The sequence below is a fragment of the Kordiimonas aestuarii genome (genome assembly GCF_025574465.1).
GTDB classification, from domain to species: Bacteria; Pseudomonadota; Alphaproteobacteria; order Sphingomonadales; family Kordiimonadaceae; genus Kordiimonas; species Kordiimonas aestuarii.
In genome coordinates, this window is the sequence record NZ_JAOBPP010000020.1 from 348220 (window position 1) to 463562 (window position 115343).

A 115343-nucleotide genomic window follows, 5' to 3' on the forward strand; every position below is an offset into this window, starting at 1 on the left:
TTCCGGTCTGGTGCTGTGACCGGCATGCTAGTGGCTGGCCTCGCCTTGCTCGCGGTCGCCGGGTATTATTATATCCTCATTGGCCCCATGGGCATTGAACCAACGGACCGTCCGGTGATTGATGGTCTTGTTTCGCTCGGCTTCGGTGCCTCGCTTATCTCCATCTTTGCCCGGCTGGGTGGCGGTATCTTTACCAAGGGTGCTGATGTGGGCGCTGATCTTGTTGGCAAGGTCGAGGCTGGCATCCCAGAAGATGACCCCCGCAACCCTGCGGTGATCGCCGATAACGTGGGTGACAACGTGGGTGACTGCGCCGGTATGGCTGCTGACCTTTTTGAAACCTATGTGGTCACGGTTGGTGCAACCATGGTGCTGTCCGCGCTCTTTATCGCAAGCGGGGCTGCTGAAATCATGGAATTGCCGCTGATTATTGGCGGTGTCTGTATCCTGACCTCGATCATCGGTACCTATTTCGTGAAGCTGGGCAAAAGCCAGTCGATCATGGGCGCGCTCTACAAGGGCTTTATCGTGACGGCGGTCTTGTCGGCCGTTGCCATGTGGTTCGCGATGGAGTGGGCGCTGGGGGGTGACATGAACCGCCCATTCGAGACGGGCAGTGTCGTCTTTACCGGTCGAACGCTATACTATTGTGGCCTTGTGGGCCTTGTGGTGACCGGGGTTATTATCTGGATCACGGAATATTATACAGGCACCGACTATCGTCCGGTCCGCTCCATTGCCAAGGCATCCGAAACCGGCCACGGCACCAACGTCATTCAGGGGCTAGCCATCTCGCTTGAGGCAACGGCGCTACCGGCACTGGTGATTTGCGCCGGGATTATCGTCGCGCACCAGCTTGCCGGTGTTCTGGGGCTTGGTTTTGCCGCCACGGCAATGCTGGCGCTTGCTGGTATGGTGGTTGCCCTAGATGCCTATGGTCCGGTAACAGACAATGCGGGCGGTATTGCCGAAATGGCAGGTCTTGACGAAGAAGTGCGGAACCGCACAGATGCACTCGACGCTGTGGGTAATACAACAAAGGCTGTGACCAAGGGATACGCCATTGGCTCCGCCGGTCTTGCGGCCCTTGTGCTCTTTGGCGCTTATACGGCTGACCTGGACAAGTTCTTTTCGCATATCACGGTCGATTTTGGCCTTTCCAATCCCTATGTGGTTGTCGGGCTGTTTATTGGCGCGCTTCTGCCGTACCTCTTTGGTGCCATGGGGATGACCGCTGTCGGTCGTGCGGGTGGCCAAGTGGTAGAGGAAGTCCGGGCCCAATTCCGTGACAACCCTGGCATCATGGCGGGTACATCCAAGCCTGACTATGCGCGTTCGGTTGACCTTCTGACCAAAACAGCCATCAAGGAAATGATCGTGCCGAGCCTCCTGCCGGTGGCTGCGCCTATCGCGACCTATTTTGTCATCAATGCCATCGCAGGGCAGGCAGCGGCGTTTGCTGCGGTTGGCGCGCTCCTTCTGGGCGTGATTGTCGGCGGGCTTTTTGTCGCGCTTTCCATGACAGCCGGTGGCGGTGCATGGGATAACGCCAAAAAGTATATCGAAGACGGTAATCACGGCGGCAAGGGCTCAGAGGCTCATAAAGCAGCTGTGACCGGTGATACGGTTGGTGACCCTTACAAGGATACGGCCGGCCCGGCAGTGAACCCGATGATCAAGATTACCAACATCGTGGCACTACTGTTGCTGGCCATGCTGGCACACTAAAGGCATCGACCAATTCAAAAAGAAAAGCCCCGGTGTTGCCGGGGCTTTTGCTTTGTTTTGTTGTTTTAGACCGGTTAGCCGTTCGGCCCACGGTTTTCGCCTGAACCCACAGGCGCGGCACCCGAGAAGCGACCCACGTTGCCAAAAATCTGCTGGAAGAAGTTCAGGTCACGGCCACGGGTTGGTGTCTTGTCACCCACCGGGTTGACGTCGCGCATGGCGGCCATGTCAAAATTCTGCACATCGGTAACCACGCCGGCATCGTTGAAGGCGACTGCCATCACACGGTGTTCCTTGGGGTCCGGCCAGAAAACGGGGCGTACGCGAACCGTGGTGGAGACATAATACCATTTGTTGTCGTTAAACGATGCCTTCACGCTGGGTGTGCCCAGTGTCGATTCTACCGACTGGCGGTTATCAACGCCGGGCTGGATCGCATCTGCCAGCTGTTTATCAAAAACATAACCGCGAACCATGCGCGTGTTACCGCATGCCGACAGTGCTACACCGGCAGCCAGGCACAGTATGATTGGCTTGATGGCGCGGCTTTTTACTCGTGATATCATCGCTTGAACCTACTTTCGGACAATTGCGGATCAAAACTTCCAGAAGCCTTAATAGCCGCCAGCATTGCATGGTGCAAGGCTCCGTGTTAGAGCCACGGCAAATTAAGCATATCTTTTACCTGTATTCGACTATTGTCGAATTACGGCGATTTGGAGGAAAGCGCATGCTTGAGCGCCTGTTTCCCGGTTTCAAAAGCAAAAAAACAGCCTATGCCCTTTATGGCAAACTGGTAGGCCAGGCCCGGCAGCCCGTATTTTATACAGGCCTTGAGGTGACTGACACGCTGGATGGCCGGTTTGATATGATTTTGCTTCATATGTTCCTGATTCAGAATCGGCTTGCCACGGAAGGCGAGGCGACGGCTAGGCTGCGCCGCCAGATTCAGGAAGCCATGGTCGCCGACATGGACAGGTCGCTGCGCGAAATGGGCGTGGGTGACATGGGAATTGGCCGTGAGGTCAAAAAAATGGGGGTCGCCTGGTTTGGCCGCTTGAAGGCCTACGCCGCCGCGGTGGAGGCGGATGACCCGCAAGCCGAGCTGGCAACTGCAATTGCGCGCAACCTTTACAAAAAGGAAGCCGTCTCAAGGGCACCGGATATGGCGGCCTATATCCTTGATGCCCGTAAAAAGCTTGCCGCCTATAGCGTGGAAGAAATCAAAACGCTATCATTTGAGTTTCCCCAGCCGGTGCCAAGCGCACCTACGCCCATGCCTGCCACTCAGGAAGGAGCAGACAATGAGTAAAGAGATTTCCCTGAATTTCACCCTGCCTCTCACGGATGTAGACCGGGAAGGGCGGGCCTATCACCTTGAAGCCAGTGAGGAGGAATGTAATGCGCTGGCGGAACGTTTTGACCTCGCCGGTTTTTCTGCACTCAAAGCGGACGTGCAGGTAAAGGACAAGGGCCCCGATGTGGGGATTGAGGTTTCGGGCCAGTTGGAAGCCGCACTTACCCAACGTTGCATCGTCACACTTGATCCGGTAACGGAAACGGTCAAGAGCGATTTTACCCTCATGCTCGTTAGCCCTGAAATGGCGGACCGCATGGATGAGGAAGAGGTTTATCTTGATCCTGCCGCACCTGAATATGATGCCCTTGAGGGGGATATTATCCCGCTTGGCGACATCGTGGCGCAGACGGTTTCAATCAATATGAACCCTTACCCCAGGGTTGAAGGTGCCGAGATAAGTATAGAAAATAAAAAAGATATTTCTGTCAACGAGCCGGAGCTGAAGAAGCCGAATCCCTTCGCTGTTCTTGAGAAGCTGCGCAAGGAATCTTGAAGTAGCGATTAAATTCGCTATGGTCAGCCGAAGAAGGGTTCCTTGTGTATGGGTTGAGGGCTGGCACGAGGGCACGTATAATAAAAAAGCACGCCAACGTTTGAGATTGGATAATTATTCGTGGCAAGAGAAATAACCATTGCGGTCGACGCCATGGGGGGCGACCATGCACCAGGCATGGTCATAGAGGGCATCGCACAGGCACGTACTCTTTTTCCGGGAACGCGGTTTCACGTTTACGGTGATGAGACAAAGATCAAGCCGCTTCTTGAGGCGCACCCCGAGCTTGCCAAGGCAAGTGACCTTTTTCACACCGACGAGGTGGTCTCCAGCGACATGAAGCCGTCGCAGGCGCTGCGCCGCGCGCGCAATTCCTCCATGGGGCTTGCGCTGCAGGCCGTCAAGGATGGCTCCGCTGACGTGGCTATCTCTGCTGGCAACACCGGCGCGCTGATGGCGCTGGCAAAATTTATCCTGCGCACCATGCCGGGCATCGACCGTCCGGCGCTGATTTCACCATTGCCAACCCTTCGGGGGGAGAGCGTGATGCTTGACCTTGGCGCCAATGTGGAATGTGACGCCGGAAACCTTGTGCAGTTTGCCATCATGGGCGCGGCCTACGTGCGGACTGTATTGGGCTTGTCGAATCCGACTGTTGCGCTTTTGAATGTCGGCACCGAGGAGCTCAAGGGCAAAGACACGATCAAGGCCGCTGCGGATGTGCTGCGCGCCTCCAAGCACCTGCCGCTTGATTTCACTGGCTATGTTGAAGGGAATGACGTTGGCGCGGGTGTCGTGGATGTTGTGGTAACCGATGGTTTCACCGGTAACGTGGCGCTCAAGATGGCGGAAGGCACGGCCCGGCTTATGACCGAACTTCTGGGGCGGGCGTTCCGGTCATCAATGTCGACCAAGCTAGGCTATCTGCTGTCACGGCATGGCCTCAGGTCGCTTCGGGATCACCTGGACCCCAATAACCATAACGGTGGTGTGTTCCTCGGTCTCAATGGTCTGGTGATGAAAAGCCATGGCGGCGCCAATGCTCACGGGTTTGCATCTGCGGTCACGTCGGCGATTGACATGGCGCAAAATGACCTGATTCGCCTTATCAGTGAAGACCTTGGCCGCATTTCAGAGCCGGAAACGACTGGAGATGAAGAGGCCGGGGCGGCATAAGCTGCCCCAAATCGCCGCCAAAAGTCACCTCTGCGGCCAAACTGTATCAAATTGTGTCAAAACTGCGCCATAAACCCTTCTAATCACACGTTAAAAAGTTGCTCCAAGATTGACAGCCCCGCAGCGTTGCTTTAGCTTTTTCCGTTAGGGCATGGTGATGTCCCTTCTTTCAGCGGAGGCAGATATGAGCGACAAGACACTTACGCGGGCGGACTTGACCGAAGCGGTCTATGAAGAAGTAGGCTTATCGCGGAATGAGTCGGCTGACCTTGTTGAGGCCGTTCTTGGTGAAATATCCGATTGTCTCGTCGACGGTGACAATGTGAAAATCTCCTCGTTCGGCAGTTTCCTTGTGCGCCAGAAAAACGGTCGCATGGGCCGTAACCCCAAAACGGGGGAAGAGGTGCCAATCGACCCACGGCGGGTTCTGGTCTTCCGTCCAAGCCAGGTCATGAAAGACCGCATCAACGCTTGACATGAACGGAGGTTCCCCGCGTGAACATGCCAGCAGACGACGGCCGTGACAGGCCGCGCGGCGAAAAAGGCCGCGAAGCGTTCCGGACAATTTCCGAGGTAGCGGACGAGCTTGACCTGCCGCAACATGTGCTCAGGTTCTGGGAAAGCAAGTTTTCCCAGATCAAACCGCTCAAGCGTGGTGGCAACCGCCGCTATTACCGCCCGGACGACGTAACATTGCTGCGCGCCATCAAGGCGCTTCTGCACGCTGATGGGTATACCATCAAGGGCGTGCAAAAGCTTTTCAAGGCACAGGGGCTGCGGGCCACTGTTGCGCAGGCTTTAGGGCTTGAAGACGATACCGTCGCGCCGGAAGCGGATGTAGCGGCTGCCGAAGAAACGGCTGACAGTAGCGCGGCAGACGAGGGCACACCAACCAGCATGGCAGCGCTTGAAAGCCTGCTCAGGGACCTCAAGGCCATTCGCGCCAAGCTTGATTGATCTATTCTCTTTAAGTTTTACCCTTTGGGTGCACCCGGTAGGCACAGCGTCGCGCGCCGGTAAGCATATGCTCTTCGCGCTCGACCGTGGCATCGTCTTTCACCAGGTCCTGAAACAACTTCAGTTCCTTGTTGCACAGCCCCGAGCATACCTTGGCGGCTTCACACACCGGGCAGTGGTTCTCCAGCAGCAGCAGATCACCGTTCTCGGCTTCCTGTACCTCTGCCATATAACCTTCCCTGCTGCGCTCGCGGGCGATGGCTTGCAGTTTGCCCATGAGGGTCGCACTTGCCCCACCAAACGCCGCGCGATACCGCTCGCCCTGCTTAACCGTCCGATGGGTCACCAGTTTATCAAGCGCGTCGTCTCCCATCACGGAGCGAATACTTTCGATCAGATCAAGCGATAGCTCCCGGTGCGCATCGGGGAAATAAACATCGGCTTTTTCTGTTAGCTCCCAGTGTTTTGCAGGTCGACCGCGCCCGGAAGGTGTCGGGGTGGCGCAACAGGTCACCGCCCCTTCATCCTGTAGCTGATAAAGATGCTGCCGGACCGCCATGGGCGTCAGGTCAAGGGTCGTTGCCAAGTCGTCGGCGCGGGCATGCCCGCGGCGCTTGAGCTCGGTCAATATGGTTTCACGGGTGGTTGCCATTGTGTCTCAACAAGTGGTTTCAGGTAACTTGTTTTTTTCTAAATAATTTTCTTGCGTAAATCAAGTCTTGTCCTATATGTGAATTATTAAAGTTAAAACTTTATAAAATAGGAGGCGGCGATGAATCGCGAATTAATGTGGATTGAATACAGCGAAATCCGGCGTGAAATGCAAAAGCGAGGAGAACAACCATGGGCACCCATCAATCTGGGCAAAATCAACGTGACGAAAATCTTGTCAATCTGGGACCTGTGCCGGAACTGGCGACGCGGGGGCGTGCCGTCCTGAAACGTGACGGGCGCCAGATAGCGCTTTTTGAAACCGATGACGGTCTTTTTGCCATCAACAACCGCTGCCCGCATGAGGGCTATCCGTTAAGCGAAGGCAGCCTCAAGCAAGGCTGCCAGCTTGCTTGCAACTGGCATGGCTGGACCTTTGATCTCAAGTCCGGGAGTGCCACACAAGGCCGGGATGCGGTGCAAACATATCCGGTCAACCGCGTTGGAGAGGATATCGTTATCGACCTGACACCCGAGCCACTGATCGCGCGCCGCGTCAAAGCCTATGCCGATCTCGACGAAGCCGTGGCGGAGCACGACTATGAACGCATCGCGCGGTCGCTCGCCCGGCTGGAAACCGCAGGCGAGGGGGTGGAAGGTATCATTCGGCATGTGATTGTCTTCAGCCTTGGCAAGTTAGAGCGTGGTTTTGGCCACGCCTATGCGGGCCTTGCCGACTGGTTGGCGCTCTCAGTCACCTCTGATCAGCCAAATCAGCGCATTGCGCTACTGGAAGCCATCGGCCATATCTCGTGGGATATTCTGATGGACACGGGCAGGGCCATGCCGGAAGGCAAAAAGCGCTGGAGCGCAAAAGCCTGTGCCGCTGCGCTTGAAGACATGAAGGAAGCAGAGGCCCTCATGCGGGTGCGCGGCGCCTTCGCCGAGGGGCTGGGCTTTGACGCGGTCAGGCCGGTGTTCTTGCAAGTAATCATGAACCACTATGCGGGCTTCGGCCACCCGGCCATTTACCTGATGAAAGCCGAGGAGCTGATCGCACGCCTCGGGGATGAAGTGGCGGAGCCGCTTGCGCTCCAGCTCGCGCGGTACCTCTGCTACGCCGCGCGGGAGGACCTGATCCCGGAGTTTCGCGGGTTTGCCGACTATCTCAAGCTTGAGCCTGGCACATCACAGGTGCCGAAGGCCGACTGCCTCTCGGGCCAGTCGGTGCGGCAGGTCATGGCCCTGACGGCGGCATCCAGCGGACGGGCGCACGACATGTGGGAGGCTTTGCTGGCCGCCAGCGCCACCAACATGCTGCACTTTGACGCGGACCGCCAACACGGCATCGCACAGCCCATCGCGCGGAACACTGGCTGGCTTGATTTTACCCATGCCATCACCTTTGCGGAGGCGGTGCATTATCATGCCACGCGGGATGAGGGTCTCTGGCAATCGGGCCTGATGCAGATGGCGGCCTTTGTCGGCCGGAATGCAGGTTATCTGTCCGCCCATGTGGATGAGCGCTGGTTTGTTGATGATGCGGCCGCCTTTTTCGCGGCGCAGCAAGCCCGGCTTTATAACATGAACGAAGGTGAGTATATCTTCGCCGTGCACCGGCTGAAGATGCTGCGCGCCACAGAGGCACTTGTGGGGCTGGTGAGCCCAGGGACCGCACGGCTGATGACGGCCGCACTTAACCGTTACCTTAGCGCCGATATGCGCCAGCGCCACCCGGCGCGCACCGCCTTTCAGGCGTGGCAGACAGTCGCGCGCGAGGGCTGACCCGAACACCGGTGATTTTTGGAAAAAAGCTGGTTGCGCGGGCTAATCCCCTTGGCTATAGTCCGCGCCACCCGATACCCCGGTATCAGTACCTTCTGTCGGGAAGTAGCGCAGCCTGGTAGCGCATCACACTGGGGGTGTGGGGGTCGCAGGTTCAAATCCTGTCTTCCCGACCATAAAGAAACCGTTGCATCCATCTGGGTGCAGCGGTTTTTTGTTATTGTCAGTTACCTGTCGATATCACGCTTGATGGCTCGACCATCAGCAGTACCACGCCTTGCGGTGATTTGGGCCGGTGGCGCACACCGCGCGGCACCACGACACCTACGCGGCCTGTATATTCCCCTCTTGCGATTTTGCTGCACTGCAGTAAAGTGCGGCCAACGTTGTGGCGCTGCACAAAACATATAAGCTGCCGTAGCGGAACAGAGGGAGGAAGGCCGCGTGCCAGAGATACTGCTCTATAGCTTGCCGCTTATAGGCGCCGGACTTGTTGCCGGCTTTCTCGCCGGGTTACTCGGCATCGGTGGTGGCATCGTCACCATCCCTGCGCTTTTCCTTGTATATGGTGAAATCGGTGTGCCGCACGAGTGGCGCATGCATGTGGCCATTGCCACGTCACTCACCATCATCATCGCTACCAACCTGTCATCGGTTTACGCCCACCACAAGAAGGGCGGGGTTGACTGGTCCATCGTGCGTGACTGGGTCTGGGTTATTGCCATCGGCGCTGTTGCGGGCAGCTTTTTTGCCAAAACCCTCAAAACGGCCGAACTGGTGTATTTCTTTGCCACGCTCGCGGCCTTCCTTGCCGCCAAGATGCTGTTGCCGCTTGAGCGCTGGAAGCTGGGTGAAAACCTGCCGGGTGGGGTTTGGCGCTTTCTGGGGCCGGGGTTGATCGGGTTTTTCTCCGCTGTTATGGGCATTGGAGGCGGCAGTTTTTCGGTGCCGTATATGACGCTTTATGGCGTGGTGATTTACCGCGCGGTTGGCACGGCCTCGCTTATTGGTCTGGTGATCAGCATAGCGGCGGGCTTCGGGTATCTCATCGGCGGTTGGGGAATTGAAGGTTTGCCGTCAGGCATGGCCGGCTTTATCCACCTGCCGTCCGCGGCTGTGGTCGCGATTGCCGCCGTGCTTATGGCGCCCATCGGTGCTAAAGTGGCGCACAAGCTGCCCAAGCGGGCGTTGAGCATCGCATTCGGCGTTTTTCTGGTGCTGGCGACCATCCGGCTCGTCAGTGCCGTGTAGGGATTTGAGTAAGGGAAGGGCTGAGTATGGCTGATAAAAGCTTGAAACTGGCAAGTGACTTTGAGGACGCGAGCGACGACGCATGGCGCGCGCTTGTCGATAAAACGCTTGGTGGCAAACCGTTCGACAAGGTGATGAAAAGCCAAAGCTACGACGGGATTGAGATCAAGGCGCTCTATACAAAAGACAACGCCCGGATTGAGCCACAGGCTAGCGTGCGCCCGGGACACTGGTCCATCACCAGCCCACACTGGAACCCTGATGCCACGACGATGAATGCGGAAATTCTTGAAGACCTTGAGCGCGGCGTGGAAGCGCTGGCCATTCGCATTGAGGCCGGTTACGCGCCAGGCCTGAAAGTCAGTGATCTCAACCATGCGCTTGAGGGTATCTACCTCAATATGGCGCGTTTTTACCTGATGCCGGGCGAAGAATATGAAGCCGCCGCCAGCGAAATGCTTGGCGTGCTCAAGGACTGCCCTCCAGAACAGGGGGGCGATTTTTACGGCAATCTGGGGTGTGATCCGCTCGGCACACTCGCCTGCACAGGCCGCCTCAAGGAAAAAGCTGAAGAAGCCCTTGAAAAAGCTGCGGATATTGCGCTCAAGCGTAAACCTGCTGCATGGCACAATGTCCGCACCTTCCGCGCAGACGCAACCGTGTATCATAACGCAGGGGCGACCGAGGCCCAGGAACTGGCCTGCATGCTGGCAACCGTTACCGAGTATATGCGGGCCACAGGCGGTCAGGGTGCGGAGATTGAGCCAGCGCTGGCGGCTGATGCTGATATTTTCATGGGACTTGCTAAGTTTCGTGCGGCAGGCCGCCTGCTCACGCAAGTGTATGATGCCTTTGGCGCCACATGGCATGGCCGTCTGCATGCGGTTACCAGTTTACGTATGATGACCATCAAGGACCCTTGGGTGAATATCCTGCGTTGCACGGCGGCGGCGTTTGCTGCGGGCGTTGGCGGGGCGTGGTCCGTCAGCGTTTTGCCCCATGACACCATGTTGGGCCTGAGCGGCCGGTCCGCCCGCCGTATCGCGCGCAATATCCAGATCATGCTGCAGGAAGAAAGCGGGCTCCATAGCCCTGATGACGCGGCAGCAGGTTCCTTTGCAGTTGAAAGTCTTACATCAGATCTTTGCGATAATGCATGGAAAATATTCCAGAAAATCGAAGCGGAAGGTGGCATGCTCAAGGCGCTACGCGCCAGTTTCATTCACAATATGATAGAAGCTGCTTGGGCGGCGCGGAAAGCGAATATCGTCAAGCGCAGGGATGCGATCACCGGTGTCTCGGAGTTCCCGGACATCTTCGAGAAACCGCTCTCCGGTCTTGGCGGCATGCCCGATATGCCGACGGATATCGCGCCTGCGGGGGAAGAGATCTTGTCGCTGCCGTTCCACCGGCTGGCGGAAGATTTTGAAGCCCTGCGTACGCAATCGGACGCGATGCTCGACGCTGCAGGCAAGCGTCCGCAGGTATTTATTGCAGGCCTTGGCCGTGTGGCGGATTTCACCGCCCGCGCCACCTTTGCCAAAAGCTTCTTTGAAGCTGGCGGTATTGAGGCACTGACGAATGACGGCTTCCGCGAGATGGAAGCGCTCGAGGAAGCGTTTGCGGAAAGCGGTGCACCGTTTGCGGTGATCTGCGGTACGGACACGCAATATGAGGACATGGGCCTGAAAGCCGCTGAAGCTCTAAAGGCTGCGGGGGCGCGCCGCATTTATCTTGCCGGGCGGCCATCTAAGGCCGACGCCCTGACGGGCTCAGGCGTGGACGAATTTATCTATATGGGCGCCGACGTGCTGGATACGCTTACAAGGGCCTATGATGTGATGGGAGAGGACGCATGAGCCGGAACCCCGATTTTACCAAAATTGCCTTCAAAGCTGCTTCTGCCAGCGATACGGCGAACGCTGAAAGCCGCATGACGCCTGAGGGCATTGAGATCAAGGGCAGCTATAGGGCGGACGACGTGGCAGGTCTTGATTTCCTCGATACGCGCCCAGGCATGGCGCCGTTCTTGCGCGGGCCGTACCCGACCATGTATGTGCAGCGGCCGTGGACAGTTCGGCAGTATGCGGGCTTTTCCACAGCTGAAGACAGCAACGCCTTCTATCGTCGCAACCTGGCGGCTGGGCAGAAGGGCCTTTCGGTCGCCTTCGACCTCGCCACCCACCGTGGGTACGACAGCGATCATCCGCGTGTGACGGGCGATGTGGGCATGGCCGGTGTGGCCATTGACAGCATCTATGACATGCGCACGCTCTTTGACGGCATCCCTCTTGATCAGATGTCCGTCTCCATGACGATGAACGGGGCGGTGCTGCCGATCCTTGCGCTTTATATCGTGGCGGCGGAGGAGCAGGGCGTAAGCCCGGACAAGCTCGCCGGCACGATCCAGAATGATATTCTCAAGGAATTCATGGTGCGGAATACCTATATTTTCCCGCCCACGCCGTCGATGCGCATCATCTCCGACATTTTCGCCTATACGTCGTCGAACATGCCCAAGTTCAACTCCATCTCCATTTCCGGCTACCATATGCAGGAGGCGGGTGCGACGGCGGACCTGGAGCTTGCCTATACCCTGGCAGACGGTGTGGAGTATATCCGCGCTGGCATTGCGGCGGGCATGGGGGTGGACGCCTTTGCGCCGCGCCTCAGCTTCTTCTGGGCGGTCGGTATGAACTATTTCATGGAAGTTGCGAAGATGCGCGCCGCGCGCATGCTGTGGGCCAAACTTGTGAAGCAGTTTGACCCCAAAAACCCGAAGTCGCTGTCCTTGCGCACGCACTGCCAGACCTCTGGCTGGTCGCTGACCGCGCAGGATGTGTTCAATAATGTCGGCCGCACCTGCATTGAAGCGATGGCAGCCGCACACGGGCACACACAAAGCCTGCACACCAACGCGCTGGATGAGGCGCTGGCGCTGCCAACCGATTTCTCGGCCCGCATCGCGCGCAATACCCAGCTTTTTATCCAGCAGGAAACAGGTACGAACAAGCTGATCGACCCTTGGGGCGGCAGCTATTATGTGGAAAAACTCACCGCCGACCTCGCCGCAAAGGCTTGGGGCCATATTGAGGAAGTCGAGCGGGAAGGCGGCATGGCCAAGGCAATCGAGGCAGGCATTCCGAAACTTCGCATCGAGGACGCCGCTGCGCGCACACAGGCGCGCATTGATAGTGGCCGCCAGACGGTTGTGGGCGTGAACAAATACCAGCTTGATGAGACAGAAGAGGTTGACGTCCTCAAGGTGGACAATAGCGCCGTGCGCGCCGCCCAGCTTGAAAAACTCAGGCGGCTGAAGGCATCACGCGATGGTGGTGAGGTCGCCCGGCAGCTTGACGGGTTGACGAAAGCGGCGGAAACAGGTGAGGGTAACCTGCTTGCGCTTGCGGTCGATGCAGCGCGCGCCAAGGCGACGGTGGGGGAGATTACCACGGCGCTTGAGAAGGTTTATGGGCGCCACAAGGCGGAGATCAGGGCTGTGACAGGCGTATACAAGGCAGAGGTCGGCAAGAACAACCCTGCGGTCAAACGAGTGCACGAGCTTGTGGACGCGTTTGAGGCCGAGGATGGCCGTCGTCCACGTATCCTTGTTGCCAAGATGGGGCAGGACGGCCACGATCGGGGTCAGAAGGTCATTGCCTCGGCTTTTGCGGACCTTGGTTTTGACGTGGATATAGGCCCCTTGTTCCAGACACCGGGTGAGGCCGCACGGCAAGCTGTTGAGAACGACGTGCACATCATTGGCGCGTCATCGCTGGCGGCTGGGCACCTGACGCTTGTGCCTGAACTTAAGGCCGAGCTCGCAAAACTGGGGCGTGAGGATATCATGATTGTCGCGGGTGGTGTGATCCCGCCACAGGATTACAACGCGCTTCGGGTTGCTGGCGCAGAGGCTATTTTCCCGCCTGGCACGGTGATCGCAGACGCCGCTGGAGAGTTGATTGAGAAGCTCAACGTGCGTCTTGGTTATACAAAAGCGGCTGAATAGGGGGCGTTGTGGCGGGCACAGTGAAGCAGCCAACGATCGAAGAACTATATGACGGTGTGCGTGCGGGCAATCGCGCGCTCATCGGTCGCGCCATCACCTTGATTGAAAGCAGGAACCCCAAGCATCAGGAAAAAGCGCAGGCGCTGCTCCATAAGCTTTTGCCGCATGCGGGTGGTGCGCAGCGCGTTGGTATCTCTGGTGTGCCCGGGGTGGGCAAGTCCACATTCATTGAAAAACTCGGCATGTGGTTGGTGGGCGAGGGTCATAAGGTCGCGGTTCTTGCTGTTGATCCGTCAAGCGGGCGCACGGGAGGCTCCATCCTGGGCGACAAGACGCGTATGGAGCAACTGTCGGCATGTGAGGATGCTTTCATTCGCCCCAGCCCAAGTTCCGGCGTGCTGGGCGGTGTGGCGCGTGCAACACGAGAAACCATGATGGTGCTTGAGGCCGCTGGCTTTGATGTGGTGCTGGTGGAAACCGTGGGCACCGGCCAGTCTGAAACCATGGTCGCTGATATGGTGGACTTTTTCCTCGTGCTGATGCTGCCCGGCGCTGGCGACGAGTTGCAGGGCATCAAGAAAGGCATTCTTGAGCTGGCGGATATGGTGGCCATCAATAAGGCAGACATCTTTGCCGAAAAGCTCAAGCAGGCGATGCGGGAGTATAAGTCGGCGCTTCATATCCTGACCGACGCCAGCCCAAGCTGGCACCCACCTGTGGTGACATGCTCCGGCCTCAAAGGTGACGGCGTGCCCGAGCTTTGGGGCCAAGTTGAGAAACACGCGCGCATCATGACGGAGAGCGGCGAACGCGCAGTACGGCGCACCGAACAGCGCCTGATGTGGCTGGACGCACAAGTGCATGATCGTCTGCTGCAAAGTTTTTATGGTAACGAGGCGGTGCGTGCCGAATTGCCGGGCATCAAGCAGGCGGTCAGGCAAGGGGATACGACTGTCTCTGCCGCCACTGAGCGGTTGCTGGCACTCTTGAAGTAGCGGATCAGCCGTTACGCTCAACAAGATCCCACATGTTGCCGTAGAGATCCTCAAACACAGCGACCGTGCCGTAGTCTTCTACCTTTTTTGGGCGGACCACCTTCACACCTGCCGCCAGATATTCCTGATAGTCGCGGTCGAAGTCGTCGGTTTCAAGGAACAGGAAAACACGCCCGCCCGTCTGGCGGCCGATGGCCTTGCGTTCGGCTGCGTTTTTAGCTTTCGCAAGCAGCAGGTGGCAGCCCGCGGTGCCTCTGGGAGCCACAACCACCCAGCGTTTGCCGGGTTGTGCAGTATCCTCAATCAGCTCAAAGCCAAACTTCTTTGTGTAGAACTCGATGGCTTCGTCATAGTCGGCGACAACCAGGCTGACGAGAGCAATATGCTTAGTCATATCCTGTCTCCTACCGCCTTCTCACTACGCCCGCTTGAGCCCAGCCCAGTCGTAGAAACTGATGCGTTCGCCAACTTTGTCGCAGTCAGGGCTTGCAAGCTCAACAAACAGCGGCGCAATGTCCGCAGGCTTTGGTAGTAGGCTGGCATCTTCGCCAGGAACAGCTTTCGCGCGCATGTGGGTCGCGATGGGACCTGGGTCAATAAGATTTACTTTCACGCCTGAAATTGTACTTTCTGCTGAGTATGTTAGTGCAAGTTCCTCAACGGCCGCTTTAGTCACCGCGTAACCGCCCCAGTGAGGTTTATGTTTGCCAGCTGCGCCGGATGTCACGAAAATTGCGCGGCCCGCATCAGATTGTTTGAGGAGCGGGTCCACAGAGCGGATCAGCCGCCAGTTTGCGGTGACGTTGATGTCCATCAGTTCCGCCCAGTCCTTGACGCCGATATGCCCGAGCGGGGAGATTGGGCCAAGTACGGCGGCATTGGCGACCAGAATATCCAGCTTTCCCCAACGCTCATATATTGCGCCGCCAAGGCGGTCGATGGCATCGAAATCGCGCAGGTCCATCGGGACAAGTGTGCAGGACTGGCCCTTTGCGCTGATCATATCATCCAGTTCTTCAAGCGCGCCCTGGCTGCGCGTGCGGGCGACAGCGATAATGTCTGCGCCAGCGTCTGCCAGCGCGAGAGCGACCGCTTTGCCAATACCGCGGGATGCGCCGGTGATAAGTGCCCGGCGGCCTTGAAGAACTTTACTCATGGATCAGGCCCCTGTGGATGCGATGAGATCGAGTTGGTTATCGTTGCGTTCGGCCTCTGACTGGTCTGTCAGCACGGTTGGGTAGTCCCCCGTGAAACAGGCGTCGCAGAACGCCGGGCATTTGTTGTTGCGCCCCTCGGGTTGATTGACAGCGCGGTAAAGCCCGTCAATCGAGAGGAATGCGAGCGTGTCGGCGCCAATATGCTGACGCATGGCTTCAACATCCATGCGCGCGGCCAGAAGTTTGCTGCGCTCAGGCGTATCAACGCCGTAGAAGCAGCTGTGCGCCGTTGGTGGTGATGCAATACGCATGTGTACTTCGGTCGCGCCGGCCTCGCGCATCATATTGACGATCTTCATTGAAGTCGTGCCGCGCACGATGCTGTCATCCACCAGAATGATGCGTTTACCTTGAATGTGCCAGCGGTTGGCATTGTGTTTCAGTTTCACGCCGAAGTGGCGGATTTGGTCGCTTGGCTCAATAAAGGTACGACCTACATAGTGGTTGCGGATGATACCAAGCTCAAAGGGGATGCCCGATTCCTGCGCGTACCCTATGGCCGCAGGTGTACCGCTGTCGGGCACCGGGATCACAAGGTCGGCGTCTACGCCGTTTTCCTGTGCGAGCTCTGCGCCGATGCGCTTCCTGACCTCATAGACGCTCATATGGTCCATGTAGCTGTCGGGGCGGGCGAAATAGACATGCTCAAAAATGCAGGGGCGCGGCTGTTCCTGCGGGAACGGCTTGTGGCTCCTGATGCCTTCATCTGTAATGATAACGAGCTCACCCGGTTCAATATCGCGCACATAGTCTGCGCCGATGATATCCAGCGCGCAGGTCTCTGAGCACATGATGTAGGCGTCATCAAGCTTGCCAAGCACCAGCGGGCGAACGCCCATCGGGTCACGAACGCCGATAAGGCCTTCCTTGGTGAGCGACACGAGCGAATAGGCGCCCTCTATCTGGCGCAATGCATCGATGAAGCGGTCCATCAAGGTGCGGTAGCGGCTCATGGCGATCAGATGGATGATGACCTCGGAATCAGACGTAGACTGGAAGATAGATCCGCGCTGCACCAGGGATTTCCTGAGGTGCGTTGCATTTGTCAGGTTGCCGTTGTGAGCCACAGCAAAACCACCGGACGAAAACTCGGCAAAAAGCGGCTGGCAGTTGCGCAGCATCGTATCGCCGGTGGTCGAATAGCGGGTATGACCAATCGCGGCGGAGCCGGGCAGGCTGTCGATGATTTCCTTGCTGGTGAAATTGTCGGCGACATGGCCAAGCACGCGTTTGGTGGCGAAGTTTTCACCATCAAAGGCGGTGATGCCTGCGGCCTCCTGGCCGCGGTGCTGCAGGGCGTGCAGGCCAAGCGTACAGTGGGCTGTTGCGTCTGGCGTACCGAAGATGCCAAAAACGCCGCACTCTTCGTGCAGCTTGTCATCATCGAAGGGATTGGTGGTGAATTCAGGATGCTTCATGGCTATTCGTCATTCCTGCCTTGGGCGTGGTGCTTTGGTGTGTTGCACGCCTCGTATATCGCCTGAGAAGAGCGCTGCATAGGGATAAATAGGAATTACAGAAATATTGCAGCAAAAAGACAATAGTTGTGCTCAGTTACCACCATTTTTCTTCTTTTCTTGCGCAAGCTCATCCACAAGATCATCCAGTTGGTCGCGCTGGTCTTCTATATATTTTGCAGCCTGTTCCTCAAGTTTTTCATTGATGAACTGGCTTTGTACGGCACCGGCGGCGCGCTGCATATAATCGTTTCCCACATCGGTGGGGGCTTTGCCCATGGCTTCAGATGCAAAACCTTCGATCATGCCTGCGGACCAGGCCACCAGCGGGCGGGTGCGCGCTTCCTTGATCCAGTCAGGCTGGCTGGATGAGGGGAACAGCTTATCGAAACCAAGATAGATAACGGAGATGATCACCACACCGCGCAGAAGGCCAAACAGGGCGCCGAGCGACCTGTCCAGAAGGCCGACAGGGCTATCCTTGACCATGCCACCAACAAATTCAGCCACCTGTTTCAAGATGAAGAGGGTAACAAAGAAAATGATAGCAAGTGTGAGCAGGTCCGCAAGCTCTGGCGGCTGGATCAGGTCGCGGCCATATGTTTTGGCGAACTGGAAGCCAAACACGGTTGCGAGCAACGCCCCCGCCCATGCGCCAAAAGAAAGTGCAACGGTCGCGAAGCCGCGCCCGAACGCAAAAAGGGTCGACAGCCCGATGATGATCAGTACGGCTGCATCAAAAGCTGTCAAACTATCTACTTGCATATCCAATGGTGTATCTCCTTGTCCGCGCAGATATAGGCACGCGGTCAGGCTATTATAAGGCATCACGCCTTAAAACGCGATTACTCAACGCCGTGTGGGAAAAACTGCGCGACAAGATCACTAACGCGGGCAATTGTTTGCTGCTTGATTGCTTTGACGCTGTTTTTCTTCATCTTGGGCGTCAGCGCGCCAGAAAAGCCGAGTTTGGCCGATTCTTTCAGCCGCGCCTCGGTTTGGGAAACGCTGCGTACATCACCAGAGAGGCTGATCTCGCCAAATACCACGGTTTCGTCTGGCAGTGCGGTTTGCGAAAGGCTTGAGATCAGGGCGGCTGCAACAGCGAGGTCGGCCGCAGGTTCGGTGATCTTGAGGCCACCGGCCACGTTCAGATACACGTCACAGCCTGCGAGGCCAAGCCCTGCTCGCGCATCAAGTACGGCCAACACCATGGCAAGGCGCCCACTGTCCCATCCCACAACAGCACGGCGCGGGTTGGCGGCGCTTGAGCGGGCGACAAGCGCCTGAATTTCCACCAGAAGGGGGCGGGACCCCTCAATGCCAGCAAATACGGCGGAGCCCGGTTCGCGGGAGTTATGGTCAGCAAGGAACAGGGCGGATGGGTTTGTCACCTCATTCAGCCCGATGCCTGTCATCTCGAACACGCCAATCTCATCGGTGCCGCCAAAACGATTTTTCACTGCGCGCAGGATGCGGAACTGGTGGCCGCGATCACCTTCAAAATAAAGGACGGTGTCGACCATATGTTCCAGTACGCGCGGGCCGGCAATCTGCCCGTCTTTGGTGACATGGCCGACGAGCAACACGATGGTACCTTTGCGTTTGGCAAAGCTGATAAGCTCATGCGCGCACACGCGTACCTGACTGACGGTGCCAGGCGCTGATTCCACATGGTCCGCAAACAGGGTCTGAATACTGTCGATCACCACAACGCGGGGTGGCTTGCCTTCGTCGAGAGAAGTCAGGATATCACGCAGGCTGGTTTCGCAACCAAGTCTGAGTGGCGCGCCCTTGAGGCCAAGACGGTTGGCGCGCATCTGAATCTGGGCGGTTGCTTCTTCGCCCGAAATATACACACAGTCTTCGCCTTTGATTGCCATTTTTCCCATGGCTTGCAACAGGATGGTGGATTTGCCAATGCCGGGATCACCGCCGATCAGGATTGCGCTGCCTGGCACAAGCCCACCCCCAAGCGCGCGGTCAAACTCACCAATGCCCGTCATCACCCGGGGTGCTTCTTCGAGCGGCGTGTCGAGAGAAACAAAATTGACGCTGCGGCCTTTTTTACCGGAGAGTCCCTTTGGTGCGCCGGAGACCGCAGCCTTTTCCTCAACAATGGTGTTCCAGCCGTCGCATTCTTCGCACTTTCCCTGCCAGCGCGGATAAGCCGCACCGCAGGAGGCACAAACATAGGATGTCAGCTTTTTTGCCATCAGAGTTTCAGGATTTCCATTTCAATAGGACCTTGTGCCCGACCATGGATGAACTGGTCCACATGGTCGCTGCCCGAACTGTCGATATCTGTCCTGGCGCCTTCCCAAATGATCTGCCCGTGGTAAAGCATGGCAATACGGTCGGCGATCTTGCGCGCGCTGGCCATGTCGTGGGTGATCGACAGCGTTGTGGCTCCAAGGTCTTTCACGCATTCCACGATTAGGTCGTTGATGACGTCCGCCATGATAGGGTCTAGACCGGTGGTGGGTTCGTCAAAGAAGATGACCTCAGGCTCGCTCGCAATCGCGCGGGCAAGGCCCACCCGTTTTTGCATGCCGCCTGAGAGCTCCGCCGGCGACAACTGTCCCACGTCGGGGGAGAGGCCTACCCGGCGCAATTTTTCGGTGGCGATCTCGCGGGCATCTGTCTTTTTCATGCCCTTGCCCTGGATAAGGCCGAAGGCGACATTCTCCCACACGGGCAGGCTGTCGAACAGCGCGGCGCCCTGAAACAGCATGCCAAATTTGCTCATGACATCCTTACGAGCGCGCCCTTTATGGTGGGTGACATCCTCTCCATCCACAAAGATTTTGCCCTTGTCGGGCGTCAGCAACCCCAGGATACATTTCAGCATTACAGATTTGCCCGTGCCGGACCCACCGATGATAACCATCGATTCACCCTTGGCAACCGATAGGTCGATGCCCTTGAGCACCTGCTTTGAGCCGAAGCTCTTGTGGACACCTTCCAGTTTGATCATGGGAGTATCCGTCATCCTGCTTTCCCCCCAAAGACAATCACGGTAATAATGAGGTTGGCCAGCAGGATGGCAATAAAGGCGGAGACCACAGCGTTTGTCGTTGCCTTACCCACGCCTTGTGCGCCGCCGCGGCTGTGATAACCATGATAGCTGCCCATCAGGGCAATAAAAAAACCGAACACAGCGGCTTTTACAAGCGATGAAATCACGTCTGTCTGCTCCAGAAAGTCGACAGTAACTTTCAGGTAGGTTGCCGCATTCAGGCCAAGCCGTTCCGTGCCGATCAGGAAGCCGCCCATCACACCGATGATATTGGCGATGATCACCAATAGGGGCAGAGTGAGGACCGCCGCGATAAGGCGGGGTGCGACAAGGTACTTGAAGGGGTCGGTTGACAGCGTGACAAGCGCATCAATCTGTTCGGTAACGCGCATGGTGCCAAGCTCTGCTGCCATGGCACTGGAGACACGCCCTGCGACCATCAGGCCGCCAAGAACCGGCCCCAGTTCCCGTACGATTGCAATAACCACGACGCCGGGTACCACGGAGGATGCGTTGAAGCGGCTTCCACCAACAAAAATCTGCTGTGCGAGCGCAGCCCCGGTGAAAAGCGCGGTCAATCCCACCACAGGCAAGCTGTTGTAGCCGATGAGCCACATCTGCTTCAGTACATGCCGCCAGTACATGGGGGGCAGGACGATAGAAATAATGGCCGTGCCCGCGAAGCGGGACAGGCGGCCGATTTCTGCTAGGGCGGCCAGAAAGACCTGACCGACGAGCGCGAGCGGATTAAACACGAAAAGGTGCCTTTGTTGCCGTTATGTTCTTGGTGCACATGCTTCTATGTAACGCCACCGAATAGAAATGAAAAGTGGCGATTTGGCGACCCCTTAATTTCAAATTGTTTCCGGTGTTCGTTCAAGCGCCCTTAAACCTAGCGTCACGTTTCTCGAGAAAGGCCATCACGCCTTCGATACAATCGGCGGACCGACCAGCTTTGCGCTGTTCCATCGCCTCAAGGGTAAGCTGTTCTGAATAGCTATTGTCGTGACTGTCGGCAATCAGCTTGCGAATGCCAGAGAGAGCCAGTGTTGGGCCGTTTGCAAGTCTCTGCGCCAGCGCCATAGCTGTTTCCATCAGCTTGTCATCATCCACAACATCATAAACAAGGCCCCAATCCAGAGCCTTATCTGCGGGCAAACGTTCACCGAGCATCATCATGGCGCGGGCACGGGCAGTACCCACAAGGCGCGGCAACAGGAAGGTACTGCCGGCATCTGGCACAAGGCCGATGTTGACAAAGGCTTGCAGGAAATAAGCGGAGCGGGCGGCAATCACAATATCAGCGGAGATGGCAATGCTCATGCCCGCACCAGCAGCGACCCCGTTCACCGCGGAAATGACCGGCATTTCCAGCGCGGCAAGCTCCAGAAGGATGGGGTGGTAAGTGGCAATAAGGTTCGCGCCCATGTCACGATCAGCGCTGATGCCACCTTCGGCAAGGTCCGCACCTGAACAGAAGGCGCGGCCTTCACCGGTGATCAGCAGGGCACGTGCACCGCTGCCCGGTTTGGCAATCTGCCTGATTGCGGCGAGAAGCTCGCTTTTAAGGGCATCGGACAGGGCGTTGAGGCGCTCCGGTCGATTGAGGCGAATGGTTGCCAGCCCGTCAGTTATATCAAGGACAAGTGTTTCAAAATCAGCCACGGCGTATATCCTCCCCGGATTTGTGCTTTTTGCATGAAATAGGGCAGGGTGGCATGACGGCAACCGCTTACGCAGGCGATTGCCGGATATCTGGGTTAAGTCGGGGATTCGTCCGTTTTGCTGCGCCCGAGCGGCACAGGGCGGGAAAGAAAGGCTGGCACATGAGGGCCCATGCCGACAAAAGGCTTTTTCGGCATGTCATCCGCGGCCACTTTTGGCTTTGGCGGTTCAAGGTTGATCTTTTCCTGCCGTGGCAGTTTGTTGCCAATCAACTTTTCAATCGCGTCGACAAATTTGGTGTCTGCCTTGCCGCTCGTAGCTATCGTAAACGCTTTGCCTTTGCGACCTGCGCGACCGGTCCGCCCGATGCGGTGCACATAGTCTTCGGCGTGGCTGGGCACATCAAAGTTGAACACATGGCTGACATCGGCAATATCAAGACCGCGGGCCGCAACGTCAGACGCACAAAGAAGCTGAAGCTCGTTGGCCTTGAACTGGCGCAGTACCTCCAGCCGTTCGCTTTGTTCCATGTCACCATGAAGCTGGCCGACGTTGAAACCATGGCGAGCGAGGGAGTTATACACTTCCTTCACATCTACTTTGCGGTTGCAGAAGATAATGCCATTTTTTACTGGTTCATCCTTGATCAGTTTTCTGAGCGCTTTGCGCTTGTCACGCGGGCCGACCATGACGAGCTTTTGCTCGATCGTTGTCGCGGTCATTGAGGAGCGTTCAACCTCAATAAACTTCGGGTCATCAAGGAACTTTTTGGTCAGCTTCTCGATGGGAGGCGGCATGGTGGCCGAGAAAAAGAGTGTCTGGTGTTTTTTGGTGATGCATTCACAGATTTTTTCAACATCGGGGATGAAACCCATGTCGAGCATGCGATCGGCTTCATCAATCACGAGAATATCGATGCCATTCAGCAACAGTTTGCCGCGCTGAAAATGGTCAAGCAGCCGGCCGGGTGTTGCGATCAACACGTCAACGCCGCGGTCGAGCAGTTTTTCCTGATCCGCAAAATTCACGCCACCAATCAACAACGCCATGGTGAGCTTGTGCTCTTTGCCGTATTTCTCAAAGTTTTCAGCAACTTGTGCTGCCAGTTCGCGCGTAGGTTCCAGAATAAGGGAACGCGGCATACGGGCACGAGAACGGCCTTCCGACAGGATATCGATCATCGGCAGGGTGAAAGAGGCTGTTTTGCCGGTGCCAGTCTGGGCGATACCCAGCACATCACGGCCCATCAAAACCTGTGGGATTGCTTGTGCCTGAATGGGGGTTGGCTCGGTATAGCCAGCCTCATTCACGGCTTTCATGGTTGGTTCGCTTAGTCCGAGGCGGTCGAAACCCATTCGCATCTTCTCAATTTATTCGCTACAAATTCGAGGCGCAGCATAGGTGCGCAGGAGTCAATGTCAATGCGGGATAAGGGATTATGGCTTTAAAGAGTGATGCAATTATGTTTCTACCGGCGCTTTTATGTGACACTCGGCTATACAGCAATGCCGTCAGTCACTTTCGCCGGGAGCTTGAAGTGATCGTGCCCGAGATATTTTCCCATGACAGCTTCGCCGATATGGCGGCGGAAATTCTGGCATCGGCCCCCAAGCGTTTTGCCCTCGTCGGGAATTCCATGGGCGGCTATCTGGCGCTGGAAATAATGGCGCAGGCCCCGCAGCGGGTAAGCCATCTGGCCCTTGTGGGAACCAATGCTCATGCTGATACACCGCCGGCGCGTGAAAAGCGCGAGCAGGCGATCCGGCTTGCTGAACGTGGCAAGTTTAATCAGTTTGTTGACGGCTATGTTGAGGGCGCGCTCACACCAGCACATCGGGCGAGGCTCGGCCCGATCATACGAGAAATGGCGCGTGATCTGGGGCCTGGCGTCCTTATCCGTCAACAGAAGACAATTATGGCCCGGGCGGATTACCGGGACCTACTGAAGTCGGTGCATGTACCATCGCTCGTGGCGGTGGGGCGAGAAGATGGGCTTTCTGAGATAAAACATCAGCATCATATGGCAGGTGCCTTGTCCAACAGCCGGTTTTTCGAAATGCCACGCTGTGGTCATCTGGTGCCGCTTGAGGCGCCGGAGTTGTTTAATGCTGCAATGGAAAAGCTGTTGAGCGCCTAAATATCGAGATCGGCGACTTCGGTGGCGTTGTCACGGATAAATTCGAAGCGTTTCTCCGGTTTCTTGCCCATCAGGTCATCAACCAACTGGTTAACCGTGGCGCGGTCACCATAATCGGTGGGTAGTGTTACGCGCAGCAGGGTACGGTTCTTGGTTGCCATGGTGGTTTCCTTGAGTTGCCCCGGGGGCATCTCGCCAAGGCCCTTGAACCGGCTGATTTCAATTTTGCCCCTGCCGCTGAATTCGGTTGCCATCAACTCGTCCTTGTGGGCGTCGTCGCGGGCATAAATGACCTTGCCGCCTTGCGCGATGCGATACAGTGGCGGCATTGCAAGGTAAAGCCTGCCATCCCGCACCATACCCGGCATTTCCTGGAAGAAGAAAGTCATGAGGAGGGTGGCGATGTGGGCGCCATCGACGTCGGCATCGGTCATGATGATGACTTTTTCGTACCTGAGCGCCGCCCCGTCATACCCATCACGCGTACCACAGCCGAGTGCCTGAATAAGGTCGCGAATTTCGCTATTGGCAGCGATTTTGTCGCGGGTGGCGGATGCCACGTTGAGGATCTTGCCACGGATGGGCAGCACGGCCTGGGTTTTGCGGTCCCGCGCCTGTTTGGCGGAGCCGCCAGCCGAGTCACCCTCTACGATGTAAATTTCTGTGCCGTCGGGGCTTTCGCTGGAACAATCGGTCAGCTTACCGGGTAGGCGCAGCTTGCGCTTGCCAACGGCGGTTTTACGTTTGATCTCGCGTTCCTGTTTACGGCGCAGGCGCTCCTCAAGACGCTCCAAGGCCCAGGTAAGCAGGCTATTGGCACGGTCTGGGTGGTCGCCGAGCCAGTGGTCAAAGGCGTCGCGGATTGCGTTTTCCGTCAGACGAAAAGCATCCAGCGTGGACAGCTTGTCCTTGGTCTGGCCTTGAAACTGGGGATCACGGATGAAGACAGAGAGCATGGCGCAGGAACAGCCATAAACATCGTCGCCGGTGAGTTGCGCTGCCTTTTTATTGTTGGTCAACTCCGCATAGGCCTTCAGGCCACGCAGCATCGCGCTACGCATGCCGTTTTCGTGTGTTCCACCCTGTGGGGTTGGTATCGTATTACAGTAGCTGTTGGAAAAACCGTCGCCAAATTCGGGCCAATGGATCGCCCATTCAACTCGGCCCGCGTCATCGGGAAATTTTACAAAACCGCTGAAAGGCTCTGGTGTGACACACATGCGCTTCTTAAGTGTGTCCTGCAGGAAGTCCGACAAGCCGCCGGGGAAGTGCAGGGTGGCTTCCTGCGGGGTATCATCGTCGGCTTCAATAAGCTCTGGCGCGCAGCGGAAACGAATTTCAACACCGCGGAACAGATATGCCTTGGAGCGGGCCATGCGATAAACGCGCGATGGCTTGACGCGTGCTTTCACGCCAAAAATCTCATGGTCGGGCAGGAAACTTACCTGTGTGCCACGACGGTTATTGACCGGCCCCATGTCCTCCAGCGTCGTGGTAGTCTTCCCGCGCGCATAGCCCTGACGCCAGAGGTTGCGGTCACGAGCGACTTCAACTGTCATCCATTCGCTGAGCGCGTTCACCACCGAATTACCGACACCATGCAGGCCGCCGGAGGTCGCGTAGGCGTCCGAGTTGAACTTGCCGCCGGAGTGCAGGGTGGTCATAATTACTTCAAGTGCGGATTTTCCGGGATACTTGGGGTGTGGATCCGTCGGGATGCCGCGGCCATTGTCGGAAACGGAAATCGAGCCGTCTTCATGCAATGAAACAATAATGCGACTCGCATGGCCCGCGACGGCTTCATCCATCGAGTTATCGAGAATTTCAGCGACAAGGTGGTGAAGAGCCCGTTCATCCGTCCCGCCGATATACATGCCGGGCCGTTGCCGGACAGGTTCAAGTCCTTCAAGAACCTCAATATCTTTTGCGGAATAGTCTGATTTAGTCTGTGTAACTTCAAACAGATCGCTCATAACCCACCCTGAAAATCGCGTATTAAAAAGGGGGTAAACCAGCCCGGCCCCCGCGTCAAGCGTAACAATATATAGGGGCTGTGCGCTTGACCTAAAGAAAATATAGTGTGTGTTTTGTGAAAATTCACATAGAATTCACGCAAGCTTTAAAACTTATTTAATGGGTTGCCCATAGCCTTGGCTATACCGCAACGTACCGGAGGGATGTCATGCAAAAGGGTAGCTCAGGTGGACTGCTGAAACGCTTGTTCAGAGGTGAGGTCGTGCCGGCACATGAGCATGGCGTTATGGTAGGTGCGCGTTATATGGCTCGAAACCATCACACCTCAGTCTGGGTTGTTGAACGCATCAGCAGCGTGGGGTCGAGCACTTATCCATTGGTTAGTCTTGCGCGGGAAGGTCACCCTGACCTCAAAAAAACGGTTTCGCTTGCTGTGATTGAAGAAGGCGAGGATTTTCGTCCCGCGATATAATTTCTAACCAAAGACCCTCAAGTCCAAGCTGATGCCGCGTTTGCGGCATCACGTGTTTTAGTCGAACAGTTTATCGATGTCTTCCTGGGTTTGGGCGCTATCTTCATCAACTTCCTCGGGCAGCTCGATATCGCCTTCGACCTTGCCGTGAATCACCTGATTGAGCTTCATCAAAAGGCCTTGAATTGCTTCGACGCGCAGCCGGATAAGTTCCTGAGCCTGTGCAGTAAAGCCCCGTTCTGCAACATTCACCGCCGCCATGCCGGCGAGTGTACCCTGAATGAGTTTATCCAGTTCCGCGCAAATCACTTCAAATTGCACCCGGACCTTGTCTGGCGCAAGGTTATAGGCTTGTACGGCGAGCTCTTTGGCCTGGAATCCACTGTCCAGAAAATGCTGAGTGTAGCTTTTCGGCGCCCAGTCGGCCGCGTCTTCGGCCAGTTCGGGCATATCGGGAATCATCTCAAGCAGCATTACGATCTCATTGAAATGATTGAGATAGTCTGTTGCAAGGAAGGTTTCCGGGTTGATATTCGCGCTGGCGAGCCGAGGCTGGATGGCGGCCTGTTCAGCTGTGTACTCAATGTGCATGAAACTGCTGCCTGTTCTTACCTGTGTTACCCAATGTTCTTGTTTGGACGTTTACCAACGTCCTGAGGCTCAACTTTATAATTGACGGGTTGTTAAATAGTAAACGTGACGGAATCCATAAAAAATTTTTCTAAAAGAAAAGGGGAGCGCACTGCGCTCCCCTCCCTGTGATACTTTTGCAGCAGTTATGCGCTGTAGTACATCTCGAACTCAACCGGATGTGGCGCAAGGTCAAGGCGGTTCACTTCTTCCATTTTCAGCTCAATGTAAGCGCTGATCTGATCGTCGGTGAACACGTCACCCTTCTTGAGGAACTCGCGGTCGTTGTGGAGTGCTTCAAGCGCTTCACGCAGTGAACTGGCAACCGTCGGTACGCCCATCAGTTCTTCCGCGGGCAGGGCATAGAGGTCTTTGTCCATCGCGTCACCTGGGTGGATCTTGTTCTCAATGCCATCAAGGCCAGCCATCAGCATGGCGGCAAACGCGAGATATGGGTTTGCTGTTGCATCAGGGAAGCGAACCTCAACCCGCTTGGCTTTTGCACTGGCGCCGTATGGAATACGGCAGGAAGCGGAGCGGTTGCGTGCGGAATAGGCCAGAAGAACGGGGGCCTCAAAGCCCGGCACCAGACGCTTGTAACTGTTGGTGGACGGATTGGAGAACGCGTTGATCGCCTTGGCGTGCTTGATGATGCCGCCGATGTAGTAGAGCGCAGTTTCAGAGAGGTCTGCATAACCGGAACCTGCGAAAAGCGGCTTACCATCTTTCCAGATTGACTGGTGGGTGTGCATGCCTGAGCCGTTGTCCTGTGCCACAGGCTTTGGCATGAAGGTCGCGGTTTTGCCATACGTGTGAGCAACCTGATGCACAGCATATTTATAGATCTGCACGTTGTCAGCTGTTTGCGTCAGCGTGGAAAACATCATGCCGAGTTCGTGTTGGGATGCGGCCACCTCGTGGTGGTGCTTGTCCATCTTCAGGCCCATTTCCTTGGCAGTTTTCACCATTTCGCCGCGCAGGTCCACACAGCTATCAACCGGTGCTACCGGGAAGTAGCCGCCTTTAACAGCTGGACGGTGACCATAGTTGCCACCTTCGAAAGACTTGGCCGTGTTGTATGGGCCTTCGACGTCGTCGATCTCATACATGGCGCCGCGATAGCCGGTGCTGAATTTCACGTCGTCGAAGACGAAGAACTCTGGCTCAGGGCCAAAGAAGGCGGTGTCGCCAACGCCGGAGAATTTCACATACTCTTCCGCTTTTTTCGCGGTCGAGCGTGGGTCACGGTCGTAAGGCTGGCCCGTGGCTGGCTCGAGAATGTCACAGAACACGATGAGTGTCACATCAGCGGTGAACGGGTCAATCGTGACCGAGTTGAGGTCGGCTTTGAGGATCATGTCTGATTCGTTGATTGCCTTCCAACCTGCAATCGACGAGCCATCGAACATGAAACCTTCAGTCAGCATGTCTTCGTCGACAATATCAGCCGCCATGGTCAGGTGCTGCCATTTGCCCTTTGGGTCGGTGAAGCGCAGGTCAATCCATTCAGCACTGCTTTCTTCCACAAGCTTGAAAAAATCGTCGACACTCAGGTTGGTATATTTGGACATTTCCGTGTTTCCCTATTTTTAATACGACCTTTGCTGAACAGTCCGATGTCCGGGGCACGCAGCCCGAGCGGAGGGGAGGGGCATTCAACAAAATATGTTGGCACTACGAAAGGCAGTGCCGATTAAATGGCATCACGCCCGGTTTCACCCGTACGGATTCGGATGGCTTCTTCAATGGTGCTGACAAAAATCTTGCCGTCACCGATGCGGCCTGTGTGTGCCGCATTTTTGATTGCCTCTACGGCCCGTTCAGCCTCGTCAGCGGCGACCACGACCTCCACTTTGACCTTTGGAACAAAGTCGACCACGTATTCCGCGCCGCGATAAAGCTCCGTGTGGCCTTTCTGGCGTCCGAAACCCTTGGCTTCGGTTACCGTAATCCCTGAAATGCCGATGTCGTGAAGGGCTTCCTTCACCTCATCAAGCTTGAAGGGTTTAATGATTGCTTCGATCTTCTTCATTTCCTGGTACCATTGTTATCGTTATGTATCTGATTAAGCAGGGTTCATGCCAACGTGCTGATGGCGCAGAAATGCGCCGTTCATGTCATATGGATCAGCAGTGCTGACTGTTCTTTGTGCGTGCACCTGCACATTTTTTGTGCAGATGCGTGACAGTTGACCATGCATTTGTCAGAAAAATGGCTTATCGGAAATAAACTGGAAACTTCACGCTTGACGAAGCTATATTGATGCGCATAAACAGTCGCCACGTTTTAGAGATGGCGGGTGTAGCTCAGTTGGTTAGAGCGCCAGTTTGTGGTACTGGAAGTCGCCGGTTCGATCCCGGTCACTCGCCCCACTCTGAAATTTTTCAAGAAGCCCCTTTCGGGGCTTTTTTCTTTTGCTACACTGCCCGCTGATTCTGCAGCGATTCTAGGCCGAATCGTCGGTCTGAGTCTTCGAGGGGGAGAGGCAGTGTCGGATTCTAAACGCAGCCATCTAGTATTGGTGCCCGATGAGGCGCGCCAAGCGGACGCCTGGGCGATATCTCACGGCGTCGATGGCCTCGCGCTCATGGAGGCGGCCGGGCGTGCCGTGGCCGAGGCGGCTGTCAGTTACGCAGGGACGCCGCTTGAGTGCGATGGCGATATTGTTCTCCTTTGTGGTCCAGGTAACAACGGGGGCGATGGGTACGTTGCCGCGCGCTATCTGCAGGAATGGGGGTACGCGGCCCGGATCGTCAGTAGTATCGCATCTTCCGACCTCAAAGGCGACGCGGCAGTCATGGCCTCACGGTGGTCAGGGCGTGTCGACCCTGTCCAAAAGGCGAAACTCAAAAATGCAGCTGTCATTATAGATGCGCTTTTTGGTACTGGACTGGCGCGCCCCATTGAAGGTGAACTCGCCGCCCTGATCGATGAAGCCAATGCGCGGGAGGTATTTCGCCTTGCCGTCGATGTGCCAAGCGGTCTAGACGCGCAGGTAGGCACCCCGCTTGGCGCGTGCTTCCATGCCGATGCAACTGTTACCTTTTTCAGGAAAAAGCCGGGACAGGTTATCGCACCCGGACGGTTTTTATGTGGCGGCCGGGATCACATCCATGTGGCAGACATCGGTATCAGCGATGCGTGCCTTGACGATATCAAACCGAAAACTTTTGAGAATATACCAACGCTCTGGAGTGGTAGCTTCCCCTATGCGGGGCCGATAACCCATAAATATAAACGGGGGCATTTGCTGGTGCTTGGTGGCAAGCAGCCAGCTCTTGGCGCTTGCCGGCTGGCCTGTATGGCAGCTTTGCGCACGGGCGCAGGCCTTGTGACACTGGCGGCACCATCGGAGACATATTCTATTCAGGCGACAGCGTTGACTGACGTTTTGGTCCGCCAATTTGATAGTACTTCTGAGTTTCTGGACATGATGGCCGACGATCGCATCAATGTTGTATTGCTGGGACCGGGCGCCGGTGTAAGCAAAAAAAACGGTGACCTTATACACGACGTGGTTGCGCGAGGTCGAGGCCTTGTTCTTGATGCTGACGCGCTAACAAGCCTTGCCGGGCATCTTGATATACTAGGACTTGGTAAAGCAGGTGAAATTGTATTGACGCCTCATGACGGGGAGTTTGTACGGCTGTTTCCGGACATTGACCATACGGACCGTATCGCTGCGGTTCGTACAGCCGCCTGCATAACCGGGGCTATTGTCGTGCTCAAGGGGGTTTCCACGCTTGTTGCTGCACCGGATGGACGGCTTTCCATTGCGGCAAACGCGCCGGCGTGGCTATCCATAGGGGGCACTGGTGACGTGCTTTCCGGCATTGTGGCATCGCTTATGGGGCAGGGAATGCCAGCATTTGAGGCGGCATCGGCTGGCGTTTGGCTGCATGGGGAGGCGGGCATGCGGGCGGGGCGAGGGCTTATTGCTTCTGACCTTGTCGACCTGTTGCCGTCGGTGTTGCCATAAACAGTGTTGTACCGAAAGCAAAACACCGGCCTGAAAACGGTATCAAAGTTCAAAAATACATTACAAAAATACTTGTACTCCGCCGCGCGCCTGTTATAAGCCCGTCCAATTCACGTGTAATGAATCCGGTCGTGAACGCATGCTTTGCGAACACCCGATGGATTTGAGTGCGGGCGTGGCGAAATTGGTAGACGCGCCAGATTTAGGTTCTGGTGTCTTCGGACGTGGGGGTTCAAGTCCCTTCGCCCGCACCACCATCCCTTCGGGGTGGACTGGATTAGGAAAAATATAAAGAGAGTTGGAAGACCCATGCAGATTGAAGAACTGCTCAACGAAGGCCTGAAACGCGAATACAAGATTGTGGTTGAAGCTTCCGAGCTTGATGCCAAGCTTGACGCTGTACTGGACGAGTTCCGCGCAACTGCAAAAATCAAGGGTTTCCGCCCTGGCAAGGCGCCGATTTCCCTGTTGAAGCGTATGCATGGCGACCGTGCTAAAGGTCAGGTCCTCAACGAGGCGATGCAGGAGTCTTCCGCGAAGCTCTTTGAAGAAAAGGAGATTCGTCCGGCACTGCGTCCAGAAGTGGACATGGGTGACTATGAGGACGGCAAAAATCTCGAATACACGCTGAAAGTGGAAGTGCTTCCTGAAATAAGCGTCGATGCCTTCAAGGCACCGGCGCTTGAGCGCTGGGTTGCTGAAATCGCTGATGCCGATGTCGATGCGTTTGTAGAGCGCATTGCCGGTCAGCAGAAAACTTTCAAGAAGGCCGCTAAAACCGTCAAGTCCACCGATGGCGACGCTGTGCTGATTGACTTTGTTGGCAGCGTGGATGGTGTCGAGTTTGAAGGTGGTAAAGGCGAAGACTATCAGCTTGAGCTTGGTTCGGGTTCTTTCATCCCGGGCTTTGAAGAGCAGCTTGTCGGTGTGAAAGCCGGTGATGAGAAAGTTGTGAAAGTAACCTTCCCGGCTGAATACCACTCAGAAGAGCTCAAAGGCAAAGACGCTGAGTTCAAGGTTACGGTCAAAGAAGTCCGTCGCCCCGCAGATGCCAAGATTGATGACGAGCTTGCCAAAAGCCTTGGTTTCGACAGCCTCGATGCGCTGAAGGAATCGGTTAAGGGTCAGCTTGAGAACGACAACAAGTCTCTTACACGGGCCCACATGAAGCGTGGCCTTCTGGACGCCCTTGCTGAAGAATATGACTTTGATGTGCCGCCTGGCATGGTTGACCTCGAGTACCGTCAGATTTGGGAACAAATCAAACGTGACGCTGTTCAAAGCGGTGACGCTAAGCCGGAAGATTTTGAAGGTCAGGATGAGCCTGCTGACAAGGACGAAGCCGAAGAGTTCCGCTCCATTGCTGAACGCCGTGTGCGTCTTGGCCTGCTGCTTTCTGAGCTGGGCGTAAAAAACAACGTCCAGGTTACGCAGGAAGAAGTAAATCGCCGCATTATCGAGGAAGCTCGCCGTTTCCCGGGCCAGGAAGCGCAGGTTTTTGAATTCTACCAGAAGAATGAAGAAGCTCGTGCACAGCTTCGTGCGCCAATCTTCGAGGAAAAGGTTGTCGACTTCGTTCTTGAGATGTCTAAACTGACGGACAAGACGGTAAGCCGCGAGGAACTTGAAGCGGCTGTTCGCGCCATCGATGAAGAAGATGCGAACCCGACCAAGTCCAAAAAGGCCCCGGCGAAGAAAAAAGCAGCGACCAAGAAGCCTGCTGCCAAGAAAACGCCTGCTAAAAAGGCACCTGCTAAAACAGCCGACGCTGAAAAAGCGCCAGCGAAGAAAGCGGCCGCGAAGAAGCCTGCGGCTAAAAAAGCCCCTGCTAAAAAAGCGCCAGCTAAAAAATCTGATAAATAATTTCTGCTGTTATGCAGTGCGGAAAAGGGGCCGTCCGGCCCCTTTTTTCGTCCAGCCCTTTAAAGTGAGGCCGTAGTGCCTATCTAATTGTGCCAGCACGGGGTTATTTCCTTGCCCGGTGTAAGCACAGTTTGCTACAGCTTGCCTCAAGACGTGTTGGCCACATTATCACACCTAGGCCGCTATTAACTGGAGTGCCCGATGAGCGATATTCTAGAGCCTTTACAAAGTGCCCTTGTCCCTATGGTTGTGGAACAAACCAACCGGGGAGAGCGGTCTTACGATATTTATTCCCGGCTGCTGAAAGAGCGCATCATCTTCCTCACAGGCCAGGTCGATGATCACATCGCTAGCCTCGTGGTGGCACAGCTTCTGTTTCTGGAAGCAGACAACCCCAAGAAAGATATCTCTTTCTATATCAACTCGCCGGGTGGCATTGTGACGTCGGGCCTCGCCATGTATGACACGATGCAATATATACGCCCCAAGGTGGCGACAATCTGTATTGGGCAGGCTTGCTCGATGGGGTCGCTCCTCCTGGCAGCAGGTGAGCCGGGCATGCGCTACGCGCTGCCAAATGCTCGTATCATGATACACCAGCCATCAGGCGGAGCCCGTGGACAGGCCGCAGACATCGAAATTCAGGCACGTGAAATCCTGAAATTGCGCGAACGCCTCAATCAGATTTACGTGAAACACACGGGCCAGAAGATCGAGGCGGTTGAGAAGGCGATGGATCGTGATAATTTCATGAATGCCGAAGAGGCCAAGAAATTCGGGCTGATCGACCATGTTTATACCTCGCGGGATGAGATCGAAAGCTGATCCATCTAATCCGCGCGTCATTCGTGAGCGTAGAATTTCTGAGGTTTTTTGTTGTAAGCATCTTTTTAACCAGTCTACGATAAAAAGAAGCAAAGAAAGTAAGCGGTGACAGACTTGAGTAACAGTGATTCGAAAAACACGCTCTATTGCTCCTTTTGCGGTAAAAGCCAGCACGAGGTTCGTAAACTTATCGCAGGACCAACGGTCTTTATCTGTGATGAGTGTGTCGAGCTGTGTAACGACATCATCAAGGAAGAAAGCAAGAGCGCTCTCGCCAAGGGGACCGACGGTGTGCCGGCGCCGCTTGATATTCTCAAGGTGCTTGATGATTATGTGATCGGACAGGGCAATGCCAAAAAAGTGCTGTCGGTTGCGGTTCATAACCATTACAAACGCCTGAACCATGCCAGTTCCACGAGCCAGGACGTTGAGCTTGCCAAGTCCAATATTCTGCTTGTTGGACCAACGGGTTGCGGTAAAACGCTGCTGGCGCAAACGCTTGCACGTATTCTTGATGTACCATTCACGATGGCGGACGCAACCACGCTGACCGAAGCTGGCTATGTGGGCGAAGATGTCGAAAATATCATCCTTAAGCTGCTGCAGTCAGCCGATTATAACGTTGAGCGTGCGCAGCGCGGCATCGTTTATATCGATGAGGTCGACAAGATCAGCCGCAAGTCTGACAACCCGTCCATCACACGAGACGTGTCCGGCGAGGGGGTGCAACAGGCGCTTCTCAAAATTATGGAAGGCACGGTCGCAAGTGTACCTCCGCAGGGGGGGCGCAAGCATCCACAACAGGAGTTCCTGCAGGTGGATACGACCAATATTCTCTTTATCTGTGGTGGGGCCTTTGCGGGACTCGATAAAGTGATCGCCAATCGGCTGCAGGGCAAATCCATTGGCTTCGGTGCCTCTGTCTCTAGCCCGGATGAACGCAGCGCTGGTGAGCTGTTCAAGGAAACAGAACCTGAGGATCTGCTCAAATTTGGCCTGATCCCGGAATTTGTCGGCCGACTCCCGGTAATTGCGACGCTCGAGGATCTTGACGAGGACGCGCTTGTACAAATTCTTTCTGCGCCGAAAAACGCTTTGCTCAAACAGTACCAGTGCCTGTTTGATATGGAAGATGTAAAGCTGACTTTCTCTGATGACGCCCTTTTTGCCGTTGCGAAGAAGGCAATCGAACGCAAAACAGGCGCTCGCGGCCTGCGCTCCATTATGGAAGACACGCTTCTCGACACCATGTTTGACCTGCCGTCCCTTGAGGGGGTGGAAGAAATTGTGGTCAACGCTGAGGTGGTTGAGGGCAAGGCGACTCCTCTGCAAATTTATGCAGACCGCCGTGATGAGGCAGGTCAACCAGCTTAAAAGCGGGAAAACAGCGATTTAAGGGGGTTGAAACGTAGGTTTCAGCCCCCATTTTCATGGTTAACGAGATAAAATAGGGCTACTGCCTAAATTTTATCGTCTTTTCCTTTCTTAATAGCGAGAAGAAGCCTAAAATTACGCTTCACATTCGCTTAATCTAGTTCTGGATGCTTTTCCTATGTCAGATTCTGCTCAAACAGAGACAAATACTGTAGTTTTGCCGGTCCTTCCGCTTCGCGATATTGTGGTTTTCCCACATATGATTGTGCCGCTTTTTGTCGGCCGTGATAAATCCGTTCGTGCGCTTGAAGAAGTCATGGCAAAAGACAAACAGATACTGCTCGTTGCGCAGAAGGAGGCTGGGGAGGACGACCCTGGCACAGAAGATGTTTTCGAGATCGGCACGGTTGCCAGCGTTTTACAGCTTTTGAAGCTGCCTGACGGGACGGTCAAAGTGCTGGTGGAAGGTTTCCATCGCGCCCAGATTGATGAGTTCGTTCGCGACGAAGACTATTTTGAAGCGCGTGCCACGATGCTGACTGCTGACGATTCGGACCCGTCGGAGGTTGAGGCGTTGAGCCGTTCCGTTGTGTCGCAGTTTGAGCAATATGTGAAATTGAATAAAAAGATTCCAGCCGAGGTTCTTGTGACCGTGGGCCAGATCGACGAAGCAGCCAAACTTGCAGACACGGTTGCGTCTCATCTCGCACTTAAAATCGATGATAAACAGGAGCTTTTGGCGACGACGTCGGTTGCGGAGCGGCTTGAGCGTATATTCGGCTTCATGGAAGACGAGATTGGTGTGCTGCAGGTGGAGAAGAAAATTCGTGGGCGTGTGAAACGTCAAATGGAGAAGACCCAGCGCGAATATTATCTGAACGAACAACTGAAGGCTATCCAGAAGGAGTTGGGCGAGGGCGATGATGGTCGCGAGGAGATCCTCGAGCTTGAGGACCGCATAAACAAAACCAAGTTGTCCAAGGAAGCCAAGGAAAAATGCCTGGCTGAGCTGAAAAAGCTCAAATCCATGAGCCCGATGTCGGCAGAAGCTACCGTTGTACGTAACTTCCTTGACTGGATGCTGAGTGTGCCGTGGTCCAAGAAAAGTCGGGTGAAAAAAGACATCAAGCTGGCACAAAAAGTTCTCGATACCGACCACTATGGCCTTGAGAAGGTCAAGGAACGTATCGTTGAGTATCTTGCCGTGCAGCAGCGCGCGAAAAAAATCAAGGGCCCGATTCTTTGTCTCGTTGGTCCCCCGGGCGTTGGTAAAACCTCGCTTGGTAAATCCATCGCGAAGGCAACAGGGCGCGAGTTTGTACGCTTCTCGCTCGGAGGTGTACGCGACGAGGCTGAGATCAGGGGGCACCGCCGCACCTATATAGGGTCCATGCCCGGCAAGGTGATGCAGTCGATGAAAAAGGCTGGTACCACCAATCCATTGTTCCTGTTCGACGAGATCGACAAGATGGGTCAGGATTTCCGCGGAGACCCAGCATCTGCACTTCTTGAGGTGCTTGACCCGGAACAAAACAACAAGTTTAACGACCACTATCTTGAGATCGACTACGACCTCTCGAATGTAATGTTCGTGACGACAGCTAACTCGCTTCGTATGCCGCGGCCCCTTCTGGACCGCATGGAGATCATTCATCTTTCCGGTTATACGGAAGATGAAAAAATTGAGATTGCCAAACGCCACCTGATCGCCAAACAGGTCCGTGACCATGGGCTGAAGAAAGACGAGTGGTCGATCTCTGATGGCGCGCTCAAGGACGTAGTGCGCTATTATACCCGTGAAGCGGGTGTGCGGAGCCTTGAGCGTGAGATCGCAAAGCTCGTGCGTAAGGCCGTAAAGGAAATTGTCGAAGGGTCAAAAGACAAAATTCAGGTAACATCCCGCAATCTCAGCCAATATGCAGGGGTGCGTAAATATCGCTTCGGTCAAGCCGAGGAGGAAGATCATATCGGCCTCACGACAGGCCTTGCCTGGACCGAGGTCGGCGGGGAGCTTCTTGCTATTGAGGCTGTGACTGTTCCTGGAAAGGGCCTTATCAAGCAGACCGGCAAGCTGGGCGATGTGATGAAAGAATCGATTCAGGCGGCCCGCTCATATGTGCACTCCCGTTGCGTGGACTTTGGGATCCATCCAAACGTTTTTGAAAAAAGGGATATACATATCCACGTGCCTGAGGGTGCGACTCCGAAAGATGGCCCCTCTGCCGGTGTTGCAATGTGCACATCGATTGTTTCTGTGCTCGCAGGCGTGCCAGTGAGAAAAAATATCGCGATGACCGGCGAGGTGACTCTGCGTGGTCGAGTCTTGCCAATCGGTGGCCTGAAGGAGAAGCTTCTCGCCGCACTGAGAGGCGGCATTACCAAGGTCCTGATCCCGAAAGACAACGAAAAAGACCTCGTTGAAATCCCGGAGAACGTGAAGAAAGGCCTTGAAATCGTTGCGGTTTCAACAGTCGATGAGGTTCTGGAGCATGCGCTTGCTGGCACGCTTGAACCGATGGACTGGCCGGAGGAGGATCCATCAAAAGAAGCGCCGCGAGATGATGACTCATCAGGGGAAGAATTGACGACTCATTAGGCCTTTGGTGCCGAATTGTTGAAAATTCAAGAAAAAAAAAGCTAAAAGCCGCAGTTTTCTGCGGTTTTTTGCTTTGACAAGCGCGTTTTTTATGGCCAAGATGCCCTCGCATTTCGGAACTAAACAACGAAATCAATCTCTTCAACTCAGAGGGGGATACCTTGAATAAAAACGATTTGATCGCAAAAGTTGCTGAAGCAGCTGACCTGTCCAAAGCTGATGCAGGTAAAGCCGTTGACGCTGTATTTGATTCCATCAGCGGTGCGCTGTCTTCCGGTGGCGAAGTTCGCCTCGTAGGCTTCGGTACGTTTGCTGTCGCTTCTCGCGCAGCAACCAAAGGCCGTAACCCGCGCACGGGTGAAGAAATCGACATTCCTGCTTCCAAGCAGCCTAAATTCAAGGCAGGCAAAGGTCTCAAGGACGCTGTAAACAGCTAAGTCTGATTACATGCACGATTTAAGAAGCGGCTGTGGAGAAATCTGCAGCCGTTTTCTTTTGAAAAAATAGAAAAAAAAGGGGTGGACAGCATGTCATTTTACCCCTAAAAGCGCGCTCACCACACAGCATGTGGGCGATTAGCTCAGTTGGTAGAGCATCTCGTTTACACCGAGAGGGTCGGCAGTTCGAGCCTGTCATCGCCCACCATTTTTCTCCTTGTTTACCAAGCTTGGAGGCGTGCCTTGTGAGGGCGATTAGCTCAGTTGGTAGAGCATCTCGTTTACACCGAGAGGGTCGGCAGTTCGAGCCTGTCATCGCCCACCATGGCTTTCTTTTCTTAAGCCCCGTTTCCTGATAGATATCCAGTGTGAGACCGTGCTCTTGTGGTGCGACCTCGACATTTGAGAGTCTTATGAGCACAGAGCAGAAGAAAACAGGGCAGGGGCCACCGCCGCTAGGTCCTATTGTTGAGATTGAGGCTTCCTGGGCGCCGCGTGACCCGCGTGACCGCCTTTATGACGACGACGCTACCGGGCGGGAACGGACCATGTCATTCATTCGAATCCTGGCCGCTTTTCACCCTGTGCTGAATGCCTTTGTTCTTGTTGGGGATATGGTGACGCGTTTGCCTAAGAGCGTTCTTTTCGCACTTGTTTTCGCATTGCTGGTTGGTGGTATCTGGATGGCCTTTGTCGCGGGATAGTTTTTCAAACCAGAAGGCTTTAAGCTGAGCGGAAACCGCAGGTTTATGCAGTGTTTTCGTCATTGCACAAATAATCGCAAAAAAGATGATTGACACTCGGGCGCCCACGCCCTAAACACCCCCTCACGCAAGCGATGCGCGGGTGTAGCTCAGATGGTTAGAGTATCGGCCTGTCACGCCGAGGGTCGCGGGTTCGAGCCCCGTCACTCGCGCCACTTGCCTCTCCTTCAGGAGATCACAAAAGCCTCCGGACTTAGGTTCGGAGGCTTTTTTGCTTTCGGCTTGCTCAAGATATGTTCTTAAACGCTAACGTAATGATTCGGTGAATGTTTCTCCCCTTTGGCCAAATATTGACCCTCGGTGAACCCGATAGCCGCAGGCACATACCGGGCAGAGAAAAAAGTGCGAAAAAATTGTCATTCTGTGATTGACAAGGTTGGGGCAAAATCATAAAACCCGCTCCGCAAGCAGTGCGCGGGTGTAGCTCAGATGGTTAGAGTATCGGCCTGTCACGCCGAGGGTCGCGGGTTCGAGCCCCGTCACTCGCGCCACTTGCTTGAACCCCTTGAGGGTCTATGAAAACGCGTTCCGGTACTGCCGGGCGCGTTTTTTTGTTTCTTTTTCATTTCTGCGTCGTTTGGCCGCTTTTTCCCTGAAAGTCCCGGCACGTAAGCTTTTCATTAAGCATTTCAAGGTCTATACTCGCGCGCAACCGCCTAGAGGGCAAATTCACCCTTTACTGTCGGCAGATCGGTCGATAAAAGGGCGCAGTAATTAGGGCCAATTAAACAAAAAGGGACTCCCATGGAGTCGTTGCTCATACAATATCTTCCGATCCTGATCTTTCTCGGGATCGCCATCGCATTCTCACTCGTTTTCGTCGGTGCGGCGGTGCTTATCGCAAAGCAAAATCCGGATGACGAAAAACTGTCAGCTTACGAGTGTGGCTTCGAAGCATTTGATGACGCCCGTCACCAGTTTGATGTGCGCTTCTATCTCGTGGCTATTCTGTTCATTATTTTCGACCTTGAGGTCGCCTTCCTGTTTCCCTGGGCTGTGTCCCTTGGTGATATCGGCGTCTATGGATTCTGGTCGATGATGATCTTCCTCGGCGTACTGACGGTTGGCTTCATCTATGAATGGAACAAAGGAGCGCTGGAATGGGAGTAGTACAACCAAACAGCCCAATGGGCCCGGATGGCACTGGAACGCCAGCCGCAGATGGCGCTTTTCTCGAATCGCTCAATGAAGAGCTGACGGAAAAAGGCTTTGTGGTAACCTCGCTTGAGGACCTCATCAATTGGGCTCGTACCGGCTCCCTGTGGTGGATGACCTTTGGCCTCGCGTGTTGTGCGGTCGAGATGATGCATTCCGGTACACCGCGCTATGATGTTGAGCGTTTTGGCTTTGCACCACGCGGCAGCCCACGCCAGTCGGATGTGATGATTGTTGCCGGTACGCTGACCAACAAGATGGCTCCGGCGCTTCGCAAAGTGTACGACCAGATGCCTGAGCCACGTTATGTGATCTCCATGGGCTCGTGTGCGAACGGCGGCGGTTATTATCACTATTCGTATTCGGTGGTGCGCGGCTGCGACCGCATCGTGCCTGTCGATATCTATGTACCTGGTTGTCCTCCGACCGCAGAGGCGCTCGTTTACGGTATTTTGCAACTTCAACGCAAAATTCGCCGGACAGGCACCATTAACCGGTAAATCTCATCCGAAGCCCCCTGCAAGCTTGAGGGTGCTTCGCTGTGTGCTTGCGGCAGATATCGCCGCACATCATAAAAGGAGCGCGAGAGCGCATGACGGATAACGCATTAGCTGGACTTGGCGACCACATCGCCAGCAGTCTTGAAAATGAAGTGGCCTCGGCGACAGTCGCTTTTGGCGAGCTGACTGTCATTGCCCGTGCCGAACATATTCAAAAAGTTCTCACCTTCCTGCGTGACAATCAGGAATGCATGTTCAAGCAACTGGTTGATATCTGCGGAGCGGACTATCCGGGGCGCACCAAGCGGTTTGATGTGGTTTACCACATGCTCAGCGTACAGCTTAACCAGCGCGTCCGAGTGAAAGTGGAAACCGATGCCGACACACCCGTACCAAGCGTGACGGACGTTTTCCCCGCCGCTGGCTGGTACGAGCGTGAGGCGTGGGACATGTACGGCATCTTTTTCGCTGACCACCCGGACCTGCGCCGAATGTTGACGGATTATGGCTTCCAGGGGCACCCACTCAGGAAAGACTTTCCGCTGACGGGCTTTGTCGAGCTTCGTTACTCGGAAGATCAAAAACGTGTGGTGTATGAACCGGTGAAGCTCAAGCAGGAATTTCGCGACTTCGATTTCATGAGCCCATGGGAAAGCGCAAAATATGTGCTCCCGGGTGACGAGAAAGCTGAAGGTGACGCTGCGCCCAAGAAAGAGGGGGCAAAATAATGGCTGAAGTTGATATCAAGAACTATTGCCTGAACTTTGGCCCACAGCACCCGGCGGCGCACGGCGTGCTTCGTATGGTGCTTGAGCTGGACGGTGAAGTGATTGAGCGGGTTGACCCGCACATTGGCCTGTTGCACCGGGGCACGGAAAAATTGATCGAGCACAAGCAGTACCTGCAGGCGATGCCATATTTCGACCGACTCGATTATGTTGCGCCGATGAATCAGGAGCATGCCTTTTGTCTTGCGATTGAAAAGCTTCTCGAGCTTGAGGTGCCGGAGCGCGGCCAATATGTGCGGGTGCTATACTGCGAGATCGGTCGTATCCTTAATCACATTCTGAACCTGACCACGCACGCGCTTGACGTTGGTGCGATGACGCCGATCACATGGATGTTCGAGGAACGCGAAAAGCTGATGGAATTCTATGAGCGTGCCTCTGGCGCGCGTTTCCACGCGGCCTACTTCCGCCCAGGTGGCGTCCATCAGGACCTGCCACCTGATCTTCTGGAAGATATAATGGCGTGGACGGAAACCTACCCGCAGATGATTGCGGATATGGAGGCGCTTCTGGTTGATAACCGTATCTTCAAGCAGCGCAACGTTGACATTGGGGTATTCTCGGCGGAAGAGGCACTTGCATGGGGCTTCTCCGGCCCGATGCTGCGTTCAACCGGCATGGCTTGGGATCTACGCAAATCACAGCCCTATGAGGTCTATGACAAGATGGACTTCAAAGTGGCGATCGGTAACGCAGGTGACTGTTATGATCGCTTCATGATCCGTATCGCGGAGATGAAAGAATCGCTCAAGATCATGCGTCAGTGTATCGAGCAGATGCCTGGCGGGCCGGTGATGTCGGTCAATACCAAGGTTGCGCCACCGCGTCGGAGTGAGATGAAACGCTCGATGGAAGCGCTCATCCACCACTTCAAGCTCTACACAGAGGGTTTCAAGGTGCCGGAAGGTGAGGTCTACGCAGCCGTGGAAGCGCCGAAGGGCGAATTTGGGGTGTATCTGGTGTCGGACGGGTCGAACCGGCCTTACCGCTGTAAGATTCACGCACCTGGCTTCTCGCACCTTCAGGCGATGGATTTCTTGTGCCGTGGGCACATGCTCGCGGACGCGCCAGCTGTCCTTGGCGCAATGGATATTGTATTTGGTGAGGTGGACCGATGAGTGCGGTAACCCAAAACGACGATCAGAAGTTCGAGTGGACGCCCGAAAACGAGGCGCTCGCGCAGAAACATGTCGCGAAGTATCCTGAAGGGCGCCAGCAAAGCGCTGTGATGCCGCTTCTTGATATTGCGCAGCGTCAGAATGGTGGCCATGTCACGCAGGAGATCATGGAATATATCGCGGATTACCTCGATATGGCACCAATCAAGGTGATGGAGGTCGCGACCTTTTATACCATGTATAACCACCAGCCGATTGGTAAGCACCACGTACAGGTTTGCGGTACGACACCGTGCTGGCTACGCGGCGCTGATGACATCATGAAGGCGTGTAAAACCCACCTCGGTATCGAGAAGGGTGAGACAACCGATGACGGCTTGATCACACTTTCAGAAGTTGAGTGTGCGGGCGCTTGTGTGAACGCGCCAGTGGTAGCCATCGGCGATGACTATTTCGAAGATCTGACACCCGAGAGCATGGTCGAGCTTCTGAACAAGCTCAAAAATGGTGAGACCGTGAAGCCCGGTCCTCAGATTGATCGTCAGAACAGTGCTCCGTTCGGTGGCCCGACATCGCTCAAGGAATTTAAAGGCAAAGGGGAGGATGCATAATGCTTGCAGATAAAGATCGCATCTTCACCAACCTGTATGGTTTTGAAAGCCCTGGTATTGAAGCCGCGATGAAACGTGGCGACTGGGACGGGACCAAGGACCTGATCGCCAAGGGTAAAGACTGGATCATCAATGAGATGAAAGAGTCGGGCCTGCGCGGCCGTGGTGGTGCCGGCTTCCCGACGGGGCTCAAATGGTCTTTCATGCCGAAAGAATCAGATGGCCGTCCGTCCTACCTCGTAATTAACGCCGATGAGGGCGAGCCAGGCACGTGTAAAGACCGGGACCTCATGCGTCATGATCCACACAAGCTGCTGGAAGGTTGTCTGATCGCCGGGTTCGCGATGAATGCCATCGCAGCTTACATCTATATCCGGGGCGAGTTTTACCGCGAAGCGGAAGCGCTTGAGCGCGCCATCGAGGAAGCCTACGCAAAAGGGTTTCTGGGCAAAAACGCTTGTGGCACCGGTTATGACTTCGACATTTATGTGCACCGCGGTGCGGGCGCTTATATTTGCGGCGAAGAAACCGCACTGATTGAAAGCCTTGAAGGCAAGAAGGGCCAGCCGCGCCTGAAGCCACCGTTCCCAGCGAACGTTGGTGTGTGGGGTTGTCCGACCACGGTAAACAACGTCGAATCCATTGCGGTTGCACCGACAATCCTGCGTCGTGGCGCCTCGTGGTTCTCGGGCCTTGGCCGACCCAACAATACGGGCACCAAGGTATTCTCTATCTCCGGCCATGTGAACAATCCATGCAATGTGGAAGAAGAGATGGGTATCCCGCTCAAGGAACTCATTGAGAAACACGCTGGCGGCGTTCGTGGCGGTTGGGACAACTTGCTTGCGGTGATCCCCGGCGGTTCGTCGGTGCCGGTGCTGCCGAAAGAGATTTGCGACACCGTGTTGATGGACTTCGATAGCCTGCGTGAAGTGCAGTCCGGTCTTGGTACTGCGGCGGTGATCGTGATGGACAAGTCGACCGACATCGTCAAAGCGATAGCGCGTCTGAGCGAATTCTACAAACACGAAAGCTGCGGCCAGTGTACGCCGTGCCGTGAAGGCACCGGCTGGATGTGGCGGGTGATGGAACGTCTTGTCGAAGGCAAGGCGGAGAAGTCGGAGATCGATACGCTTCTCGATGTCTCTAAACAGATTGAGGGTCATACCATTTGCGCGCTTGGCGACGCAGCGGCTTGGCCGATCCAGGGTTTGATGCGCCACTTCCGTCACGAAGTGGAAGCGCGTATCGATGCATATCATGCCAAAGCGGCTGAATAGAGCGCATGGCAAGGAGAGTTAGATGCCCACGCTAACCATTGATGGAAAAGAAGTAACTGTCGAGCCGGGTACCACGGTTCTGCAGGCGTGTGAGGAAATCGGTGTCGAAGTGCCGCGTTTCTGTTATCACGAACGCCTGTCGATCGCCGGTAACTGCCGGATGTGCCTTGTTGACATGGAGCGTTCGCCCAAGCCGATTGCAAGCTGTGCGATGCCAGCGGGTGACGGTATGGTGATTCACACCAACACGGAACGCGTGAAAAAAGCGCGTGAAGGGGTGATGGAATTCCTGCTGATCAATCACCCGCTTGATTGTCCGATTTGTGACCAGGGCGGGGAATGTGACCTGCAGGACCAAGCCATGGCTTTCGGTCGCGGCGTCAACCGGTTTGATGAGAACAAGCGTGCGGTTGAAGACAAGCACATGGGTCCGCTCATTTCCACGACCATGACACGCTGTATTCATTGCATGCGTTGCGTTCGCTTCTCTGAAGAAGTTGCAGGCGTGGATGATATGGGCGCGCTGTGGCGCGGTGAACATTCCGAGATCACCACCTACCTGGAAAAAACGCTGGACAGCGAGATGTCCGGCAATGTGATTGATCTCTGCCCGGTTGGTGCGCTTACGAGCAAACCATACGCCTTCACGGCACGCAGCTGGGAACTTAAACACACCGAAAGCATTGACGTGATGGATGCTGTTGGCTCCAACATTAGCGTTGATACGCGCGGTGCCGCAGTGATGCGTATCCTGCCGCGCCTGAATGAGGACGTGAACGAGGAATGGATTTCCGACAAAACCCGCTTCGTCTATGACGGCCTGAAGAAGCGCCGCCTTGACCGCCCGTACATTCGCAAGAACAGGAAGCTTGAAGAAGCAACCTGGGGTGACGCGTTTGAGGCGATCAAGAAAAAGCTGACTGGCGTCAAGGGCGATGAGATTGCAGCGATTGTTGGCGATCTGGCCGACATGGAATCGATGCTGGCGCTCAAAGACCTGATGGCCTCGTTTGGTGCCAGCCGTATCGAAGGCCGTCAGGACGGCGCGGCGATTGATGCGAGCGTTCGGGCAGGCTACCTGTTTAACACCGGTATTGCGAACATTGAGGAAGCGGATTATCTGCTGCTTGTTGGTTGTGACCCTCGCAATGAAGCGCCGATTGTCAATACGCGTATCCGCAATGCCGTACGACATCACGGCTTGAAAGTTGGCAACATCGGGAATGCCGCCGATCTGACCTATAAGGTTGAAGAGTTTGGCGACGACGCAAAGTTCATCAAGGCGGCCTCAACGGGCCGCCATGAGGCTGCAAAAGCGCTTAAGGCGGCCAAGAACCCGATGATTGTCGTGGGGCAGGCCGCGCTGGCCCGTGAAGATGGCGCGGCTATTCTCAAGGCGGCCCGCGATATTGCTGACCGTTACTGCATTCGGGAAGACTGGAATGGCTTTAACTTGTTGCACACCGCCGCCGCGCGTGTTGGCGCCATGGATCTGGGGCTGACCGCAGACGGTGGTGTTGACGCCATTCTCGATGATGCTGAAGCGGGTAAGCTGAAAGCGGTCATCCTGCTTGGTGCTGATGAAGTTGACACAAGTGCGCTCAAGAAAACCTTCACGGTTTATCTGGGGACACATGGTGACGAAGGCGTGAAAAACGCTGACGTTATCCTGCCGGGGGCTGCGTATACCGAGAAATCAGGCACCTACATCAACACCGAAGGCCGAGTGCAACGTACTGAGAAAGCTCACTTTGCCCCGGGGGATGCCCGTGAAGACTGGACAATCTTGAGGGCACTTTCTGACATTGTTGGTACGACGCTGCCATACAACACCATCGGAGAGTTGCGCGCCCGTCTGGCTGAGGCCGCACCGGCAACCGCTATCCGCGACGAGCGACCAAGCGAAGTCTGGGGCGACTTTGGTACCAAGGGCGATATCGCCGAAGGCGGCATCGCACCGATTATCGACAATTTCTATCTGACCAACCCGATTGCCCGTGCGAGCCAGATCATGGCTGACTGCGTTGCAGCGCGCGGCTTCGAGGATGAGGAGGCGACGGGAACCCATGGTTGAGGCGCTTTATAACCTGTTCGGTGGCGAAGGACCGTTCCTCTATTTTCTTGCGATCACCGCATCGATCATGGCGGTCGTGCTGCCGCTGACCATCTCGGTTGCCTTTGCGGTGTATTTCGACCGCAAGATCTGGGCGGCGGTGCAGATGCGTCGCGGTCCGAACGTGGTCGGCCCGTTTGGCCTGCTGCAGTCTTTTGCCGACGGCATCAAACTTTTCCTGAAGGAAACCATCATCCCGGCAGGCGCCAACAAGGCGATCTTCCTGATGGCACCGATGATTACCTTCACACTTGCCCTGATTTCCTGGGCGGTTATCCCGTTTGATGAGGGCATGGCACTTTCTGACTTGAACGTGGGTGTCTTGTATATCCTCGCGATCTCAAGCCTTGGGGTGTATGGCATCATCATGTCGGGCTGGGCGTCAAACAGCCGCTATGCTTTCCTCGGTGGCCTGCGTTCCGCGGCGCAGATGGTATCCTACGAGGTATCCATCGGCTTTGTGCTGGTGTGTGTGCTGGTGAAAGTGGGCTCGCTGAACCTGAGCGACGTGGTGTTCGCGCAAGAGGGCGGGGTGCTGAGCTGGCACTTTATCCCCTTCTTCCCGATCTTCATCATTTTCTTTATCTCGGCACTGGCGGAGACCAACCGCCCACCATTTGACCTCCCGGAAGCGGAAGCCGAGCTTGTGGCCGGGTATCAGGTCGAATATTCCTCGATGGCGTTTGCGCTCTTTTTCCTCGGTGAATATGCGAACATTCTGTTGATGTCCGTTGTAATGGCGATCCTGTTCTTCGGCGGTTGGTACGCACCAATCCCGGCGCTGGACTTCATCCCGGGTTTCCTGTGGTTGTTTGCCAAAACCGCCATCTTCTTCTGGTTGTTTGCTATGGTGAAGGCATTCGTACCGCGTTACCGCTACGACCAGCTCATGCGCCTTGGCTGGAAAGTATTCCTGCCGCTGTCGCTGGCATTTGTCATTATTTACTCGGGGGTCATGGTTTACGCCGGTTGGCTCCCTTCACACGGATAACGGAGAGGCTTGAAGAATGACTGCTATCGTACAAGCCGCTAAAAGCTTGCTATTGAAGGAATTTTGGGCAGCCTTGGTGCTGACTACCAAATATTTCTTCCGTCCAAAAGTGACGATCAACTACCCTTATGAGAAGGGGCCGTTGTCGCCTCGTTTCCGGGGGGAGCACGCGCTTCGTCGTTATCCCAACGGGGAAGAACGTTGTATTGCGTGCAAATTGTGTGAGGCTATCTGCCCGGCACAGGCGATCACGATTGAGGCCGAGCCACGTGAAGATGGTTCCCGCCGCACTACACGATATGACATCGACATGACCAAATGCATTTACTGCGGTTTCTGTCAGGAAGCCTGCCCGGTGGATGCTATTGTCGAAGGTCCGAATTTTGAGTTCGCGACCGAGACCCGTGAAGAGCTGATGTATAACAAAGACAAGTTGCTCGCCAATGGTGAGCGCTGGGAGCGCGAGATCGCGGCGAATATCGCCCTTGACGCGCCGTACCGTTAAGGCAGGGGTGGAATACATGGATTTTGCTTCGACACTTCCTGCGGCTGCCTTCTGGCTGTTCGCTGCCATTACGGTCCTTTCGGGCCTGATGGTCATTTCCTCGAGAAATCCGGTGCACTCCGTGCTCTGGCTTATTCTCGCATTCTTCTCTGCCGCCGGGCTATTTGTCCTGATGGGGGCCGAGTTCCTCGCCATGCTGCTCGTGATTGTGTACGTGGGCGCGGTTGCGGTGCTCTTCCTTTTCGTTGTGATGATGCTGGACATCAACTTTGTTGAGCTGCGTCAGGGTTTCCTTCAGTACCTGCCGATCGGTGCGCTGATCGGGCTGATCCTGCTTGCGGAACTTGTAACGCTAGGAACAGCCTGGACATTTGGCAGCGATATCTCACTCAATGCGGCGTCACCGGCGCCCGCGATCGAGCAGGTAGAGAACACCCGGGCGCTCGGTTCGGTGATTTACACTGATTATATTTTCATCTTCCAGACTGCGGGGCTGATCCTGCTGGTGGCTATGATTGGCGCCATTGTGCTGACGCACCGTGATCGTGTGGGTGTGAAGCGCCAGAATATTGGTAAGCAGAACGCGCGTCGGCCGGAAGATGCATATGAACTCGTTGATGTGGAAGTTGGTAAGGGTGTGCCCATGCCAACCAAAAAAGGGTAGGGGACGATAGTCCATGACTATTGGGTTAGGACATTATCTGACGGTCGCCGCGATCCTGTTTGTATTCGGGATTTTCGGTATCTTCCTCAATCGGAAGAACGTCATCATCATTCTTATGTCGGTCGAGCTGATGCTTCTGGCTGTCAATATCAACCTCGTGGCCTTTTCAACGCATCTCAATGACCTTGTGGGCCAGGTGTTCGCGATGTTCGTGCTCACGGTCGCTGCGGCTGAAGCTGCTATCGGCCTCGCGATCCTCGTTGTGTATTTCCGCAGCCGTGGTTCGATCGCGGTTGAAGACATCAACCAGATGAAGGGGTAGGGCAATGATGTATAAACTTATTGTTTTCTTGCCGCTTATCGGCTTTCTGGTTGTTGGCATGTTTGGCCGCAAATTGGGTGACAAAGCCAGCCAGTTGATTACGTCCTCGCTTGTGAGCATTGCTGCGATCCTCTCTTGGGTGGCCTTTGCTGAAATCGCGCTCGCGGGCCAGCAGGCTAGCGTTCATGTACTGGACTGGGTGTCTTCGGGCACGCTGAACTTCTCATGGGCATTCAAGATCGACACACTCACCGCTGTGATGCTGATCGTGGTGAACACGGTGTCTGCACTCGTGCACTGGTATTCCATGGGCTACATGCACGAAGATCCCGACAAACCGCGTTTTTTCGCGTACCTGTCGCTCTTCACTTTTGCCATGCTCATGCTGGTGACCTCCGACAACCTTGTGCAGATGTTCTTCGGATGGGAAGGCGTGGGCCTTGCGTCCTACCTTCTCATCGGCTTCTGGTTCAAGAAGCCAAGTGCCAACGCGGCGGCCATCAAGGCATTTGTAGTTAACCGCGTGGGTGACTTTGGTTTCGCGCTTGGTATCTACGGGTGTTTCGTGCTGTTTGGTTCGGTAGAGTTCGAGACAATCTTCTCCACCGCGGCACAGTACCAGAATGCGACGATCACCTTCCTTGGCCATGAGTATCACGCCCTGACGGTGATTTGCCTGCTGTTGTTTGTGGGTGCCATGGGTAAATCTGCGCAGCTAGGCCTGCACACATGGCTGCCAGACGCGATGGAAGGCCCGACACCTGTTTCGGCGCTCATTCACGCCGCCACCATGGTAACCGCCGGTGTGTTCCTCGTGGCGCGTTTCAGCCCTGTGTTCCAGTATGCGCCGGATGCCCTTGTTGTGGTTACAATAATTGGTGCCGCGACTGCCTTCTTTGCCGCAAGTGTTGGCCTTGTGCAGAACGACATAAAACGCGTGATCGCCTATTCGACGTGTTCGCAGCTTGGTTACATGTTCTTCGCGCTTGGTGTCGGGGCTTATGGGGGTGCCATTTTCCACCTGTTTACACATGCTTTCTTCAAGGCGCTTCTTTTCCTTGGCGCTGGGTCTGTGATCCACGCAATGCACCATGAACAAGACATGCGTAACATGGGGGGGCTTCTGAAAAAAATCCCACTGACAGCCGGTGTTATGTTCATCGGTAACCTTGCAATCACTGGTTTCCCGCTCCTGTCTGGTTTCTATTCGAAAGACATGATCATCGAAGCTGCGTACGCATCCCATGCCCCGGGGGCTGAGTTTGCCTTTGTGATGGGGGTTGCCGCGGCGTTGATGACAAGCTTTTACAGCTGGCGTCTGTGGTTCATGACCTTTATGGGCGAAACCCGCGCTGACCACCACACCTATGATCATGCTCACGAAGGGCCATGGACAATTCGTCTGCCGCTTATCGTACTGGCTATTGGTGCGATATTTGCGGGCTATGTGTTCCATGAAGCCTTCATCGGTGACGGTCGTGTCGCCTTCTGGAACGGCGCTTTGGTCACTTCTGCGCATGACATCATGACGGAGGCACACCACGTGCCGTTCGCCGTCAAGGCTATGCCGTTTATTGTGATGGTTCTGGGCGCGGTAATCGCCATGTGGTTCTACCTTCGCAAAACAGACCTGCCACAGCGCACCGCTGAGATGTGGGATGGGCTTTATGCCTTCCTGCTCAACAAATGGTACTTTGATGAGCTTTATAACTTTGCGCTTGTACGCCCGGCCTTCTGGCTTGGCCGCTTCTTCTGGAAGCGCGGGGATGAGCAGACCATTGATGGCTTCGGCCCCAATGGTGTGTCGTCTGCCATTGGCGCCATCGCGGCGAAGGCTCGCAAACTGCAATCCGGTTATGTGTACCACTATGCGTTTGCCATGATCATTGGCCTTGCGCTCGTGGTGACATGGTTTATGGCCCAAGGTGGCGGACACTAAGGGCAGGGGATATTTAAGATGATTTTTCTGGAACATTACCTGCTCTCGCTGATGATGCTTGTACCGATGATCGGTGCGGCCTTTGTCCTCATCGTGCGTCACCAGGATAAAGAGATTGAGAAGCGCAACATCCGTTGGGTAACGCTTCTCGCAACACTCTTCACTTTTGCGCTCAGCATCGTGTTGTGGGCAGGCTTTGACGGCTCAACCGCTGACTTCCAATTCGTGGAAAAATACGAGTGGGTGGGCAACAGCATCAGCTATCATGTTGGTGTGGACGGTATTTCCATGCTGTTCGTGGTGCTGACAGCCTTCCTGATGCCGATTGTTGTGCTTGCCAGTTGGGAAGCGATCGAAACCCGCGTGAAGGAATATATGATTGCCTTCCTGCTGCTTGAAACCCTGATGATCGGGGTGTTCTCGGCGCTCGATATCTTCCTTTTCTACGTCTTCTTCGAAGGCGGGCTGATCCCGATGTATCTGATCATCGGCGTATGGGGCGGTCTGAACCGTATTTATGCGAGCTTCAAATTCTTCCTCTATACGCTTCTCGGGTCGGTCCTTATGCTTGTGGCGGTGTTCTATATGTTCATCGAGACCGGCACGACCGATATTCCGATGCTGATGAACCATCACTTCGACGCGAATGTGCAGAATTTGTTATGGCTCGCCTTCTTTGCTTCTTTCGCAGTGAAGATGCCGATGTGGCCGGTGCATACCTGGTTGCCTGACGCGCACGTACAGGCGCCAACAGCAGGCTCTGTGATTCTTGCGGGTGTCCTTCTGAAGATGGGTGGCTATGGTTTCCTTCGGTTCAGCTTGCCGATGTTCCCGGATGCAACGATGCACTTCGCATGGCTGGTGTTTGGCCTGTCAATTGTGGCCATCATCTACACCTCGCTCGTTGCGATGGTGCAGGAAGACATCAAGAAGTTGATTGCCTATTCTTCTGTCGCGCACATGGGCTTCGTGACCATCGGTATCTTTGTGCTCAACACAAATGGTATCGAAGGCGCGATCTTTACCATGCTCAGTCACGGTATTGTCTCGGGCGCGTTGTTCCTTTGTGTGGGTGTCATTTATGACCGCCTGCACACGCGGGAAATTTCGCGCTATGGCGGTTTGTCCATCAACATGAAGCTTTACGCGGTTACCTTTGTCATCTTTTCGATGGCGTCGATCGGTCTGCCGGGCATGAGCGGCTTTGTCGGCGAATTCCTGGTCCTCAACGGCGCCTTCACCTTCAGCAGTTGGCTGGCACTTCTGGCGTCGACCGGCGTGGTACTGGGGGCGGCATATATGCTTTACCTTGTACGTCGCCTTGTGTTTGGCGAACTGGACAAGGATGACGTGAAGGCAATGCCGGACCTGACTTTGCGTGAGAAGATTATTTTTGCGCCGCTGATCGCTGTCGTGTTCTGGATGGGCATTTACCCGAACAGCTTCCTCGACCCGATCCACGCGTCAGTTGAGAACCTGATTGATACTAAATTCCCTGTGGTGGCAAATGAGACGGTTGTGGGCGAAGGCGCCGCGACCGAACATGACACCCCTGCAGTTGAAGCGCACCAAGAAGCGCACTAAGGAGTATGTGAGACATGACTGGTGAAATGCCAATTCTCCTACCTGTGATGCCTGAGCTGATTATGGGCATCGGTGCGATGCTTCTGTTGATGCTTGGCGTCTTTCAGGGAGACAAAAGCTATGGCCAGATGGCCAACCTCTCCATCCTGTTGATGGTTGTCACAGCGTTTGTGATGCTCACGCAGGTGGGAGGCGAGCGTCAGCTTACCTTTGGTGGCATGTTTGTCACTGATGCATTCGCGCTTTTTGCCAAAACGCTGGTACTGGTGGGATCGTCTGTCGCGATCCTGATGTCGGCGAGCTACATGCGCCAAGCCGGTATTGCGAAGTTCGAATATCCCATCCTGATCCTTCTTGCCACGCTTGGCATGATGGTGATGATTTCCGCCAACAACCTGATGAGCCTTTATGTCGGCCTTGAGCTGCAGAGCCTCTCGCTTTATGTGCTGGCGGCGCTTAACCGTGACCGGTCTCGCTCGACCGAAGCAGGGCTCAAATATTTTGTGCTTGGTGCGCTTTCAAGCGGCATGCTGCTCTATGGAATCTCGCTCATCTACGGTTTCGCGGGCACGACGGACTTTGACACGCTCGCCACAACACTTAAGGCCACTAATGGTCCAGAAATTGGCGTGATCATTGGCATGGTCTTCCTGATGGCGGGGCTGGCGTTCAAGGTATCGGCGGTACCATTCCATATGTGGACGCCGGATGTGTATGAAGGTTCACCAACCCCCGTGACGGCATTCTTTGCCGCCGCACCGAAAGTGGCGGCGCTGGCGCTGTTCGTACGTGTGATGATGACCGGCTTCTCGTCGATGGCGGCTGAATGGCAGCAGGTGGTGGTCTTTATCTCCATTGCGTCCATGCTTGTCGGTTCGTTTGTGGCTCTGGTGCAGACCAATATTAAACGCCTGATGGCATATTCAAGCATTGGTCATATCGGTTATGCGCTCGTGGGCCTCGCGGCCGCGACACCTGCTGGTGTTGAAGCGCTGCTGATATACATCGCGATTTATCTGACGATGACGCTTGGTTCCTTTGGCGCCATCCTGACGTTGCGCCGCAGTGAAGGCATGGTGGAAGACATCTCGGACCTGTCCGGCTTGTCGCAGACCAACCTGCCGCTGGCCATTGGTATTGCCATCTTCATGTTCTCACTGGCGGGTATCCCGCTTCTCGCTGGGTTCTGGGGCAAATGGTATGTGTTCCTTGCCGCTGTTGAGGCCGGGCTGATCCCGCTCGCGGTGATCGGTGTGCTGACAAGCGTCGTCGGTGCTTTCTATTACCTGCGTATCATCAAGGTGATGTTCTTTGATGAGCCTGCGCCAGCGTTTGAAAGCAGCCACGGCCGTGCAGTTTCAGGTGTGATCGCGGTTGCGGCCATCGTGAACTCTCCTGTGAGCTACTTTGTGTTGATCGGGCCGCTCGTGGCTGCTGCGAGCTGGGCTGCCGGATCACTGTTGTTCTAGTGAGCGACCTTTATCAAGATTGGGAGGCCTCGACACCAGCGGGTGTCGGGGCTCACTTTTATGAAGAGTGCGGTAGTACCAATGCGGTAGCAGCCTCTCTGGTGCAAAAAGGTGAGCCGGGGCCTTTGTGGGTCGTCGCCGGCCAGCAGAGCGCAGGTCGTGGTAGCCGGGGCCGGCAGTGGACTTCAAAGCCAGGTAACCTTTATGCCTCGCTTCTGCTACGTCCGACCCTTGCGCCAAAGGATCTGACGGTGCTACCGTTCATCGCAGCCCTTGCCGTGCGGGACACATTTGTTGCCCACGGTGCGCCTGAAGGCGATGTGCGATGCAAGTGGCCCAATGACGTATTGATCAGGGACCGTAAAGCAAGCGGCATCCTGATTGAAAGTAGTGCGCGGTCAGGCGGTATGCTGGATCATGTGATTATCGGAATCGGCATGAACATCGCCTTCTATCCAGAGGGGGCCCAGTTCCACGCGACCTGCCTTCAGGAAATCACGGGGCAGGGGGTGGCTGTAAGGCCTGTGTTTGAATCACTTTCTCACAGTTTGTTTGGTCGCCTAACAAATTGGAATACGGCTGATTTCTCCTCAGTCGGGCAGGACTGGTCAAATGTCGCATGGGGCCTGGGTAAACACTGCACGATACGGACGGTTAACGAGAGCATTGACTGCGTGCCCGAGAGGCTTGCCATTGATGGCGGCATTGTAGTCAGGCTGGACGATGGCAGTGAAAAACGCCTATATGCAGGGGATATCTTCCCGGTTGCGGGCTTGGAGTAAGCGACATGCTTTTGACAATTGACGCGGGTAACACAAACACAGTTTTTGCGCTGATTGACGGCAAAGACATCGTGGAACAGTGGCGCATCTCGACAGGTGATCAGCGCACGGTGGACGAATATATGGTCTGGGTCAGCCATTTGATGGCACTTCACGGCCGGGACCCCAAGGCGGTAACAGGTGCGATTATCGCGAGCGTGGTGCCCCAGGTGGTGTGGCCGCTGACTCAGCTATGCAAGAAATATTTTTGCTGTGAGCCGCTGATTGTTGGCGCTGAAGGCGTCGAGCTTGGCGTTGACGTTAGGGTAACAAACCCAGCCGAGGTTGGTGCCGACCGATTAGTGAACGCCGTCGCCGGTCATGAGCTTTATGGCGGCCCGCTCGTGGTGGTGGATTTTGGCACAGCCACAACCTTTGATGTGGTAGGTACAGACGGCGCGTATCTTGGCGGTATTATCTGCCCCGGCATCAACCTCTCGCTCCATGCTTTGCATCAGGCGGCGGCCAAATTGCCGCGCATTGCCGTTGCTCCGCCTTCGAGCCAGCGGGTGACAGGCAAGACTACACTAGAGGCAATGCAGTCCGGTATTTTCTGGGGCTATGTCAGTATGATTGAGGGGCTTGTAGCCCGACTCAAGCTTGAACACGGTGAGAATATCAAAGTACTGGCAACAGGTGGCCTTGCGCCCGTGTTCGCTAACCAAACAGAGGCAATCGGCGATGTCGTCGGTGATCTCACGCTTCAGGGGCTAAGGCTCATTTACGAGCGCAATAAATAGGATAGCCCATGGCTTATATGAAACCAGACGACCAGCGCCTTCTCTTTTTACCGATAGGCGGCTCAGGTGAGATTGGGATGAATCTCAATCTCTACGGCCACCGCGGCAAATGGCTGATGGTCGACTGCGGCATGAGCTTCGCGGATGATTATCTCCCGGGTGTTGATCTGATATTCCCGGACCCTGAATTTATTGAAGACGAGCAGGACGCCCTTGTCGGGTTGGTGTTGACCCATGGGCATGAAGACCATATAGGCGCTGTGCCACACCTTTGGCGGCGTTTTCGCTGTCCGGTATATGCGACACCCTTTACGGCGGAGCTGGTAGCAGACAAACTTAAGGAAGCCGGACTTTCCGATGAAGTTGAGCTGCATGTGGTGGATGCGCTTCAGCCGCTGGAACTGGGGCCATTCAAGGTACAGTATGTGCCGCTGGCACACTCCATTGCAGAAGGACATGGTCTAGCGATTGAGACTTCCAAGGGCACCATTTTCCATACGGGGGACTGGAAGCTGGACGACAAGCCGCTTATCGGCCCGGCGTGCCCGTCGCCAGTACTTTCCGAGCTTGGTGAAAAGGGTGTGTTGGCGCTGGTTGGTGACAGTACTAACGTGTTTAACGCGAGCGAATCCGGGTCGGAAGCTGCCGTGCGCGAAAGCCTCAAGGAATTGGTGGCTGGCATGAAAAACCGGGTGGTGATCACCACCTTCGCTTCCAATGTGGCGCGGCTTGAGACGATTGGTGAAGTGGCGAAGGCCAGTGGTCGCCGGCTTGTGCTTCTGGGGCGGTCGATGGAGCGCGTCGTCAAAGCCGCCAAGGCGACGGGGTACCTGCAGGACTTTCCGCCACTTGTGGACGAGGAAGATGCCGACTACCTGCCGCGTGATGAGGTTTTGATCGCCTGCACAGGCTGTCAGGGGGAACCGCGCGCCGCGATTGCCCGTATTGCCCGCGATGATCACAAACACCTGCAACTGAGCCCTGAGGACAATGTCATCTTCTCGTCGAAGATTATTCCTGGCAATGAACTGGTGCTGGGGCAGCTGTTTAACACCCTTGCCATCAAACATATCAATGTAGTGACGGAGAAAGATGCCTTTGTGCATGTCTCCGGCCACCCGGGGCGGGCAGAACTGAAGAAGATGTACGAGTGGACGAAGCCACTGTGTGCGATACCTGTGCATGGCGAAGCGCGGCACCTGCAGCGACATGCGGCATATGCGCGCGAATTGGGCATCAAACATACCATCGTACCGAAGAATGGCGATATCATTCAGATCAGCGACAAGGGGTTGAAGGTGATTGGTGATGCACCCGTGGGACGCTTGGCGCTTGACGGAAGCGAGGTGGTAACCGTTGCGGACGAAGCCATCGCAGACCGCAGGCGCGTGGCGCTGAGCGGGTTTGTGACCGTGAGCGTGGTATTTGACCGGGACGGCTCGCTGGCGGCGGAACCGCTGCTCGCAATCCTTGGCGTACCCCGTCAGGACGATGACGAGTTTTATGACGGCATGTTGGATGCTCTCGAAGACGGCATTGAGCGCATGCCCAAGCCCGCCAAGCAGTCGGACACCATGGTGGAAGAGGTAATCCGCATCGCGGTCAGGCGCTATTGTCGCCGAGAAGTGGGCAAGAACCCCGGTGTAGCGTCGCTGATCAATCGGCGAAGCGAACTGGAATTCAAGAAATGAGGAGTGTGCAATGATCGGACGGTTAAATCATGTTGCGATAGTCGTGCCGGACCTTGCTGCCGCTGCAGCGACCTATCAAAACACCCTTGGAGCAAATGTATCTGAACCAGAGGACCTGCCGGATCACGGCGTGACCACAGTGTTCGTCAATCTGCCAAATACAAAAATCGAGCTGTTACATCCGCTAGGTGAGGGGTCGCCGATAGCCAAGTTTCTGGCAAATAACCCATCAGGTGGCATGCACCATGTCTGTTATGAAGTTGAGAACATCTACGCATCCCGCGACAAACTGAAGGCAGACGGCATGCGTGTACTGGGCGATGGCGAGCCGAAAACAGGCGCGCACGGCAAACCCGTATTGTTCCTGCACCCTAAAGACTTCTGCGGCACGTTGGTCGAGATTGAGCAGGTTTAAGCGTCATGAATATTGCAACGATAATTCTTGTGTATGTCATCGCGTGGTGGATGGTGTTTTTCATTGCACTGCCTGTTGGTATCCGCTCACAGCATGAAAGCCCGGATGAAGCGGTTGAGGGCACGGAACCGGCAGCACCCGTCAACCCAAACCTGAAGAAAAAGATGCTGGTCACCAGCGTGGTCGCCATATTTATCACGGTTGGTTATTATTTTCTCGCGACATCAGGGGTGATCAAGTTCCGCACGCCCGAGAACTCCCCGATCCATGCATCTAAATCAACTGACAAAAAATAAGCGGCCGATAAGCAAACGCTTAAAGCGAAAAAGCAAGGCGGTAAGCCTTGCTTTTCCTAATATATAAATCGGCAATCTTCATTGAGCTTGCCTGATATTTTATGGCGCAAAGTCCTCCCTGAGCGTGGACCACATATCGGCGTGAACCGTTCAGCTCTGCGCTGAAAAGAAGCTACGGTACGGCGCTGCCCGCTGTCATTAAATTAGAGACAAGAAACACAACACCTTGTGCTTGTTTGGTGATCCTGTTGCATCGCTGCAACATTCAACGCGCGCCGCAGCCTTAAATTGCGCAAATGAGTATGATTGTTGCGTGGTGTAGGCCCGAAAAAACAAGAAAGCCGTTGCTATTCGCCGTGCGCACCGGCAAAAGAAGCAAAGGATATTTCGGCTGTCGCGACTTCAGTCCCAGCCGGATTTTTTCAATAATGCCAATGAATAAAATGAGTAAGCCATGCGTTTAAGCCGCTATTTTCTGCCGACTCTGAAAGAAACCCCTGCTGAGGCGCAAATTGCCTCTCACCGCTTGATGTTGCGCGCGGGTATGATCCGCCAAGGTGCCGCCGGCATCTATAGCTGGCTGCCGCTGGGGTTGAAGGTCCTTAAGAAGATCGAGCAAATCGTCCGCGAGGAGCAGGACCGCGCTGGCGCACAGGAAGTTCTGATGCCGACCATCCAATCTTCCGACCTTTGGGTTGAGAGTGGTCGGTATGACGATTACGGCAAGGAAATGCTGCGCATTGAAGACCGCCACGGTCGTCAGATGCTGTATGGCCCGACCAACGAAGAACTGATTACCGACATCTTCCGCAAAGAGATAAAGTCCTACCGGGATTTGCCGAAAAATCTCTATCATATCCAGTGGAAGTTCCGGGATGAGATCCGCCCGCGTTTTGGTGTCATGCGCGGCCGCGAATTCCTGATGAAAGACGCTTACAGTTTTGACCTGACGGAAGAGGATGGCCGCAAGTCCTATAATTCAATGTTCGTGGCGTACCTGCGAACTTTCGCCCGTCTTGGCCTCAAAGCTATCCCGATGCGTGCAGATACCGGCCCGATCGGCGGTGACCTGAGCCATGAGTTTATCGTGATTGCGGATACCGGTGAGAGCGAGGTCTTTTTTGACAAGGCATTTGACGCGCTTGACCCGATGATTGATGCGGGAGCGGGTGACGATCTACAGCCAATTGTGGACGAATGGACCAGCATTTATGCGGCGACGGACGAGATTCATAAACCTGACAATTGCCCTGTGGATGCCAGCAAGCTGGTGACCGGGCGCGGTATCGAGGTTGGCCATATCTTCTTCTTCGGCGAAAAATACTCGGCTCCTATGGGGGCGAGCGTGCAGGGACCAGACGGCGAAACCACCAATGTTCAGATGGGGTCCTATGGCGTGGGTGTGTCCCGCCTTGTTGGCGCCATCATCGAAGCATGCCACGACGCAGACGGTATTGTCTGGCCGGAAAGCGTGGCGCCGTTCAAAGTTGGCCTGATGAACTTACGCGCAAAGGATGACGAATGCACAGCAGCCTGCGACAAGATGTATGCTGAGCTGACAAAGGCTGGTGTAGACGTGTTATATGATGACCGGGACCAGAGTGCAGGGGCCAAGTTCGCCAATATGGACCTGATCGGTTTGCCATGGCAGCTTGCCATTGGGCCACGTGGCCTTAAAAATGGCGTAGTTGAACTTAAAAACCGTGGGTCCGGTGAGCGGGTTGAGCTGTCGCCGGAAGATGCTGTCACAAAGTTGACCGGGTAATACAACAAACAGGGGAGGGCCGCGTGCTGGCACGGGGATATGAATGGTCTGTCGCGATGCGCTATATGTTGGCGCGCAAGCGGGACCGGGTGATTTCCGTAACGGCGGTGCTTTCCGTTACCGCCATTGCTCTCGGCGTTACTGCCCTGATTGTGGTGATGGCCGTCATGAACGGTTTCCGTGCCGAACTGATGGACAAAATTCTGGGCTATCATGGCCATATTCTCATCCAAGGCTACGGCGGTAAGCTTTCGGGCTATGAGCAGATCATGGATGACCTGAAAGGTACCGACGGTATCGTCAAAATGATGCCGTTTAGCGAAAATCAGGTCATGGTTACGAATGAAGGTGAAGCCTGGGGCGCGATTGTCCGCGGCCTGCCTGATAATTTTTTTGATGCTGAAAAGCTCGGTATTGCCGAAGTGAAGGCTGGTAGTCTGAGCGCAGCACCAGAAGAAGCCGGCCTCGTGCTTGGACACCAACTGGCTAACCGGCTACGGGTCACAGCGGGTGACAGGGTGACGATCGTCAGTCCCAAGTCAGTCCCGACACCCTTTGGTTCCACACTTCGCTATCTCTCCTATCCCGTTGCAGCTGTTGTGGAAATTGGTGTTTACCAGTTTGATGAAAGCTTTATCGGTATGCCGCTAGGTGAGGCGCAGCGGTTTTTCCGCCTTGAGAATACAGTTGCCAATATTGAGCTGATGCTGACCGAGCCTGACGCTGTGGACACCGTTGGCCCTGAAATCAGCGCGATCGTGGGCGAACGCGCATACGTACGTACATGGCGGTCGCTTAACCAAAGCCTTGTTGGTGCGCTGCAGACCGAGCGGGTGATGATGTTCCTGATTGTTGGGTTGATCATTCTGGTTGCGGTGTTCAATATTTCTTCCAGCCTTTTCATGCTGGTGAAGGACAAGTCACCTGATATTGCCATCCTGCGTACCATTGGTGCCACACAGGCCTCCATCAAGCGCATCTTTGTGACCATCGGGCTTGTGGTGGGGTCTGCTGGCATTATCTCGGGCGGTCTGCTGTCATGGTTGATCATCGCCAACATAGAAGGAATCAAAAGTTTTATTGAGCGCGCGTTTGGTCTGCAGGTATGGGACCCGTCCGTGCGTTTTATCAGCAGCCTGCGCGCTGAAGTAAATCTTACGGAAGCCGGGCTAACCATCGGACTTGCACTGCTTCTGTCATTCGCGGCGACGATCATTCCGGCGCGGCGCGCTGCCAAGATCGATCCGGTGGAGGTTCTGCGCTATGAGTAATCCGGTTCTTGAACTTCAGGGCATCGAACGCGCGTTCCGTCAGGGCCACAAGGTTGTGGAGGTTCTACGCGGTATTGATCTCAAAATAGGTCGTGGTGAACTGGTCGGGCTTGTGGGGGCTTCTGGCTCCGGTAAATCCACTTTGCTGCAGATTGCCGGGCTTCTAGACCCGACCGATGCCGGCGTCGTCTATATCGCTGGGAATGACGCCACCAGCCTTAAAGACGATGCGCGGGCGGGCCTGCGGCAAAGCCAGCTTGGCTTTGTTTATCAATTTCATCACCTGTTGCCTGATTTTACGGCCATTGAAAACGTTGCCATGGCGCTGAGGATAGGGGGCGTGGGTGAAAAGGATGCCAATGAGCGCGCGCGGGAAATCCTCGTGCGTGTTGGCCTCGAAGATCGGCTAGAGCATACCCCAAGTGAGCTCTCCGGCGGTGAACAGCAGCGGGTGGCGATCAGCCGCGCGCTTGTTGGGAACCCGGTGCTGCTCCTGGCGGATGAGCCGACCGGCAACCTCGACGAAAGCACCGCGGGCAAGGTGTTTGACCTGTTTGTCGAATTGGTGCGGGAGCGGGGACTTGCCGCCCTGATTGCCACTCATGATACCACGCTGGCGGCCAAAATGGACCGTCGTCATACCCTGCGCGAAGGCACCCTCCACGACACTTGAGTATCACCCCTTGCCGGGGTAGTCTTGAGCCTCGGATTTCAGGGGAGAGGGTAATCTTATGGAACACGCAGGGAGTGACCATAACTGGCTGGCTATTCTTGTTGTGGGCGGCGCGACGTTTTCCAACTATGCGTTTGAAAACCGTACTATCAGGCATTTCCTTATTCACATGGGCAACACTAGCATCGCTATGACACTGGCAGGTGGCATTCTGGCGGCATGGCGATAATATTTTAGAGTAAAGGGTTTTGGTTATGAGCCACGCTGGCTTTGTTCATCTTCGTGTTCACACAGCCTATTCACTGTCCGAGGGTGCCATTCACGTCAAAGATCTCGTGCAGCAGTGTGTGGGCCACAAGATGCCTGCCGTGGCTGTGACGGACACGGACAATATGTTCGCCGCCCTTGAGTTTTCAAGCTATGCGACCGAAGCGGGCGTGCAGCCTGTCATCGGTGTGACCCTGCACGTGAGAAACCCTTACAAGGATCACACAGCAAAGGGCAAAAAGGCCGCAAAGCCCGATCAACTTGTACTGCTGGCGCAGAACGAAGCCGGCTATCAGAACCTGATGAAGATCGTCTCCAAAGCGCATCTAGAGAGTGACCCACAAGACGGTGTGCAGTTTCCGTTCGAGAGTTTTGAAGGACTGACGGGCGACATCATTTGCCTGACGGGTGGTGTCTCGGGCCCAGTGGGCGCGCTTCTGGTGGAGGGCAACAAGGAAGCGGCAGAAAACTGCCTGCTTGATCTCAAGAAGCTTTTTCCCGGTGGCCTGTACGTTGAGATCGGCCGTCATGGCACCAGAGAGGAAGGAGCAACAGAAGAAGACTTCCTTGATTTTGCTTATGCTCATGAGTTGCCTGTCGTTGCGACCAACCAACCATTTTTTATTGGCCCTGACATGTATGAGCCGCACGATGCGTTGCTGTGTATGGCCGAGAGCACTTATGTGGCCGTGCAGGACCGCAGGCGTTTGAATCCTGAATACCGGTTCAAGAACGCCGACGAGATGATTAGCCTCTTTAACGATCTCCCTGAAGCTATTGAAAATACGGTGAATATAGCTCGGCGCTGCGCCTTCAAGGTCGATAAAATTGATCCGCTGCTGCCAAACTTCACTAGCGGCATGGACGTATCGGAAGCGGACATGCTGCGGAAGGATTCCGAGGAGGGATTGCGCGAGCGGCTGAACTTCAAAGCGAAGGAAGAGGGGCTGACACCCGGCAGGGACCAGGAATGGGAAAAGGAATATTGGGACCGCCTCGATTATGAGCTGGGGATCATCAACCAGATGGGCTTCCCTGGCTACTTCCTGATCGTTGCGGACTTTATCCAGTGGGCCAAGGACCATGATATTCCGGTGGGGCCAGGCAGGGGCTCGGGTGCGGGGTCCGTGGTGGCATGGGTGCTCAAGATCACCGACTTGGACCCGCTCAGGTTCTCGTTGCTGTTTGAGCGCTTCCTCAATCCAGAGCGGGTGTCCATGCCTGACTTTGATGTTGATTTCTGTCAGGACAAGCGGGAGAAGGTGATCCGTTATGTGCAGGACAAATACGGTTACGACCATGTGGCCCAGATCATCACGTTTGGTAAATTGCAGGCCCGCGCGGTTGTGAAAGCCTGCGGCCGTGTAATGCAACAACCGCACGGACAGACGGATCGACTGTCAAAAATGATCCCGAATGACCCAGGCAACGCCATGACATTGCAGGAAGCCATCGACAGCGAACCAAGGCTTCAGGCCGAAATCAACAATGACGAGCTTACTCGACGTGTGATGGAGCGCGCACTGAAGCTTGAAGGTTTTTATGCGCACTCATCGACCCACGCCGCAGGGGTGGTGATTGGTGACCGGCCACTTGATCAACTCGTGCCTTTGTACCGTGACCCAAAGTCCGACATGCCAGTGACCCAGTTCAACATGAAGTGGGTGGAACTCGCGGGGCTTGTGAAGTTTGACTTCCTTGGCCTCAAGACACTGACCGTGCTGGACCGTGCGGTCGATTACATTCGTGAACGCGATATCGAGATTGACCTGCCGTCAGTACCGTTGGATGATCCTGCGTCCTATACCTTGCTGGCCGCAGGCGATACGGCGGGCGTGTTCCAGCTTGAGAGTACCGGCATGCGCGCGGTGCTGAAGGGCCTCAGGCCCGATAAGTTTGAGGATATTATCGCTATCGTGGCGCTCTATCGCCCCGGACCGATGGACAACATTCCCACCTATGTAAACCGTAAGCACGGCCGGGAAGAGGTAGAATACCCCCACCCGATCCTTGAGGAGATACTTGGCGAAACCTATGGCGTCATCATCTATCAGGAACAGGTGATGCAGATCGCGCAGGTTATGTCAGGCTACAGCCTCGGCGAGGCCGATATTCTCAGGCGGGCCATGGGTAAAAAGATCCAGGCCGAAATGGACAAGCAGCGCGGCCGTTTCTGTGACGGTGCGGTCGAGCGTGGCATCGACAAGGAAAAGGCCAGCTATATTTTTGATCTGGTGACCAAATTCGCAAGCTACGGTTTCAATAAGTCCCACGCGGCGGCTTATGCACTGGTAGCCTACCATACGGCATATTTGAAGGCGAACTATCCGGTTGAATTCATGGCGGCCATCATGACGCTTGATTTGGGGAATACCGACAAGCTGGCTGCGTTCAAACAAGAACTGCAACGCTCAGAGATCCCGCTGCTTTTGCCCAACATCAACCGTTCGGATGTGGCCTTTGTCGTTGAGAAGGTGGACGAGCTTTATTGTGATGAGGATGACCCGCGCCAGAACCGGGGTGTACGGTACGCACTAGGTGCCATTAAGGGCGTGGGTGAAAAAGCCATGGAAGGCATCGTGGCCGAACGCAAGGCCAACGGCGAGTTCAAGGATGTTTTTGACTTTGCCGAGCGTATCGACCCCAAGCTATTGAATAAACGGCAGATGGAGCGGCTGGCTTCCGCGGGAGCGTTTGATTGCCTGTTACCGGACCGTGCGCAAGCCTATGCCGCATCCGAGATCATCATGCGTATTGCCCAGATGCAGGCCAAGGAGCGCGAGAGCGACCAGGTCAATCTGTTCGGCGGTGAGATGGCCAAGTCGGTCGACCGCCCAAGTCTGCCCGTGACGCGCGGATGGACGGACACGGAGACGCTGGAGAATGAAAAAAGCGCCGTGGGCTTTTATATCTCTGCCCACCCGCTTGATACCTATGAGACCATCCTTGAGCGGGAGCGTATTATCCCGGCGCGGGAGGTCTATCACGACCCGGGTCTCATTGGACAGACAGTGCGCATGGCGGGGGCTATAGCTGGCTACCGCGAGGGAAATACCAAACGGGGCAGCAAGTTTGGGAGGCTAACCCTGTCTGACCGATCTGATGCGTTTGAGATCATGGCGTTTGAGGATGACCTGGACGGGATACGGTCCCTTGTTGAGGACGGCGCACCAGTTGTTGTATCGGTCCAGATACGGAAGCGGGATGATGACGACAGCATCGGCCTGTCGCTGCGCGGCATCGAAAGCCTTGAGATGGTGGCCGCCCATTCAAGTAAGGGCCTGTTTATTGAAGTCGAGGAAAGCAAAACATTTGCGTCAGTGAAAGCTGCGCTTGATCGTAAGTCCGGCGGTAAAGGCAAGGTGACTATTCGTGTGCCGGTGGCAGAGAATAAGCGTTTCGCCGAATTTCGGTTGAAAGGGGGATACAAGATTACCCCTGAGCTCAAACAAGCTGTCGCGGCCGAAATGGGTGTGTTGACGGTCGAGGAGGTTTGATACATGGCGGGCAAGATTGCGCCAGCGCTGCCGTCGGCGTCTATCATTCTGGTGCGAGACGGTAAGGCCGGGCTGGAAGTTCTGATGACCGAGCGCGCAAAAACCATGAAGTTTGCACCCGGCGCTTTCGTCTTCCCCGGCGGCAAGGTGGACAAGACCGACCAACAAAACTGGCGCTGGCAGGGCATTACCACCGGCCGCGGCGTGTTTCGTGACTTTGCGTTGCGCGTTGCAGCCTTAAGGGAGCTATACGAGGAAGTCGGCATCTTGCAGATTGACCGTGTGCGCCGGGCGTTTCTGGTTACGGGGCTACCGTTTTCCGATCTGGTCCGTTATTCCGGCGGGAAACTCGATATAGCAGGTATGGTACCCTTCGCCCACTGGGTGACGCCGGAGCCAATGCCAAGGCGTTTTGATACGCATTTCTATATTGCAGCTCACAACGGCCAGGTTGCCCAGCACGACGGCAATGAAGCGGTATCACTCAAGTGGGTGTGCCCGCGCAAACTTCTCCAGGACTGGGAAGAAGACCGTGTACCGCTGATGTTCCCGACCCGCCTGAATCTGACCAAACTGGCGCGCGCCAGCACAGTCGCAGAAGCGCTGCGGCAGGCAAAACGCAGTCGCGTCGTGCGCACATTGCCGGTTGTGAATATGTCTGCGGCAGGGATCAAACTTGAGATTGATCAGGCGACCGGATACGGCGTTACATCCGCCAGCGAAAAAGAATTGGTGGTTGAAGCCGGGGTTATTGCAAAAAAGCCTTGATCTTGGCGGTAAACGAGCCTATACGGGCCGCGACTTCACACGTGGGGTAGGCTTCCTGTCGAGTTGGCAGGCCGCCATCCGGTGTCAGCATCATGGTGATGTGGCGCAAACCCCGCGGAGGCTTGAACCGGAAAAGGAATAGAATTATGGCGATGCCGCAAGTTGATATGCGCGCGCTGCTTGAAGCAGGCGTGCACTTTGGTCACCAGACCCACCGTTGGAACCCGAAAATGGCGCCGTTTATCTTCGGCGAGCGTAACGGCGTTCACATCATCGACCTTTCGCAAACTGTACCGTACCTGACCCGTGCACTGCAAACTGTGCGCGAAGTTGTTGCAGGTGGTGGTCGCGTGCTTTTCGTAGGCACCAAGCGCCAGGCTTCCCCAATCATTGCTGAAGCTGCAAAGCGTTGTGGTCAATACTATGTAAACCACCGCTGGCTCGGTGGCATGATGACCAACTGGCAAACCATCAGCCAGTCCATCAAGCGCCTGAAGCAGCTTGATGAGCAACTGAACCAGGAACATACTGGCCTGACCAAAAAAGAAACCCTGCAACTGACCCGTCTGCGCGACAAGCTTGAGCTTTCGCTCGGTGGTATTCAGGATATGGGTGGTCTGCCAGATATCCTCGTGATCGTGGACGTTATCGGCGATGATCTTGCAATTGCTGAAGCCAACCGTCTTGGTATTCCTGTTGTTGGCGTGATCGATACCAATTCCAAGCCTGACGGCGTGGACTACCCGATCCCGGGCAACGACGACGCGACCCGCGCGATCCGCCTCTATTGTGACTTGATCGCAGAAGCCGCCCTCGACGGCATCCAGGCAGAGCTGACGGCACAAGGCGTAGACCTTGGTGCTGCTGCTGAAGCGCCTGCAGAGAAAGCTGTTGTTGAGGCTGCAGAAGCTCCGGCTGAGGAAGCTGTTGCTGAAACGGCCGAGGCTCCTGCTGAAGAAGTGAAAGCGGAAAAAACCGCTGAAGCTGCAACCGCAGAGTAACAATTCTCATCTACATGCTCCCGGTGAGCCGTGTGCCCGCCGGGGGCATCGTTTTACAGATTACCGATACTTTGGCCCCTGAAGGGCTGTAAGGGGAATACCAATGGCACAAATTACCGCCGCTCTCGTTAAAGAACTGCGCGAACAATCTGGCGCAGGCATGATGGACTGTAAAAAAGCGCTCGCTGAAAACGATGGCAACCTCGAAGCCGCCGTTGACTGGCTGCGCACCAAGGGCCTTGCAGCCGCTGCGAAGAAATCTGGCCGTGTTGCTGCTGAAGGTCTCGTTGGCGTGAAAGCTGAAGGCAGCAAAGCTGCTGTTATCGAAGTGAACTCCGAGACGGACTTTGTTGCCCGCAACGAGAAGTTCCAGCAGTTTGTTGCAGACCTCGCAGGTGTCGCTTTTGAAGTTGGCACTGACGTTGAAGAAATCAAGGCAACGACCTACCCAGGCAAGACCAAGCCAGTTAGCGAAGTGCTGACAGACAGCATCGCAACGATCGGCGAGAATATGAATATTCGCCGTGCCGTTGTTCTTGAAGTCGAAAAAGGCCTTGTTGCTCCGTACGTGCACAACGCGGTCGCTGACGGCATGGGCAAGATCGCAGTATTGATCGCACTCAAGTCTGATGCAGGCGAAGACGTCCTGGCTCCACTTGGTAAACAGCTCGCCATGCATGTGGCTGCTGCTAACCCAGCGTCGCTTTCCGAAGCTGACCTCGATCAGGAACTGGTTGAGCGCGAGAAGCAGGTTCAGATCGAAAAAGCCAAAGAATCGGGTAAGCCGATGGAAATCATCGAGAAGATGATTGTTGGCCGTATGCGCAAATACTACGAAGAGGTTGTGCTTCTCAATCAGGTGTTTGTCATTGACGGTGAAACCAAGGTTGCCGACGTGATCAAGAAAGCCGCTAAAGACGCTGGTACTGACATCGAACTGGTTGCCTATGCCCGGGTTGAAATGGGTGAAGGCCTCGAGAAAAAAGAAGACGACTTCGCTGCAGAAGTTGCCGCTGCTGCTGGCGTATAAGCCAATACAGCGTAAAACATTGTGAAAGCCCGGGAGTTCTCTCTCGGGCTTTTTCTTGCGTGACGTTCGCGTTAATCACATGCAAATTGCAGCATGGGTAAATTATGCTTAAGTCTCGGAAAAATTTTAGATAAAACACGGTAGCCTTTGATGGCCCGAGCGGATAAGCTGCGGCGGGCTAATGGCACAGGGGAGAATTCAGGCGATGTCCAGCGGGCCTAAATATAAACGCGTGCTTTTGAAACTGTCTGGCGAAGCCCTGATGGGTGATGGCAGCTACGGGATCGACCCGGAAACTGCTGCAAGGGTTTCCCGCGAAGTGAAGCGCGCCCGCGAGATCGGCACCGAGGTTTGTATCGTCGTGGGTGGCGGAAATATTTTTCGTGGTCTCAAGGGTGCTGCTGAGGGATTGGACCGGTCGACGGCAGACTATATGGGCATGCTGGCGACGGTCATGAATGCGCTGGCGCTACAGAACGCGCTTGAGAAGGTTGGCGTTGACACCCGTGTGCTGTCCGCCATTCCCATGGCAAGCGTTAGTGAACCCTATATCCGCCGCCGTGCCATTCGGCATCTGGAAAAGGGCCGGGTCGTGATCTTTGCAGCAGGCACCGGGAACCCGTTCTTTACAACAGATACGGCGGCCGCGCTGCGCGCTGCTGAGATGAACTGTAACGCGCTGCTGAAGGGAACACAGGTGGACGGTGTTTATAATGCTGACCCCAAAGTGGACCCGAATGCCACGCGGTATGACAGCCTGAGCTATATGGATGTGCTGACGCAGGACCTTAAGGTCATGGATGCGTCTGCGATTTCGCTTAGCCGCGAGAATAATATTCCCATTGTGGTTTTCTCCATTCATGCCGAAGACGCACTTGTGAACGTGCTTCAGGGCAAAGGGATATGCACTACTGTAGGTGAGGAGCAATAAGATGAGTGATGAAGATTTAGACCTTGGCGACATTGAGCGCCGGATGAAAGGTGCGCTTGAGGCGCTGAAACATGAATTTGCCGGCCTCAGGTCAGGGCGTGCCACGACCAACATGCTCGACCCCGTGATGGTTGATGTTTATGGCTCCAACATGCCGCTCAATCAAGTCGGGACCATTTCGGTGCCAGAGCCCCGGATGCTCAGTGTGCAGGTTTGGGACCGCGGCAATATATCGGCGGTTGAAAAAGCCATCCGTAATTCCGGCCTTGGGCTTAACCCCATGATGGATGGTCAGTTGGTGCGTATTCCTATTCCGGAGCTGAATGAAGAACGCCGTGCGGAACTTGCCAAGGTTGCCGGGAAATATGCCGAACAGGGACGCATTGCGGTGCGCAATGTGCGCCGTGACGGGATGGACCAGCTCAAGCGTATGGAAAAGGACAAGTCCATCAGCGAAGATGATCACAAGATGTACGCAGACGAGGTTCAGGATCTGACCAACAAATATGTGGCCAAGATCGACGACCTTCTGAGTGCCAAAGAAACAGAGATCATGCAGGTCTAAAATGGCGACGTCTGCCCAGAAGTGTGTTGAAGAAACGGGTGATGCCTGCCCGTTGTCGCATGTTGCCATCATTATGGATGGCAATGGGCGCTGGGCGACGAGGCACGGCAAGGCAAGATCTGCGGGCCACCGGAAGGGCGCAGACGCTGTACGCGAAGCGATAGAGGGCGCGGTTGATTGCGGTATCAACTATCTCACGCTCTATGCTTTCTCCAGCGAAAACTGGAACCGCCCGGCGGATGAGGTTTCCGACCTCATGGCACTTTTGAAGCTATACCTGCAACGTGAGATCAAAAGCCTGCACAAGCAGGGCATCCGTTTGCGGGTCATTGGCCGTCGCGACCGGTTGTCAGCCGATATTGTTTCAATGATCGATAAGGCGGAGCAGAAGACGGCGGGCAATAGCCGCATGACATTGGTGATTGCGCTTAGCTACGGTAGCCGTGACGAGTTGGTGACGGCGGTACAGTCCATTGCGGAGGCCGTGGCGTCTGGTAAAATGCGGCCTGAAGACATTTGTGAGGCTGACATTTCCCAGGCGCTCTGGACTGCGGATATACCCGACCCAGACCTGATCATCCGGACGAGCGGGGAACAGAGACTATCGAACTTCCTGCTTTGGCAGGCAGCTTATACCGAGTTTTCATTTCCTGACCTTCTATGGCCGGACTTCACGAAGGCGGACTTCAGGGCCGCTGTTGATGATTTTCTTGGCCGGCATCGCCGCTTTGGTGCCCGGCCATGACGGGATAAACGATGCCGCTAGGACTTTCAGATAACCTGTTTCAGCGCATCGTCTCTGCGCTTCTTTTGCTCCCGCCGGTTTTGTGGGCCATATACGCGGGCGGTTACTGGTTTTCGGGCTTGTTGGCTGTAGGAGGCGCGCTGATGATGCTGGAGTGGTGCCAGCTGACTTCCGTGCGGCATAAAGCCGGGCAGGGCACTGCGGTGCTAATGATCCTCGCTCTCGTCTGGGTGCTTGAAGCCAACGCTTTGCCCAGCGCAGCACTGTTGCTGACAGCACTCCTTGTGACCGCGGTTGTTGGAACGCTGTTGGCGCACGCTAGCCTTGTGACTGGCTGGTGGCTTGCGGGTGTCGCTTATGTGGGGTTTCCTATAGCCGCGCTTTGGCTGGTGCGTGACTTCAACGCTTTATTGGTGCTTTGGATATTCCTTGTGGTGTGGGCCACCGATGTGGGCGGCTATTTTGCTGGCAAGGGCATAGGCGGACCAAAACTTGCCCCCAGAATAAGCCCGAAAAAGACCTGGGCGGGCCTTTTGGGCGGCATGGCGCTTAGCGTGGCGATAAGTGTTGCCATGCAGGCAGTTGTGCCATTTGCCTCCAGCGCGCTGGTTCTTGCGGGCTTTGCCGCGCTTCTTGCCATATGGGCGCAGGTGGGTGACCTGCTTGAAAGTGGTATCAAACGCCACTTTGGTGTGAAAGATTCTGGTGGCCTGATTCCTGGTCACGGTGGGCTTCTGGACCGGGTTGATGGTTTGGTTTTTGTGGCACCGGCCGTTGTGATAATATCTTGGGTTGGACCCGTATTCGGTTTTGAGTTTTATTAGATGACACAAGAAAACTACAAGCGATTGACAGTGCTGGGAGCCACGGGTTCTATCGGGCTGAGTACGCTTGACCTTGTTCGAAGAAACCACAATAATTTCAAGATTATATCACTCACGGCTTATAGTCGAGTTGAAGAGCTGGCCGCGCTTGCAATTGAGTTTGGTGCCGAGCTGGCGGTGATCGGTGATGTGGCATTGTTGCCAGAGCTGAAAGTAGCGCTTGCCGGTACGCGGATCGAGGCTCACGCTGGCGAGGCTGGCCTTATTGAAGCCGCAGAACGCGAAACCGATATCGTCATGGCAGCTATCGTTGGGGCTGCTGGACTGAGGCCGACCATGGCTGCGGTGCGCAGGGGGGTGACGGTCGCACTTGCGAACAAGGAATGTCTCGTTTGTGCCGGTGACCTGTTGATGGAAGAGGTGAAGGCGCATGGTGCAACCCTCTTGCCTGTCGACAGTGAGCATAACGCCATCTTTCAGGTTTTTGACTTTGACCGCGCCTGCGGCGTGGAAAAAATCATTCTTACCGCGTCTGGCGGCCCGTTCCGGGGGCGTTGCCGGGACAGCCTGCTTGAGGTAACGCCGGAACAGGCTGTCGCACATCCCAACTGGGATATGGGAGCCAAGATTTCGGTCGATAGCGCGACGATGATGAACAAGGGGCTTGAGGTCATCGAGGCCTACCACCTGTTCCCAATTGAAAAAGATCAGATTGAAGTCCTTATCCATCCGCAATCCGTAATTCATTCCATGGTGGAATATACGGATGGGAGTGTGCTGGCGCAGCTCGGCTCGCCTGACATGCGCACCCCCATCGCTTACAGCCTTGCGTGGCCCGAGCGCATGCATGCGCCTGTCAAGCGCCTGGCGCTGGCGGAGATTGGGGCACTGACATTCGAAGAACCGGATCTTGATGCCTTTCGTTGCCTGTATCTGGCTAAAGAGGCGCTGAAAACCGGTGGAGCGGCCCCAGCAATTCTGAACGCTGCCAACGAAGTCGCCGTCGAAGCTTTTCTTGCCGGCCGGCTCCGTTTTGTTGATATATCAGCCGTCGTGAGCGAGACTTTGTCCTCGTGCGACATTAAAGCGCCACAATCGCTTTCGAATGTGTTCGAAATTGATAATATGGCACGACGGGAGGCTGCACGCTGGCTAGGCGAGTGGGCTCATTAGGCGAAGTAGATTAGTTTAAGGTATTCGAGGATAGCCATGGAAACCGAAGGGCCAGGCCTGTTATTCACAATTGCTGCTTTTATTGGCGGTTTCAGCATTCTTGTCTTCATTCATGAATGGGGCCATTTTGCCATGGCCCGGTTATTTGGGGTGAAGGTGGACACGTTTTCCATTGGCATGGGCAAGGAACTTGTCGGGCGCACGGACAAAAACGGAACTCGGTGGAAAATCAGCGTTCTTCCCCTCGGTGGTTATGTGAAGTTTTTTGGTGATGCGTCAGCCGCCAGCAATCCGGGCGATATACCCGAAGGGCTGAGCGAGGAAGAGCGCGCCGTATGTTATCATTATAAGCCGCTGTGGCAGCGGGCGCTGATCGTCTTCGCCGGTCCCGCGGTCAACCTCATCGCGGCGGCATTGGTCTTTTCGGCTTTCTTTTATTCATACGGCATCGGGATAGCAGAGCCGGTGGTCAGTACAGTTGCCGAAGAATCAGCGGCGGCAGAGGCCGGTTTGCAGCCAGGTGACCGTATCATTGCCATCAATGGCGAGCAGATCGAGCGTTTTTCCGACATCGGCGGCATTGTGAAACTGTATCCGGGCGCAGAGATCAATGTGCTTGTTGACCGGGGTGGTGTCAGGGAAAGTTTTGACGTCACGCTCGGGATCGCTTACATGGAAGACCGGTTTGAAAACCGGTATCCGTATGGCCAGCTTGGCATCACCTCTGGTGAGATCAAGCGGGTGGAGCTTGGTCCATTTGGGGCGCTCTATGAGGGCGGGCGACAGACGGTTGCCATGACGGATACGATTTTTACGACCATTGGCCAGATGATTATAGGCCTTCGGTCTGTGAGAGAGCTTGGCGGGCCAGCGCGCATCGCCAGCATGGTGGGGGAGGCAGCCCACATTAGTATTGAGAATTTTGTCTGGTTACTGGCGCTGCTGTCATTGAATCTGGGTATCCTCAATCTGCTACCGATCCCGGTGCTGGATGGAGGGCATCTTATGTATTATGGCCTTGAGGCTATTAAGGGTTCGCCGCTCAGCAAAAAGGCACAGGAAGCGGGATTTGTCGCAGGATTTGCGCTGATGCTGATTTTTATGCTGCTTGTAACACTGAATGACTTGCAATCCATGGCACTCTAGGCCAATTTCACCGCCAAAGTTGCCGAAAAAATAAGAATGGGCTGAAAAGTTGCGTTTAATTAAATTGTGTTTGACGTGGCGCTTTATTATGGCGCTCACCGTTGGGGGAATGTCGTTTTCTGTACCTGCCATGGCGCAGGCCCAGGGACAAACGGCACAGCAGGTACCTATCATCCGCCAGATCAGTGTGGTCGGAAACGAACGTGTTGAACCTGAAACCATTGCATCCTACCTGTCGGTAGCGCCTGGTGAACCCTTTGACCCCGTCAAACTGGATGAAAGCCTGAAAACGCTTTTTGCGACCGGCCTGTTCTCCGATGTGGAACTATCGGAAGTACAGGGCGCCCTTCTTGTTCGCGTGGTTGAAAACCCGATCATCAACCGGATTGTCTTTGAGGGTAACAAGCGTCTTGACCGTGAGGAGCTCCTTGAAGAAGTGCGCCTGCGCCCGCGCATGGTGTTCACCCGCGCCAAAGTGCGTTCCGACGTGCAGCGCATGCTGGAGCTTTATCGCCGTTCCGGCCGTTTTGCCGCTATTATCGAACCTAAAGTGGTTCAGCTTGAGCAAAACCGCGTTGACCTCCTGTTTGAAGTGCAGGAAGGCCCGAAGACCAAGGTCAGCAGTATCAAGTTCATCGGCAACGAAAAGTTTTCGGATGGTGATCTGCGCGACGTGCTGGCGACCAAACAGGCGCGCTGGTGGAAAATTTTCACCTCAAACGATACGTTTGATCCTGACCGCCTTGCGTACGACCAGCAGGTTCTGCGTCAGCACTATCTGAACGAGGGTTACGCAGACTTTCGCACGATTTCCGCTGTGTCGGAACTGACCCCTGACCGCAAGGATTTTTTCATCACCTTCTCGGTAGATGAAGGTGAGATCTACGAATTTGGCAAGATCGACGTGGATAGTGAAATCCGCGACGTGAACGTAAACCTTTTCCGTGCCTTCCTGCTGATGCGTGAAGGTGACATCTATAACGCGGAAGCGATCGAGAAGACCATTGAGGCGCTGTCCAACGCGGCTGGCTTGCTGGGGTATGCGTTTGTCGACGTTCGACCGCAAATCAAGCGCGACCGGGAAAACCGTAAAATCGATATCACATTCCGCGTGCTGGATGCGCCGCGCGTCTATGTTGAACGGATTAACATCACCGGCAACGTACGGACGCTTGACCGGGTGATCCGCCGTGAAATTCGCCTGCAGGAGGGCGACGCCTTCAACTCGGCGTTGGTGACCCGGTCTGAAAACCGCCTGAACCGCCTTAATTTCTTCCGCGAGGTCGATATTGAGCAGATACAGGGCAGTCAGCCTGACCGCATGGTGCTTGATGTTACAGTGCAGGAACAGGCAACGGGTGAGTTGAACCTGGGTGCCGGTTTCTCGAGCCTTGAAAACTTCATCTTCGATTTCTCGATCCGGGAACGTAACCTTATGGGTAAGGGGCAGGACCTGCGTCTGGGCCTCAGGCTTTCCGGTACCCGGCAGGAAATTGACCTTGGGTTTACCGAACCGTATTTCGGTGGCCGCAATGTGGCTGCAGGCTTTGATATTTTTGCCCGCAAGATCAATTCAAGCCGCTATTCATACTTTGATACCACCTCCATTGGTGCCTCGCTGCGGGCGGGTATGGCGCTAAATGAATTCTGGACCCTGTCCACGCGCTATACGTTGCGTCAGGATGATGTGAAACTGGTTGATACCTACGTAAATGCCGTGTTTGACAATTATCTGAATGCGCGCGCAACGGCAGGTATCACGGACCAGGATGAATTTGACCGTCGTGTCAGTCGGTATGATACCAACAACGACGGGGTCGTTGATGTAAACGACTTTGATACTGACGGCGTTGACGGCATTAGTCAGATTGAGAAGCAAGTTGCGCTGAGCCGCGGTGTGAGGGATTCGATCGGTAAACGCTGGCAATCCATCGTTGGTTATACCGTTGGCTTCAATACGCTCAATAGCATTATCCGCCCTACACGAGGCCATAGCTTCTACTTCAGTCAGGATTTTGCGGGCCTCGGTGGTAACGTGAGGTACCTGCGCTCGTCGATCACGAACGACAACTACTGGACCCCTTGGGAAGGCTGGACCTTCCGTATAGGCGGTGAAGCGGGTATCATTCATGGCGTTGGCCAGGATGTGCGCCTCTCGGACAAATTCTTTATTGGCGGTCCACGTATCCGCGGTTTCGACACTTCGGGTATGGGGCCACGTGACTTTATCAATAACCAGTCCATTGGTGGTACGGCATATTATATTGGTCGTGGGGAACTCTTCTTCCCGCTGGGCGACGCTGCGCTTGAAAGTGGTATCAATGCCTCTGCCTTCGTTGATGTCGGCTCGTTGTTCCGGGCACAGGAAGACGTGCTTGAGCCTTGCGCGTTCACGCAGTCTCAGTATGATGCGGCGGATGCAGAGGGTGATTTCACGGGCCTGGACCTGAACTGTATGTCGGGCAATAGCGCCGCACCGCGGATATCAGTTGGGATTGGTTTCTCTTGGCAGTCGCCATTCGGGCCGTTCCGTATCGACCTTTCCAAGCAGCTCCAGAAGCAGCTTGGTGACCGTACACAGACACTGCAATTTAATGTCGGTACGACCTTCTAAGAATAGATCATAGGGATAAAAAAATGGGTAAGTTGTTTAATTCTTTCAAATTTGGTGTGATCGCCATGGCCGCTGTGGTCGGCCTGTCTGCAACCGCATCTGCACAGATCCTCACGGTCGATGATGAACGTGTCGAGCGCGAAGCCGCAGCATACAAGGACTTTAATCTGCAAACCAACGAGTTGCGCCAGAGCATCCTGCAACGCCGCCAGATGGTAACCCGTGGTGGCGCGATCGAGCAGCAGCTTGCTGATCTTGAAAAGCGCAAGGCCATCATTGGTAACGACAAATATGAAGAAGAGAAAAAGAAACTCGAGCAAACCTATGTGCGTTTCCAGCAGGAACTGGCACAGCTTGAGTATGTTTTTGACCAACTTCGTCAGGAAGCCATGGTGCAGGTTGAGCGCGCACGTCAGCCCGTGATCCGCAGCCTGCTTGCTGAGCGCGATGCACAAGTCATCATGATGAAGCGTCTGCTCCTGGGGTCCGCAGCAGGTATTGACGTGACCACGCAGTTTATCGAGAAACTCGATTCCGAGCTGCCGAATGTAACGCTCAACAACCTGCCGAAGCCAGCGGCTGAAGCAGCGCCTGCAGAGCCGAAGAAGCAATAAGCGCGGGCGCTTTTCGGGGGTACGAATGATGACATTCGATATCGAAAAAATCATGGAACTGATACCGCACCGGTATCCGTTCCTGCTTGTGGATAAAGTTGTTGATATTGTGCCGGGCGAAAGCGGAACCGGCATCAAGAATGTCACAATGAATGAGCCGTTTTTCCCTGGCCATTTCCCGCAAAAGCCAGTAATGCCGGGGGTTTTGATTCTCGAGGCCATGGCGCAGACCGCCGGTGCTCTTGCAATTGATTTCCTTGGGGATGATGCAAAGGGCAAGGTGGTTTATTTCATGGCGATCGATGGTGCCAAGTTTCGTCGCCCGGTCGTGCCGGGAGATCGTCTTGAGATGAAACTCCAGAAGGTGCGTGGCCGTGGCGCGGTGTGGAAATTCGACGCCAAGGCGTATGTCGACGGGGAACTTGTCACCGAAGCCACGCTTACGGCCATGCTCGGCGCTTAACTGACAGAAAATTGATACAAGTATTAAAAGACAGTCCCCTTCGCGTGGGCTGTCTTTTATTTTTGTGCAGTTGGGCTCTGGCGTCCATTCGCGATGAAACCGATTCCCGCACCCAGAAGGGTTCCTGTGACTTCTACGCTGATCACGCCCATGATGGCGAGTGCGGCTACAAGGGGTAGTGCCACGGTTGCCACAGCAAACTGGTTGATGCTATCGCCAATACCTTTGTCCAGTTTGATGCGGTTCCACAGCATACCGGTGGTTGCCACGAGGGCAGTCAGCACAAGGATGATTGAGATAATATCTGACATATGGTTTCTCCCTCAGGGTTGGAGAGGGAGTATGACACAAACAAAAAGGCCGGTCGAATGACCGGCCTTTTCGCATTTCCTGCCCTGATAAGCCTAGCGCTTGTCGAGCGGGACATAATCCCGTTTTGGCGAGCCGGTAAACAGCTGGCGGGGGCGGCCGATTTTCTGTGTCGGGTCTTCCACCATTTCTTTCCACTGCGCGATCCAGCCGCTGGTGCGCGCAAGCGCAAACAGAACGGTGAACATGGCTGTTGGAATGCCCATGGCTTTGAGGATGATGCCCGAGTAGAAGTCCACATTGGGGTAGAGCTTCTTGGAGACAAAATATTCGTCTTCAAGCGCGATCTTTTCAAGTTCCATCGCTACGTCGAAGAGCGGGTCATCAACCCCAAGTTCTGCAAGTACCTTGTGGGCCGTTTCGCGCATCACTGTCGCGCGCGGATCAAAGTTCTTGTAGACGCGGTGCCCGAAGCCCATGAGGCGGAACGGGTCGCTCTTGTCCTTGGCGCGGGCGACAAACTCGGGGATACGGTCAACCGTACCGATTTCCTCAAGCATGTTGAGGCAAGCCTCGTTCGCACCGCCGTGTGCCGGCCCCCACAGGCAGGCAATGCCGGCCGCGATACAGGCAAACGGGTTGGCACCAGATGACCCAGCAAGGCGCACGGTGGACGTAGACGCATTCTGTTCATGGTCGGCGTGCAGGATGAAGATCAGGTCCATGGCTTTTTCGAGCGTCGGGCTGACCTTATATTCTTCCGCTGGCACAGAGAACATCATGTGCAGGAAGTTAGCCGCGTAGGACAGCTCATTACGCGGATACACAAATGGCTGACCGACCGAGTATTTATACGCCATGGCGGCAATCGTCGGGATCTTTGCGATCAGGCGATAGCTTGCCACCATACGCTGGTGCGGGTCATTGATGTCAGTGCTGTCGTGGTAAAAGGCTGCCAATGCGCCAACAACACCAACCATGATCGCCATCGGATGCGCATCGCGGCGGAAACCGCTGAAAAAGCGGTGAAGCTGCTCATGCACCATGGTGTGGTGGGTGATGTCATGAACGAACTTTTCCTTCTCTGCTTTTGTCGGCAATTCGCCGAAGAGAAGGATGTAGCATACTTCCATGAAGTCGCTGTGTTCAGCGAGTTGTTCAATCGGGTAGCCACGATACTGCAGCTCGCCTTTTTCACCATCGATATAGGTGATTTTGGATTCACAGCTGGCTGTGGACGTAAAACCCGGGTCAAAGGTGAACATACCGGTTTGTGCATAAAGCTTCCGGATATCCAGCACCTTTGGACCTACAGACCCCTCCATCACAGGAAGGTCGACGTCAGAGCCGGCGCCGGCCAGTTTAAGGGGATCATTCGACATGGTCCTTACTCCTTCTCAAAAATCAAATGTCTGCCACTACAGACTAAAGGATTACGCGGCAACGCGGTCCCTCAAGCGGCCGATGGTCTCGCCCTGGCCTAATATCTCCAGGGTTTCCACCAGATCGCCGGACTGTTTCCCTCCGGTCACGGCGGCCCGTATCGGCTGCATCACTTTGCCAAGTTTAAGGCCTTCTGCTTCAGCAAAAGACATAATGGCCGCTTTAATCACCGGTGCAGACCACTCGGTGACAGCTTCCAATTCGTTTGCCACTTTCTCAAGCACTGGCAGGGCATCACCGGTCAGTTGCTTGGCGGCATTGTCCGTTACATCTAACGGGCGTGTGTTACAAAAAAGAGACGCGCTTTCAGTGAGTTCAGGCAATCTCTTTGCCCGCTCAGCCAGCGACGGCAGCGCGCGCGACAGGCGCGCTACTTCAGTCTCCTCGAGCGTACGGCTCAGGTTATTTTCTAGTTCGCTTTTAACAATAGACAAGAGGCGATCTGCATCAGCTTCACGAATATAGTGACCGTTCAGGTTATCCAGCTTGTCAAAGTCGAACCGGGCAGGGCCGCAGCCGACACTCTCCAGATTAAACCATTTGATGGCGTCTTCTGTCGAGATGATTTCGTCATCACCGTGGCTCCAGCCCAGCCGCAGCAAATAGTTGCGCATGGCTTCAGGCAGGAAGCCCATTTCTTCATAAGCTTCCACGCCGAGGGCGCCGTGACGTTTCGATAGCTTTTTGCCGTCAGGGCCATGAATAAGCGGAATATGGGCAAACACCGGCACATCCCATTCCATGGCCTCATAAATCTGGTACTGACGGAACGCATTGTTCAGGTGGTCGTCGCCGCGAATGATGTGGGTCACGCCCATGTCATGATCATCAACGACAACTGCCAGCATATAAGTTGGCGTTCCGTCGGAGCGCAGGATGATCATGTCATCCAGTTCCGAATTTTTGACGGTCACATCACCCTGGACCGCGTCGCGAATGGTAACCTCGCCTTCGCGCGGCATCTTGATGCGTACAGCATAGGGTGCGCCTTCGGGGGCTTCGCTTGCGTCGCGGTCGCGCCACAGGTCACCCCGGAAATTACGACCTTCTGTGCGCGCCGCCTCCCGTGCTTCGGTCAGTTCCTCTGCGCTTGCGTAGCAGCGGTAGGCCTTGCCGTTCTTCAGCATCGCGAGGGCGACTTCCTGGTGCCGATTTGCGCGGGACGCCTGGCTGATGGCGGTACCGTCCCAGTCAAGCCCGAGCCAGCGCATGCCAGCAAGAATTGCGTCAATTGCCTCATCCGTAGAGCGCTTGAGATCGGTGTCTTCAATGCGCAGCAGAAAGTCGCCGCCATGGTGGCGCGCAAAGAGCCAATTATAGAGGGCTGTCCGGGCTCCGCCGATGTGGAGGAAGCCGGTTGGAGACGGTGCAAACCGCGTTACCACTTTGGGCATGTCTTTTTGCATGCTCAGGAACTAAACCTTTGTTGTTTCAAACAAAATACCGACGCCGGGAATGTAAAATAACGCCAGTCAAGAAAGCTTGACTGGCTTGTAGCACAAGTTTTCTGACAACACAAATTGCCGCAGTGCAAAAAAAATATTCTTATGACCCGCAACGTGTCAGTAATATGTGAACCGCAAGGGGAGATGTCGAGGGTGCTGCGGCAAAAAGGACAAAAATTGATGTATGGGCGGTATCGAGCTTGACTGTTGTGGCCGATATCAGGCGGATTGTGGGACAAATGCCTGTTGCCATGGCGGAGCTTGCCGCGCGGGTAGATTGGCGCCACAGCGAGTGGCGCATACTCGGCCTTACCATCACATTTGGTATCTTTTGCGCACTTTACATTGCGGTCCCGGTTGCCACGCCGGGTTTCTGGTTCTGGCTGTCATGTGTTTTGCTCGTTGCGGGCCTCGTCATATGGCGTCGCCTTCACCGACACTACGGCGTGCAACTGATGATGATGGCGCTGCTTGCCTGCCTTGTGGCGAGTTGGCGGATCATGGACGTTGTGGCCCCCAGGCTGGACGCTGAACATTATGTTGCCCTGACCGGTATCGTGGAGGAATTCAGCGTTCGGCCGGACCGGGCCCCGCGGCTGACCCTGAGGCCAACGGTGATGGATGACAGGACGGCGGGCTTGCCGCGCAGGGTGCGCCTGATCGTGCGGACTAAAACGCCAGATGACCTCACGCGCGGGGCAACGGTATCGTTCAAAGCCATTTTGTCACCGCCTTCTGGACCGGTCGTCCCCGGTGGATATGACTTTGCAAGGGCTGGTTTTTTTGACGGCATCGGTGCTGAGGGTTACGCGGCATCCCGAATCGACCTTGTTAAAAAAACACAAAGCGACACGGAACTGCGGGACAGGCTGAACAGTATCAGGGCGTATGTGGCCGCCGAATTGACGCGTATTCTGCCTGGCCAGAAGGGGGCGATCGCTGTCGCGCTGACCGTTGGTGACCGACACTATATTAACAAGGAAACAGCTGGCGAGATACGTGACGCGGGGCTTGCTCACCTGTTGGCCATATCGGGCCTGCACATGGGGCTGATCACTGCGGCAGCATTTTTTGTTATCGAATATTTGTTCGCGTCGATCCCCGCTGTTGCCCTGCGTATCAGACCAAAAAAAATTGCGGCCGTTGTCGCGTGGGGTGTGGCGTGCGGCTATCTGCTCCTGTCGGGCATGGGCATCGCGACGATCCGCGCTTTTATCATGATCAGCGTGGCTTTGCTTGCAGTCCTTGCCGATCGGCGGGTTTTATCGCTCAGAAGCATTGCACTGGCGGCGCTTGCAATCCTGTTGCTGTGGCCCGAGGCTGTGTTGAGTGTAAGTTTTCAGATGTCCTTTGCCGCCACAGCCGCCTTGATTGCGGTATATGAGGTGCTGTCGGCGTGTGGTTGGACAGCCAGAGGCGATGCGGGCCCGGTCCGTCGTTTTTTGCGGTTTATCGCCTTCATGGCATTCACCAGCCTGATCGCACAGGTCGCCATTGCGCCATTTGCGCTCTATCATTTCCAGACGCTGTCGGTTATCGGCATCGCCGCGAACGTGGTTGTTGTGCCCCTGATGAGTGCGGCGATCATGCCGCTTGCGCTTATCACGCTTGTGCTGATGCCGTTTGGCTTGCATACGTGGCCGGCTGAATTTCTGGGGCTCGGGCTTGAGCAAGTCATCATGCTGGCGAATTATTTTGCGCACTTCCCCTATGCGGTGCACCGTGCGGGGGCGCCGTCGGACCTATATCTCATGCTCGCCAGTTTGTGCTTCTGTGCGCTTCTTGTAATCAGGCACCTCAGGGCCGCTACAGTGCTGCTGATGGCCTATGTTCTGTTGCTTGCCATGCCATTTGGACGTACCGCTGATGTGCTTTTGGACCGTGAGGGCAGGGTGATCGCCCGCGCGGACGCGGCTTCAGGCAGGTTGCAGATCATTGGCGGCAGGCGTGACAGCTACCGGGACGAAAACTGGCGTCGCTATTGGGGGCTGGACCTTGAGCATGAAGCGGGTGTTCTACACCGTCACTGTGATGCAAGTGCCTGCCGCACGGGCCTGGGCGGTGGGCGGTATGTGACGGTGCTAAAATCAATGTCTGCGTTACGGCAAGCCTGTGCAGCAGGTGACATTGTGGTCGGCCCCAGGCGCTGGAACATGTTTTGCCGGGGGGAGAGTGTCTATATCTTTGCCGAGAATTTTGACTATCTGGGCACGGTGGCAATTTATTACCCGGAAGACGGCAGCGGCGATGGCATGCGGTTTCGCTGGAGCAAACCGCGAGGCAAAAGGCCATGGCACTGAATTGAAGGCAGGCGTTGACGAAGCCCAATAGCCCCGGGTCAGGCCAGCCCTGTGCCGTATAATGTTTACTGAAATGCAAAAGGCCGCGCGTGTCGCGGCCTTTGATCTGGATTACTGTTTTGGCGCGGCCTAGTGATATTGCCGCAGCAGACCCACAAGGCGACCCTGTACTTGCACCCGCTTTGCCTCCAGCACCTGGGTGCTGTAATCACGGTTGGCAGGCACCAGTTCAATAAACTGTCCGTTACGGCGCAGAGTTTTGAGGGTTGCTTCTTCCCGGTCAACAAGGGCGACAACAACTTCGCCGTCGCGTGCCGTGTCGGTACTTTCGATCACGACAGTGTCGCCGTCAAGAATACCAAGCTCAACCATGGAATCGCCTGAAACCTCAAGTGCATAACAATTACCGCGGCCCAGCATGCCCGGAGGAATGGAGACAAAGCTGTCCCGGTTCTCCAGTGCCTCTATCGGTGTACCTGCCGCGATGCGGCCGTGCAGGGGAATTTCAACACCCTGATCGTCGCGCGACGGTATGCTACGTGGTCCCGCGCTGCCAAAATTGCCAGCCACAACATTGCTTGCGGCTGTCCCTGAAAGTTTCTCCGGCATTTTCAGAACCTCGAGCGCCCGTGCCCTGTTTGCCATGCGGCGGATAAAGCCACGTTCTTCAAGGGCGTTTACAAGACGATGTACCCCGGATTTTGATTTGAGGCCCAGCGCATCTTTCATCTCGTCAAAAGACGGGGACACGCCGTTTTCAGCCAAGCGTTCTTGAATAAACACAAGAAGTTGCTGTTGTTTTGCCGTGAGCATCGATCTCTCCGCCTTTTGTTTTCGGTATGTTCTCTTTTAGTTCACCTTTTGGATGATTGTCAAGCGTTGCCTGCGCTCTGCGGGGCAAAAGAAACCATCAGAAGGGGAGGAAGGGAACAAATTCACCGGCTTTGGCGGCCGGGGCGTCAGGCGCCCGGATGATCAATCCGTCACTTTGCGAGAGAACAGACAGCAGGCTGCTGTCCTGATCCACCGCGGGGTCCAGCGCGCGCTGCCCGGGTATGCCAATGAGGCGTGCCCTGACATAGTGCTGGCGTGGTCCATTCGCGGGCATGTCAGCGGCAAGCGGCAGCGGCACGCCGGTTGGCATGGGGGATGGACGGCCCATCAACTGATCCACGAGCGGCCGTGCGAACAATAGGGCACAAACGAAGGCGGAAACCGGGTTGCCGGGAAGGCCGAGGACCTTCATGTCGCCGATTTGTCCAAAAATCAGCGGTTTGCCGGGGCGCATCGCAACCTTCCAGAAGCCGAGCTCCATACCCTCCGATGACAAGGCTTGCTGCATCAGGTCCTTGTCGCCGACCGAGGCACCGCCAAGGGTAATCAATATGTCGGCGGCCTTGGCTTTTTTGATCGCCGCCTGCAGCGATTTAAGGCTATCACCAGCCTGGCCGATACAGGTGCAGACAGCGCCCGCATCGGTGAGCAAGGCCGCAATCTGAGGCGCGGTACTGTTTACCGTTTCATGAGGGGCGAAGCTTTTCTGTTCTGGCGGGGCGAGTTCGTCGCCTGTTGCCAGGATAGCTACCTTGGGTGCGCGGTGCACCATAAGATGGCTATGCCCGGCAGATGCCGCCAGCCCGATCGATTTTGGGGTCATGAAGGTCCCTGCATCGAGCACGATCTGTTTGTCGAGGAAATCTATACCCATGAAGCGGATGTTTTTACCGGACTGTGCAGCCTCGCGGGTGAAAATACGGTCGTCCCGGCGCTCGACATTCTCCTGAATGATAACCTGATCCGCGCCTTCCGGTACGGCCGCACCGGTGAAGATACGTACAGCCTGCCCGCTTGTAAGGGCACCCGGAAAAGGCGCGCCAGCGGCACTTTCGCCCGCGACCGCCAGTTCCGCCATATCGCCTGTCAGCTCTGCGCTTCGGATCGCGTAGCCGTCCATCGCCGACAGGTCACACCCTGGCTGGGACCGGCGCGCGGCCAGGGGGGCGGCCAGCACGCGGCCAGAGGTCTGGGCAACTGGCAGGCGTTCCGTCGTCAGCGGCTTGGCATCTGCGACAATGCGTTCAAAAGCCTTTTCAACGCTGATCATAGCCCTTGGTCCTTTGCTTCGGCGGTGCGTGTTTGTACTCAATTCTTGGCCTGATAGCGCCCGGACATACCACCATCTTTTTTCAGCAGGCGGATGCCGTCAATCTGCATGGCTTTGTCAACGGCCTTCGCCATGTCGTAGAAGGTGAGGGCGGCGACAGACACGGCTGTCAGCGCTTCCATCTCAACACCGGTCTGGCCCATGACTTTCACGCGTGCTTCGAAACGCACTCTGGTGTCGTCGGTGCGGTCAACTGACACGGTAACACTGGTGACAGGCAGCGGATGACATAGCGGAATTAGGTCACTGGTTTTTTTGGCGGCCATGATGCCCGCGAGTTTTGCTGTGGTGACGACATCACCCTTGGGGAGCGAGCCGCTGAACACGAGGTCGAGTGTTTCTTTACGCGCTTCGATGAAGCCTTCGGCAATAGCCGTGCGGGAGGAGACCGCCTTGTCGCCAACGTCCACCATATGGACCGCACCCTTGTCGTCAAGATGGCTCAGTTTTGGCACAGAATCCCTCGTTTTTCGCACAATGTCCGCTCATATCTCGCACACTTTTCACCGTTTTCTGCACTGTTTCAAGGGCTTTTTCCGCCCGTTTTCTGCAGTTGCCTCACGGCGCGGGCTACATCTGCCTCCCGCATGAATGTTTCCCCGATCAGGAAGCAACCAGCGCCTGCGACTTCACATTTTTGTAGGTCTTCAGCAGATTTAAGGCCAGACTCCGCCACGGCTATCCGCGTCGCCGCATAGGTTGGTACCAGCGATAATGTGGTGGCGATTGATACTTCCATTGTCTTTAAGTTTCTATTATTTACACCAATAAGCTCACTTTTTAATTTAAGTGCTCGATCAAGCTCTGGCTTGTCATGAACTTCAATCAAAACATCCATGCCCAAACCGAGGGCGGCATCTTCAAGCTCCGTCGCCAGGCTGTCCTCCAGCGCCGCCATAATCAGCAGAATGCAGTCCGCCCCGAGTGCTCTTGCTTCCACCACCTGATAGGGGTCGACCATAAAGTCTTTCCGTAGCACAGGAAGCGAACAGGCCTTTCTGGCAGCGACCAGATAATCGTTATGTCCTTGAAAATATGGTATATCTGTCAACACAGACAGGCAGGTTGCACCGCCTTCTTCGTATGCTCTTGCCAGAGATGCCGGATCAAAATCCGGCCTGATAAGGCCTTTGGATGGACTGGCTTTTTTTATTTCACAGATAAAACCGTACCGGTCTGCGGCCCGCGCAGCTTTGAGTGCCCTGATAAACCCGCGTGGAAGACTGTTGGATTTTGCTCTATCTTCCTGTTCTGACAGCGGAATTTCAGCCTTTGTCTTTGTGACATGCGCGCGTTTCCGATCGCAAATTTCGGCTAGAATGTCATGCATCTTCAGCCTCCGGTCTGTTGGCTTGTGTAAAGCTAACCCATTGGGAGAGTGTGTTTTTTGCCTTGCCGCTATCGATCGTTGCGCGGGCCTTGTCCACACCCTCTTGCAGCGTGCCTGCAAGGCCAGCCACAACCAGCGCAGCGCCTGTGTTCATCAAGACGATATCACGGTAGGCAGACGGGCTTCCGGCCAGCAGGTCCCGGATAGCCTGCGCATTGACATCAGCATCTCCACCCTTCAAGGTGTTGATATCGCTTGTGTTCAGGCCTACATCGGCAGGACTAACCTCAAATTCACGGATGGTACCCTTCTTTAATTCTGCGACAAAGGTCGGGCCGGTTACTGTCAGTTCATCAAGGCCGTCGCTGCCATGGACAACCCAAACATGCTCACTGCCGAGCTTTGACAGAACCTCCGCCATTGGGCGTAGCCACTGCCGGTCAAAAACTCCCAAGACCTGACGTTTTGCCTGTGCTGGATTTGCAAGGGGCCCCAACAGGTTAAATATTGTTCTTAATTGAAGAGATGCACGGGCGGGAGCAACATGACGCATGGCCCGGTGATGGGATGGGGCAAACATGAAGGCGAAGCCGTGCTGCCTGAGGCTGGCTTCATTTGCTTCCTGGCTCATTTCTAGATTGGCGCCCAGGGACATGAGGACGTCGGCGGAGCCGGACTTGGAAGAAACCGAGCGGTTACCGTGCTTTGCCACCACGGCGCCAGCTGCAGCCGCGACAATCGCTGCAGCCGTCGAGATATTATAGGTCCCAATGCCGTCACCGCCGGTGCCACAGGTGTCGATATGACCTGCAGGTGCGACGATCTTGTCTGCCTTGGCGCGCAAAACCCGCGCGCCACCGACGATTTCGTCAACCTGTTCGCCGCGAAGGCGCAACGCCATGATAAAGGCTGCCATTTGTGCCAGGTCCGCAGCGCCGGACATTATAATGTCAAACGCGTCCTGCGCCTCGTCAGTGTCCAGGAAATGGCCGTCCGCGAGTTTAGCAAGGATGGGTCTCAGGTCTGACATGGTTTTAACCTTCTTCGCAGAGGGTGAGGAAGTTTTTCATCAATGCATGACCGTGATCAGACGCGATACTCTCTGGATGGAACTGTACGCCGTGCAAAGGATAGTCTCTGTGTTGCAATCCCATAATAAGGCCATCATCGGTCTCTGCTGTGATCTCAAGGCATTCAGGCAAGTTGTCTCGCGCGACAATGAGCGAGTGGTACCGCGTGGCCTCATAAGGGCTTGGTAGTCCTTTGAAAAGCCCGGTACCGGAGTGGGTTATCCAGCTTGTTTTGCCATGCATCACATAAGGCGCCCGGCAAACCGTACCGCCAAACACCTGACCGATGCTTTGAAAGCCCAGGCATACGCCAAATATCGGGATATCGGCCCTGACTGTGTCAATGAGGTCAAGGCAAATGCCGGCTTCGTTCGGCGTGCAGGGACCAGGGCTGATAATGATGCCTTTCGGCGTTTTTGAAACGACATCGGCGATCGAAATCTGGTCATTGCGATAAACGTCAACTTTTGCCCCCAATTCAACCAGATAATGGTACAAATTGTAGGTAAAGCTGTCGTAATTATCGATCAGAATATACATTCACCGGGGCCCCTGATTCTTGAAACATTTGGACAATGCGGCTTTCGGGGGGAATGTCAATGCTGGACTGGCGCTATCGTGGTAATTGCAGGCAGACAAAAGATTAACTGAAGTATTAGAACGTGTTCGGGCAAAAAAAACTAAATTCCAAGCGTCAGACAACGAAAAAGCCCAGCCGCTGGCAGCGCTTCAAGCGTGCGGCGATCTATCTTTATGTGGGGGTCGTGCTGGCCAGCATCACAGCCCTTGTCTTGGTTCTTGATGATGAAAAAGACATGTTGCGGGACGAAGGCAACGCGGAAATTGACGCTGACGTGGTTGCCATTCTTGAGGCCATGGACGGTGAGAAGTCCGAAGCACCTATTGGAGAGATTGACGACTTTCTGCCAATACGTAAGCAAAAGCCCGCAAAGGTCGAGCCGGAGCCTGTCGAACCCGCCTGGCGCCTTTATGCCGCCAACTGGCCGCTGGTCCGGCAACCGATGTTGGCCATTGTGATCGACGATCTGGGCCTTTCGGAAGACGCGACAACACTTCTTGCTGAAATGCAAGGCCCTTACACTCTTTCCTACTTGCCTTACGCTGAAAATTTGGCAACGCAGACAGCTCTCGTTCGAAATGCAGGTCATGAGCTTATGGTGCATATGCCCATGCAGCCACAAAACGCGGACGCGGACCCGGGACCAAACGCCATGTTAAACGACCTGACACCAGCGGAGTTTGACCGGCGGCTGGAGTGGAATTTGAGCCGCTTCGAGGGATATGTCGGCGTGAATAATCATATGGGGAGCGCGTTGACTGAAAATGCGGGGGCGATGGTGCGGGTGATGGTACGACTGAAGCGGGACGGGCATCTGTTTCTGGATAGTCTGACATCGCCAAAAAGCGTCGGTGTTCGGGCCGCAAAAGCTACCGGCGTGCCCTACATCGCGCGTGACATATTTCTCGATAATGTCCGGCAAGAGGGCCTCATTCTCGAACAATTGGCAAAAGCAGAGCGGATTGCGCGGTCGCGCGGGTATGCCATTGCCATTTGCCATCCCTATGATGTGACTCTCGGGACTTTGATGAAATGGCGTAAGACATTGGATAAAAAGGGTATTAGCCTTGTCCCACTTAGCCAGATTGTCGCCAGCCGCGAGGCAGTGCGCCATGCCCGGCTTGTTAATGCACAGGAAAAAGATGACTGACAAATTGACAGTAGCCATTCTTGGCTGCGAACATTGCCATATTCGCGGAAACAGCCGGTTGTTGGCTTCTTTGTCGGAGGCTGCCGTCGTTGGTGTCTGGGGCAGGGACGAGGCTTATGCCAAGTCGGTCGCTGCACAGTTTGATGCGGCACTCTGGCAGACGCCGGATGATATCCCGCCCATCGACCTGGCGCTTGTTACCAGTGACACCCGGGATCATGCCATGGTTTTGCGTGCCCTTGATGGGCTCGCGAGCGCGGTGCACATGGACAAACCGCTCGGATTGAATTCGCAAGATGCACGTAGGATCGCTACGCTGGCTGAGCCATATGCAGACCGGTTCGCTGTGGGCTTTTTTCTGCGGCTCAACCCTCTTTTTATTGAGCTGCAGGCCAGAATTGCGGCGGGTGAGATCGGGACCCTCAAACATTTGTCCATGACGTTTGGTCATACGGGGCGACTTGATGGCTGGCTGGATGACTGGCCAGCGTTTGATGATATTTCCCGCATGGGATACGGAGCCTTTGGGGACCTTGTGTCACATACAATCGACGCGGCGACGTTGCTTGCCGGGCGCTTGACGCCGGTCACATGCATGCTTGAACGGCGCGCGGGACTGTCAACAGACGTGGGCGGTGCAGCGATTGCAACATCGAACAGCGGTGTGCTTGTGCGCTTCTTTGCAAGCGCGGAGATGCAGGGACCAAGACTTGAAGTCAGGGCCGATGGGACAAAGGGCAGCCTGTGGCTCAGGGGCCGCACTCTTGGGCGGTATAACCACGAGGGCGACCCGGAAATCCTCGCGTCCGGTGGCTGGTCGCAGGCCTCGGACGGGCCGGCCGCACTGATTGCGAAGCTTCAAGGCAAACCACATGCTGTCTATGCTACGGCTGCGGATGGTGTGTATGTCAATGAAGTACTGGATAGCTTTATGGCGATGGCAGGTTAACCGCGGTTGGACCGGGCAAACCTGAGGGCTTCTTTTGCGGCAGAGAGCAAGGCTTTTGCCTTGTTTTCACATTCCTGAAATTCTGATTCAGCACTGCTGTCGGCTACGACACCGGCCCCTGCCTGCACGTGCATAACGCCGTCTTTCACGATAGCAGTACGTAGTACGATGCAGGTATCCATGGCGCCACTGGCGCTGAAATAGCCCACACTACCGGCATAGGGTCCCCGCGCGTCGACTTCCAATTCGTCAATGATCTCCATGGCGCGGACCTTTGGCGCGCCCGAGACGGTACCAGCCGGGAAGCCGGCAGCAAGGGCGTCGATAGCGTCAAAACGCGAGGCGTCCAATTCGCCCACCACGTTGGAGACGATGTGCATGACATGCGAATAAAGCTCGATGGTGTTACGCGCGGTTACCTTTACACTGCCGGGTTTGGCAACGCGGCCGACATCATTGCGACCGAGATCCAGGAGCATCAGGTGTTCAGCCAACTCCTTCTGGTCGGACAGCAGGTCATCGGCTAACGCAGCATCTTCAACTGGATTCGCACCGCGCTTTCGTGTGCCTGCGATCGGCCGAATGGTGACCTCATCATCGCGCAGCCGCACCAGAATTTCAGGGCTGGAGCCGACGATGGCAAAGTCTTCAAATGCCAGATGATACATGAAGGGCGAGGGGTTGGTGCGCCTGAGCGCCCGGTACAAGGAGAATGGCGGCAGCTCAAACGGCATGGAAAACCGCTGACTTAGCACAACCTGAAAAATATCACCTGAGAGGATATAATTCTGTGCGTGTTCCACCATTTCATAGAAATGTTTGCGCCCGGTGTTCGAGACGGCGTCCTGCATCTCCGGTGCTGCGATCGATGGCGACAGTGGTAGTGGGCTGTCCAACTTGCCCAGCATTGCATCAAGGCGCGCGTCGGCCGCCCGCAGTGCATCACAGGCGGCGACATCTTTTTTCGGGCGCACGGGCGTTACCAGCGTGATCAGGTTTGTAACGCTGTCAAAAATAGCCATGATGGTGGGGCGTATGAAGATGGACGTCGCCAAGCCGAGAGGGTCTGGCTTTGCCGTCGTCAGCTTTTCCATCTGCCTGACCATATCATAGCCCATATATCCGACAAGCCCTGCGGCCATCGGGGGCAGGGGGTGTGGCAGGTCAATCAGGCTTTCCTGTTGCAGTGCGCGCAGGCTTTCAAGGGGTTTGGTCTTCAATGTCTCATAGCTGCCGCCAGTGTCTGCATCACGGCAGATCGAGACTTTATCCCCCTCGTTGCGCCAAACAATATCAGGGCGGAGGCCGATAATAGAATAACGGCCTCGGCTTTCGCCGCCTTCAACGGATTCCAGCAGACAGGAATATTTTTCCCCAACCGCCAGCTTCAGATATGCGGAGACGGGTGTGTCAAGATCAGCAACCAGCGTCGTCGCCACAACCTGTGGCGTACCAGCCTCATAAAGGCGTGTTTGCGCCTCTATGTCCTTGTCTGTACCGGGGGAGTCCGAGTTGGTCACGCTTTTACCGCTCAGCTTGGCTGCGGAACAGTTGTTCTACGATGTTGCGGTGTACCTCAGGTTCATAGAGATCAAGCAGGTATGCCTGATATTCCTGGAACAGCTCGGCCTGGAACTGCTCAACGAGTTGGTCATAGAGCGCGTCAACGGCAGCCCTATTGGATGCTGGCTCACCTGCTGACACGCTGTCGACACGTACCACGACGTAACCGTTGCCGTCAGCCGCACGTTCAGCATCGACTTCGCCGATCGGCAAGTCGAAAATCAGACGCCGGATGTTCTGTGAAAGGCCGGACGTGCCTTCTGCCGTGCGGCTTACATTCTTGGCATCAAATGAGGTGCCACCCAACTCATCCGCGACCGTCTCCGCATCTTCGCCAGCGATCAGACGTGTTTTGGCTTCCTCGGCAATTTCTCCGGCACGGCGCTGGCTTTCCTCGGCTGTCCAGGCCGCGCGTACCGTGCTGCTGACGTCCTCGAAGTTCTGTTGGGTGGGTTCCTGAACCTCCGAGAGCTCAACCAGGTAGATGCCTTTGGTGTTATCGCGAGGGTCGATGTCTTTCACGATGGGCTCAATACCGGTTTCAAGCCTGAACGCTTCCTGCATGACAGTATATTCGTTCTGCTGGGTCACCACTTGTTCACCCGCTGCATTTTTACCTTGAGCGTCAATGCCTGTGACCGTAGCGAGCGACAGGTCAAGCTTGTTGGCGACAGGGGTAAGGGCCCCATCTTCCGCGATAGCGTCTTCAAGCTCAGGCAGATAATCGAACATCAAATCGACAGCCTGTTCTTCACGCAGGGTAGTTTCAATCTCGGCGCGGGCGTCGTCTATGCTCACGGTGCTGCCAGGTGTGATGCCGTCCACCTTGAAGACGCTCCAACCAGCAATGCCTTCGATTGGTGCGGTCATCGCGCCGTCTTCCAAGGCAAATACAGCCTCAGCTGCGTCGCTATCGAAGCCGGTGCTGACATCATCATAGCTATTGGCGCCAAGTGCGATTTCTTCCTTGGTGAAAGCCGTAGTTTCGGCGCCCGCAGTCGCGAAGTCGGTGCCGCCCTCGACATTGGATATGAATGCCAGCGCTTCTGCCTCGGTGGGAAAGCTTACCTGCAGCAGATTGCGGGTTTCGGGTTTTACAAACTCGTCGCGGCGGCTCTCATAGGCTGCGGTTATATCATCCTCGATCAACTCAACCTTGTCGGTGAATTGGGCGGGGGTAAGCATGATGTAGCGGTAACTGCGGCGCTCCGGTGTCATATAAGTTGCTTTGGAGGCGTCATAGTAGGCCTGAAGCTCTTCTGTCGTTGGTTCAGCAATGTTTGTAATGTCGCTGGCCGAGAAGTTGATCATCGCGGCACGGCGGCGTTCAGCCTGCCAGACATAAAGCTCTTCAGCCAAGGCGCGTGGAAGCAGCGTTCTGGCGCCCATGCTTCCCATCAACTGGTTGCGCGCGATCCCGCGGCGGAGGTCAGAATATAGCTCGGATTTGGAAAAGCCGGCGCTTTGCAGTGCCCGTTCCATCATCTCGGGGCTAAAGCTGCCGTCGGGTGCCTGGAATGCCTCGAAGGTGCGAATTTCCTTTGCGAGTTGAACCTCTGTCGCGCGCAGACCCATGTCGCGCATGTGTTCGGCAATGGCGGCGTCGGACACCATCTGGTTCAATACCTGATAGTCCAGGTTCATGAGCTTGATTATCTCTTCAGTGCTCATTTGCCCGCCAAACTGCTGTTGCAGCTGACGCGCCTGCCGCTGCACGGCATTGGCAAAGACCTGGGTCGATACGTCGGTATCACCAACTTTGGCAACGGTCCTGGTGCTGCCCGCCAACATACCAGGGCCAATGCCCCATATGGCGAAGGCCGCGATCAGCAAACCCAGAAGGACTTTAACAAAAATGGAGTCCAGTGCCCCACGAAGATTGAACAGCATGCACCCGTGCTCCCGTCGGTAATACGCTACTTATGGTTTTTGATGGCCGATTTTTGCCACCTGCTTTAGGGCGCGCATCATAAGCATGGTTTTTCGCCCTCGCAACAAGGGAAATAGGAGAAAACGGGGATATCATTGTATAGAGGGGCAGGGTATTGAGACATCGGGGCCGGAAAGCCTAGTCATCCTTCTGTCAATTTGCTACTTAGCGCACCATAATATCTATATAAAAATCCATAATGAGGCCCCAATATGAAACCGACTGCCCTTGTTGCAGGAAACTGGAAAATGAATGGTCTGGCGTCCAGTCAGGCTGAACTTGAAGCACTTGCTGCCATGCTGAAAGAAGGCGGCAAGGCTGCTTGCGATGTGCTTATCTGCCCGCCGTTTACCTTGGTATCGGCCTTTGCGACGGCTGGTTATACCGGTATTGCTATCGGCGCACAGGATTGCCATACGGCGGCAAGTGGTGCTCACACGGGTGATATTTCCGTAGAGATGTTGCGAGATGCTGGCGCCAGCTACGTCATCGTTGGTCATTCGGAGCGCCGTGCGGATCATGCAGAAACGGACGCGCTGGTTGCACAGAAGGCTGCTGCGGTACTTGGTGCAGGCCTGAAAGCTATCGTGTGCGTTGGCGAAACCGAGGCAGAGCGGGATGCCGGGCGGACGCTTGAGGTCGTGTTGTCCCAGATCGGTCAATCGTTGCCGGATGCCGCGACAGCGGAAAATACTATTGTCGCTTATGAGCCTGTTTGGGCAATCGGTACCGGCCGCACGCCAACAGTTGAAGACGTTGCCGAGGTCCATACGGCGATCAGAAAATCGCTTGTTGAGCGTTTTGGTGATGCTGGTGAAGGTTTTGCTATATTGTATGGCGGCTCGGTGAAACCATCCAACGCTGCTGAACTGATGGCGGCGGCTAACGTAAACGGTGCCCTTGTTGGTGGGGCCAGCCTGAAGGCCGCAGACTTCAACGGTATTATCGACGCGTATCGCTGATATCGCGGCCATAATAAAATTAATGTAGGCTTTGCCTGTAATTTGAGCTTGGCAAAGCCTACCTTCATGAGATAGAAACCGCGCTTTGAATAGTCCGCCAGTTTTGTATAATCGGCTTAGCGTCGTTGGTGGGTATCGGCAAAAGAGTTTGTAGGACAGGTTATATGGAAACCGTATTACTAAGCATCCACCTGATTGTTGCGATTGCCCTTGTGGCTGTCATATTGCTTCAGCGTTCTGAAGGCGGTGCGCTTGGTATCGGTGGTGGCCAGGGCGGCATGATGACAGCCCGCGGCGCAGGTAACCTTCTGACAAAGGCGACCAAATGGCTTGCCATTGTCTTTTTGGCAAACTCGCTCCTGCTTGGATGGTTCGCTGCCAACAAACGTGGCGACGATGCGGTGCTCGACGCCGCAGTAGAACAAAGTAAGGAAGGCGGCGACAGCCAACTCCCTGAAATACCAACCGTTCCTGAGGACGGTGAGGGTTAAGAGACTTCAAAGCGGGGGCCAAGAGCCCCCGCTTCTCTTTAATGTAAGCAAGTATTGGTAGAGGTACCCCAGCCTGAGGCTGCTGGGTCGCTGTGTGCTTTTTGGATTTATGAGAGGCTTCATGACGCGCTATATTTTTATCACCGGTGGTGTGGTTAGTTCCCTAGGCAAAGGCCTGTTGTCAGCGTCGCTTGGCGCATTGTTGCAGGCACGAGGGTATTCTGTGCGCCTGCGTAAGCTGGACCCTTATCTGAATGTGGACCCGGGCACGATGAGTCCCTATCAACACGGTGAAGTCTATGTGACCGACGACGGTGCGGAAACGGACCTTGATCTTGGCCACTATGAGCGCTTCACCGGGGTTGCGTCGCGCCAGAGTGATAACATCACATCCGGCCGTATTTACCAGCAGATCATTCAGAAAGAACGCCGTGGCGACTATCTTGGCGGCACGGTGCAGGTGATCCCTCATGTAACCGACGCCATCAAGGAATTTGCCCTTGCACAGCAGGAAGGTATCGACTTCATGCTGTGTGAAGTGGGCGGTACCGCTGGTGATATCGAGGCTGCACCATTCATGGAAGCTATTCGCCAGCTGTCAATTGAGCTGGGCAAAGGCCGTTCGATCTTTGTGCATCTGACACTTGTGCCATATTTGGCGGCGGCGGGCGAGCTCAAGACCAAACCAACCCAGCATAGTGTGCGAGACCTGCGCTCCATCGGTATTCAGCCGGATATCCTTGTTTGCCGGTCCGAACACCCGATCCCTGACGGCGAACGCCGGAAGATGTCGCTTTATTGCAACGTGGCGGAGACCGCCGTGATCCCGGCGATGGATGTAGGCACAATTTATGAAGTGCCAATTTCCTACCATAAGGAAGGCCTGGACGTTGAAGTCCTGAAAGCCTTTGGCCTTGCGCATTCACAGCGTCCGGACCTTGCGCCTTGGGAAGATATCGTTGACCGCATTAAAAACCCGGAAGGCGAGGTTACCATCGCCGTGGTGGGTAAATACACGGGCCTGAAGGACGCTTATAAGTCGCTCAATGAAGCCATCATCCATGGCGGTATTGCCAATAAGGTGAAAGTGAATATCGAGTGGTTCGAATCCGAAGTATTTGAACGCGAAGATGCGATGTCCCGGCTTGAGAATGTGCACGCGATTTTGGTGCCGGGTGGTTTCGGTAAACGTGGTACGGAAGGCAAGATTGCAGCGGCCAAGTTCGCGCGGGAACGGGGTATTCCGTATTTTGGCATTTGCCTTGGTATGCAGATGGCAACCATTGAAGCAGCCCGCAACCTTGCGAACATCAAGGATGCAGGATCAACCGAGTTCGAAGAGCAGAAAAACCCTGTTGTGGGTCTGATTACCGAGTGGATTCGTGAAGACGGCAGCGTTGAAACGCGGACAGAAGATACCGATCTTGGCGGGACAATGCGACTGGGTGCCTATGAAGCCCACCTTAAAGAGGGCTCCAAAGTTGCCGAAATTTACGGCAAAACCGAGATTTCTGAGCGGCATCGCCACCGCTATGAGGTGAATATCGGTTACGTGAAAAAACTTGAGGAGGCGGGTGTGCTGTTCTCCGGCATGTCACCGGATGGTGAGCTGCCGGAAATTATGGAGATACCGGATCACCCATGGTTTATCGGTGTACAATATCACCCGGAGTTGAAGTCCAAACCGTTTGATCCGCATCCGCTGTTCGCAAGCTTTGTTGCTGCGGCACTTAAGCAAAGCCGCCTCGTTTAAACGGCTTATTTGATATCGATTATGAAAAGGGGGCTAAACGGCCCCCTTTTTGCATTAAGGTTATCAAAGGGTAAAATATGCCTATATCAAGGGTTTGAGAGAGAGCTTGTTATGATTCGTTTGATTGTTCTGCTGCTATTACTTGCCTGTACCTCATTTTCCGCCTTGGCGGCAGACGATCAGGAACGGGCGGTTGCGGCACGGCAAAACGCCGAAGCTGTGGTGGCGCAATATGTCAATGTGCGCGATGAGGATACGCTTCGCAGAATTAACCGCGATGTTGAGCGGGTCTGGCAGGAATTTGTGCGGTATCACGGGGCGGAAGCACCGTTTGCGCCCCAATATGCTCTCATTCGGGCGCGGGCTGCATCTGCTGCGCAGGATAAGCAGCGGGTGGTACCTCTATGGCATGAAGCGATCAGGGTTAATGCCGGCACCTCTCCTGCGTTTATCATGGGACTCGACATTGAAGCCGCACATGCTGCGGCTGAAGTGGGAGAAGCTGAGCATGCTTCGCGCTTTTTTGCATCTGCCCGTTCTTATGCCTTTGTGCGGGGAGATCGCTCTGACCAGACCCGCCTGCAACTGCGTGTGCGCGAGTTGCAGGTTTTGGGTAATACCATGCCGTGGCGAGACCTGAATGACGCGCTTCTGGACCTGCGCGAATATTCCGAAACATTTCCCATGTGGACATTGCCTCGGCTCGAAGCACTTTTGAGCGAAACTGAAATTCGCCTCGCATTAGCCCCCGAGGATAAGGAAAAGCGCGAGGAGCTGTCCGGTTTGAAAGCGAAGATCATCCTGATCCAGAAGGGGATGAACCGAGACCTGCCCGCAAGTTTTACCGCGCGTATCCGCACCCTGTATTATGCGCTTGAGGACAGGTATCACCTCTAATTTCCGACGCCAAACTGCGTTAAAATAGCCGCATACACGTCGATTGCATCCCAAAGGTTCTGGAGCCGGATGTTCTCGTTTCTTCCGTGCTGGTTATTATCGTGATTTGCGACGGGCAAAAGAATGATCGGGGCATCCAGCGCTTCTTCAAACAGATAAATAGGCAGGCTTCCTCCCATTGTTGGGGTGAGAAGTGTTGTTTCGTCATCTATGTCATCGAGGATGCGAATGAGTTTTTTGGCGGTGGGGCTGTCAAGTCTGCTCCGGAATGCGCCATATCCTCCAGGTACCCACTCGACCTTCAGGACTTTTTCGTGCGTTCTCAGCTCGCTATCATCAGGCTGTTTATTTGTTACCCAATAACCTTCGGATTCGAAAAAAGCATTTAGCGAGGACTTTACGCTTTCTGGCGTTTGGTCTGGCACCAGGCGCAAGTTGAGGGAGGCCGTTGCGCTGGGCATGATAATATTGCGGGACTTTGGGCCAGTACCGCCGCCCTCAAAGCCTTTGATGACAATGGCTGGCGACATAATCAATTCTTCAAGTCGTTTGCCTTCACCGTCGGTATCGCCGAGGGCCAAGTCTTCCTTCAACGCTTCGTCCATGCGGGGCAGGGCTGCTATTGCCTCCCTTTCGGCGTCAGTGATGGGCTGCACATCATCGTGATAGCCGGGTACCAGGATGCGTGCCTCCTCATCCTTCATTTTTGCCAACAGGTGCACAAGCCGGTCATTGGGATTGGGGGCCCAGTTACCATAGTGGCCACTGTGCAAGGGCCTTTTGGGGCCAAAGGCTGTCAAATGCACGGTCATGGCACCGCGAACGCCAAACACCAGTTGGCGTTGTCGGCTCTGGTGCATGGGACCATCGCAAAACAGCAGAAGGTCTGATGTCAGTTTATCGCCATGCTGCGCGAGAATGTTACCCAAGGTGGGTGAGCCAGCTTCTTCCTCGCCGTCCAGTATCAGTTTTATATTTACGCTTGGGGGAGTGCCTGCTGCCTCAAGCGCATCAATGGCAGCCATAAGGGCGATCACTGGCGCTTTGTCGTCGCCTGCTGAGCGGGCAAACAGCCGCCACTCGGGGTTGAAACTTTCATTCCCGGATGGCCACTCAATGATGTCCCCCCCCGCTTCGACCATGCCATCCCTCAGGGTGGGGGTGAAGGGCGGTGATGCCCAGTTTTCAGGAGCAACAGGCTGGCCATCAAAATGGGCATAAATCAGCACGGTTTTTTCGGCGCCCGGAACTTGCTTTTCAGCGATAACGTACGGTGCACCGCCTGCGGAAACGATTTCACCCTGAAATCCGCGCTTGCGGATGTAATCTATGATCCAGCGGGCGTTGACCATCATATCTTCGGTATTTGCGGCTACGTTCGGCATAGAGAGGAAATCGCGAAAATCCGCCATGATGCGATGTGCATTTTCCTGAGTATAGTGGTCAACCTTCTCATCGGTTGCCAGAACCGGTGTTTGCGCCAGCAGCCCCGCCGCCAGCACCACGGCAGCAGTTCTTGCAAGAAAATGCTTCATACTATTCCTCCCTTTTCGCTGACTTTAGTGAAGTCATTGATTTTTTCCAGTCTGAAAGCCTCAAACCTTGCAGATTTGGCGTTGAAGGGGTAACAATCCGCCGGTAATTTCTCATTTCCCTTCAGAGCATTTAAGGAATAAGCCCATGAGTGCCATCATCGATATCATCGGCCGTGAAATTCTTGACAGCCGCGGTAATCCCACCGTCGAAGTAGACGTAATTCTTGAAGACGGTGCTTTTGGCCGTGCAGCCGTGCCGTCAGGCGCCTCTACCGGTGCCCATGAAGCTGTGGAGCTACGTGACGGTGGCGGTCGCTACCGGGGGAAGGGCGTGCTTCAGGCGGTTGAGGCCGTGAATGGCGAACTGTTTGATGCACTGGTTGGACTGGACAGTGAAGACCAGCTTGGCATCGACCAAGCCATGCGTGATCTTGATGGAACGGAAAACAAGGGGCGTCTGGGCGCAAATGCCATTCTGGGCGTGTCGCTTGCGATTGCAAAAGCCAGCGCCGATAGCTGTGGTTTGCCGCTCTATCGCTACATTGGTGGTCCAAATGCGCATGTGTTGCCGGTTCCGATGATGAATATCATCAATGGCGGTGAACATGCGGACAATCCGATCGATGTTCAGGAATTTATGATCATGCCTGTCAACGCAGACAGCGTGCGTGATGCTATCCGCATTGGTGCTGAGATTTTTCACGAGCTCAAATCCAAGCTGGCAGCCGCGGGCCACAATACCAATGTGGGTGACGAAGGCGGCTTTGCCCCCAACCTCAACGGGACGGTTGATGCGCTTGATTTTATTGTGGAAGCTATCAAAAGTGCGGGTTACGCGCCTGGTGAAGATGTCTATCTCGCCCTCGATGCCGCATCTACCGAGTTTTTCAACGATGGCAAGTATGAGCTGAAAGGTGAAGGCAAGTCCCTCGATAGTGCAGGCCTCGTTGACTACTATGCTGACCTCGTTGCGAAATACCCCATCATTTCCATCGAAGACGGTATGGCAGAAGATGATTGGGACGGTTGGAAAATGCTGACGGACCGCATCGGCGATAAGGTTCAACTCGTTGGTGATGACCTGTTTGTGACTAACCCTGCGCGACTTGCTGATGGCATTGAGAAGGGTGTGGCGAACTCGATCCTTGTAAAGGTCAATCAGATAGGCACTCTCTCTGAGACTATGAAGGCCGTCGATATGGCGCACCGCGCGTCCTACACCTCTGTCATGTCACACCGCTCGGGTGAAACCGAAGACGCTACAATCGCAGATCTTGCGGTTGCCATGAACTGTGGCCAGATCAAAACCGGTTCGCTTGCACGTTCTGATCGGCTGGCCAAATATAACCAGCTTATTCGCATTGAGGAAGAGCTTGGTGCTTCGGCAGTTTACGCTGGACGTTCTATTCTGAAAGGGTAGGTCCGTAATTCATTTACCAGGGCTTCCGCGATGTATGGAAGCCCTGAGTTCCGCATGTAAAAAATGTATCGTTTGTATACCTTTTCCCTTGCCCCCATGATTCGCTTATGAGATGATTCGAATCATGAAGCGAGTCGGAAAAATATCACGCTATTTAGGGCAGGCATGGATGGCCGGGGTTTGGCTGTTCCTGTTCGGGTATTTTGCCTTTCATGCGTTTCAGGGCGACAATAGCCTCGCGGCGCTGAAGCGCCTTGAAGTGCAACAGCATGAACTTACCGTTATTGCCCAAAAAGTTGCAGCCGAGAAGGAGGCGCTTGAAGTGCGTACCAGCAAGCTCTCCGATCAGGCGCTGGACCCCGATATGCTTGAAGAGCAGGTACGGCGGCGCCTTGGCTTTACCCACCCCGATGAGATTGTGGTTTTCCTTCCTGCCGCTGGCCAGTGATTAACAAAAAGTAAGTTAATCAGTAATTATCATTTAATTTCAATAGTTTATATCCTATTGCAAATTGCTGAAATCGGCGCTATCCATTGTCCCTAGACGCTTTGGCGTAAGGCATCCTGCCTATACCTGATTTCTGGGACCTTTTCTGGAAGGCCGACATGACTACAAAAAAGACGACTAAGAAGTCGACGGCATCAAGCCGTCGCCGCAATTCCGGTCCGACGCTGTATGATGCGTCGAACGATGAACTTGTTGAACTTTATACTCAAATGCTGACCATTCGGCGCTTTGAAGAAAAAGCTGGGCAGATGTATGGCATGGGCCTTATCGGAGGCTTCTGTCACCTTTATATCGGCCAGGAAGCCGTTGTTGTCGGTATCCAGACGGCGCTTAAAGACGGCGACTCTGTCATCACAGGCTATCGCGAACACGGGCATATGATCGCTGCCGGGGCCGACCCCAAGGGTGTCATGGCCGAACTTACAGGCCGCTCGGGCGGTTGTTCGCGTGGTAAGGGCGGCTCCATGCACATGTTTGACCCTGAGCGTGGTTTTTATGGCGGGCACGGCATTGTGGGCGCGCAGGTTTCGCTCGGCACCGGTCTCGGTTTTGCAGCCAAGTACCGTAAATCGGACAATGTATCGGTGGCCTATTTTGGCGACGGTGCCGCAAACCAGGGCCAGGTTTACGAAAGCTTCAACATGGCGCGTATCTGGAACCTTCCGGTGATCTACATCATCGAGAATAACCAGTATGCCATGGGCACGAGTGTCAGCCGTTCGTCGTCGCAGATTGAGCTGCATCGACGTGGTGAAAGCTTCAAGATTCCCGGCAAGCAGGTGGACGGCATGAACGTGCTGGAAGTGCGAGCGGCGATGGACGAAGCTGTCGCACACTGCCGCAAGGGCGAGGGCCCCTTCATTCTTGAAATGAAGACATATCGCTATCGCGGTCATTCCATGTCTGATCCGGCGAAATACCGGTCCAAGGAAGAAGTGCAGAAGATGCGCGCCGAACATGATGCGATTGATCAGGTCAAGCAGCGTATTCTGGACGCAGACATTATGGATGAAGCGGCGCTGAAGGATCTTGATAAGGAAATCAAGGCGAAGATCGCAGACGCGGCAACATTCGCGACTGATAGTCCAGAGCCTGAACTTTCTGAACTTTATACTGATGTGCTGGCGTAAGGGAGCATCCACTCATGGCAATTAAAATCACCATGCCGGCCCTGTCTCCCACCATGGAAAAGGGTACACTGGCGAAATGGCTCGTCAAAGAGGGCGACAGCATCGAATCCGGTGATGTGATCGCAGAGATTGAAACCGACAAGGCGACAATGGAAGTCGAATCGGTGGACGAGGGCATCATCGCGAAAATCATTGTCGCGGAAGGTACAGATGACGTGCCTGTAGGCGAGTTGATCGCCATCGTCGCCGAAGAGGGCGAGGACCCGAAAGACATTGACGTCGATTCAGCACCAGAGCCGGAAAAGGCTGACGACAAGGGCGCTGAAGATGACAGAAAAGCTAAGATCCCGGAATCGCCGAAGGAAGACCCGGACGAACAGGACGCTGGTTTCGCTGGCGCGGTAGTCTCCAGCGAGAACCTGCAGGACCCGGAAATTCCCGAAGGCACTAAAATGGTCAAGCTTACAGTGCGCGAGGCGCTCAGGGATGCCATGGCTGAAGAAATGCGCAAGGACGGCGATGTTTTTGTCATGGGTGAAGAAGTGGCGGAGTACCAGGGCGCTTATAAAGTAACCCAGGGCCTGCTGGACGAATTTGGCGCCGACCGTGTGATCGACACGCCGATTACCGAGCACGGCTTTGCAGGCCTTGGCGCGGGCGCTGCGTTCGCGGGGCTGAAGCCTGTTATCGAGTTCATGACCTTCAACTTCGCCATGCAGGCGATTGACCATATCATCAACTCCGCCGCCAAAACGCGCTACATGTCTGGTGGCTTGGTGTCATGCCCGATTGTTTTCCGTGGCCCGAACGGCGCCGCAAGCCGTGTGGGCGCGCAGCACAGCCAGAACTATGCATCGTGGTATGCCAATGTGCCGGGCCTGAAGGTTATCGCACCCTATGATGCTGCTGATTGCAAAGGCCTTCTGAAGGCGGCGATTCAGGATCCAAACCCGGTTGTGTTTCTTGAGAATGAGCTGATGTACGGCGAAAGTTTCGAGGTTCCGGAACTGGAAGACTATGTGCTGCCCATCGGCAAGGCGCGTATTTTCCGGGAAGGCGCGGATGTGACAATCGTATCTTATTCCATCACGGTTGGTGAAGCGCTAAAGGCAGCCGACAAGCTGGCGGAAGAGGGTATCAGCGCTGAAGTCATTGACCTGCGCACGATTCGCCCGCTTGATATCGACACTGTTATTGAAAGCGTGAAAAAAACCAACCGCTGTGTAATCGCGGAAGAAGGCTGGCCTCAGTGTTCGGTGGCTTCTGATGTGTCGGCACAGCTGATGGAAAAAGCGTTCGATTGGCTCGACGCACCGGTAACCCGCGTCAACAGCGCGGACGTGCCGTTGCCATACGCCAACAATCTCGAGAAAGCCGCCGTTGTTGGCGCCGATGATATCGTCAAGGCTGCAAAAGCAGTTTGCTACGCGGACTAATTGGGAAGCGTGAATGAGAAGAAGAAAATGGCGTCGTCTGATTAATCGCTATGGCTTGAAGTCCGCTTTTCGAAGCACCAAGGTTAAATTGGATTATCGTGATCCAACACTAGGTGGGAGAAGCGGCGGATCTGGCGAAGGAAAGATGACGCTGTTTATCATCGGGATGATCTTGGTCATCGTCGTTTTCATTCAGCGCTAGAAACATATTCCTGTCACAAGAGATAAGGCTACTGCCATGGCTATCGAAATTTTCATGCCCGCCCTTTCGCCTACGATGGAAAAGGGCACGCTTGCCAAGTGGCTGGTGAAAGAAGGCGACAAGGTCGAAAGCGGCGATGTGATCGCCGAGATCGAAACCGATAAAGCGACGATGGAGGTCGAGAGCATCGACGATGGCACCGTTGCCAAAATCCTCGTGGAAGAAGGTACAGACGATGTGCCGGTTGGCAAGATTATAGCCATGCTTGCGGAAGAGGACGAAGATGTCTCTGACGTTAAGGTCCCGACCGACGACAAAAAGGCCGAGGCTGCCCCGAAGGCTGAAGAAACAGATGATGCTGAGGAAGAAAAGCAGGAAGAGGTTAAACCTTCAAGTGCTTCTTCTGAGAAAAAGCCTGAAGGCAAGCCGTCAAAAGCTGAGGGTGAGCGCATCAAAGCATCGCCACTGGCCAAGCGTATTGCAAGCCAGGAAGGCCTTGACCTCAAGGCGCTTGACGGCACTGGCCCCAATGGCCGCATCGTGAAACGCGATATTGAAGCCGCTCTTGAAAAAGGTGTAGGCAAAGCCGATGAGGCTACGCCAGCGGCAAAAGAAGGCGCGAAAGCACCAGCCGCTGCAGCATCGGCACCTGAATATGGCCCGTATGACGATATTCCGTATCACGAGGAACGCCTGTCGAACATCCGCAAAACTATTGCGCGCCGCCTGACGGAATCGAAGCAGCATGTGCCGCATTTCTACCTGACCATCGAGTGTGAGCTGGATAACCTGCTCGCGCAGCGTAAGGTGCTGAATGAGAAGCTGGCTGACAGCGGTGTGAAGCTTTCGGTTAATGACTTCATTATCCGTGCGACGGCTCTTGCGCTCAAGAAAGTACCTGCGGCCAATGTGCAGTTTGCGGGTGACAAGATGTACTGGTACGAGCGCGCGGATATTTCCGTGGCGGTCGCCATTGAAGGTGGTCTCGTGACCCCGGTTGTACGCGGTGCGGACGGTATGGGGCTTTCCGATATCTCAAAGGCGGTTAAGGACCTGGCTACTCGCGCGCGGGACGGCAAACTGGCTCCGGAAGATTATGCAGGCGGTACATTCTCTATCTCCAACTTGGGTATGTACGGCATTAAGGAATTTGGTGCGGTGATCAACCCACCTCAGGGGGCTATCCTGGCCGTCGGCGCAGGCGAACAGCGTCCGGTGGTGAGGGACGGCGCGCTTGCTGTTGCGACCGTGATGAGCTGTACCATGTCGTGTGACCACCGTGCGGTTGACGGGGCGGTTGGCGCAGAATTCCTCGCGGCCTTCAAGAGCTATGTTGAGGATCCGATCACGATGCTGCTTTAAGCTGCTGTTTGAGGATCGCTGCAATGGACGTAGTTAATCTCAAGAAAAAACTGACAAGTTTCAGTGAGCATTGGTCACCGAAACTTGTTGGCGAACTTGATGGGTATCACGTCAAGCTGGCGAAAATCGAAGGTGATTTTGTCTGGCATGCCCATGACGGGGAGGATGAGCTTTTCCTCGTGATCGACGGTTGTTTCCGCATGGACTACCGCGACCGGCAGGTTTGGGTAGAGGCAGGCGAGATGGTTATTGTGCCTAAGGGTATTGAACACAAGCCCTATGCCCGAGATGTTTGCAGCGTTCTGTTGATTGAAAAAGCTACTACCGATCATACCGGTGGTGTTGATGATCCACGACGCGTGGAAAATCCCGAAAGGATTTGAGTATGGCTGAGAGTTTTGATCTTGTTGTAATCGGTGGCGGGCCAGGTGGTTATGTGGCGGCGATCCGTGGCGCACAGATGGGCATGAAAGTCGCCTGTGTAGAACGCGAGCTTCTGGGCGGCATCTGCCTCAACTGGGGCTGTATTCCAACGAAGGCGCTCTTGCGGTCAGCCGAAGTGTTTCACCTTGCCAAAAACGCCAAGGATTATGGCCTGAAGATTGACAAGGTGGATTTCGACCTTGACGCCATAGTGCAGCGCAGCCGCGGTGTGGCAAAGCAGATGAACGGCGGTATCAAATCCCTGTTCAAGAAGAACAAGGTGACCCACCTTGAGGGCGAAGCTAAAATCACCGGCAAAGGCAAGGTTGCCGTCAAAGGCGAAGACGGCAAGACGACCGAACTTACGGCCAAGGACGTGATCATCGCGACCGGTGCCCGCGCGCGGGAGCTGGAGCACCTGAAAGCGGATGGTGAACTGGTGTGGACATATCGTCATGCGCTTACACCGAACACAATGCCCAAGAAGTTGCTGGTGATAGGCTCTGGCGCCATCGGGATCGAGTTTGCGAGCTTCTTCAATGAGCTGGGCTCTGATGTGACCGTGGTTGAGATGATGGACCGCGTGCTGCCGGTTGAAGACGCGGACATTTCCAAATTCGCCGAGAAATCCTTCAAGAAACAGGGCATGACGATCAAAACCAAAGCGTCGGTCACCGAACTCAAGAAGGGCAAGGATAATGTAACCTGCGTGGTTGAGACGGACGGCAAGAAAGAAGAGATCACGGTGGACCGCGTGATCATCGCCATCGGGATCACCGGCAATGTGGAAGGCCTTGGCCTTGAAGACGCAGGCATCAAGGTTGATCGCGGCCATATCGTCACCAATGAATGGGGCCAGACCGGCGTGGACGGCTTCTGGGCTATTGGTGACGTGGCTGGTGCACCGTGGCTCGCACACAAGGCATCGCACGAAGGCATTATCGCTGTTGAGAAAATCAATGGCGTCAAGGGCCTGCACCCGATGGACAAGGGCAACATTCCGGGCTGTACATATTGCCGCCCGCAGGTGGCATCGGTTGGTCTGACGGAAGCGAAAGCGAAAGAGCAGGGCCATGAGGTGCGTGTTGGTAACTTCCCCTTTATCGGCAACGGCAAGGCGGTTGCGCTTGGCGAACCGGAAGGCATGGTGAAAACCGTGTTTGACAAGAAAACCGGTGAGCTTCTGGGTGCCCACATGGTTGGCGCCGAGGTAACGGAGCTTATCCAAGGTTACGCAGTCGCCCGCACGCTCGAGACAACGGAGCAGGAGTTGATGCACACCGTCTTCCCGCACCCGACGCTGTCAGAGATGATGCACGAAAGTGTGCTCGACGCCTACGGCAAGGCGATCCATTTCTAGGAGCCAAAAATGAAATTCAGGGTTCACCCAAGCGTTTCTCACATTCAGGCGATGCTGGCTAATATGGAGGAGCGCACGGGCAAAAGCCCTGACGGTTGGGCGGATGTCGCGCGCAGTTATGACCTCGCAGATATAAATGCCCTTGGTGCCAAGCTGAAGGCGGACCATGGGCTCGGCAAGCCGACTGCATGGCTGCTGGCGAGTTATGCGCTGGGTGAGACACCTGAGGACTACGACGGTGATGCCTACCTTACCCGCGCACCGCACCTCTTCGATGCTCAGTTTTCAGGTAAAAAAGAAACCTTGAAGCCGCTCGCGGAAAAAGTGATTGGGCGTTTGCTTTCCCTTGGTGATGACGTGGGCGTGAGTCCGACGAAGACCATGGTGCCCATCTATAGACATCGCGTATTCGCTCAGGTAAAAGCTGCTACGCAGACACGGCTGGATGTCGGCCTGGCGCTTGGGCGTTATGATAGCGAACTTCCGGGTCGTGTCAAAAATACCGGCGGGGCTGCAAAAGGCGACCGTATTACCCATGTAATAGGGGTAACGGCAGACGAGCGGATCGATGATGAGCTTATCGGTTGGCTGCGCAAAGCTTATGAGTTGGATGACAAGTAATGAGCACAGAAGACAAACCGCAAAACTATCAGCGCAAACCAAGCTGGATCCGGGTTAAGGCACCTGTGAGCAAAGAGTATGCGGAAACGCGCAAGATGATGCGCGACCTGAAGCTACATACGGTCTGCGAAGAGGCAGCATGCCCGAACATTGGCGAATGCTGGAAACAGAAACACGCCACGATCATGATTTTGGGTGATACCTGTACACGCGCTTGCGCCTTCTGTAATGTGAAGACCGGTCGCCCGATGGCGGTAGACCCGCTTGAGCCCGAGAATACGGCGATTGCTTGTGCGCAAATGGGCCTCAATCACATTGTCATCACCTCTGTCGACAGAGATGACCTGGCGGATGGTGGTGCAAGGCAGTTTGTGCGTGTGATTGAAGAACTGCGCAAACACAGCCCCAATACCACGATCGAGATTTTAACGCCGGATTTCCGCAACAAGCCGGGTGCCATCGAGATGGTTGCGGAAGCGCGCCCTGATGTGTTTAACCATAACCTTGAGACCGTACCGCGGAACTACCCCAAAATTCGCCCCGGCGCGCGTTACTACCATTCGCTACGCCTTCTTGAGACTGTGAAAAAAGTGGATCCGTCGATTTTTACCAAATCGGGCATTATGGTAGGCCTTGGCGAGGAACGCATGGAAGTGAGCCAGGTGATGGACGACATGCGCATGGCGGATATCGACTTTATGACCATCGGCCAATATCTGCAGCCAACACCACGCCACGCCAAGCTTGAGCGTTTTGTCACGCCCGACGAGTTCAAGTCTTATGAGCGCATGGGCAAGGGTAAGGGCTTCCTGCTGATCTCAAGTACGCCCCTCACTCGGTCGAGCTACCATGCAGGTGATGATTTTGCCAAGCTGCGCGCCGCGCGTCAGCGACAGCTTAAAGCCGCTGAATAGGTAAGGCGAGCAAGTCCAGTGCCCCGGTTTACCGAGAAAAAGACGCTGCCTTACACGCAAGAGCAGCTATTTACGCTGGTCTCTGATGTAGCCAAATACCCGGAATTTTTGCCGTGGTGCACGGGCGCGCGCGTCTACAACCGCAGGCAAGATCAGTTTGATGCCGATGTGATTATCGGCTTCAAGATGTTCAGTGAACGATTTACCTCGCGCGTGCGATACGAAGAATATGGCAGGGTTGATGTTGATTACATCAAGGGGCCGATGAAACGGCTTTATAACCACTGGCGCTTTAGACCTGTCGGCCTTCACTCGTGCCAAATTGACTTTGAGGTCGAGTTCGAATTTTCAAATCGTATGCTGAACCAGATGATCGGCGGCCTTTTTGGCGAGGCATGTAAAAAAATGGTTCACGCGTTCGAGACACGAGCCGAGGAAATATATGGTGTACCCAAGAGGGCTAATCCGTAATTGCCGATTTGAGCAGCCTGAGGGCGTTTGCGACGGTCGCTTGCCGGATTTTATCACGTCCGATGTTCCCGAAGTGAAATTCATGTGCGTACGGCGCTTCGCCTTGGCGGGCGACGCCAATCCATACGAGTCCGACAGGCTTTTCCGGGGTGCCGCCGCCCGGACCCGCAACCCCGGTAACAGCCACGCTGACGTCAGAACGTGAATTTACAAGCGCGCCGTATGCCATTTCCTTGGCGACTGCGGACGAAACTGCACCAAACCGGTGAAGGCTTTCTGTGCTGACGCCCAACATCTGATTCTTCGCTTCGTTTGAATAAGTGACGAAGCCCCTGTCAACAACGTCGGACGAACCGGGAATTTCTGTCAATGCGCCGGAAATCAGACCTCCGGTACAACTCTCAGCGGTGACAACCAACATGCTACGGTTACGAGCAGCCTCAAGAACCTGGGATGCCAATGTCAGAATGTTTTTGTCGAACATTACGCCTCGGTTATTGGAAGGCACAGCAGCACAAGCCCTGCAAGCCAGATTGTCTCAACCACCATCAGCATCACCGGTCGCCAGCCAAGGGTGGCGATGCTCCGGAGGTTACTTTTAAGCCCAATGGCAGCAATAGCAGTTATGAGACACGTTCTGGAGAAGGTGGTCAAGACAGACTTGGCCTCTGCAGGTATGGTTACGGCGCTGTTGATCAGCACGAAAACCACGAACGCAACAAGGAAGCCGGGTAGTATCGGCGGTTTTTTTGCGCCATCGTCAGCTTGTGCGTATGTGCGGAAAACAAGAACAAAAGCGAGTACCACAGGCAATAGCATGGCGACACGCATCAGCTTGGTGAGGGCTGCCAGATCGCCAGCTTCCGCGGAGATCGAGTATCCTGCACCCACAACTTGCGCAACGTCGTGGATGGTTGCACCAATAAAGATGCCAGCTTCGGCGTCGGTCATGCCTACAAGCCCACCGATCATTGGGTAGATTATCATGGCGACAGTTGAGAGGGCGGTGACGCCGACCACCGCAAATACGGTATCCCGTTCCTGTTCGTCACTTTTTGGCATGACGGCAGATAGGGCAAGAGCGGCGGAAGCACCACAAATAGCAACGGCACCGCCTGTAAGAGCACCAAATCGCCTCTTGAGGCCAAACAACCGCGCTACCAGAAGGCCAAAAAGAATGGAGGTAACGATACCGACGGCCATCAGCACGAAGGTTTGCCAACCTAGTGCCATTACGTCCGCAAGGGCAATGCGCAAGCCGAGGAGCGCAACCCCAATACGAAGTACTGTACTACTGGTAAACGCGATGCCCGGTTGGCATTTGGGATCATCATGCACAAAGTGCAGTGCCATGCCCAGAAGAAGCGCAAAAAGCATTGCTGGTGCGCCATAATGCTCACCCAGGAAGCTGGCTGCGAGTCCAACGGTGAGGGAAATTATAAAACCGGGGAAAATAGTAGCAATTCGTTCTTTAGTACTGTTGACCATCAAACCAAACCATCTAACAAACCTGTAGTTAGAAGGAGCCATATACTAATTGCAGCGAGAATGCCAGCGATGAGATCGTCTACCATCACACCAAAGCCTCCTGCTACTTTTTTGTCTAGCCAGCCAATCGGCCAGGGTTTGAGGATGTCAAAGAACCGAAACAGCAGAAACGCCAAACCATATATGATGTACGCCTTTGGAATGAGCGCAGCGGGTATGAGTGCCAACCACTGCCCGGCAATCTCATCAATGATAATTTCCGGTGCGTCATGAATATTGGTAAGCTTTTCTATATGGTTGATTGAAAGGCTGGCGAAAACAGTCAGTGTGATAGCGCCAGCAATCAGGCCGGATATGCCAAAACCTGCCTGTATCAGCACAACACCGATGAGAAGCCCCAATAGCGAGCCCCATGTCCCGGGTGCAGGCCTGAGCATGCCAATGCCGAGACCGGTTACAAACCAGAAGTGTGGAGACAGGTTTCGTTCGTTCCAAGTGCGCAGAGATACTTTCGCCATCAATTTTCTCCGAAGGGTAGGCGCACAGTTGCGGTCGCCTGTGCGGCAATGCCTTCTTCACGTCCTGTAAAACCGAGCTTTTCCGTGGTCGTTGCTTGCACGGAAACGCGGCGTATATCGATTTGCAACAATTCGGCGATGCGCGCCCGCATGGCAATATTATGAGGGCCTATTTTGGGCCGCTCGCATATCAGGCATATGGCGACATGGGCGATGACGCCACCCTTCGCCAAAACGCGATCCTTAGCGAAACTTAGAAAGATATCGCTGGGGCTGCCACGCCATTGGTCGTCGCTAGGCGGAAAGTGTTGCCCAATATCGCCCTCTGCTAGGGCTGCGAGGATAGCATCGGTCAGGGCGTGCAAGCCGACATCGGCATCCGAATGCCCCTTCAGGCGTTTAGTGAACGGCAGCCTCACGCCGCACAGCCAGACATGATCACCTTCTTCAAACCTGTGTACGTCATAACCCGAACCTGTTCGGATATCCGCCAATCGCATCATCAGCATCTGTTCCGCCTTTGTAAGGTCTGCGGCAGTTGTAATTTTGAAGTTATTGTCATTGCCTTCCACGATGCGAACTTGGGTGTCATTAGCTTCCATGACGGCGCCATCGTCGGTGTATTGATCCCCGGTCGCTCGTTCATGCGCTTCCAGCAAGGCATGAAACCGGAAAGCTTGAGGGGTTTGCACCGAATACAGGCCATCCCGCTTAACTGTGCGGGTAATCACCTCGTCGGATACTGCCTTAAGCGTATCTGTTACTGGTATTGCGGGTAACACTGCCATGGCACCGCGTTCAAGGGCCGATACAAGTCGCTCTATTGTATCTCTGTCAATGAAGGGGCGGGCTGCGTCGTGAACAAGAACATAGTCGGGCGCGATATGCGCCATGGCAGCAAGGCCATCACGTACGCTCTCCTGCCGGGTCGCGCCGCCCAGAGCTTGTTCAAGAAGGTCAAAACCCTTTGCTGCCGCATGATATAGCTCGAGGTCGTCTCGGTGAACTACAACCTTTATGGGGACGTTGGGCAGGGCCGTGCGCATGGCGTCAAGCGTATGGGATAAAATCATTTTCCCTGCGACCGTACGATACTGTTTCGGAAGTCCGGCTCCCGCGCGGCTACCCCGCCCGGCGGCAACGATCAGGACTGCGATTTTCGGTTGGCTCGTTTGCAAAATCTGGCTCTGGCTTTTTGTAATCACTTCTGGCATAAGCGGTGCCTATTATTTAGGCAGTGATCTGTTAGGTTAGGTAAAGATTGATGGCTCTTAACATTGGACCGGTAGAAATCAAAGATCCAGTTATTCTCGCACCCATGTCGGGTGTGACCGATATGCCGTTCCGGCGTCTTGTGAAACGCTATGGCGCGGGGCTTGTTGTGTCAGAGATGATTGCGTCGGAAGCAATGATCCGAGCGACCGCAAGCAGCATGAAGATGTCGACAAACTGTGCGGATGAATTTCCAATGTCGGTCCAGCTCGCGGGTTGTGAAGGTGCCAAGATGGCTGAAGCTGCCAAGCTGAATGAAGACCGTGGCGCAGCTATCATTGATATCAACATGGGATGCCCAGTAAAAAAGGTTGTGAATGGCCACGCCGGGTCGGCGCTTATGCGTGATCTCGACCACGCTGGTGAGCTTATTCATGCTACGGTAAATGCTGTGTCCTTGCCCGTCACACTTAAGATGCGCCTTGGCTGGGACGATAATAGCTTTAATGCGCCTGAGTTGGCCAAAATCGCAGAACAGGCAGGGGTTAAGCTCATCGCGGTTCATGGACGAACGCGGTGCCAGATGTATCGTGGCCATGCTAACTGGAAGAAGGTTGGCGTTGTCAAGGAAGCCGTAAGCCTGCCGGTAGTGGTGAATGGCGATATCAACGATTTTGGCGATGTTGACCAGGCGCTTTCGGATTCTTGCGCAGACGGGGTCATGATAGGACGCGGCTGTTATGGCAAGCCATGGCTTATTGGCCAGGTGATGCATTATCTGCGGACCGGTGAAAAACGGCCGGAGCCCGACCTTGAGGAACAGATGGCCACTGTTCTTGAGCATTATGATGAAATGCTAAGCCACTATGGTATTGAAGGCGGTATTCGTATCGCTCGCAAGCATCTTGGTTGGTATACGAAAGGCCTGCATAGCTCGGCCGACTTCCGGAACGAAATCAACCGTATGGAGGACCCTGAGGCGGTAAAGCGGGCCCTGAGAGACTTCTACTTACCTCTTTGTGAACAAATGGCAGCTTAATGCGTGACCGGGGGGGCAGCGCGGGGGAGATAGGCACGCAGGATATTCTGCATAGCCTAAGCCAAGCTATATTCCTGGTTGGCACGGACAATCTCATCACCGATGTTTTTGCACAGGCCGAAACCATTTTTGAACGCAGCCGCGAAACACTGTGTGGCAGCCCAATCGCCCACCTGCGGGGTGTGGGCTATGCGGCTGACGGGCTGGTCACTCGGGCTCGTGATGAAAATACGCCCCTTAACAGCTATGACGTCGCTGTCATGCCTCCGATTGGCGATATTGAGTTGATGGATATGCATGCCCACCCACACGGGGATTCCAGCGCTATTATCCTTTCTGTACAACCGCGACGAATCACGGCTTTTCTGGAAAAACGCGCCGAGATGGAAGCCGCGGCCCGATCTGTCAGTGGGCTGGCATCAATGTTGGCGCATGAAATCAAAAACCCGCTCTCGGGCATTCGAGGTGCGGCGCAATTGATGGCCCGGGCGCAGGACAGTAAAAACGCAAGACTAACTGAACTGATTGTCAAGGAAGTGGATCGGATCAAAGGACTCGTTGACGAGCTTGAAACTTTCAGCTCACCTCACGCACATACAAATGAAGCGGTGAATATCCATGAAGTGCTGGATCATGTGCTGAATGTTGCCGTGGCGGGTTTTGGCGCAAAGTGTAGTTTTCGCCCCCGTTTTGACCCTTCGTTGCCGCCGGTTTTTGGTAATTATGATCGTCTGATACAGGTGTTTTTAAACTTGATTAAAAATGCTGTTGAAGCGGCGGGGCCTGACGCTGACATCACAATCACAACATCGTATCGGCATGGAATCTGGCTCACTAGTCGATCTGGTGAACGAATCCGTTTGCCGGTCGAAGTCAGCGTTCTGGATAACGGGCCGGGAATACCCAATCATCTACGCGGGCACCTTTTTGATCCATTTGTCAGCGGCAAGGAAGGCGGTACAGGCTTGGGCCTTGCTCTGGTTGCCAGATACGTGAGTGATATGGAGGGAACGGTAACCTGTGATAACCACCCGAAAAGTGGGGCGCAGTTTAAGGTGCAGCTTGCACTTGAAGAGGACATGAGAAGTGGGACGACCTAAACCGACCATCATTGTTGCGGACGATGATACAGCCATCCGCGTGGTAGTTGGCGAAGCCTTGCGTCAGGAAGGCTGGATGGTGCTTGAAGCGGAAGACCTGCCTGAGCTGATGCGTTTGGTGGAGAGGGGGCAGGGCGATGTGGTTATATCAGATGTGATGATGCCGTCAGGTAGTGGGCTTGATGCTTTGCCGGGCCTGCTTGAGAAAAGGCCTGAGTTGCCGTTCGTGATTATGAGCGCACAAAATACGCTTTCAACTGCAATGGCTGCAACGAATAATGGTGCCTTTGACTACTTGCCAAAGCCTTTTGATATAGATGAGTTAATATCAATTGTTAAGAAAGCGCTTAAGGAAAAAATCACCCTTGTTTCAGACGACCTTGTGCGTGATGAAAACCTCCTTATCGGTCGCTCAACTGTAATGCAGGAAATCTACCGTACGATGGCGAGGGTGGTGAAAACCGATCTCACAGTTATGGTAACAGGCGAGAGCGGTACCGGTAAGGAACTGGTTGCGCGGGCACTTCATGCTCACGGCCCACGTGCCAACAATCCATTTGTGCCGGTGAATATGGCTGCTATCCCACGGGAACTGATCGAAAGCGAACTTTTTGGCCATGAGCGCGGCGCATTTACAGGCGCGGAGACCCGCACTCTTGGTCGGTTCGGGCAAGCCAAAGGTGGTACGCTATTTCTTGATGAGATCGGCGATATGCCGCTTGAAGCACAGACCCGTTTACTGAGGGTCCTCCAAGAGGGGGAATATCGGACAGTTGGTGGCCAGAAGAGCATAAAGTCCGATGTTCGTATCATTGCCGCTACAAATCGCAGCTTGCAGTCGATGGTTCGTTCCGGCGATTTCAGAGAGGACTTGTTCTTTCGGTTGAATGTGGTGCCTATTTCACTGCCACCACTGAGGGAGCGGCCCGGTGACATCCCTGACCTTGCGGAGCATTTCCTGCGAAAAGCCATGGATAAGGGCTTACCGCAGAAGAAGCTTACCGATGGTGCAAAAAAAGCGCTGCAGTCATTCGATTGGCCGGGCAATGTCCGTGAACTGGAAAACCTGCTGCAACGCATTTGCGCCTTATATCCAGGCAAAGAA

At 55.0% G+C, this 115343-nt stretch carries 109 protein-coding genes and 7 tRNA genes (2 of these 116 only partly in view); 84 read left to right on the top strand and 32 right to left on the bottom strand.

Going from position 1 to position 115343, the window contains the following annotated elements; genetic code table 11:
* Positions 1-1728, top strand: partial view of a sodium-translocating pyrophosphatase gene (locus tag OEU85_RS11015; RefSeq protein WP_262691533.1) — the 3' portion only. The gene continues 360 nt to the left of window position 1, outside the view; 1728 of the gene's 2088 nt are visible here — the last part of the coding sequence; its start codon lies off the left edge, out of view; the stop codon is at positions 1726-1728.
* A 74-nt stretch (positions 1729-1802) separates the two neighbouring features.
* On the opposite strand, the gene OEU85_RS11020 is transcribed toward OEU85_RS11015, so the two are convergent.
* Positions 1803-2294, bottom strand: a complete 492-nt coding sequence (locus OEU85_RS11020) for an outer membrane protein assembly factor BamE (protein WP_262691534.1) — start codon at positions 2292-2294, stop codon at positions 1803-1805.
* A gap of 164 nt (positions 2295-2458) precedes the next feature.
* Between OEU85_RS11020 and OEU85_RS11025 the strand changes: the two genes are divergently transcribed.
* From OEU85_RS11025 to OEU85_RS11045, 5 genes are all read left to right on the top strand, one after another.
* Positions 2459-3040, top strand: a complete 582-nt coding sequence (locus tag OEU85_RS11025; RefSeq protein WP_262691535.1) for a ubiquinol-cytochrome C chaperone family protein — start codon at positions 2459-2461, stop codon at positions 3038-3040.
* On the top strand, positions 3033-3581 hold the full coding sequence (locus tag OEU85_RS11030) for a YceD family protein (RefSeq protein ID WP_262691537.1): 549 nt from the start codon (positions 3033-3035) through the stop codon (positions 3579-3581). Before OEU85_RS11025 ends, OEU85_RS11030 begins: the two co-directional genes overlap by 8 nt.
* A 120-nt stretch (positions 3582-3701) precedes the next feature.
* The gene (gene plsX / locus OEU85_RS11035; protein ID WP_262691538.1) at positions 3702-4757 is read left to right on the top strand and encodes a phosphate acyltransferase PlsX; all 1056 of its coding nucleotides are present in this window, start codon (positions 3702-3704) and stop codon (positions 4755-4757) included.
* Between the two features lie 184 nt (positions 4758-4941).
* Positions 4942-5232, top strand: a complete 291-nt coding sequence (locus tag OEU85_RS11040) for an integration host factor subunit alpha (protein WP_262691539.1) — start codon at positions 4942-4944, stop codon at positions 5230-5232.
* Between the two features lie 26 nt (positions 5233-5258).
* Positions 5259-5714: a MerR family transcriptional regulator gene (locus OEU85_RS11045; RefSeq protein WP_262691824.1), complete on the top strand. Its 456-nt coding sequence runs from the start codon at positions 5259-5261 to the stop codon at positions 5712-5714.
* A 10-nt stretch (positions 5715-5724) separates the two neighbouring features.
* Here the strand turns inward: OEU85_RS11045 and OEU85_RS11050 are convergent, their stop codons facing one another.
* The gene (locus tag OEU85_RS11050) at positions 5725-6366 is read right to left on the bottom strand and encodes a helix-turn-helix transcriptional regulator (protein ID WP_262691540.1); all 642 of its coding nucleotides are present in this window, start codon (positions 6364-6366) and stop codon (positions 5725-5727) included.
* A gap of 191 nt (positions 6367-6557) precedes the next feature.
* On the opposite strand from OEU85_RS11050, the gene OEU85_RS11055 reads away from it, so the two are divergent.
* The 6 genes from OEU85_RS11055 (at position 6558) to meaB (ending at position 14405) form a co-directional block, all read left to right on the top strand.
* Entirely contained in the window at positions 6558-8150 is a 1593-nt protein-coding gene (locus OEU85_RS11055; RefSeq protein WP_262691541.1) for a Rieske (2Fe-2S) protein, read from the top strand.
* A gap of 99 nt (positions 8151-8249) precedes the next feature.
* Positions 8250-8326 (top strand) — tRNA-Pro (locus OEU85_RS11060).
* Between the two features lie 268 nt (positions 8327-8594).
* The gene (locus OEU85_RS11065) at positions 8595-9401 is read left to right on the top strand and encodes a sulfite exporter TauE/SafE family protein (protein ID WP_262691542.1); all 807 of its coding nucleotides are present in this window, start codon (positions 8595-8597) and stop codon (positions 9399-9401) included.
* 26 nt (positions 9402-9427) lie between these two features.
* Positions 9428-11260: a methylmalonyl-CoA mutase family protein gene (locus OEU85_RS11070; protein WP_262691543.1), complete on the top strand. Its 1833-nt coding sequence runs from the start codon at positions 9428-9430 to the stop codon at positions 11258-11260.
* Positions 11257-13410 carry a methylmalonyl-CoA mutase gene (scpA, locus tag OEU85_RS11075; RefSeq protein ID WP_262691544.1) on the top strand — a complete coding sequence of 718 codons (2154 nt, stop codon included), beginning with the start codon at positions 11257-11259 and terminating at the stop codon, positions 13408-13410. Before OEU85_RS11070 ends, scpA begins: the two co-directional genes overlap by 4 nt.
* 8 nt (positions 13411-13418) lie before the next feature.
* On the top strand, positions 13419-14405 hold the full coding sequence (gene meaB / locus OEU85_RS11080; RefSeq protein ID WP_262691545.1) for a methylmalonyl Co-A mutase-associated GTPase MeaB: 987 nt from the start codon (positions 13419-13421) through the stop codon (positions 14403-14405).
* Between the two features lie 4 nt (positions 14406-14409).
* Here the strand turns inward: meaB and OEU85_RS11085 are convergent, their stop codons facing one another.
* The 9 genes from OEU85_RS11085 to OEU85_RS11125 form a co-directional block, all read right to left on the bottom strand.
* Positions 14410-14799, bottom strand: a complete 390-nt coding sequence (locus OEU85_RS11085) for a VOC family protein (RefSeq protein ID WP_262691546.1) — start codon at positions 14797-14799, stop codon at positions 14410-14412.
* A 24-nt stretch (positions 14800-14823) separates the two neighbouring features.
* Positions 14824-15561, bottom strand: coding sequence for an SDR family NAD(P)-dependent oxidoreductase (locus OEU85_RS11090; protein WP_262691547.1), 738 nt, complete (start codon positions 15559-15561; stop codon positions 14824-14826).
* Between the two features lie 3 nt (positions 15562-15564).
* Positions 15565-17040: an amidophosphoribosyltransferase gene (purF, locus tag OEU85_RS11095; RefSeq protein ID WP_262691548.1), complete on the bottom strand. Its 1476-nt coding sequence runs from the start codon at positions 17038-17040 to the stop codon at positions 15565-15567.
* A 132-nt stretch (positions 17041-17172) separates the two neighbouring features.
* Positions 17173-17844, bottom strand: coding sequence for a CvpA family protein (locus tag OEU85_RS11100; RefSeq protein ID WP_262691825.1), 672 nt, complete (start codon positions 17842-17844; stop codon positions 17173-17175).
* 80 nt (positions 17845-17924) lie between these two features.
* Positions 17925-19295 (bottom strand): DNA repair protein RadA, encoded by a 1371-nt coding sequence (radA, locus tag OEU85_RS11105; protein WP_262691549.1) that lies wholly within the window; start codon positions 19293-19295, stop codon positions 17925-17927.
* Entirely contained in the window at positions 19295-20071 is a 777-nt protein-coding gene (locus OEU85_RS11110) for an ABC transporter ATP-binding protein (protein ID WP_262691550.1), read from the bottom strand. Before OEU85_RS11110 ends, radA begins: the two co-directional genes overlap by 1 nt.
* Positions 20068-20853 carry an MlaE family ABC transporter permease gene (locus OEU85_RS11115; RefSeq protein ID WP_262691551.1) on the bottom strand — a complete coding sequence of 262 codons (786 nt, stop codon included), beginning with the start codon at positions 20851-20853 and terminating at the stop codon, positions 20068-20070. The genes OEU85_RS11110 and OEU85_RS11115 overlap by 4 nt, the downstream gene beginning before the upstream one ends.
* 121 nt (positions 20854-20974) lie before the next feature.
* Positions 20975-21763 (bottom strand): enoyl-CoA hydratase-related protein, encoded by a 789-nt coding sequence (locus OEU85_RS11120; RefSeq protein ID WP_262691552.1) that lies wholly within the window; start codon positions 21761-21763, stop codon positions 20975-20977.
* Positions 21764-21858: 95 nt separating this feature from the next.
* Positions 21859-23118, bottom strand: coding sequence for a DEAD/DEAH box helicase (locus OEU85_RS11125; protein WP_262691553.1), 1260 nt, complete (start codon positions 23116-23118; stop codon positions 21859-21861).
* Positions 23119-23201: 83 nt separating this feature from the next.
* Between OEU85_RS11125 and OEU85_RS11130 the strand changes: the two genes are divergently transcribed.
* Positions 23202-23900, top strand: coding sequence for an alpha/beta fold hydrolase (locus OEU85_RS11130; RefSeq protein WP_262691554.1), 699 nt, complete (start codon positions 23202-23204; stop codon positions 23898-23900).
* Here OEU85_RS11130 and parE read toward each other — a convergent pair.
* Complete coding sequence (parE, locus tag OEU85_RS11135) at positions 23897-25873, bottom strand: DNA topoisomerase IV subunit B (RefSeq protein WP_262691555.1); 1977 nt, start codon at positions 25871-25873, stop codon at positions 23897-23899. The two genes, OEU85_RS11130 and parE, sit on opposite strands and share 4 nt — an antisense overlap.
* Positions 25874-26082: 209 nt before the next feature.
* Between parE and OEU85_RS11140 the strand changes: the two genes are divergently transcribed.
* Positions 26083-26346, top strand: a complete 264-nt coding sequence (locus tag OEU85_RS11140; protein WP_262691556.1) for a hypothetical protein — start codon at positions 26083-26085, stop codon at positions 26344-26346.
* A 57-nt stretch (positions 26347-26403) separates the two neighbouring features.
* On the opposite strand, the gene OEU85_RS11145 is transcribed toward OEU85_RS11140, so the two are convergent.
* From OEU85_RS11145 to OEU85_RS11155, 3 genes are all read right to left on the bottom strand, one after another.
* Positions 26404-26937, bottom strand: coding sequence for a hypothetical protein (locus OEU85_RS11145; protein ID WP_262691557.1), 534 nt, complete (start codon positions 26935-26937; stop codon positions 26404-26406).
* Positions 26938-27122: 185 nt separating this feature from the next.
* On the bottom strand, positions 27123-28547 hold the full coding sequence (glnA, locus tag OEU85_RS11150) for a type I glutamate--ammonia ligase (protein WP_262691558.1): 1425 nt from the start codon (positions 28545-28547) through the stop codon (positions 27123-27125).
* A 122-nt stretch (positions 28548-28669) separates the two neighbouring features.
* Positions 28670-29008 carry a P-II family nitrogen regulator gene (locus OEU85_RS11155; protein ID WP_262691559.1) on the bottom strand — a complete coding sequence of 113 codons (339 nt, stop codon included), beginning with the start codon at positions 29006-29008 and terminating at the stop codon, positions 28670-28672.
* Positions 29009-29271: 263 nt separating this feature from the next.
* Between OEU85_RS11155 and OEU85_RS11160 the strand changes: the two genes are divergently transcribed.
* The 49 genes from OEU85_RS11160 (at position 29272) to fabZ (ending at position 77163) form a co-directional block, all read left to right on the top strand.
* Positions 29272-29348 (top strand) — tRNA-His (locus tag OEU85_RS11160).
* Between the two features lie 116 nt (positions 29349-29464).
* Positions 29465-30955: an NAD(P)H-hydrate dehydratase gene (locus tag OEU85_RS11165; RefSeq protein WP_262691560.1), complete on the top strand. Its 1491-nt coding sequence runs from the start codon at positions 29465-29467 to the stop codon at positions 30953-30955.
* A gap of 169 nt (positions 30956-31124) precedes the next feature.
* Positions 31125-31209 (top strand) — tRNA-Leu (locus OEU85_RS11170).
* A 55-nt stretch (positions 31210-31264) separates the two neighbouring features.
* The gene (gene tig / locus OEU85_RS11175) at positions 31265-32818 is read left to right on the top strand and encodes a trigger factor (RefSeq protein ID WP_262691561.1); all 1554 of its coding nucleotides are present in this window, start codon (positions 31265-31267) and stop codon (positions 32816-32818) included.
* A gap of 201 nt (positions 32819-33019) precedes the next feature.
* On the top strand, positions 33020-33643 hold the full coding sequence (clpP, locus tag OEU85_RS11180) for an ATP-dependent Clp endopeptidase proteolytic subunit ClpP (RefSeq protein ID WP_262691562.1): 624 nt from the start codon (positions 33020-33022) through the stop codon (positions 33641-33643).
* Between the two features lie 114 nt (positions 33644-33757).
* Positions 33758-35017 (top strand): ATP-dependent Clp protease ATP-binding subunit ClpX, encoded by a 1260-nt coding sequence (gene clpX / locus OEU85_RS11185; RefSeq protein ID WP_394805408.1) that lies wholly within the window; start codon positions 33758-33760, stop codon positions 35015-35017.
* 178 nt (positions 35018-35195) lie between these two features.
* Positions 35196-37613, top strand: a complete 2418-nt coding sequence (lon, locus tag OEU85_RS11190) for an endopeptidase La (RefSeq protein ID WP_262691564.1) — start codon at positions 35196-35198, stop codon at positions 37611-37613.
* Between the two features lie 161 nt (positions 37614-37774).
* Positions 37775-38050, top strand: coding sequence for an HU family DNA-binding protein (locus tag OEU85_RS11195; protein ID WP_262691565.1), 276 nt, complete (start codon positions 37775-37777; stop codon positions 38048-38050).
* Positions 38051-38182: 132 nt separating this feature from the next.
* A tRNA-Val gene (locus tag OEU85_RS11200) sits at positions 38183-38258 on the top strand.
* Between the two features lie 41 nt (positions 38259-38299).
* Positions 38300-38375, top strand: a tRNA-Val gene (locus tag OEU85_RS11205).
* 88 nt (positions 38376-38463) lie between these two features.
* Positions 38464-38754, top strand: coding sequence for a hypothetical protein (locus OEU85_RS11210; protein ID WP_262691566.1), 291 nt, complete (start codon positions 38464-38466; stop codon positions 38752-38754).
* Between the two features lie 138 nt (positions 38755-38892).
* Positions 38893-38969, top strand: a tRNA-Asp gene (locus OEU85_RS11215).
* Positions 38970-39228: 259 nt separating this feature from the next.
* Positions 39229-39305, top strand: a tRNA-Asp gene (locus tag OEU85_RS11220).
* Positions 39306-39558: 253 nt separating this feature from the next.
* The gene (locus OEU85_RS11225) at positions 39559-39924 is read left to right on the top strand and encodes an NADH-quinone oxidoreductase subunit A (RefSeq protein ID WP_262691567.1); all 366 of its coding nucleotides are present in this window, start codon (positions 39559-39561) and stop codon (positions 39922-39924) included.
* A 17-nt stretch (positions 39925-39941) separates the two neighbouring features.
* A complete protein-coding gene (locus OEU85_RS11230; RefSeq protein ID WP_317277427.1) occupies positions 39942-40469 on the top strand; it encodes a NuoB/complex I 20 kDa subunit family protein in 528 nt (175 codons plus the stop codon).
* Positions 40470-40561: 92 nt separating this feature from the next.
* The gene (locus OEU85_RS11235) at positions 40562-41197 is read left to right on the top strand and encodes an NADH-quinone oxidoreductase subunit C (protein WP_262691569.1); all 636 of its coding nucleotides are present in this window, start codon (positions 40562-40564) and stop codon (positions 41195-41197) included.
* Positions 41197-42375, top strand: coding sequence for an NADH-quinone oxidoreductase subunit D (locus tag OEU85_RS11240; RefSeq protein ID WP_262691570.1), 1179 nt, complete (start codon positions 41197-41199; stop codon positions 42373-42375). Before OEU85_RS11235 ends, OEU85_RS11240 begins: the two co-directional genes overlap by 1 nt.
* The gene (gene nuoE, locus OEU85_RS11245) at positions 42372-42986 is read left to right on the top strand and encodes an NADH-quinone oxidoreductase subunit NuoE (protein ID WP_262691571.1); all 615 of its coding nucleotides are present in this window, start codon (positions 42372-42374) and stop codon (positions 42984-42986) included. The genes OEU85_RS11240 and nuoE overlap by 4 nt, the downstream gene beginning before the upstream one ends.
* Positions 42986-44266, top strand: a complete 1281-nt coding sequence (gene nuoF, locus OEU85_RS11250; protein ID WP_262691572.1) for an NADH-quinone oxidoreductase subunit NuoF — start codon at positions 42986-42988, stop codon at positions 44264-44266. Before nuoE ends, nuoF begins: the two co-directional genes overlap by 1 nt.
* Positions 44267-44288: 22 nt before the next feature.
* Entirely contained in the window at positions 44289-46340 is a 2052-nt protein-coding gene (gene nuoG / locus OEU85_RS11255; RefSeq protein ID WP_262691573.1) for an NADH-quinone oxidoreductase subunit NuoG, read from the top strand.
* Positions 46333-47370 (top strand): NADH-quinone oxidoreductase subunit NuoH, encoded by a 1038-nt coding sequence (gene nuoH, locus OEU85_RS11260; RefSeq protein WP_262691574.1) that lies wholly within the window; start codon positions 46333-46335, stop codon positions 47368-47370. Before nuoG ends, nuoH begins: the two co-directional genes overlap by 8 nt.
* A gap of 16 nt (positions 47371-47386) precedes the next feature.
* Positions 47387-47875 carry an NADH-quinone oxidoreductase subunit NuoI gene (gene nuoI, locus OEU85_RS11265; RefSeq protein ID WP_262691575.1) on the top strand — a complete coding sequence of 163 codons (489 nt, stop codon included), beginning with the start codon at positions 47387-47389 and terminating at the stop codon, positions 47873-47875.
* Positions 47876-47891: 16 nt separating this feature from the next.
* Positions 47892-48539: an NADH-quinone oxidoreductase subunit J gene (locus OEU85_RS11270; protein ID WP_262691576.1), complete on the top strand. Its 648-nt coding sequence runs from the start codon at positions 47892-47894 to the stop codon at positions 48537-48539.
* A gap of 13 nt (positions 48540-48552) precedes the next feature.
* On the top strand, positions 48553-48861 hold the full coding sequence (nuoK, locus tag OEU85_RS11275) for an NADH-quinone oxidoreductase subunit NuoK (protein WP_262691577.1): 309 nt from the start codon (positions 48553-48555) through the stop codon (positions 48859-48861).
* Positions 48862-48868: 7 nt separating this feature from the next.
* Positions 48869-50800: an NADH-quinone oxidoreductase subunit L gene (nuoL, locus tag OEU85_RS11280; RefSeq protein ID WP_394805415.1), complete on the top strand. Its 1932-nt coding sequence runs from the start codon at positions 48869-48871 to the stop codon at positions 50798-50800.
* 18 nt (positions 50801-50818) lie between these two features.
* A complete protein-coding gene (locus tag OEU85_RS11285) occupies positions 50819-52384 on the top strand; it encodes an NADH-quinone oxidoreductase subunit M (RefSeq protein WP_262691579.1) in 1566 nt (521 codons plus the stop codon).
* A gap of 14 nt (positions 52385-52398) precedes the next feature.
* Positions 52399-53853, top strand: coding sequence for an NADH-quinone oxidoreductase subunit NuoN (nuoN, locus tag OEU85_RS11290; protein ID WP_262691580.1), 1455 nt, complete (start codon positions 52399-52401; stop codon positions 53851-53853).
* Positions 53853-54635, top strand: coding sequence for a biotin--[acetyl-CoA-carboxylase] ligase (locus tag OEU85_RS11295; RefSeq protein WP_262691581.1), 783 nt, complete (start codon positions 53853-53855; stop codon positions 54633-54635). Before nuoN ends, OEU85_RS11295 begins: the two co-directional genes overlap by 1 nt.
* A gap of 5 nt (positions 54636-54640) precedes the next feature.
* On the top strand, positions 54641-55414 hold the full coding sequence (locus OEU85_RS11300; RefSeq protein WP_262691582.1) for a type III pantothenate kinase: 774 nt from the start codon (positions 54641-54643) through the stop codon (positions 55412-55414).
* Between the two features lie 8 nt (positions 55415-55422).
* The gene (locus OEU85_RS11305; RefSeq protein WP_262691583.1) at positions 55423-57105 is read left to right on the top strand and encodes a ribonuclease J; all 1683 of its coding nucleotides are present in this window, start codon (positions 55423-55425) and stop codon (positions 57103-57105) included.
* Positions 57106-57115: 10 nt separating this feature from the next.
* Entirely contained in the window at positions 57116-57520 is a 405-nt protein-coding gene (gene mce, locus OEU85_RS11310; protein ID WP_262691584.1) for a methylmalonyl-CoA epimerase, read from the top strand.
* A gap of 5 nt (positions 57521-57525) precedes the next feature.
* Entirely contained in the window at positions 57526-57816 is a 291-nt protein-coding gene (locus tag OEU85_RS11315; protein WP_262691585.1) for a DUF1467 family protein, read from the top strand.
* 454 nt (positions 57817-58270) lie between these two features.
* Positions 58271-59581 (top strand): proline--tRNA ligase, encoded by a 1311-nt coding sequence (gene proS, locus OEU85_RS11320; protein WP_262691586.1) that lies wholly within the window; start codon positions 58271-58273, stop codon positions 59579-59581.
* A gap of 23 nt (positions 59582-59604) precedes the next feature.
* Positions 59605-60852, top strand: a complete 1248-nt coding sequence (locus OEU85_RS11325; RefSeq protein WP_262691587.1) for a lipoprotein-releasing ABC transporter permease subunit — start codon at positions 59605-59607, stop codon at positions 60850-60852.
* On the top strand, positions 60845-61525 hold the full coding sequence (locus OEU85_RS11330; RefSeq protein WP_262691588.1) for an ABC transporter ATP-binding protein: 681 nt from the start codon (positions 60845-60847) through the stop codon (positions 61523-61525). The genes OEU85_RS11325 and OEU85_RS11330 overlap by 8 nt, the downstream gene beginning before the upstream one ends.
* A gap of 58 nt (positions 61526-61583) precedes the next feature.
* Positions 61584-61754 (top strand): hypothetical protein, encoded by a 171-nt coding sequence (locus OEU85_RS11335; RefSeq protein WP_262691589.1) that lies wholly within the window; start codon positions 61584-61586, stop codon positions 61752-61754.
* A 25-nt stretch (positions 61755-61779) separates the two neighbouring features.
* Positions 61780-65289, top strand: a complete 3510-nt coding sequence (gene dnaE, locus OEU85_RS11340) for a DNA polymerase III subunit alpha (RefSeq protein WP_262691590.1) — start codon at positions 61780-61782, stop codon at positions 65287-65289.
* A 3-nt stretch (positions 65290-65292) separates the two neighbouring features.
* Positions 65293-66057: an NUDIX hydrolase gene (locus OEU85_RS11345; protein ID WP_262691591.1), complete on the top strand. Its 765-nt coding sequence runs from the start codon at positions 65293-65295 to the stop codon at positions 66055-66057.
* Between the two features lie 146 nt (positions 66058-66203).
* Positions 66204-67058 (top strand): 30S ribosomal protein S2, encoded by an 855-nt coding sequence (rpsB, locus tag OEU85_RS11350; RefSeq protein WP_317277423.1) that lies wholly within the window; start codon positions 66204-66206, stop codon positions 67056-67058.
* Positions 67059-67161: 103 nt separating this feature from the next.
* A complete protein-coding gene (gene tsf / locus OEU85_RS11355) occupies positions 67162-68088 on the top strand; it encodes a translation elongation factor Ts (RefSeq protein WP_262691592.1) in 927 nt (308 codons plus the stop codon).
* 205 nt (positions 68089-68293) lie between these two features.
* On the top strand, positions 68294-69019 hold the full coding sequence (gene pyrH, locus OEU85_RS11360; protein WP_262691593.1) for a UMP kinase: 726 nt from the start codon (positions 68294-68296) through the stop codon (positions 69017-69019).
* A gap of 1 nt (position 69020) precedes the next feature.
* Positions 69021-69584, top strand: coding sequence for a ribosome recycling factor (frr, locus tag OEU85_RS11365; RefSeq protein WP_262691594.1), 564 nt, complete (start codon positions 69021-69023; stop codon positions 69582-69584).
* Between the two features lies 1 nt (position 69585).
* Complete coding sequence (locus OEU85_RS11370; protein WP_262691595.1) at positions 69586-70329, top strand: isoprenyl transferase; 744 nt, start codon at positions 69586-69588, stop codon at positions 70327-70329.
* 11 nt (positions 70330-70340) lie between these two features.
* Positions 70341-71153 carry a phosphatidate cytidylyltransferase gene (locus OEU85_RS11375; RefSeq protein WP_262691596.1) on the top strand — a complete coding sequence of 271 codons (813 nt, stop codon included), beginning with the start codon at positions 70341-70343 and terminating at the stop codon, positions 71151-71153.
* Complete coding sequence (locus OEU85_RS11380) at positions 71154-72326, top strand: 1-deoxy-D-xylulose-5-phosphate reductoisomerase (protein ID WP_262691597.1); 1173 nt, start codon at positions 71154-71156, stop codon at positions 72324-72326.
* A 36-nt stretch (positions 72327-72362) separates the two neighbouring features.
* The gene (gene rseP / locus OEU85_RS11385; RefSeq protein WP_262691598.1) at positions 72363-73472 is read left to right on the top strand and encodes an RIP metalloprotease RseP; all 1110 of its coding nucleotides are present in this window, start codon (positions 72363-72365) and stop codon (positions 73470-73472) included.
* Positions 73473-73581: 109 nt separating this feature from the next.
* Positions 73582-76086, top strand: coding sequence for an outer membrane protein assembly factor BamA (bamA, locus tag OEU85_RS11390; protein ID WP_262691599.1), 2505 nt, complete (start codon positions 73582-73584; stop codon positions 76084-76086).
* Between the two features lie 23 nt (positions 76087-76109).
* Positions 76110-76700, top strand: a complete 591-nt coding sequence (locus OEU85_RS11395) for an OmpH family outer membrane protein (protein WP_262691600.1) — start codon at positions 76110-76112, stop codon at positions 76698-76700.
* Between the two features lie 28 nt (positions 76701-76728).
* Positions 76729-77163, top strand: coding sequence for a 3-hydroxyacyl-ACP dehydratase FabZ (gene fabZ, locus OEU85_RS11400; protein WP_394805416.1), 435 nt, complete (start codon positions 76729-76731; stop codon positions 77161-77163).
* 56 nt (positions 77164-77219) lie between these two features.
* Here the strand turns inward: fabZ and OEU85_RS11405 are convergent, their stop codons facing one another.
* The 3 genes from OEU85_RS11405 to gltX all read right to left on the bottom strand — a co-directional run bounded on the left by OEU85_RS11405 (position 77220) and on the right by gltX (position 80309).
* Positions 77220-77474 carry a hypothetical protein gene (locus OEU85_RS11405; protein WP_262691602.1) on the bottom strand — a complete coding sequence of 85 codons (255 nt, stop codon included), beginning with the start codon at positions 77472-77474 and terminating at the stop codon, positions 77220-77222.
* Between the two features lie 93 nt (positions 77475-77567).
* On the bottom strand, positions 77568-78854 hold the full coding sequence (locus OEU85_RS11410) for a citrate synthase (protein ID WP_262691603.1): 1287 nt from the start codon (positions 78852-78854) through the stop codon (positions 77568-77570).
* A gap of 51 nt (positions 78855-78905) precedes the next feature.
* A complete protein-coding gene (gene gltX, locus OEU85_RS11415; protein ID WP_262691604.1) occupies positions 78906-80309 on the bottom strand; it encodes a glutamate--tRNA ligase in 1404 nt (467 codons plus the stop codon).
* Positions 80310-80569: 260 nt separating this feature from the next.
* On the opposite strand from gltX, the gene OEU85_RS11420 reads away from it, so the two are divergent.
* Positions 80570-82660: a ComEC/Rec2 family competence protein gene (locus OEU85_RS11420; RefSeq protein WP_262691826.1), complete on the top strand. Its 2091-nt coding sequence runs from the start codon at positions 80570-80572 to the stop codon at positions 82658-82660.
* A gap of 129 nt (positions 82661-82789) precedes the next feature.
* On the opposite strand, the gene lexA is transcribed toward OEU85_RS11420, so the two are convergent.
* The 6 genes from lexA to OEU85_RS11450 all read right to left on the bottom strand — a co-directional run bounded on the left by lexA (position 82790) and on the right by OEU85_RS11450 (position 87764).
* Positions 82790-83473, bottom strand: a complete 684-nt coding sequence (lexA, locus tag OEU85_RS11425) for a transcriptional repressor LexA (RefSeq protein WP_262691605.1) — start codon at positions 83471-83473, stop codon at positions 82790-82792.
* 97 nt (positions 83474-83570) lie between these two features.
* Complete coding sequence (locus OEU85_RS11430) at positions 83571-84764, bottom strand: molybdopterin molybdotransferase MoeA (protein WP_262691606.1); 1194 nt, start codon at positions 84762-84764, stop codon at positions 83571-83573.
* Positions 84765-84802: 38 nt separating this feature from the next.
* Positions 84803-85279: a cyclic pyranopterin monophosphate synthase MoaC gene (moaC, locus tag OEU85_RS11435; protein WP_262691607.1), complete on the bottom strand. Its 477-nt coding sequence runs from the start codon at positions 85277-85279 to the stop codon at positions 84803-84805.
* A gap of 68 nt (positions 85280-85347) precedes the next feature.
* Positions 85348-86154, bottom strand: a complete 807-nt coding sequence (gene trpC, locus OEU85_RS11440; protein ID WP_262691608.1) for an indole-3-glycerol phosphate synthase TrpC — start codon at positions 86152-86154, stop codon at positions 85348-85350.
* Positions 86147-87184, bottom strand: coding sequence for an anthranilate phosphoribosyltransferase (trpD, locus tag OEU85_RS11445; protein ID WP_262691609.1), 1038 nt, complete (start codon positions 87182-87184; stop codon positions 86147-86149). The genes trpC and trpD overlap by 8 nt, the downstream gene beginning before the upstream one ends.
* A 4-nt stretch (positions 87185-87188) precedes the next feature.
* Positions 87189-87764, bottom strand: coding sequence for an anthranilate synthase component II (locus OEU85_RS11450; RefSeq protein ID WP_262691610.1), 576 nt, complete (start codon positions 87762-87764; stop codon positions 87189-87191).
* A gap of 122 nt (positions 87765-87886) precedes the next feature.
* Here OEU85_RS11450 and OEU85_RS11455 point away from each other — a divergent pair, with 122 nt between their 5' ends.
* Both OEU85_RS11455 and OEU85_RS11460 read left to right on the top strand, forming a co-directional pair.
* Complete coding sequence (locus OEU85_RS11455; protein ID WP_262691611.1) at positions 87887-88954, top strand: divergent polysaccharide deacetylase family protein; 1068 nt, start codon at positions 87887-87889, stop codon at positions 88952-88954.
* Positions 88947-89903, top strand: coding sequence for a Gfo/Idh/MocA family protein (locus OEU85_RS11460; RefSeq protein ID WP_262691612.1), 957 nt, complete (start codon positions 88947-88949; stop codon positions 89901-89903). The genes OEU85_RS11455 and OEU85_RS11460 overlap by 8 nt, the downstream gene beginning before the upstream one ends.
* On the opposite strand, the gene trpE is transcribed toward OEU85_RS11460, so the two are convergent.
* Both trpE and OEU85_RS11470 read right to left on the bottom strand, forming a co-directional pair.
* On the bottom strand, positions 89900-91423 hold the full coding sequence (trpE, locus tag OEU85_RS11465; RefSeq protein WP_262691613.1) for an anthranilate synthase component I: 1524 nt from the start codon (positions 91421-91423) through the stop codon (positions 89900-89902). The genes OEU85_RS11460 and trpE overlap by 4 nt on opposite strands.
* Before the next feature lie 4 nt (positions 91424-91427).
* Complete coding sequence (locus OEU85_RS11470) at positions 91428-93356, bottom strand: SurA N-terminal domain-containing protein (RefSeq protein ID WP_262691614.1); 1929 nt, start codon at positions 93354-93356, stop codon at positions 91428-91430.
* Positions 93357-93608: 252 nt separating this feature from the next.
* Between OEU85_RS11470 and tpiA the strand changes: the two genes are divergently transcribed.
* The 4 genes from tpiA to OEU85_RS11490 all read left to right on the top strand — a co-directional run bounded on the left by tpiA (position 93609) and on the right by OEU85_RS11490 (position 97499).
* Positions 93609-94358 carry a triose-phosphate isomerase gene (tpiA, locus tag OEU85_RS11475; protein WP_262691615.1) on the top strand — a complete coding sequence of 250 codons (750 nt, stop codon included), beginning with the start codon at positions 93609-93611 and terminating at the stop codon, positions 94356-94358.
* A gap of 164 nt (positions 94359-94522) precedes the next feature.
* A complete protein-coding gene (gene secG / locus OEU85_RS11480) occupies positions 94523-94849 on the top strand; it encodes a preprotein translocase subunit SecG (protein WP_262691616.1) in 327 nt (108 codons plus the stop codon).
* Between the two features lie 121 nt (positions 94850-94970).
* The gene (locus OEU85_RS11485; protein WP_262691617.1) at positions 94971-96602 is read left to right on the top strand and encodes a CTP synthase; all 1632 of its coding nucleotides are present in this window, start codon (positions 94971-94973) and stop codon (positions 96600-96602) included.
* Between the two features lie 111 nt (positions 96603-96713).
* Positions 96714-97499 (top strand): hypothetical protein, encoded by a 786-nt coding sequence (locus OEU85_RS11490; RefSeq protein ID WP_262691618.1) that lies wholly within the window; start codon positions 96714-96716, stop codon positions 97497-97499.
* Here OEU85_RS11490 and OEU85_RS11495 read toward each other — a convergent pair.
* Positions 97496-99034: a M20/M25/M40 family metallo-hydrolase gene (locus tag OEU85_RS11495; protein ID WP_262691619.1), complete on the bottom strand. Its 1539-nt coding sequence runs from the start codon at positions 99032-99034 to the stop codon at positions 97496-97498. The genes OEU85_RS11490 and OEU85_RS11495 overlap by 4 nt on opposite strands.
* A gap of 145 nt (positions 99035-99179) precedes the next feature.
* On the opposite strand from OEU85_RS11495, the gene eno reads away from it, so the two are divergent.
* The 11 genes from eno to OEU85_RS11550 all read left to right on the top strand — a co-directional run bounded on the left by eno (position 99180) and on the right by OEU85_RS11550 (position 108881).
* Positions 99180-100454: a phosphopyruvate hydratase gene (gene eno / locus OEU85_RS11500; RefSeq protein ID WP_262691620.1), complete on the top strand. Its 1275-nt coding sequence runs from the start codon at positions 99180-99182 to the stop codon at positions 100452-100454.
* A gap of 169 nt (positions 100455-100623) precedes the next feature.
* The gene (locus tag OEU85_RS11505; protein WP_262691621.1) at positions 100624-100902 is read left to right on the top strand and encodes an FtsB family cell division protein; all 279 of its coding nucleotides are present in this window, start codon (positions 100624-100626) and stop codon (positions 100900-100902) included.
* A gap of 158 nt (positions 100903-101060) precedes the next feature.
* Positions 101061-102092 (top strand): pyruvate dehydrogenase (acetyl-transferring) E1 component subunit alpha, encoded by a 1032-nt coding sequence (gene pdhA / locus OEU85_RS11510; RefSeq protein ID WP_262691622.1) that lies wholly within the window; start codon positions 101061-101063, stop codon positions 102090-102092.
* 14 nt (positions 102093-102106) lie between these two features.
* A complete protein-coding gene (locus OEU85_RS11515; RefSeq protein ID WP_262691623.1) occupies positions 102107-103528 on the top strand; it encodes a pyruvate dehydrogenase complex E1 component subunit beta in 1422 nt (473 codons plus the stop codon).
* Positions 103529-103541: 13 nt separating this feature from the next.
* Entirely contained in the window at positions 103542-103730 is a 189-nt protein-coding gene (locus OEU85_RS11520) for a hypothetical protein (protein WP_262691624.1), read from the top strand.
* 36 nt (positions 103731-103766) lie between these two features.
* Complete coding sequence (locus OEU85_RS11525; RefSeq protein ID WP_262691625.1) at positions 103767-105092, top strand: pyruvate dehydrogenase complex dihydrolipoamide acetyltransferase; 1326 nt, start codon at positions 103767-103769, stop codon at positions 105090-105092.
* Between the two features lie 23 nt (positions 105093-105115).
* Positions 105116-105475 (top strand): cupin domain-containing protein, encoded by a 360-nt coding sequence (locus OEU85_RS11530; RefSeq protein ID WP_262691626.1) that lies wholly within the window; start codon positions 105116-105118, stop codon positions 105473-105475.
* Positions 105476-105477: 2 nt separating this feature from the next.
* On the top strand, positions 105478-106875 hold the full coding sequence (lpdA, locus tag OEU85_RS11535) for a dihydrolipoyl dehydrogenase (RefSeq protein ID WP_262691627.1): 1398 nt from the start codon (positions 105478-105480) through the stop codon (positions 106873-106875).
* Between the two features lie 9 nt (positions 106876-106884).
* Complete coding sequence (locus OEU85_RS11540; RefSeq protein WP_262691628.1) at positions 106885-107496, top strand: DUF5655 domain-containing protein; 612 nt, start codon at positions 106885-106887, stop codon at positions 107494-107496.
* Positions 107496-108410 (top strand): lipoyl synthase, encoded by a 915-nt coding sequence (gene lipA / locus OEU85_RS11545; RefSeq protein ID WP_262691629.1) that lies wholly within the window; start codon positions 107496-107498, stop codon positions 108408-108410. The genes OEU85_RS11540 and lipA overlap by 1 nt, the downstream gene beginning before the upstream one ends.
* 18 nt (positions 108411-108428) lie before the next feature.
* Complete coding sequence (locus tag OEU85_RS11550; protein WP_262691630.1) at positions 108429-108881, top strand: type II toxin-antitoxin system RatA family toxin; 453 nt, start codon at positions 108429-108431, stop codon at positions 108879-108881.
* On the opposite strand, the gene OEU85_RS11555 is transcribed toward OEU85_RS11550, so the two are convergent.
* The 4 genes from OEU85_RS11555 to OEU85_RS11570 are packed head-to-tail and all read right to left on the bottom strand — an operon-like array spanning position 108871 to position 112101.
* Positions 108871-109365 (bottom strand): CinA family protein, encoded by a 495-nt coding sequence (locus OEU85_RS11555; RefSeq protein ID WP_262691631.1) that lies wholly within the window; start codon positions 109363-109365, stop codon positions 108871-108873. The two genes, OEU85_RS11550 and OEU85_RS11555, sit on opposite strands and share 11 nt — an antisense overlap.
* Positions 109365-110369, bottom strand: a complete 1005-nt coding sequence (locus tag OEU85_RS11560) for a YeiH family protein (RefSeq protein WP_262691632.1) — start codon at positions 110367-110369, stop codon at positions 109365-109367. Before OEU85_RS11560 ends, OEU85_RS11555 begins: the two co-directional genes overlap by 1 nt.
* Positions 110369-110887 carry a phosphatidylglycerophosphatase A family protein gene (locus OEU85_RS11565; RefSeq protein ID WP_262691633.1) on the bottom strand — a complete coding sequence of 173 codons (519 nt, stop codon included), beginning with the start codon at positions 110885-110887 and terminating at the stop codon, positions 110369-110371. Before OEU85_RS11565 ends, OEU85_RS11560 begins: the two co-directional genes overlap by 1 nt.
* On the bottom strand, positions 110887-112101 hold the full coding sequence (locus tag OEU85_RS11570) for a bifunctional 2-C-methyl-D-erythritol 4-phosphate cytidylyltransferase/2-C-methyl-D-erythritol 2,4-cyclodiphosphate synthase (protein WP_262691634.1): 1215 nt from the start codon (positions 112099-112101) through the stop codon (positions 110887-110889). Before OEU85_RS11570 ends, OEU85_RS11565 begins: the two co-directional genes overlap by 1 nt.
* Before the next feature lie 50 nt (positions 112102-112151).
* On the opposite strand from OEU85_RS11570, the gene dusB reads away from it, so the two are divergent.
* A complete protein-coding gene (dusB, locus tag OEU85_RS11575; protein WP_262691635.1) occupies positions 112152-113138 on the top strand; it encodes a tRNA dihydrouridine synthase DusB in 987 nt (328 codons plus the stop codon).
* 56 nt (positions 113139-113194) lie between these two features.
* Here the strand turns inward: dusB and OEU85_RS11580 are convergent, their stop codons facing one another.
* Positions 113195-113437, bottom strand: a complete 243-nt coding sequence (locus OEU85_RS11580) for a hypothetical protein (RefSeq protein WP_262691636.1) — start codon at positions 113435-113437, stop codon at positions 113195-113197.
* Between OEU85_RS11580 and OEU85_RS11585 the strand changes: the two genes are divergently transcribed.
* Both OEU85_RS11585 and ntrC read left to right on the top strand, forming a co-directional pair.
* Complete coding sequence (locus tag OEU85_RS11585; protein WP_262691637.1) at positions 113426-114238, top strand: two-component system sensor histidine kinase NtrB; 813 nt, start codon at positions 113426-113428, stop codon at positions 114236-114238. The two genes, OEU85_RS11580 and OEU85_RS11585, sit on opposite strands and share 12 nt — an antisense overlap.
* Positions 114225-115343, top strand: the 5' portion of a protein-coding gene (gene ntrC / locus OEU85_RS11590; protein ID WP_262691638.1) for a nitrogen regulation protein NR(I). 336 nt of this gene lie beyond the right edge of the window; only the first 1119 of its 1455 coding nucleotides appear in the window; it begins with the start codon at positions 114225-114227; the stop codon falls past the right edge of the window. Before OEU85_RS11585 ends, ntrC begins: the two co-directional genes overlap by 14 nt.

Excerpts from the sequence above, each read along its gene's own strand:
- OEU85_RS11055 (WP_262691541.1), top strand. The coding sequence starts at position 6,558 with ATGGGCACCCATCAATCTGGGCAAAATCAACGTGACGAAAATCTTGTC.
- nuoG (WP_262691573.1), top strand. The coding sequence starts at position 44,289 with ATGCCCACGCTAACCATTGATGGAAAAGAAGTAACTGTCGAGCCGGGT.
- nuoI (WP_262691575.1), top strand. The coding sequence starts at position 47,387 with ATGACTGCTATCGTACAAGCCGCTAAAAGCTTGCTATTGAAGGAATTT.
- nuoE (WP_262691571.1), top strand. The coding sequence starts at position 42,372 with ATGAGTGCGGTAACCCAAAACGACGATCAGAAGTTCGAGTGGACGCCC.
- pyrH (WP_262691593.1), top strand. The coding sequence starts at position 68,294 with ATGTCCAGCGGGCCTAAATATAAACGCGTGCTTTTGAAACTGTCTGGC.
- OEU85_RS11580 (WP_262691636.1), bottom strand. The coding sequence starts at position 113,437 with ATGCATATCCATCAACTCAATATCGCCAATCGGAGGCATGACAGCGAC.
- bamA (WP_262691599.1), top strand. The coding sequence starts at position 73,582 with ATGTCGTTTTCTGTACCTGCCATGGCGCAGGCCCAGGGACAAACGGCA.
- frr (WP_262691594.1), top strand. The coding sequence starts at position 69,021 with ATGAGTGATGAAGATTTAGACCTTGGCGACATTGAGCGCCGGATGAAA.
- rpsB (WP_317277423.1), top strand. The coding sequence starts at position 66,204 with ATGGCGATGCCGCAAGTTGATATGCGCGCGCTGCTTGAAGCAGGCGTG.
- OEU85_RS11505 (WP_262691621.1), top strand. The coding sequence starts at position 100,624 with ATGGCCGGGGTTTGGCTGTTCCTGTTCGGGTATTTTGCCTTTCATGCG.
- eno (WP_262691620.1), top strand. The coding sequence starts at position 99,180 with ATGAGTGCCATCATCGATATCATCGGCCGTGAAATTCTTGACAGCCGC.
- radA (WP_262691549.1), bottom strand. The coding sequence starts at position 19,295 with ATGGCAAAAAAGCTGACATCCTATGTTTGTGCCTCCTGCGGTGCGGCT.
- purF (WP_262691548.1), bottom strand. The coding sequence starts at position 17,040 with ATGAAGCATCCTGAATTCACCACCAATCCCTTCGATGATGACAAGCTG.
- OEU85_RS11540 (WP_262691628.1), top strand. The coding sequence starts at position 106,885 with ATGAAATTCAGGGTTCACCCAAGCGTTTCTCACATTCAGGCGATGCTG.
- OEU85_RS11100 (WP_262691825.1), bottom strand. The coding sequence starts at position 17,844 with ATGCAAGTAGATAGTTTGACAGCTTTTGATGCAGCCGTACTGATCATC.
- OEU85_RS11345 (WP_262691591.1), top strand. The coding sequence starts at position 65,293 with ATGGCGGGCAAGATTGCGCCAGCGCTGCCGTCGGCGTCTATCATTCTG.
- OEU85_RS11240 (WP_262691570.1), top strand. The coding sequence starts at position 41,197 with ATGGCTGAAGTTGATATCAAGAACTATTGCCTGAACTTTGGCCCACAG.
- clpP (WP_262691562.1), top strand. The coding sequence starts at position 33,020 with ATGAGCGATATTCTAGAGCCTTTACAAAGTGCCCTTGTCCCTATGGTT.
- OEU85_RS11370 (WP_262691595.1), top strand. The coding sequence starts at position 69,586 with ATGGCGACGTCTGCCCAGAAGTGTGTTGAAGAAACGGGTGATGCCTGC.
- parE (WP_262691555.1), bottom strand. The coding sequence starts at position 25,873 with ATGAGCGATCTGTTTGAAGTTACACAGACTAAATCAGACTATTCCGCA.
- gltX (WP_262691604.1), bottom strand. The coding sequence starts at position 80,309 with ATGCCCAAAGTGGTAACGCGGTTTGCACCGTCTCCAACCGGCTTCCTC.
- proS (WP_262691586.1), top strand. The coding sequence starts at position 58,271 with ATGCGTTTAAGCCGCTATTTTCTGCCGACTCTGAAAGAAACCCCTGCT.
- OEU85_RS11405 (WP_262691602.1), bottom strand. The coding sequence starts at position 77,474 with ATGTCAGATATTATCTCAATCATCCTTGTGCTGACTGCCCTCGTGGCA.
- lpdA (WP_262691627.1), top strand. The coding sequence starts at position 105,478 with ATGGCTGAGAGTTTTGATCTTGTTGTAATCGGTGGCGGGCCAGGTGGT.
- OEU85_RS11210 (WP_262691566.1), top strand. The coding sequence starts at position 38,464 with ATGAGCACAGAGCAGAAGAAAACAGGGCAGGGGCCACCGCCGCTAGGT.
- OEU85_RS11490 (WP_262691618.1), top strand. The coding sequence starts at position 96,714 with ATGATTCGTTTGATTGTTCTGCTGCTATTACTTGCCTGTACCTCATTT.
- OEU85_RS11560 (WP_262691632.1), bottom strand. The coding sequence starts at position 110,369 with ATGGTCAACAGTACTAAAGAACGAATTGCTACTATTTTCCCCGGTTTT.
- OEU85_RS11520 (WP_262691624.1), top strand. The coding sequence starts at position 103,542 with ATGAGAAGAAGAAAATGGCGTCGTCTGATTAATCGCTATGGCTTGAAG.
- OEU85_RS11525 (WP_262691625.1), top strand. The coding sequence starts at position 103,767 with ATGGCTATCGAAATTTTCATGCCCGCCCTTTCGCCTACGATGGAAAAG.
- OEU85_RS11585 (WP_262691637.1), top strand. The coding sequence starts at position 113,426 with ATGGATATGCATGCCCACCCACACGGGGATTCCAGCGCTATTATCCTT.
- OEU85_RS11470 (WP_262691614.1), bottom strand. The coding sequence starts at position 93,356 with ATGCTGTTCAATCTTCGTGGGGCACTGGACTCCATTTTTGTTAAAGTC.
- OEU85_RS11045 (WP_262691824.1), top strand. The coding sequence starts at position 5,259 with ATGCCAGCAGACGACGGCCGTGACAGGCCGCGCGGCGAAAAAGGCCGC.
- nuoH (WP_262691574.1), top strand. The coding sequence starts at position 46,333 with ATGGTTGAGGCGCTTTATAACCTGTTCGGTGGCGAAGGACCGTTCCTC.
- tsf (WP_262691592.1), top strand. The coding sequence starts at position 67,162 with ATGGCACAAATTACCGCCGCTCTCGTTAAAGAACTGCGCGAACAATCT.
- lon (WP_262691564.1), top strand. The coding sequence starts at position 35,196 with ATGTCAGATTCTGCTCAAACAGAGACAAATACTGTAGTTTTGCCGGTC.
- scpA (WP_262691544.1), top strand. The coding sequence starts at position 11,257 with ATGAGCCGGAACCCCGATTTTACCAAAATTGCCTTCAAAGCTGCTTCT.
- dusB (WP_262691635.1), top strand. The coding sequence starts at position 112,152 with ATGGCTCTTAACATTGGACCGGTAGAAATCAAAGATCCAGTTATTCTC.
- trpC (WP_262691608.1), bottom strand. The coding sequence starts at position 86,154 with ATGCATGACATTCTAGCCGAAATTTGCGATCGGAAACGCGCGCATGTC.
- OEU85_RS11495 (WP_262691619.1), bottom strand. The coding sequence starts at position 99,034 with ATGAAGCATTTTCTTGCAAGAACTGCTGCCGTGGTGCTGGCGGCGGGG.
- fabZ (WP_394805416.1), top strand. The coding sequence starts at position 76,729 with ATGACATTCGATATCGAAAAAATCATGGAACTGATACCGCACCGGTAT.
- nuoN (WP_262691580.1), top strand. The coding sequence starts at position 52,399 with ATGACTGGTGAAATGCCAATTCTCCTACCTGTGATGCCTGAGCTGATT.
- OEU85_RS11020 (WP_262691534.1), bottom strand. The coding sequence starts at position 2,294 with ATGATATCACGAGTAAAAAGCCGCGCCATCAAGCCAATCATACTGTGC.
- OEU85_RS11140 (WP_262691556.1), top strand. The coding sequence starts at position 26,083 with ATGCAAAAGGGTAGCTCAGGTGGACTGCTGAAACGCTTGTTCAGAGGT.
- nuoF (WP_262691572.1), top strand. The coding sequence starts at position 42,986 with ATGCTTGCAGATAAAGATCGCATCTTCACCAACCTGTATGGTTTTGAA.
- OEU85_RS11410 (WP_262691603.1), bottom strand. The coding sequence starts at position 78,854 with ATGTCGAATGATCCCCTTAAACTGGCCGGCGCCGGCTCTGACGTCGAC.
- lipA (WP_262691629.1), top strand. The coding sequence starts at position 107,496 with ATGAGCACAGAAGACAAACCGCAAAACTATCAGCGCAAACCAAGCTGG.
- OEU85_RS11125 (WP_262691553.1), bottom strand. The coding sequence starts at position 23,118 with ATGGGTTTCGACCGCCTCGGACTAAGCGAACCAACCATGAAAGCCGTG.
- tpiA (WP_262691615.1), top strand. The coding sequence starts at position 93,609 with ATGAAACCGACTGCCCTTGTTGCAGGAAACTGGAAAATGAATGGTCTG.
- OEU85_RS11380 (WP_262691597.1), top strand. The coding sequence starts at position 71,154 with ATGACACAAGAAAACTACAAGCGATTGACAGTGCTGGGAGCCACGGGT.
- dnaE (WP_262691590.1), top strand. The coding sequence starts at position 61,780 with ATGAGCCACGCTGGCTTTGTTCATCTTCGTGTTCACACAGCCTATTCA.
- trpD (WP_262691609.1), bottom strand. The coding sequence starts at position 87,184 with ATGTCAGACCTGAGACCCATCCTTGCTAAACTCGCGGACGGCCATTTC.
- OEU85_RS11270 (WP_262691576.1), top strand. The coding sequence starts at position 47,892 with ATGGATTTTGCTTCGACACTTCCTGCGGCTGCCTTCTGGCTGTTCGCT.
- rseP (WP_262691598.1), top strand. The coding sequence starts at position 72,363 with ATGGAAACCGAAGGGCCAGGCCTGTTATTCACAATTGCTGCTTTTATT.
- OEU85_RS11485 (WP_262691617.1), top strand. The coding sequence starts at position 94,971 with ATGACGCGCTATATTTTTATCACCGGTGGTGTGGTTAGTTCCCTAGGC.
- OEU85_RS11460 (WP_262691612.1), top strand. The coding sequence starts at position 88,947 with ATGACTGACAAATTGACAGTAGCCATTCTTGGCTGCGAACATTGCCAT.
- nuoL (WP_394805415.1), top strand. The coding sequence starts at position 48,869 with ATGTATAAACTTATTGTTTTCTTGCCGCTTATCGGCTTTCTGGTTGTT.
- OEU85_RS11570 (WP_262691634.1), bottom strand. The coding sequence starts at position 112,101 with ATGCCAGAAGTGATTACAAAAAGCCAGAGCCAGATTTTGCAAACGAGC.
- OEU85_RS11155 (WP_262691559.1), bottom strand. The coding sequence starts at position 29,008 with ATGAAGAAGATCGAAGCAATCATTAAACCCTTCAAGCTTGATGAGGTG.
- OEU85_RS11305 (WP_262691583.1), top strand. The coding sequence starts at position 55,423 with ATGGCTTATATGAAACCAGACGACCAGCGCCTTCTCTTTTTACCGATA.
- OEU85_RS11450 (WP_262691610.1), bottom strand. The coding sequence starts at position 87,764 with ATGTATATTCTGATCGATAATTACGACAGCTTTACCTACAATTTGTAC.
- OEU85_RS11300 (WP_262691582.1), top strand. The coding sequence starts at position 54,641 with ATGCTTTTGACAATTGACGCGGGTAACACAAACACAGTTTTTGCGCTG.
- pdhA (WP_262691622.1), top strand. The coding sequence starts at position 101,061 with ATGACTACAAAAAAGACGACTAAGAAGTCGACGGCATCAAGCCGTCGC.
- secG (WP_262691616.1), top strand. The coding sequence starts at position 94,523 with ATGGAAACCGTATTACTAAGCATCCACCTGATTGTTGCGATTGCCCTT.
- OEU85_RS11085 (WP_262691546.1), bottom strand. The coding sequence starts at position 14,799 with ATGACTAAGCATATTGCTCTCGTCAGCCTGGTTGTCGCCGACTATGAC.
- OEU85_RS11230 (WP_317277427.1), top strand. The coding sequence starts at position 39,942 with ATGGGCCCGGATGGCACTGGAACGCCAGCCGCAGATGGCGCTTTTCTC.
- OEU85_RS11235 (WP_262691569.1), top strand. The coding sequence starts at position 40,562 with ATGACGGATAACGCATTAGCTGGACTTGGCGACCACATCGCCAGCAGT.
- OEU85_RS11090 (WP_262691547.1), bottom strand. The coding sequence starts at position 15,561 with ATGAGTAAAGTTCTTCAAGGCCGCCGGGCACTTATCACCGGCGCATCC.
- OEU85_RS11375 (WP_262691596.1), top strand. The coding sequence starts at position 70,341 with ATGCCGCTAGGACTTTCAGATAACCTGTTTCAGCGCATCGTCTCTGCG.
- OEU85_RS11315 (WP_262691585.1), top strand. The coding sequence starts at position 57,526 with ATGAATATTGCAACGATAATTCTTGTGTATGTCATCGCGTGGTGGATG.
- OEU85_RS11285 (WP_262691579.1), top strand. The coding sequence starts at position 50,819 with ATGATTTTTCTGGAACATTACCTGCTCTCGCTGATGATGCTTGTACCG.
- nuoK (WP_262691577.1), top strand. The coding sequence starts at position 48,553 with ATGACTATTGGGTTAGGACATTATCTGACGGTCGCCGCGATCCTGTTT.
- OEU85_RS11515 (WP_262691623.1), top strand. The coding sequence starts at position 102,107 with ATGGCAATTAAAATCACCATGCCGGCCCTGTCTCCCACCATGGAAAAG.
- tig (WP_262691561.1), top strand. The coding sequence starts at position 31,265 with ATGCAGATTGAAGAACTGCTCAACGAAGGCCTGAAACGCGAATACAAG.
- OEU85_RS11395 (WP_262691600.1), top strand. The coding sequence starts at position 76,110 with ATGGGTAAGTTGTTTAATTCTTTCAAATTTGGTGTGATCGCCATGGCC.
- mce (WP_262691584.1), top strand. The coding sequence starts at position 57,116 with ATGATCGGACGGTTAAATCATGTTGCGATAGTCGTGCCGGACCTTGCT.
- OEU85_RS11070 (WP_262691543.1), top strand. The coding sequence starts at position 9,428 with ATGGCTGATAAAAGCTTGAAACTGGCAAGTGACTTTGAGGACGCGAGC.
- OEU85_RS11225 (WP_262691567.1), top strand. The coding sequence starts at position 39,559 with ATGGAGTCGTTGCTCATACAATATCTTCCGATCCTGATCTTTCTCGGG.
- OEU85_RS11050 (WP_262691540.1), bottom strand. The coding sequence starts at position 6,366 with ATGGCAACCACCCGTGAAACCATATTGACCGAGCTCAAGCGCCGCGGG.
- OEU85_RS11565 (WP_262691633.1), bottom strand. The coding sequence starts at position 110,887 with ATGGCGAAAGTATCTCTGCGCACTTGGAACGAACGAAACCTGTCTCCA.
- OEU85_RS11110 (WP_262691550.1), bottom strand. The coding sequence starts at position 20,071 with ATGACGGATACTCCCATGATCAAACTGGAAGGTGTCCACAAGAGCTTC.
- OEU85_RS11530 (WP_262691626.1), top strand. The coding sequence starts at position 105,116 with ATGGACGTAGTTAATCTCAAGAAAAAACTGACAAGTTTCAGTGAGCAT.
- OEU85_RS11040 (WP_262691539.1), top strand. The coding sequence starts at position 4,942 with ATGAGCGACAAGACACTTACGCGGGCGGACTTGACCGAAGCGGTCTAT.
- OEU85_RS11335 (WP_262691589.1), top strand. The coding sequence starts at position 61,584 with ATGGAACACGCAGGGAGTGACCATAACTGGCTGGCTATTCTTGTTGTG.
- lexA (WP_262691605.1), bottom strand. The coding sequence starts at position 83,473 with ATGCTCACGGCAAAACAACAGCAACTTCTTGTGTTTATTCAAGAACGC.
- glnA (WP_262691558.1), bottom strand. The coding sequence starts at position 28,547 with ATGTCCAAATATACCAACCTGAGTGTCGACGATTTTTTCAAGCTTGTG.
- OEU85_RS11130 (WP_262691554.1), top strand. The coding sequence starts at position 23,202 with ATGGCTTTAAAGAGTGATGCAATTATGTTTCTACCGGCGCTTTTATGT.
- OEU85_RS11555 (WP_262691631.1), bottom strand. The coding sequence starts at position 109,365 with ATGTTCGACAAAAACATTCTGACATTGGCATCCCAGGTTCTTGAGGCT.
- OEU85_RS11030 (WP_262691537.1), top strand. The coding sequence starts at position 3,033 with ATGAGTAAAGAGATTTCCCTGAATTTCACCCTGCCTCTCACGGATGTA.
- OEU85_RS11430 (WP_262691606.1), bottom strand. The coding sequence starts at position 84,764 with ATGATCAGCGTTGAAAAGGCTTTTGAACGCATTGTCGCAGATGCCAAG.
- OEU85_RS11330 (WP_262691588.1), top strand. The coding sequence starts at position 60,845 with ATGAGTAATCCGGTTCTTGAACTTCAGGGCATCGAACGCGCGTTCCGT.
- OEU85_RS11145 (WP_262691557.1), bottom strand. The coding sequence starts at position 26,937 with ATGCACATTGAGTACACAGCTGAACAGGCCGCCATCCAGCCTCGGCTC.
- OEU85_RS11025 (WP_262691535.1), top strand. The coding sequence starts at position 2,459 with ATGCTTGAGCGCCTGTTTCCCGGTTTCAAAAGCAAAAAAACAGCCTAT.